The following is a 113,759-nucleotide window of genomic DNA, read 5'->3' on the forward strand; positions in this document are numbered from 1 at the left end:
TGTGCGTTGAGCTCCCCGGCAGCGTCACCACCGTCCAGAACTTTGATTTCGAAAAGGAACAGACGCCCATGCTGCCAACTGTCCAACTCGACGACAGGGTTCGACGCGTGCTGGGCTGGGTTGAACCGCCAGAAAGGGAAACGGGCTGAGCACGAAACTCCTGCGCGAGCAACATTCTTGATCCGAGGTCAGCCAGTTGAGAGCAAGCGCACGCCTGCCGATTTTTATCCAAGCGCCTACCTCAGGTAGTATTTTTGGTGACCCCTCGTGTGGTGTCATCCTGTTGAACTCCCCCAGGACCGGAAGGTAGCAAGGGTAGATGGGCTCTGGCAGGTGCATGAGGGGTCTTTTACTTTTTACGCAAGCCGAATGGAGTCCACGTGGGCGCTGGCCGTTTCGCCCCTAGCCCTTCTGGGCCACTCCACCTTGGCAATTTGCGCACGGCCATCCTTGCCTGGCTTTTCGCCCGTTCCGCTGACCGTGATTTCTTGCTGCGCATTGAAGACTTGGATCGCGTACGTTCAGGCGCCGAGACCACTCAGATCAATGAATTGGCATCTTTGGGTTTGGACTTCGATGGCGAGATGCTCCGACAGTCCGACCGCCTTCCTGTTTACCTTGAGGCCGTTGAACGGCTCAAGGATCGCGGCTTGGTCTATGAATGCTTCTGTTCACGCAAAGACATTGCCGAGGCCGGAAGCGCTCCACATGCAGCCCCCGGAGCCTACCCGGGAACCTGCCGTGAGCTGAGTCCCAGCGAACGCGAAGCCAAAGCTAAGAATCGTCCTGCGGCCTTGCGCCTGCGTTCGCAAGTGAACGAATTTTCTGTTCATGACGAACTGTTCGGCGACTACACCGGTGCGGTTGATGATTTTGTCCTGATTCGCAACGACGGCGCTCCTGCCTACAACCTTGCTGTAGTCGTGGATGACGCATTCTCAGGCATCGACCAGGTGGTGCGTGGTGATGATTTGCTCTCCTCGGCGCCACGGCAGGCTTACTTGGCGACACTTTTGGACTACGCGGTCCCGGTCTACGCACATGTGCCGCTGGCGCTGAATTCCAAGGGCCAGCGATTAGCTAAACGCGACGGCGCGGTAACACTCGAAGAGATCACCGAACAAGGCCTGCTTCCAGCCAACGTTGTGGCGATTTTGCTAGAGTCATTGGGCTTGCCCAGAACAAGTTTGCAGGCAGCTCTACAAGCTTTCGATCCGGCGGCTCTGCCACGTGAACCGTGGATCGTCGATCCAGAGAATATTGTCCAACAGCTGATGCCTCCGGCATCACGCAACCGATAGGGAACCGGTGTGAGTACAGCGCTATATCGCAGATATCGTCCCGATACGTTTGGCGACGTCATCGGACAGGAGCACGTTACTGCGCCCTTAATGACGGCGTTGGAGAAGAACCGCGTAAACCACGCATACTTGTTCTCCGGCCCGCGCGGTTGCGGCAAGACGACGTCTGCCCGCATTTTGGCCCGTTGCTTGAATTGCGAGCAAGGTCCTACTCCGGTTCCTTGCGGTACCTGCGCTAGCTGTGTGGACTTGGCCAATGGCGGCCCTGGTTCATTGGATGTCATCGAGATTGACGCGGCCAGCCACGGTGGCGTGGATGATGCCCGCGATCTGCGTGAGCGCGCAACCTTCGCTCCTACCCGTGACCGCTACAAGATCTTCATCATCGATGAGGCTCATATGGTCACCGCTGCCGGCTTCAACGCCCTGCTGAAGATTGTTGAAGAGCCGCCTGCGCACATCAAGTTCATCTTTGCGACTACCGAACCGGAAAAGGTCATTGGCACCATCCGTTCGCGCACCCATCATTACCCATTCCGTTTGGTTCCGCCCGAAGCTCTGCTGGCATATCTGCAGTTGCTCTGCGAGCGCGAGAACGTCCAGGTAGCCGAAGGCGTATTGCCGCTAGTCATCCGTGCTGGCGGCGGCTCGGTCCGCGACACCCTCTCGGTGCTCGATCAGCTCATCGCAGGCGCCCGGGACGGGAATCTCGACTACGAAACAGCCATTGCGCTGCTGGGATACACGCACTCCACGCTGCTCGATGAAGTCACCTTGTCACTGCATGAATCCGATGGTGCGGGATTGTTCGGCGCCATTGACCGGATCATCCAGACCGGTTTGGATCCACGGCGCTTCGTGGAAGACGTTTTGGAACGCTTCCGTGATTTGATCATCGCCAAGGCCATGCCAGAAGGCTTGGAGAAGATCTTGCGCGGCGTGCCTGAAGATCAGCTCGAAGCCCTGCGCTTACAGGCAGGATTGGTTGGGGCCGGCGAACTATCGCGCTGGGCAGATGTCACCAACAAGGCGCTGAGCGAGATGACCGGGGCAACTTCGCCGCGACTTCATCTGGAATTGCTGGCCGCGCGTTTGATGCTGCCAGGTTCGCAGAACTCGGACAGCTCCTTTGCAGCGCGGTTGGATCGCTTGGAACGCCACGCGATGACCGGCGGCGCGCTTCCAGCTCTTGATGAAGACGAGGCTTCGGGTGCTCCTGGCGCAATCAACGCAGCTCCTAACCCAGCTGCCGCGCGTCAGGGAGCTGCCGCAGTACGCGAGGCCCTGGCTGCAGCCAAGTCCCGCCTAGGTGGAGCCCCGGCTGAATCCCAGGGCGCGCCAGCTGCTCAAGAGCAGCCCGCCGAGGTGCAGCCAGAGCAGGCTCAACCTCAGCAACGGCCTTCCCAGGCTCAACAGCCTGCAGCGCAAGCAACCCCCGTTCAAAACCAGCACCCTGAGCAATCTGAGGAGAACTCGTCTTCGGCAACTGCCGCGCAACCAGTGCGTTCAGCTCAGCCTGCTGCCTCGGCACAGCCGCAGCAGGCTGAGGATGGTGATCCAAATGCTCCGCTGGATCCAGGAGCCGCAGCTTCGCTGAACACCGGCGAAGCTGCCGACTGGGGCGCAACTTGGGGTCCTAAGGGTGATGTCCATCCGGTAACCACCGAGGTCCAGCCTGGCCCTAGCACTCCGGCAGCTCGTCCAGAAGGCGTAGCCCCATTCAGCTTGGTTCCTGACCCTTCCAGCGGCGAGGATCTGTCCTTCGGCACCGGTGTTTCCATCGATGATGTGAAGCAGAATCCTGCCATGGCCGAATTTGCGCGACGTGCCGCTGCCAACCGTGGACCACAAGCACCAGCACCAGCTGGCGCACAGCCACAGCCAGCTGAGAATGCCAGCCAACCTGGCGTAGATGCTCAGCAGGAGCATGCCCAGCGTGCGCAAGCTGAGCGCGAAGCACAGCAACGCGCCGCACAAGAGCAAGCCCAGCGTGAACAAGCCCAGCATGAACAGGCTGAGCGCGAAGCACAGCAACGCGCCGCTCAAGAGCAGGCTCAACGCGAACAGGCTGAGCGCGAAGCACAGCAACGCGCCGCACAAGAACAAGCCCAGCGTGAACAAGCCCAGCATGAACAGGCTGAGCGCGAAGCACAGCAACGCGCCGCTCAGCAACAAGCGCAGCGTCAGCAAGGCCAGCCACAGCAGCACGCACCGCAGCAGGCTGCTCCAAACGGAATGCCGCAAGACCATCAGCAAGCACCACAGGGTTCCGGCTCACCGGTAGCAAAGTTCCAGCAGGCCTGGCCGATGATTCTGCAGCAGCTGCAGGGCAACTCCCGCGTCCTGCATTCCATGGTTGCCACTTACGGCTCCGTGGCAGGCTTCGATGGCCGCACCTTGACCTTGGCGTTCAGCAACACCGGGCCCATCGTGAATCTGCGCAACCGGCCGGATTTGATGAGTACCTTGACCGGGGTCCTCTCCCAGGTCCATGGTTCGCCACTGGAAGTTGTCCTCACCGAAGGTGGTTCCAACCCCAACGGTGGTGGTTCCCCAAAAGGTGAGCGCCGGCCAATCCCGGCGCCAACCCCAGCACCAACTAAGTTCACCAAAGCTGTAAGTTCTGCTGGGGCTGCTGCGCGCGCCGCGGCAAGAGCCCAGGCCGCTGCTCCGGCACCACAGCAGCGGCCGGCGGTTGCCGCGCCTAGCTCGGCACCGGTGGCTCCTGCGCCACGCGCCCATGACGGGTACGCCAGCGCTTACGAGGATGTTCCGCCTCCTGCCGATGAGCCCTACTTTGACGAGCCTCCGTACCCGGATGACCCGTACTTCCAGCCCGCTGGCAGCGCTCCGCCAGCACCTCCGGTGCAACCACAGCCACAGGCTGCGGCACCAGCTGCTGCTCCGCCGCCCTCCCCGGTGGCCCCCGCTCCAGCAACTGGCGCGCCACGGAATTTCGGTGGGCCTCCGGTAGCTCCCAAGCCTCGGATGACCGCTGGCATGACGGCACGCCAAGCTGAAGGCGGCATGCCGAATATCGAGCGTCCGGTGTCGTCGACACCGCTGCACCCTGGAAGCACCACCGGCTCTTTCGAGAATCTGGCGGCTCCTGCACCTGAGACGCAGGCATCCTCGGCCCCGGCTTCGCCGGAGGTGGCTTCTGCCGCCGCAGCACCGATGCCTGAGCGTCCTGCTGCGCCACGCCCCCAGGAACAGCCCCGTCAAGAGCCTGGTGCCCCGGTGCAGCAGCCAGCGACTCCGGAATCGGCTCCGAGCTGGGGTGCGCCGCAGGCTGAGGCGGAACCCGCATCGGCTCCGGCCCCATTGGGACGGATGAGCCGCTACCAGCAGCTGATGGATCAGGCGAAGAACGCACCCAGTGCGCCAGCGCCTGCCCAAGCGGCTACCGGTTGGGGCGGCCAGGCTTCGAGGCCAGCTCCCGCTCCCGTGCAGGAACCCGAGGAATTCGTCCCGAGCGACGATGACATCGAGGTCGAGGACTCGGCACTGATCGGCGTTCCTGCGGTAGAACGCTTGCTCGGCGGAATGGTTATCGAGCAACGCGACGTTAACGGGAATGTAGTGGAGATCAAGCGAAGCTTGTAGCCGGCACCACGGCCAACTGTCGCAGTGAGACACTAGGGTGTACCAAGGAACAATTTCACGGTATTAAAGCAAGGTAGAAAGTAGGCGCACGTGTACGAAGGTGCTGTACAGGAACTGATCGACGAGCTCGGTCGCTTGCCTGGCATCGGCCCGAAATCGGCTCAGCGCATTGCTTTCCACATTCTTGATGCCGATGCCGAGGACATGACCCGGCTGGCCGCCTCGATCCAGCTGGTCAAGGAAAAGGTGAAGTTCTGCGAGATCTGCTTCAACATCTCGGAGCAGGAAATCTGCGCCATCTGCCGCGATGAGCGTCGCGATGGAACCAAGATCTGCATCGTCGAAGAGTCCAAGGACGTGCTGGCCATCGAACGCACCCGCGCGTTCTCCGGCAAGTACCACGTGCTGGGCGGCTCCATCAATCCACTAGCGGGCATCGGTCCGGAACAGCTTCACATCCGCGAACTGGTTACGCGCTTGGCCGATGATTCGATCACCGAATTGATCCTAGCCACTGACCCTAACCTTGAGGGCGAAGCCACCGCCGTGTACCTGGTGCGTGCTCTGGCTCCCCTGGGGATTCACATCACCCGCTTGGCTTCTGGCCTGCCGGTTGGCGGCGACTTGGAGTACGCCGATGAGGTGACTTTGGCTCGTGCCTTCGAAGGACGCCGCGCCGCTGGCCGCACCGCTCCGGGGCCGGCCCGGCTCAAGGCCGAAAAGCAGGAGGCCACGGAGAAGGCTGAGCAGGAAGAATCCGAAGAGCCTGCACAGAAGCCCAAGGCCCAGCTTCCCGAGCCACGCCTGCTGCACGTTGGCGGCAAGCCGGTTGATTCCGGCACCGGGCGTGAGGCTTCTTCGCATCCTGTGGTTCCCGAGATGGATAACCGCCGCAGCCAATAGTTTTATTGCGTTTCAACGCTCTGCGCCCTGCTGATTTATCGGCCTGGGCGCAGAGCGTTTTTCCTTGCTGGCGTCGGGATGTGTCATAAAGCACGCTTAGTTGATAATCGTCAACTATCGCCGTATAGTTGACATCAATCAACCATTCAGGCCTTAATTCCTGACCCTATTTTTTGGAGCTTCCATGACCGCAACCGCACCGGTCGCCAAGCCCAAGATGACCCACCGCGAAATCCTCACTGCCCTCACGGGCATTTTGATGGGCATGTTCGTCTCCATCTTGGCCAGCACCGTAGTTTCCAGCTCGCTGCCTGTGATCGTTTCCGATCTCAACGGCAGCCAGACCGCCTTCACCTGGGTAGTCACAGCCACCCTGCTGGCAACCACCATTTCCACCCCGATCTGGGGCAAGCTCGCCGACCTGGGCAACCGCAAGCTGCTCTTGCAGATTGCGCTGGGCATCTTCGTCCTCGCCTCGGCCGCAGCAGGCTTCTCGCAGAACACCAGCTTCCTGATCGCCATGCGCGTTATCCAGGGCCTGGCCGGCGGCGGCGTGGGCGCCTTGGCCCAGATCGTCATGGCCGACTTCCTCTCCCCTCGCGAACGCGGCAAGTACATGGGCCTGTTCGGCGCAGTCATGGCCGTCGGCACCGTAGGCGGCCCGTTGATCGGCGGCTTCGTCACCGACGCCATCAACTGGCGCTGGAACTTCTTCATTGCCCTGCCTTTCGCCGTCGCTGCGGTCATCTTGATCCAGCGCACGCTGCACCTGCCAGCCATCCCCAAGCGCAAGGTCAAGATCGACTACTGGGGCATTCTCCTGCTTTCCGCAGGTGTCTCGCTGCTGCTGATCTGGATGTCTCTGGGCGGCTCGCAGTTCGAATGGGCATCGATGACCAGCTACCTGATGATTTCCGGTGCTGTAGTCATGCTGGCGCTGTTCGTTGTAGTGGAAGCCAAGTCTTCTGAGCCGCTGCTCAGCCTGGGCCTGTTCAAGAACCGCACCTTCACCTACGCGGTCATCGCTTCGCTGGCCGTTGGCGTTTCGATGTTCGGCACCTCGGTGTTCCTCAGCCAGTACATGATCATGGCACGCGGGGCTTCGGCCACCATGGCCGGCCTGATGACTTTCCCATTGATGGGCGGCCTGCTGGTCATTTCCACCATCGGCGGTGCGATGATCTCGCGCACCGGCAAGTGGAAGGCGCTGGTAGTCACCGGTTCGGTGCTGATCGTAATCGGGCTGTTCCTGTTGGGAACCATCCACTACGACACCAACTACGCGCTGGTAGCCACCTACATGTTCATCCTCGGTGCCGGAATGGGTCTGGTCATGCAAAATATGGTGCTGGTGGTGCAGAACTCGGTCCACGTCAAGGAACTGGGTGTTGCTTCGTCAGCTGTCAACTTCTTCCGCACCTTGGGCGGTACTGCGGGTACCGCTGGCTTGGGCGCCGTGCTGGCAGCCACCGTGCCGAACATGATCGCCGATCGCCAGTCTGACCTAGCCGCCGCCTTGGCGACCATAGGAGACCAAGCCAAGGAGCTGACTGCGGCGTTGGGATCGGGCACCCTGCCTTCGGTAGCCACGATGCCAGAACCAGTCCGAGTGATTTTCGAATCCATCTACGGTGATGCAGTGCCTTCGCTGTTCACCCTTGCCGCACCGCTGTCCCTGATCGTCGTCATCGCTGTTTGCCTGATCCCCAACCAGTCGCTGAAGACCCAGACCGCAACCGAACGCATGCAGGATCTCGCCGCTGAGGACCAGGGCGGAACCAAGCCAGAATCGCCAGCTGGCAGCTAGGAGATCCGGTGCAGATTTCAAGCGAGGCCGAAGCGGTTTGCACCGCAGAGCGGCCCGACCTCTACGCCTCAGCCGAACGGGAATTGTTTTCGCTGATTGCTCTGGCCGCACGAGCCAAGCGGGAACTGGCCACTCGGTTGGACAGCCGGCTGACTCCGGGATACCTGCCCGTGCTGGGGCTGGTCTTGCGCAGCCGGCGCATCACCCAGTCTGAAATCTGCGAACGCCTACTGCTGGACAAGGCCGCGTTATCGCGCATGATCACCAAGCTGGAACAGCTGGATCTGGTCAAGCGTGAAGTCGATGTTGATGACCGGCGGGTCTTCCACCTTATTCCGACCGATTTCGCTCTGGAACGGTGGCATGTGTGCTTCCAGGGGTGGCGCGAGGAGCTCCGTTCGCGCATGACCAACTGGGACGATGAGGATCTGTCAGCACTCATCGATCTCCTGAATCGATTGAATTTGGAAATCGAGTCCCTCTAGATCGCTTCGGCGAACGGCCGGTTTTCTCGGAAATTACCGAGAAGGCCGGCTTTCTTCGTTTACAGACCATTCGGGAGTGCAGGGCAACCGGGCTCACGGCCATCTTGTCGGGACCTGTTGCTACATTCTGGGACATGAGCGAAGTGCAGAGCAGGTCCGAAAAAATCGAAAACCACACCGGCACAAGCATGAACGAATGGGCCGGCACGCTGGAGGCGGCCGGAATGAGCGGCATGATGCACAAAGAGCAGGTGCAGATGCTGCTTCCGCTGATGCGCGACAAGCAGGAGAACGAAAGGCTGCTCTGGGCCCGGCATATCGCTTCGGAATACCGCCAGTTCTAGCCAGGGCTTTAGACTTTCTCCATGGCGACCAAAAGCAGCAATATCCCGGCCATTGCCAATGCCACCGGAATTGGGTGGGACCAGTGGTGCACCAGGTTGCGCGCAGGTGGAGCCGATGGCCTGACGCACAAGGCGATAGCCGAACTGGCTTTCACGCACATGGGACCAGCGGTCGATAATCCAGACTGGTGGGCCCAGTCGGTGGCCGTTGCCTACGAGCAGCAGATTGGACGTCGTCTTCCTGGTCAAGCACAAGACGGCACCTTCAACGGCTCGGTAAGCAGTACCGTCGATGCGCAGCTGGATACCGCATTGGAACGCTGGGTCGCCTGCGTTCAAAACCGCGATGAGTTCAATGGCTGCCAGCTTTCGCAGCCTGCGCGCATCAGCGGTTCAGGACGATGGCGCTATTGGCGCGCTGACTTCAGCGATGGCACCAAGACACAGGTGGACATTGGCCTCAAGGGCGAAAAATCCTCTCTTGCCATAAATATTACTAAGGCTGAGTCGCCTGAGCAGGTGTCTGATTGGAAGCAGTTTTGGCGACAAATCTTGGTTGAATTCAAGGGATAGCCACTGCTTTCCAACAACTCGCACTGTGGTTCCTAGGCAATATGACCAATGGTTACCGTCACGACTAGGACATGTTGCCTGCTAGCTGTCACAATATTTATCTGGTAGATGTCTCGCGCCAAAGTACTATCCAAAACCACCGGCGGCGAGGCACAGCTTTCAACAGGTGGAGTGAGTGCCCATGGGCCTAATTGTTCAAAAATTTGGCGGTTCTTCCGTTTCAGATGCCGAAGGCATCAAGCGTGTAGCGCGTCGAATTATTGATACTAAATCCAAGGGCCATGACGTCGTCGTCGTTGTTTCGGCAATGGGCGATACCACCGATGACCTGCTCGATCTGGCTGGCCAGCTCACTGATGAAGCTCCAGCACGCGAGATGGACATGCTGCTCTCCGCTGGTGAACGCATCTCGATGTCGTTGCTTGCGATGGCAATCAACCAGTTCGGTGAGCAAGCTGCTTCTTTCACCGGCTCGCAGGCCGGTTTGATCACCGATTCCACCCATGGCAAGGCACGCATCATGGAGGTCTCGCCGCAGCGGGTACGCCGTGCCATCGACCGTGGCTTCATCGCGATCGTCGCCGGTTTCCAGGGCATGAGCAAGGAATCCAAAAACATCACCACCATGGGTCGTGGCGGCTCTGACACCACCGCAGTGGCGCTGGCCGCAGCTCTAGGCGCCGATGTCTGCGAAATCTACACCGACGTGGACGGCATCTACACCGCTGATCCGCGCGTAGTGCACTCGGCCAAAAAGATCGAGACGATCACCAGCGAAGAAATGCTGGAAATGGCCGCCAGTGGCTCAAAGATCTTGCATCTGCGTTGCGTGGAATACGCCCGCCGTTTCGGCGTGCCACTGCATGTGCGCTCTTCATTCAGCACCAACGAGGGCACCTGGGTGCTCCCGGATCCCGAAGACAAAATCAAAATTCAAGAGGGAGAACCCTTGGAACAGCCAATCATCTCAGGTGTCGCCCACGACCACTCCGAAGCCAAGGTCACCATCATTGGCGTGCCTGATATCCCGGGCAAGGCAGCACAGATCTTCGGTGTCATCGCCGCGGCGCAGGCCAACATCGACATGATCGTGCAGAACATCTCGACCCGCGGTTCGGGTGCCACCGACATCTCCTTCACGCTGCCGATGACCGAAACCAAGCATGTGCTTGAAGCGCTGAACACCGCCAAGCCGGAAATTGGCTTCGAGGATATCGAGCATAACGACGAGGTTGGCAAGCTCTCGCTGATCGGCGCTGGCATGCGCTCGAACCCAGGGGTGTCCTTCACCTTCTTCGAAGCGCTGCACCGCGCAGGCGTTAACGTGGACATGATTTCCACTTCCGAGATCCGCATCTCCGTGGTCACCGACGCTGACAAGCTCAACGACGCAGTGCGCGCCATCCACACCGCGTTTGATCTGGATACCGATGTGGAAGCCACCGTCTACGGCGGCACCGGCCGCTAGCCGGCAGCAAGACATAGCGAAGAACGCCTGCGGAACTTTTCAGTTCCGCAGGCGTTCTTCGCTTAATCAGCTACTTGGCAGGTTCCAGCGTCTTGGTGTAGACGGTTTCGCCCAGCCCGTTGCGCAAAGTCACGGTGAACAGATCCTGCTCGTCCAAATCAACATGGCCGAAGAACTGCCCCTTGCCATCGCGAGGCGACTGGTTGGTGGTACCGGCCTTGGAGAACTCGACCTTCGGGCCGAAGGTGCCATCCATTTCATTTGGCCCGAAGGAACCGGCGTTGACCGGGCCGGCCACGAATTCCCAGAACTCGTTGAACTCGCGGAAGGCGGCGCGCTCTGGCGAATAGTGGTGGGCCGCGCAGTAGTGCACGTCGGCAGTCAGGAAGACCACATTCTTGATGCCGCGGTCCTTGATGGCCTTGAGCAATCGCGCCAGTTCCAGTTCGCGGCCTAGTGGTGCGCCGTGGTCTGCATTGGAAATGGATTCCTGGGCCTTGCCATCGGGAACAATGATGCCCAGCGGCAGATCGTTGAGGATGACCTTCCAGGTGGCCTTGGACTTGGCCAGCCCGTCCACCAGCCAGTTCAGCTGTTCCTCGCCGAGGATCGCGGTGGCCTTCTCTTCCATTCCGGCGGTGTTCTCCGACTTGTAGCTGCGCATGTCCAGCGCGAAGAGGTCCAGTGCCGGGCCTCGGGAGATTTTGCGGTAGATGCGGGCAGCCTCGAATCCGGTGCCGCCGTTCATGGCGCGCGGGTCGGCGATCGGCTGGTATTCCTGCCAGGCCTGGCGGCCGCGAGCAGCCAATGTGTTGATATCGCGCACGGTGTAGCGCTCATCTTGGATAACCTCGCCTGGCCACCAGTTATTGTGGGTTTCGTGGTCATCCCACTGGGCAATCACCGGAACTTCGGCATACATGGCCCGCACGTTGTGGTCCATCAGGTTGTAGCGGTGCCGGCCGCGGTACTCGTCCAGGGTTTCGGCCACCTTGGAGACTTCTTCGGTGACCAGGTTGCGCCAAATCTGGCCGTCAGGTTCCATGACCTCCCCGGCAATCGGGCCGTCGGCATATATCGTGTCGCCGCTGTGCACGAAGAAATCCGGCTTTGTCGCATGCATGGCCGCGTAGGCGCGCATTCCGCCGATTTCTTCATTGATGCCCCAGCCCTGGCCAGCCGTATCGCCGGACCAGACAAAGCTCTGGGCCCGGGAGGCATCTTGATTGCGGCGACCGGTCAGTGCAGGTGCGGTGCTGAACCAGCCGTTCTGCATCTCGCCCAGGGTTCCGTTTTCGTCTTCGAAGCCGATACTGACGGCGAAGCGCGTCCCGGCAGGCAGATGCTGGGCATTGATCTTTGCAGTGAAGTCGGTGGTCTCGCGGGCGTAGGCGCCGCGCAAAGTCTTGGCGAATGATCCGCGGCCCCGGATGATATTTCCAGTTTCGTCTACCGCGCGCAGTTGAGCACGCAAGCGGCCCTCGCCGGAGCTGCGGGCCCAGAACACGGCATTGCTGGTGGAGACATCACCCATGGAAAACCCGCTGGTCAGGCCAAGTCGGGAACGCACTAGACGGGGGCTGCTGGATGCCAGCGCTGCTCCAGTCGGCCCGACCAGGGTTAGGGCGCTTGCACCGAGCGCACCGGTGAGCAATTTGCGACGCGAAATACTAGTCATGCGTCTGAGTGTTCAGGACTCGATCAACCGTTGCCTTGAGCCGAGATGAACACAAAAAGAAATTAATTCCGGGTCGTTGGCAACGGCAATCCAATGGCTATGAACGAGCGAGCACACCTGCGTGAATTTTCAAGCCGCTTTGGATTCATCCAGCCCGCCACCGAAACGCCGAATGCTGGCAGACTTGGAAAATGGGTTCAACACGAGTGATTTCCGGCCCGCCGCCGGCGGATCATCCTATTCCCCCAGCGGTGCGCGCCGCAGCTGGTCCTGAAGAAATCGAGGGTATATGGCAGAACGCTCTTGGCGGAGTCACTTACCGCATCGGAAATGGCGAGCGGACGCGCTTCGCCAAGTGGTCGCCGGGATGCCCTCCCGAAGAAGAATGCGATCTGACGGCTGAAGCCCAGCGCATGAGCTGGGCAGGAGAATTCATTCGGGTCCCGGAAGTACTCTCCTGCGAGGACCACGCTGACGGCCAGCTGCTCATCACCGCTGCATTGCGCGGGCACAGTGCAGCCAGCAGCCTGGGCAAAAGCGACCCTGCACGCTCAGCCCGCGCTGTCGGCCAGGGACTGCGGCAAATGCACGATGCTTTGCCCGTTGGAGCATGCCCTTTCGACTGGGACCTGGAATCCCGTATTCAGCACCTTCCAGCCGGGCAGCGGGCTGAATTGCTCGCCGAGGCCCCGGAACTGGATCTTGTGGTGTGCCATGGCGATGCGTGCTTGCCAAACACGATCATCACCGACGACCATGCTTTCAGCGCGCATGTGGATATGGGCAAGCTGGGACTCGCAGACCGCTGGGCGGATCTGGCAATTGCCGCGTGGAGCACCGAGTGGAACTACGGGCCTGCTTTCGAACAGTACGTCTACGCCGGCTACTGCATCGAACCGGATGAACGGAAAATCGCGTTCTACCGCGGGGTCTGGGACGCCACGTAGGATGCCATCGCGCTAACGCGCCACGTACCGATGCTCAGGTCGGCCGCGGGTTCCGTATCCAAGCTGCAGCTCCAAGGATTCGTTGGCCACGAGTGCTGCCAAATAGCGTTGTGCTGTCGCACGGGCAACACCGACGGCTTCTGCAACTTCGGCAACGCTCATCGGTTCGGCAGATTCTTTCACGCATGAAAGCACTGCTTGTTCGGTCGGGGCGGCACCCACTGACGCATTGGTTTCCTCTCCACCTTGGAGCGACCGGTACAACCTGTCTACGCCCTGCTGGTTGAACTCCCCGGTCCCTGCCAATTGGCGGCGGTAGCGCGCCCAGCCTTTGAGCTTGGAAGCCAAGGTCTTGGCGTCGAAAGGCTTGATGATGAAGGCCAGCGCGCCTGAGCGCAGCGCCTTATCGATGTTCTTCGGTTCGATCGCCGCGGAGATCATGATCGCATCGACATCGAGTTCTCTGAGAAGCTCGATTCCACTCACATGCGGCAGGTAGAGGTCCAGCAAGACCAAATCGGGTTTCAAGCTCTGCACCAGTTTGGGGATCACGCGCGGATCCTGCACAGGTTCCAAAGCATGGAACCCGGGGATGGCATTGACCATCTCCGCATGCAGTTCACCGACCCGGAAGTCGTCGTCAACGATCAGCACCCGATAGTTTCCGCTGCTGTTCTCGTTCAAAGTTGCGCTCCTTCACTGTGGTCGTTCTCTGAAATGGCTGGCTCTACCAGCACGGCGGGAAGCCTGGCTGCAATAACTGCCCCGGCTCCGCCGGAGCCGCGGTCAGCGATCCAGACATCCCCGCTGCGGGCTTGGGCCAGCCGTTTGATCAGCGGCAGCCCTACGCCTTGTCCATGCTCATTGCCCAGGTGGGATCCGGTACTGACGTCCCGCGCGAAGATATCCTCGTCAGTGGTGATGCCAGGTCCTGAATCTGCCACGGCAATGTGCAAGGTGTTCCCCTCGGACAGCAAGTCGATTTCCACCCAGGGTTCTGCATCCGTGCGAAGAGCCGCGGTGAAGGCGTTATCCAGCAGATTGCCCAGGACTGCAGTGGCATCCTGGGCATCGTGCGCCGAGGCAATATGGCCGAAAAGCATGGACTGCCCAGACACCCGCAGCTCGATGCCCAGCTCGTGGGAGCGCACCGCTTTCGCCGAAATGAATGCCGCGAGGTAAGCGTCATGGATGGCCTCCAGCCCAGGAACCTGGGCGATCTTCGGCCCGGCTTCCGTCACCTCGCGCAGGTAGTCTTCAGCCTGTTCAATCTTGCCCAGGTTGATCAGCCCGAGGACCGCATGCATGCGGTTGGCGAATTCATGGCGTTGCGCGCGCAGCGCGTCGGCCATGTCCTGGACCGCGTCGAGCTTGGTACCCAGCGCTTCCAAGGTGGTGACATCATGCAGCAGCACGACCAGCCCGAGATCTACCCCATCACGGTCGACCTTGGTCACGCGGGCAATGAGCGAGTTGCCATTTGCACTGAAACGGACAGGTGCCGGGTCGCATTCCTTGATCGCCTTGACCAGCCGGTGATCCAAGCCAGCGGATTCGAAGTGGCGGCCCACCACGTCTTCCAATTCGGTGCGGTGCGGCAGCCCCAGCAACTGCCTGGCGGCCTTGTTGCGCACGGTAATCCGCTTGTCTGCGCCAATGCCCATGACCCCTTCGGTGACGCCGTAGAGCACTGCCTGCTGATCCCTGACTAGCTGGGCGATTTCGTTCGGTTCCAGTCCTAATGTCTGGCGTTTCAAGCGGCGTACGGTCACTCGTCCGGCGAACACCGCCAGGGCCGCGGAGAGCGCCGCGAACAATACGATCCAGGCGAAGGATCCAAGCAGTGCCCCGGTCAAGGAGTCAGTGGTCACGCCCACGGAAACTTCACCGACAACGGCGCCCGCGTTGCTGTAGATCGGGACCTTGGCGCGGACTGATTCCCCAAGAGTTCCGTGTTCCCGCGAGACCGCTTCGATACCTTCCAAGGCGACCGGGTCGGTGGATACCATCTTGCCCAGTTCTTCCGGGTTCGGATGGCTCAAGCGCAGTCCGCGGTCTTCGGTAATCACCACGAAATAGGCTTGCTCCTGCCCGATGACAGCGTCAGCGAGACGTTGCAGCTCCCCCTCGGCGAGCGCTTGCGGATCCAGCTTGTCCTGCTGGGCATAGCGTGAAACCTGCTCAACGACTTCCGGCAGTACCGCCACGGTGCGGGCGATGGTCAGCGAAGTGTCTTCCGCTTTCGAATACACCCGGTCATAGCTGGCGAAAAGCGTTCCTGCGGTAACCAGGACAATCAAGACACCTACGACCAGGAATTGCAGTCGCATGATGCGGGAGGCGAAATGCCGGGTACCGGCGCCAGAACGGAACATGCCACCCAGCATAAACCCATCTTTCCGCACTCGTGAGTTTAATGAGCAAAAAGATGGCAAAGAACTTAACCGTTCAACAATAAGCACAAGACGCGCAACGTGAGCACCGCCACGTACCTTGGGTTAGTGCCTCGCCCGGCTTGCGGGGCCAAAGGATTCACTCACACTGAAATGGAGGTCGGGTCAATGCTTGTTGCACTCGGATTCCTCATGGTCGCCACCTTCATGGTGCTGATCATGACAAAGCGCATGACGCCCCTGCTGGCATTGATTCTGGTACCGACCATCTTCGGCTTGTTCGCCGGTGCCGGATTCGGCCTAGGCGATATGGTCATGGACGCAGTCAAGGACATGTCCGGCACCGCGGCCCTGCTGATGTTCGCGATCATGTACTTCGGCATCATGATCGATGTCGGCCTGTTCGACCGCCTGGTCTCCGGCATCCAGAAACTGGTTGGCAACGACCCGGCCAAGGTCGTCATGGGCACCTCGCTGCTCACCGCGGTCATCTCCCTGGATGGCGATGGTTCCACCACCTTCATCGTGGTCACCGCCGCCATGCTGCCGATCTACCAGCGCCTGGGCATGAGCCCAGTGGTCCTGACCTGTGTCGCCGGCCTCACCAACGGCACTCTGAACATCGTTCCCTGGGGCGGCCCAACGGCCCGCGCCGCCGCGGCACTGGGTGTGGACGCTTCGGAAATTTTCGTGCCGATGCTGCCTTCGCTGGGTATTGCCCTCGTCGTCATTGCCCTATTCGCATGGCAGATGGGTGTTTCCGAGCGCCGTCGCCTGCAGCGCGAGCGTCCGGAAATCTGGGGCACCGAGCTCGGCGGCGGCAACGTAGCCGCCCCAACCGGAGGCAAGGCTCCGGGCGGCACCTCCCCTGCCGGGGGCAACCTGGCAGTTCTGGAATCCGTAGCCCGCAAGGGCGATGGCACCGAGTTCTCCACCATGGACGGCACCGTGCTGGATCCGGATCGCGAGACCCTGCGTCCCAAAACTTTCTACTTCAACCTTGCGTTGACTGTCGCCATCATGGTGCTGCTGGTGGTCGATGTCATGCCACTGTCCTACCTGTTCATGGTCGGCACGGCGATCGCCTTGGTCGTCAACTTCCCCAAGGTCTCCGACCAGGTGAAGATGATTGCCGCGCATTCCAGCGAAATCATCGCCGTGGTCTCCATGGTGCTCGGTGCAGCGGTTTTGACCGGCGTGCTTTCCGGCACCGGCATGGTCGATGCGATGAGCCAGTGGCTTGTGGATGTCATCCCGACCTCCATGGGCCCGTACATGGCGGTGCTCACCGGGCTGATCTCCATCCCGGCCACCTTCCTCATGAGCAACGATGCCTTCTACTTCGGTGTCTTGCCAGTTCTCGCCGAAGCCGGCGCGCACTTCGGTGTTCCAGCGGTGGATATGGCGCGCGCCTCCATCACCGGACAGCCGGTGCACATGCAGTCTCCGCTCGTTCCGGCCATCTTGTTGCTGGTGTCGCTCTCTCGTGTGGACTTGGGCGATCACCACAAGAAGGTGCTGTGGCGTGCGTTGGTGGTCTCCTTGGTCATGCTTGCTTCAGGCATGCTCCTCGGCGTCATCCACATGGGCTAACGCCCCTAGGACCGATGGTCCGTCGTCAGCCTGGCTCCGCGCCACCCGGATTTCTCGATTCGGGTAGCGCGGAGTCCGGTGTTTAAGCTGGGCCCGGCACCTTGAGTTGGACACTGATGGAGGCTCACCGGAAACCCCGCGTCCGGCATCCGATCAGCCAGCTCGGCTTCTCGTGGATTCTGCCACTTCGAGAAAGCCCACGCCGCCTCGTGCATCGCCACTGCCAGCGCGTTCCGGCCCGCCTCCCTTTGACGCTGAGAGCACCTAGCTGGCTTCTTGCTCAGGCGCCCAAGGGTTCGCGGACCGCACAAAGACAGCGACGCCAGGCTCGATCCAGAAGAAATCAATCATCAATGCTCCGGAATGCCCGCCGTTCCGCAGCCCGCGGCACCATCACCCGGATTCCGGTGCCCAGCGGCTACCGTTGCAGTTCCGGGGGCTCGCCAGCAGTCGGCGATGGCCAGCCAGCAACTGCCGGCCTAGCTTGCAGGCTTGTCGACGTTCCAGTTCGGAACCGTATTTTTACTCCTGGCGCCTTCGCAGCAATTCAGCGAGCAGGCACCACTGCCCGGGCCCAGCGCTTTGCTGCCGGAAATGGTTCTCTGCTCCGGCTCCTCTGCACGCACTTGAGCTGCCCGTTCCACAACCAGATCGACCAAGCCGCTGACAAAGGACGGCGAAATGCCGACGCTGTCGGCACGGAGAAACCCCATCCCCAACTCACGCGCCGTCTGTGCAGCTTCGGTGTCCAAATCGAATTTCACCTCCATGTGATCAGAGACGAAGCCGATCGGGACTACCAGTACCGCTTCGGTTCCGGAATCCGAAAGCTCGCGCATGCGGTCATTGATATCCGGTTCCAGCCAAGGAGTGTGCGCAGATCCGGAACGGGAGCAGAACACCAGCTCGGCGTCTAGTTGCTCTTCTCCATCTAATTCCGCGCTAAGCCACTTCATGAGCTCTTCATGCTGTCCCTGGTAGCCAGCGGTGAACTTCTCCGATGATTTCTGCATCGAAGTCGGAATCGAATGAGTTACGAATAGGATCTTATGGCGACTGCGGTCCAGACCGCCGACAAGCTGCCTCAACTCGCCCAGCCCTCTCCGGAGGCAATCCAGCTGTGCCTGGGCGAATCCCGGGTGGTTATAGTACTGACGCACTTTATCAATCACCACCTCGATGCCTTGTTCTTCCAGTGCGGCCACGGCACCTGCAAAATCCTCCCGGTATTGCCGGCAGGAGGAATACGAGGAGTATGCCGAAGTGTCAATGGCCAGGAACCTGCGCGAGCCGTGCATGCGCGCATGGTTACCAACTACCTCAGCGAGATACGGTTGCCAATTCCGGTTGCCCCAGAGCAACGGCGTATCGATGCCGCGGGCCGCGAATTCATCGCGCAAGGCCCGCACCAAGGCCTGGTTTTGCTCGTTGATCGGGGACTTTCCGCCGAACATGTAGTAGTGCTCGCCCACCTCTTCGAGACGCTCATCGGGAATCCCTCGTCCCCGGGTAACGTTCTGCAGGAAAGGAAGGACATCAGCTGGCTTCTCCGGTCCGCCAAAGGACATAAGCAAGATTGCATCAAACGGGGCTACCGACATGTTTCCCATCGGGATCTTCCACACTTTCTCCTGGAACAAATGCCAGCATGGGCAAATTCCTCCCAGAGCCGGCAGATGCAACATTTACCTAGATTAGCTATTATCTAGCCAGGCTAATGATAATCCCCCTGCCAGCTTATCTCCAACGCGCCGGCACCCGGGTGCTCGCGCCCGGTTCCCGTGCAGCAGTCCAGCGCTGGAATCCCCGCAGCATGGCGGGGCTCCAGCAGCTAGCTGGCGCCAAGGCTATGAGCTAACTCGAGCTCAATCCGCTCATTTCGGAATTGGTGGCCGCCATCGAGCAACTTGCGCGGGACGATCCGCTGGTCGGCCATGGCCAGCAGTTGGGAGCCTTGGGCGCCAAGCACCAATTTCGGGGCCGCACCGGGAACTGGAATTACTGCGGGGCGTCGCACTGCGCGGGCCAAGGCACGGGTGAATTCGGCGTTGCTGACCGGCTGCGGTGCAACCGCATTGACAGGGCCAGCCAATTGCGAATCCCATAGCGCGCGATGGTAGATGTCCAGCAGGTCATCAAGCCCGATCCACGAAAGCATCTGCTGTCCCCCGCCCAAAGGCCCACCCAGGCCTGCGGTGAATATCGGGCGCAGAACAGCGAGCATGCCGCCCTTGGGGCTCAGCACGACACCGGTACGGATCTGCACCCGGCGCATTGAACCGCCGCCTTCCCGGGCGGCTTGCTCCCAGCGCTGCACGACGCCAGAGAGGAAGTCCTGGTTGCTGGCCGGCGCGGAATCGGACTCATCCAGCGGGTCCGGTCCGGCTGAGGCGCCATAGAACCCGATGGCCGAGGAACTGATGAAGGTGCGGACACCTGAACGTGCCGCGAGAAGGGCGAGGGAGCGGGTGGGCTCGATCCTACTGGACTCAATCGCCTGGCGATGGGCCTGGCTGAACCGTCCGAAGATGCTGGCCCCAGCCAAGTGGATGACTGCATCGCACCCCTCCAGCAGGTCTTTGTCGGGATCTGCGGGATCCCAGCGCCGTTCGCTTGCCGTGTGCGGCGCGTGCCGCACGAGCTTAATGATCCGGTGCCCTCCGGTGGACAAGAAGGCGCATAAGGCCTGGCCGACCAGTCCGCTTGAACCGGTTACGGCGATCACCAGCGGTTCCAGCCCGGCCTGCGCCCCACGGTGGTGGGCGGCAAAGTCGTTCGCCAACTGGCGATGCCGGTAGGCGAGCATGGATTCGATCTGCCGGCCGGGCATATTCGACTCGATGCAGTCGCGCACGGTGGTGGACTCCGGGCCAGCGGGCTCGAAGTAATGCTCGTGCCGCCACCGCACCACGCGCGCAGGAATGCCGCGCAGCCCTTCGGGTTCGAGCTGGTCGACGAAGCTGCGGTTCTCCGAGAAACCTTCGGGCTGGTGCTTGGCATTCCACAGCAATCCGCCGGGAAGACCCAAAACGGCTGTTCCATCCTTCAGCGAGGTCGCTTCCTCCATGACTTTCAGCGGAAGCCACGGCGGCAAGAGCCGCTGAATGGCACCAGGTCGGGAGAACCAGTCGAAGACGACAGGTGCAGATGCGGGTAGCTGGCTGGAGCGGTTGAGCGTCATGGCCCCATAGTATTCGCAGGGGCTACCTTTGCCCCGCAGCTTTCAGGCTTCATCCATAAATTGCGCTGGCGCCGGCTCATTACCCACCAAGATTTCAGGCTCCTGGAAACTGCCTCGGCAGAAGGGAATTTATGCAGTCCAGGCCCTACTCCCGATACCACACGGGAAGATAGTCCAACGGCGCATCTTCGCCCACTCGCCCGTCAACTGCCTCGCGCAAGAGATCTGCATGCCCTGCATGCCGGCCGTACTCTTCGACCAGGTCGCAGATGATTCTGCGAACCGACACATGCTTGCCGTCGAACTCCAACCCGGAATCCGTATCCAGAGCCCCTTCCTCGATGAGTGATTGCTGGATTTTCCGGCTCTTGGCCACAGCCTCGTCGTAGCGCTGATAAAGGATTTCCGGATCGTCGTTCAAATCCACGTCGAAATGCTCACGCCCGTCGGCAGTGAGCGCGAGGAGTACCTCGGGGCGCTGCCGCGCGATGAAATAGGTGAATTTCTCATCTTCGACAAGAGCCAGGTGCTGCAGCAATCCACCTAGGCTCAGCTGGCTGCTGGGCAGCTTGATTGCCAGCTGGCCGATGTCCAGCTTGTCTGCCTTGTACCGGAAGGTGGTGCGCAGCCTGTCGAGCACTCCAAACAGGTGCTGCGCTTCCGTACCGCTCATTGGCGGTTCCCACAGTGGTAGATTTTCCATCGCTTAGCTCCATCGCAAGAAGTGTGAGTTGGCGTACCAAACTGGTTTCACCGGCCCATGAATTGAATAATGAGAAGTATGCCCCTAACCGCCACCATTTTGGACCCCTCGCAGTGGACGCCTCGTGCTGTTGAGCATGAAGCGCGCGCGAGGGCCTTTGGCGAGCCATTCGTGGATCGGCGCATGAAGGGCAAGAAGCACCCTATCGAGGACTTCCTTTTCACCTACTACACGCAAAAACCGGGACAGCTCTACCGCTGGCATCCGGGGATGGCCGTGGTACTAGTTGGCCACGAGGCTCGGGAGCGTGGAACTTGGAAGTTCTATCGCAGCGTCCAGACATCCAGCGGTCCCGGATACGAATTTGATGCACAAGCTTTCGGCCAGGCCCGGGCTCGGGCTATTGAATTCGCTCGCATCATCCTGGCCGGCACCGCGCAACGCCCAGGCAATTTCTCCTGCTTCGGGCTTCACGAGTGGGCCATGGCCTACAAGTCAGAAGCCAACGGCATCCGCCATGAATATCTGCCCTTGCGCCTGGGGGCGCAAGGCACCGACGAAGTAGTTGAAACGCATAAGATCAGGTGCACCCACTTTGATGCTTTCCGCTTCTACACTCCCCAGGCCACCGACCTGAATGAAGTGCAACCAACCCGGGAAACCCAGCGCGATCTCGAGCAGCCTGCTTGCTTGCACGCCAATATGGATCTGTATAAATGGGCTTACAAGCTGTCTCCGGCGGTACCCAGTGAATTAGTCATGGACTGCTTCGAACTCGCATGGGATATCCGCACCATGGATATGCAAGCTTCCCCTTATGACTTGGCCGATTGGGGTCATGATCCGATTCGCATTGAAACCCCCGAGGGCAAGGCTACGTACGTGCGAATGCAAAAAGAGTTTGCCGCACGTGCCGATTCATTGCGCTTGTCGCTACTGGAAATTGCCAATAGCCTCCCAATCCCCCGAGAAGACTAGACCTGACCACCGGGTCGAGGCCACGATGGAGCCATGGGTACTACTCGGAGTTTTCGTCTGGTTTTGGCCTGTATCGGGGCCAGCTCCCTGGGCTTGTGCTTGGCTTCTTGCTCCACGAGCACCACGGTTGGATCGCAAACCCGCTTGGACATCACCATTCGCGCTGATGGCAGCGAAATTTCGCAGCAGTATTTATTGGAATGCGATGGCGAGCAATCCACTGATGCCAGTACCTTGCCCGATGCTTCCAAAGCTTGCTTGCAATTGGCACTTGATCCCAGCGTGATTACTGAAGAAATTGATCCCCAGCAAGCCTGTACGGAAATTTATGGGGGTCCGCAACGGGCGGAAATCGAGGGAACTTTGCATGGCGATCCGGTGAATGCCAATTTTTCTCGGCACAATGGTTGCGCCATTGAGCGTTGGGAAAGCGCCTCGTTTCTGCTTGGATCCGTAAATTCATGAGGCAATAGATGCGAAAATACGCACGAAGAAATTAGAATAGTTTGACTATGGAGTTTTTCCTGCTGGTTATCGCGCTACTTTTCGCCACCATTCTGATTGTCGGCATCGGAGAACGGATCAAGCTGCCCTATCCGATCCTCATGCTGATCTTTGCGACGCTGGCGGGCTTCTTGCCATTCATGCCCAAAATGCATATCGAGCCTGCTCTGATCTTGCCGATCTTCTTGCCTCCGTTGCTTTTCGCTACAGCTCAGCGAAGCAGCTGGTCGGTGTTCCGCTTCCGTTGGAAAGCACTGATTCGCTTGGCAGTAGTGCTCATTGTGGTGACTGCAGGCACTGTCGCTGCGACGGCGTTGGCATTCTCCCCGATTGCTTCAATTCCACTGGCTCTGGCTCTTGGCGCAGTCGTTGCTCCACCTGACCCGGTTGCCGTGGATGCGATCGCTACGAAGGTCAAGATGCCGCGGCGTTTAACCTCGTTGCTGGAAACGGAAGGCCTTTTCAACGATGCCATGGCAATCGTGCTCTTCCAGCTTGCAGTACAGGCAACCGTGGACAAGACTCAGGTTGGACTGGAAATCATTCCACAATTCCTCATCGGAGCTGCCGGAGCTGTAGCGCTCGGTCTGGCAATGGGATGGGCTATTGGTGCCCTGAACCGTTTCGTACCTAACTTGGCTGCGCGTTGCGCCGCCACCTTGGTAGCCCCGTATGCGGTCTACGTGATCGCTGAAGAGTTGCATACTTCCGGTGTGATTGCTGTAGTGGTGACAGCATTGGAAATGGTAAGGCGCGACCGTCCCCAGGACTCTGCCGAACGGCTGACCCGCCAATCCTTCTGGGAAGTGCTGGAACTGCTCGCAACGGGTTTGGCCTTCGGGTTGATGGGCATCGAAATGAACCAGGTCATCCAGGAAGAAGGCAGAAACCTGATTGGCTTCATTCCAGGCATCGCTGCCATCTGTTTTGTGGTCATCGCTGTACGCGCATTGTGGATGCTGGGCACTTACTACCTGCCCAATCGGAAGAACCCGAAAATTCCTGCACGCAAGGATGCCTTGGTGCTTACGTGGTGCGGCATGCGCGGGTTGGCTACCTTGGCTCTGGCTTTGGCGTTGCCTAAGGTCACAGCCGACGGCTCGCCCATCGAGGGGCGCAACTTCATCGTTGCGGCAGCTTGCACGGTCTTGCTGTGCACCTTGGTAGTGCCAGGCCTGACCTTGCCCTCCTTGATGCGCGTGCTGAAATTGCGCAATAACGAGCAAGACACCAAGCGTGCCAAGCGGAATTTGGCACGGCGTGCTGAAGCTGTTGCGCTTTCAGCATTAAAAAAGAATCTTGACCTGCAAGAACTTCCCGAAAACTACCAGCAGGCAGTGCGCCGCAGAATGAATTCGCTTCACACCATCTTGGCCAAGGACCCGGATCCGCACGATGCTATTTCCGATGAGAAGTACACCCAGGTTCGCGCCGTCATCGCCAAGGCTGATTCCATCCAGGCCATCGCCTTGGAAGCAGCTCGCGACGAGCTTCTCAAGGCCCGTCGCGAACCGAACGTCGATCCGCATTTGGTGGACGAGATCGTCGGACGCCTTGACCGGCGCACCGCGACCTTGGACCGCTAGGCGGCCTTGCGTTCCAGCTTCACGATGACCTCGTAGTGGTTGGTCTGCGGGAACATGTCCATCACCCGGGCCAGCGTCGGAGTGTAGTTCTCAAGACGTTCCAGATCCCGGGCAAGGGACTTGGCGTTGCAGCTGGAGTAGATGATCTGCTGGACATCGGAACCGTTGAGCCACGTGGACAAGTCGGCCGTGATTCCACGGCGTGGAGGATTCACGATGACTGCTTCTGGTGCCCAACCGGCACCCAGTGCAAATTCTGTTGCATCCTGGGCCTTGAAGTGAATGTCATCAAGTTCCATGGCTTTGGCGCTGGTCTCTGCCGCTTCTACAGCTTCTGTACTGGTTTCGATGCCGTACACGGTGCGGTCCTCGGCTGCGCAATGCAATGCGAAACCGCCCACCCCGCTGTACAGGTCCCACACGCTTTCCGGGTTGGCATCATTGATCCATTGGCGGGCTTGCCGGTACAGGGCCGCCGCGACCTCGCTATTGGTTTGGAAAAATCCCTGCGGACGCAAATGCATCGGTACGCCGTTCAAACCGAATTCCAAAGTCGTGCGGCGGGTAAGGATTATTTCTTCCTCGCCTTCAAGCACCGCCTTGTGCTCTGGCAGGAAGTTCACCGACACCACGCTGTGGCGTGGAAGCTGTTCAAGGAACTGCGGCAGTGAATCGCGCAGTGCAACAAAGTGCTTTTTGGTGCGCAGCACCCAGCGGACCATCACCGAGCCGGTGTCCGAAAGGGTGAGAATCACATGCTTGAGTTCGCCCTTGCGCTTGGGAACGTCGTAGGGAATGAGCTTGAGCTCATGGATGAATCGCTCAATGAGCGGGAACACGGCACGCAGCTGGTCTGCAACCACACCGCAGTGGCGCAGATCGATGCCGCGGCCCTCCGCATCCAAGATGCCGATGGTCGGCTTGTCGGTGGTTCCGGAAATGACCATTTTGGCCTTATTGCGGAAGCCTTGTTCGCTGCTGGCTTGGGCGGGAAGAAATTCCAGGTCCGGAAAATCTGCGAGCAGTCGCTTGCAATCCTCGACCTTTGATTGCAGTTGCTGGGCATAGGGCACCGTCATCAGGGTGCAAGAGCGGCAGCGGGAGGCAGAAAAGTAAAGGCATTCCATGGTACTTATGATTTTAGCGAAGATCCACTGGAACCCAGCACCGAGGACTCTCGCTGCCTATTGACCGCAAATTTTCAGCTTTGGCCGATAGGCTCACGAGTGATCAAATCTTATTGAGCAAAACCCCGAACGGCTGACCCCATTCTGGGAATGGTTAGTTGAACCGCGAAAGGACAGATGGCACTACATTCCGGGCTATCCGCGCAACGCCGCGGCATTGCATTGATTGCGCTTCCCCTCGCTGCAGCGATCGGCGTCTGCACTGGTTGCGCGCCGTCCTCGCCCCAAGCCCAAGAAGCTGTATCCGATCCGGTTCCTGCCACTTCGTCCAGCATCTCACCGCCGAAGGCCACCCCCAGCCTCGGCAATTCGCCAGCCAGCTCCCGCGGTCAGCAATCTGCTTCTTCCCAGCCCAACACCATCGCTCCAACCAAGGCGCCCAGCAGTACAGCTGCTAAAACCTCCAGCGTTGCTGAAACGCCGAAAAGCTCTGAAACCTCGCTTTCGCCTCTCGCCACCGGCGCTAAAACCGGTGCTGCCCTCAAGGCGCTGCCCAGCTCAGCGGCTCCCATGTCCAAGGCCACCGCACAGCTCTTCGCTGCGGTGAATGCCGGCAAGCCAAAGGGCGTCAAGGCTGCCATCAAAAACGGTGCCGATCTCAGCGCGAAAGACGAGTCCGGCCGCACCGCGCTGATGCGTGCGGTCATCAAGAAGAATCCTGCAATCGCCAAGGAGCTTTTCGAAGCGGGTGCTGATCCAGATGTGAAGGATGACTTCTACGAGTCGGCATTCCTGCGGGCCAGCGCCAATGGCCAGGTGGCAACCTTGAAGCTTTTCATTGACGGCGGGGCGGACATTACCGCGGTGAACCGCATGGGCGGCACCGCACTGACGGTTGCGAGCGAGAATGGCCAGGTTCAGGCCGTACGCCACCTGCTGCGCACCGATATTCCCGTGGATCACGTCAACGACTTGGGGTGGACTGCCCTGCACGAAACCATCGTTCTGGGCCAGGGCACCAACAATGCCATCACCATTGCTCGATTGCTGATCACCAACGGGGCCAACCCGAATCTGAAGGACCATTCCGGCTCCGATGCGTTCAAACTCGCCCGCGAACGCCAGCAGAACCAGATGCTGACCATGCTGCAGGCCGCCAGCAAGCGATAATCGCTTAAAGTGCGTCGAGGTAGTACCAGGCGCCGTCTTGCTTCACGAACGTGCTGACCTCGTGCTGTTGCGCGTCAATGCGGCCATCGAGGTAGTGCGCAGCAAATTCCACCACTCCGCGTGAAGCAGCCGCACCGCCGGCGCGGGTAGAAATGATTTCCAACCCGGTCCAGCGCATTTGCGGATCCAATTCCATTTCTTTAGGCCGCGTGCTCTCATGCCAGGTCGCCAGCAAATACCCGGCCAATCCCAGCACGAAAGCGCTGTAGCGCGAGCGCATCAACTCCTCTGCACTGGATGGCAGCAGGGAACCATCTTTTCTTCCGTCATGAAACGGCTTGCAGCAGTTCTCGTAGGAAAGCTCCCCGGCTTCCAAAACACGGCAGGCGCAGATCGTTTGACTAGTGTTTTTCACAGTTTCAGCATACGCGCCAAGGACGAACCCGTGCCCCATGAGCCTAAGATCACATGACTTAAAGCACGGGATATCGGTGCTATCGCGCACAGGCACGTTTTCCGCATCACATTCACGGGTAGACTATGAAGGCAAGCTCGCGGAGCGCCAAATCCCCCTGGTGTGAGACGGCATCTCCGTGTGGCATTTAACTTAACCTCGCCAACAGGAGATATGCCGGATGCCCCGCATCGTTGTAGATGTCATGCTCAAGCCAGAAATCCTTGACCCTCAGGGCAAGGCCATCGCGGGAGCTCTTCCCCGCCTAGGCTTCACCTCCTTCGAAGCTGTCCGCCAGGGCAAGCGCTTTGAACTGTCCGTGGACGGCGAGGTGACCGAAGAAATCCTCGCCCAGGCTCGCGAGGCTGCAGAAACCCTGCTTTCCAACCCGGTGATCGAAGATGTCGTCAACGTCGAGGTATTCGAAGACTAATGAGCGCCGAACTTCCCCTGATTGGCGACTATTCAACGCCAAGCACTGAACTTTCCGGAGCGCGCATCGGCGTGGTGACCTTCCCGGGCACCCTCGATGACCGCGACGCCACTCGCGCCGTGCGCGCAGCCGGTGCCGAAGCGGTGTCCCTGTGGCACGCCGACACCGACCTGCAGGATGTCGACGCCGTGGTGATCCCCGGCGGCTTCTCCTACGGCGACTACCTGCGCGCCGGCGCGATCTCCCGCTTCGCACCGATGATGGCGAAGATCGCAGATGCCGCGAACTCCGATGCCAAGCTGCCCGTGCTGGGCATCTGCAACGGTTTCCAGATCCTCACCGAGTCGCACCTGCTGCCCGGATCGATGATCAAGAACGACCACCTGAAGTTCATCTGCCGCGATCAGCTGCTGCGCGTGGAGAACAACCAGACCGCATGGACCAACGGCTTCGAAGCAGGCCAGGAAATCACCATCGTGCTGAAGAACCAGGATGGCCAGTACGTGGCCGACGAGAAGGTCCTGGACGAGCTCGAAGCGGAAAACCGCATCGCGTTCTCCTACGTGGGCTGGAACCCGAACGGCTCGCGCCGCTCGATCGCCGGCGTGAGCAACAAGGCCGGCAACGTTGTCGGCCTGATGCCGCACCCGGAGCACGCCATTGAGGCCGGCTTCGGCCCGGACCACCGCGGCACCGACGGGCTGGCATTCTTCACCAGCGTTCTGACCCACCTTGTTGGAGGCAAAAAGTGAGCCAGGAAGCCACTAAGGAATTCAATATCGACACCGTCGATAACGCAGCGGGCACCCCGGATGTAGAACTGCCATGGGCAGAGCTGGGCCTGAAGGACAACGAGTTCGCCGAGATCGTGAAGATCCTGGGCCGTCGTCCGACCGCCGCTGAATTGGCCATGTACTCGGTCATGTGGTCCGAGCACTGCTCGTACAAGTCCACCAAGAACCACCTGCGCCAGTTCGGCCAGAAGGTTACCCCGGAAATGAAGAAGGACCTGATGGTCGGCATGGGCGAAAACGCCGGTGTCACCGACCTGGGCGACGGCTGGGCCGTGACCTTCAAGATCGAGTCCCACAACTCGCCTTCCTACGTCGAGCCGTACCAGGGTGCCGCTACCGGCATCGGCGGCATCGTGCGCGACATCATCTCCATGGGCGCCCGCCCGATCGCCGTGATGGATCCGCTGCGTTTCGGCGCGATCGACCACGAGGACTCGCAGCGCGTCGTGCACGGCGTGGTCTCGGGCATCGGCGGCTACGGCAACTCGCTGGGCCTGCCGAACATCGGCGGCGAAACCGTCTTCGACCCGATCTACCAGGGCAACCCGCTGGTCAACGCACTGGCCGTGGGCGCACTGCGCCACGAAGACCTGCGCCTGGCCAACGCCTCGGGCGTGGGCAACAAGGTCGTGCTCTTCGGTGCGCGCACCGGTGGCGACGGCATCGGCGGCGCGTCGGTGCTGGCCAGCGAGTCCTTCGACGACACCAAGCCTTCCAAGCGCCCTGCGGTGCAGGTGGGCGACCCGTTCGCCGAGAAGGTGCTCATCGAGTGCTGCCTGGAGCTGTTCAAGGCCTCGCTGGTCGAGGGCATCCAGGATCTGGGCGCTGCAGGCATCTCCTGCGCAACCAGCGAACTGGCATCCAACGGCGAAGGCGGCATGCAGGTAGAGCTGACCAACGTGCTGCTGCGCGATTCCACCCTGACCCCGGGCGAAATCCTGATGTCGGAGTCCCAGGAACGCATGATGGCCGTCGTCACCCCGGAGAACATTGAAGCGTTCGAGGCTGTCATGGCCAAGTGGAACGTGGAGTACTCCTGGCTGGGCGAGGTCACCGACACCGACCGCTTGATCATCACCTGGGATGGCGAAGTCATCGTGGACGTGGATCCGAAGACCGTCGCCCACGACGGCCCGGTCTACGACCGCCCGTACGCCCGTCCGCAATGGCAGGATGCGCTGCAGGCTGACACCTTCAAGTCCTCGGAAGCCGGCAAGAACCTGCCTGCGACCGGCGACGAGCTGAAGGCCGCCACCTTGGAGCTGATTGCCAGCCCGAACATGTGCGACAAGTCCTGGATCACCAACCAGTACGACCGCTACGTCGGCGGCAACACCGCGCTGGCCGCCCCGGATGATGCCGGCGTGGTCCGCATCGACGAGTCCACCGGCCTGGGCGTTGCCATCGCTACCGATGCCAACGGCCGCTACACCTACCTGGACCCATACGCCGGCGCCCAGCTGGCACTGGCCGAATCCTACCGCAACGTCGCCACCTCCGGCGCGATCCCTGCGGCTGTTTCGGACTGCCTGAACTACGGTTCCCCAGAGGATCCGGATGTCATGTGGCAGCTGGCCGAGGGTATCCGCGGCCTGTCCGATGCCTGCATGGAGCTTGGTGTTCCGGTCACCGGCGGCAACGTCTCGCTGTACAACCAGACCGGCAACAAGGCCATCCACCCGACCCCGGTGGTGGCGACCCTTGGCAAGTTCGACGACGTGGCACGCCGCACCCCATCGGGTTGGCGCGAAGAGGCAGATGGCCAGGCCATCTACCTGATCGGCACCACCGAAGATGAGCTGGACGGCTCGGAGTTCGCCAACTTGCGCGGACACCTGGGCGGCACCCCGCCAAAGGTTGATCTGGCTGCCGAGAAGGAACTGGGCGCCATCTTGATCAACGCCAGCCGCGACGGCATGATCGATGCCGCTCACGACCTGTCCGAGGGCGGCCTGGCCGCTGCCCTGTCCGAGATGGTCTTGCGCTACGGCGTGGGCGCTCGCGTGGCGCTGAACGAGGTCAAGGAGCGCGACGGTATCGACTCGTTCACCGCGTTGTTCTCCGAGTCCCAGGCTCGCGCCTTGGTTGCGGTTCCACGCAGCGAAGAGGTCCGCTTCAACGACATGACCGGCGCTCGCGGCGTGACCGTGGCCCGCTTGGGCATTGTCGATGCGCAGTCCGGCGCCTTGGAAGTCCAAGGCGAATTCACCGTTTCGGTGGATGAGCTGCGCGAGGCTTCTGAAGGCACCATGAAGAAGTACTTCGGCTAGGCCTTAGCCCAACACGCAAACGGTGGTTCTCCCCCTGGGGAGAACCACCGTTTTTGTTTTCGCAGATTATTTGGCGCTGAGTACTTTTTCGATTTTTTCTCCTTCCACCAGGATTTCGGCTTCTCCGGTTCCCGCAGCGGTCATCGCGGTGTACTTCAATTGACCAATGATGCGCGGATCATCGCAGGTGCCCCCCGGAGCTCACGGTTCCGTTCAGCTCAACGGTCACTACATCCCCATCTACTACCGATGATGCATAGCTGAGGTCAGAGCCGGCCAGGGCATTGCGCAGCCCCGATCCTCCGACTTCTTCCTTGTCGTCGGCCAGCAGGACGGTGATGGCGGCTTCGACCTGGTTGGTGAATTCCTCCGGACCGGTTTCAGTTGAGACCAGGGAGTCGCCGCAGCCGATCTTCGGGCCCGATTTTCCCTCATCGCCTACGGCAACATAGAACAGCGCCAGCGCAGCGGTCGTTGGTTCCGCGGAGCTTTCAGTTGCCGGCGTGCTGCTTGCGCTCGGAGCTGCAGTTTTTTCATTGGTTGGCGCAGCTGCGCTTTCAGTTATTTCTCCGTCGGTGCCCGTGCTGCAACCGGCGATGAGAATAAGCGCGCCCCAGGCCAGTGCCAGTGGTGCTGCACGGTTTCGCTTCGGTAGCATATCTTCTCCTCCTCGCGAGGCTCTTGCAAGTAGTCCCCCAACCGTAGCGGTGAGTGGCAAACCGGTTCCAGCACGAATCCGTTGCAGTTCGGCCCCTTTGCGGCACCAACGCCGCTGAGCTGCCAGCACCTATACTTATAGTTGACACGTCAATGATATTGAGTCATAATTGATGTATCAACTAAATTTAGGAAGCAGGGAGCGCGCAATGGATTCCTTCGAGAACATCGAATTCGGCCTCGACACCTTCGGCGACGTGCCAAGCGACAAGTCGGGCAAGCTGGTTACCCATGCCCAGGGAATCCGCGCCACGGTGCAAGAAGCCATCGCAGCTGACCAGTCGGGCGTAGATGTGATTGCCGTCGGCGAGCACCACCGCCCGGAATACGCCATCTCCAGCCCCGAGACCGTTCTAGCGGGCATCGCCACCGCCACCCAGAACATCCGTCTGGGTTCCGGAGTGACCGTGCTATCCTCAGATGACCCGGTGCGCGTATACCAGCGCTTCGCAACCGTGGACGCACTATCCAACGGACGCGCCGAGGTAATGCTGGGACGCGGCTCCTTCACCGAGTCCTTCCCGCTGTTCGGCCATGACATGGCGGATTACGAACTGCTCTTCGACGAGAAGATCGATCTGTTCCACAAGCTCCTGGACGAGAAGCCGGTGACCTGGCAGGGAACCAAGCGCGCACCGCTGACCGATATGGATGTCTTCCCGAAGACCGAATCCGGCCGCTTGAACACCTGGGTGGGCGTAGGCGGCTCCCCGCAGTCAGTCATCCGCACCGCCCACTACGGTTTCCGCATGATGCTCGCCGTAATTGGCGGCTCACCGGAACGCTTCGCACCCTATGTCGACCTGTACCGCCGGGCCAACGACCAGTTCGGCCACCCAACCCTGCCAGTGGGCCTGCACTCCCCCGGCTTCGTGGCAGAGACCGACGAGTTGGCCCGCGAGCACATGTTCGACGCCTACAAGGAGCAACGTGACCGCATCGGCGCAACGCGCGGATGGAGCCCAATGAGCCGTGGCGAATTCGAACACGAAATCAGCGAGGGCTCGCTGTACGTCGGGTCGCCGGAAACCGTGGCCCGCAAGATCACCAAGACCATCAAGTCCCTGGACATCGGGCGTTTCGATTTGATCTACTCCGGCGGCGCAGTGGAAGCTGGCGCCCGCTTGCGTGCCGTAGAGCTCTACGGCGAGAAGGTCATCCCGCTAGTGCGCGAAATGCTCGCAGAGCACTAATCACGCACTCGAAGAACAAGCTTGGAGCAGAGAACATGACACAGCAGACCATCGGCATTCTGGGTGCAGGAAAGATCGGCACCGTGCTTGCCCGCCGTGCCTTGCAGGCCGGATACAAGGTGCTCATCGCCGGTTCTGGCGACCCTGGACCCATTGCCCTGACCATCGAAATCCTGACCCCGGGCGCAGTGGCCGTGGACAAGGCCACTGCCGCACGGGACGCTGACGTGGTCATCCTGGCATTGCCACTGGGCAAGTACCAGAATATTCCTGCCTCCGAGCTTGAAGGCAAGCTGGTCATCGATGCCATGAACTATTGGTGGGAAACCGACGGCATTCGCGAGGATTTGAACGATCCGACGGTCTCCACCAGCACGCTGATCCAGCAGTTCCTTCCCGGCTCGCGGATCGTCAAGGCTTTCAACCACATGGGCTACCACGATCTGGAGGACGAGTCCCGTCCAGCTGGAGCCGAGGGCCGCAAGGCCATCGCAGTGGCTGGGCAGCTGGACTCCGACGTTGCCCAGGTGGCGAGGATTGTTGACGATTTCGGCTTTGATCCGCTTTTAATCGGCTCATTGGACGAGGGCTTGCGCCTGCAGCCAGGCAACCCTGCCTTCGGGGCGAACAAGCCGCGGGCCGAGCTGGATGAGCTGATCGGAGCGGCGCAGGTCCAGGCTTCAGCCTAGGAGTCCGAGCACTTCGTTCAGCGCTTCGGTGGATGAAGGGTGGGTGAAGATCTGGTCCCGGAGCGCGCTAGCCGTGAGGCCCATCCGCATGGCCAAGGCCACCAGGTTGATGACCTCCTGGGAGTCCACGTGCATCAGTGCGGCCCCCAGGATCAGGTCGCTGCGTGCATCGACGACGAACTTGATGATGCCGCGCGGATCGCCCACGATCTTGGGGCGCGGCATCGCGGCGATCTCGGAAACCTTCTTCACCGCGATCCTGGTCTCGACCCCCTGATGCGCGGCCTGCTCCTCGCTCAAGCCAACGCGAGCCAGCGGCGGGGTGGTGAATATGGTGAAGGGAACGGCAACACGGTCGTTCGTGCTGCGTGAGCCATCCCCCAGCAGCTGGCTGGCCACGACCCGGTGGTCATCCAGCGAGACATAGGTGAACTGCGGACCGCCGTTGGCATCGCCCAGGGCGTAGATGCCCTCGATATTGGTGGCCAGGAACTCGTCAACCGCGACTTCCCCGCGAGAGCCCGTCTGGACCCCGGCGGCTTCCAGCCCCAGGCCGGCAGTATTCGGCACGCGCCCGAGCGCAATCAGCACGGCATCCGCCTGCAGCTGGTGCACCTCGCCCTGGCGCTCGTAGATGACAGTGGCGCCTTGCTCGTCCTGGCTGATCGAATGCACCGAAACCGAACTGATGATCACGGCTCCGGTGTCTTCCAGACATGATTCGACTTCCCTGGCCACATCCGGGTCTTCCTTGGACAATGCACGGCTTCCGCGATCCAGTACGGTGACTTTCGATCCGAACTGAGCAGACATCGAGGCGAACTCGATGCCGACATATCCCCCCGCCCACCACAGCCAGGGCCCTGGGCAGCTGGGCATGCTGGATCGTGGTGGAATCATGCACCCGCGCGCCGATCTGCGCTCCTTCGATGTCCGGGATCGCAGGCAGCGCGCCGGTGTTGATAATGATCTTCCCTGCGCTCAGTTCCAGCTCTTCGGAACCGGCAGTGACCTTGATGCTTAGAGGGAACGTCCGCGGGCAGCCGATTCGATGAGGTTATCCCCTGGCAGCGCACTGCCCGATGCCACCGCGCTGGCCCATGCTGCGGTCGACGCCGCCGAGGCCCAATTAGAGTTCAGCACGGCCATCAGGGTTTCATGCACCTGCCGGGCGGGGATGGAACCTGCGGCATTGGCGATGCCGATGGCGCCGGTGGCGTCCGAGAGCACTTCTACCGAGAAGCCCAGCGGCTCGGCGGTAGCGGCAGAGCCAATAACGCAATTATTGGTCATGTACCCAATCAGGGTCATCGTGTCGATTCCGCGCTCGCGCAGCCACTCTTCCAGCCCGGTTCCGGCGAAGATGCTGGCGTAGCTCTTGGCGAACTTGTGGTTGGCCGCTTCCACCCGTGCCAGTACCTGCGGGTGCAGCGCAAAGGTAGAGGATTCGGGCGCGAAGACGGGGAATCCTGCCGGTGCCTGGTGCTGCACGACGACGACCGGGATCCCGGCCTTCGCCGCTTCGTCCATGGCGCTGGCGATGGCGACTACCGTCTGTTCCCGATCCGGGTACTGGATCTGCAGCAGACCATCAAAGTATTCCTGCTGCACGTCGATGACGATCAGCGCTCTGCGTGGTGCGGACATGTTGTATTCCTCTTTCTTATTTGTCATTTTGGCACCTTCAGGTGCCAGGTGGTCCAGGATTATTCGCCCGGCTGGTAGTGCCGGGCCATGAGCTGCACGGTTTGCACAGCTGCGCCAAGGGCATGGCTTCCGGTGACCATCATCAGCTCATCCGCTCCGGTCCGCTGCTGCAGCGCCTCGAGGCGCTGCGCCACATGGGAAGGAGTGCCGGCCAGGGTGCGGTTGGTGTACATGTCCAGGATGGCCCGCTCATTGAGCGTGGCAGGGTATTCCGCGACTTCCTGGGCGGATAGCAGCGCATATGGCTCGCGCTTGAACATCCGCAGCATCGCCATGGCCCCCGTGGAGGCCTCTGCACGGGCGTATTCGGGGTCTTCGGCCGTAATGGCACTCAAGCTGACCAGCACGTAGGGACGGTTGAGCACTGCTGAGGGCACGAAATTTTCTCGGTAGATGCGCAGCGCGGTGTCGATATCGGCGTCGCCGAACTGCAGGGCGAACGCGTAGGGGCGGCCCAGCCGCGCGGCCAGCTGCGCCGAATACGGAGAAGAACCCAGGATCCACAACGGGGTCTGCGTTTCTGGTGCCGGCAGGCGGTTCTGCTCGTTCTGCCACGGGCCCGGCACGGCATGGACTCCACTGTATGGGTGCCCTGCAGGGAAATCGTCATTCAGGAATCCCATGAGCTCGGACAGCTGCTCGTCGAAGGTTCCGTTGGCTCCGGTTCCGCGGCGTAGCGCGGCCGCGGTGTCCCCGTCGGTGCCCGGCGCGCGCCCGACCCCCAGATCGATGCGCCCCGGGGCCAGAGCTTCGAGCATGCCGATCTGCTCCGCGATCACTAGCGGAGCGTGGTTGGGCAGCATTACTCCGCCGGCACCCAACCTGATCCGCTGGGTGTCAGCGGTGAGCCGGGCCATCATCAGCAGAGGCGATGCCACGGACAGCGCGGGCATGGCGTGGTGCTCGGACATCCAGAAACGGTGGTATCCGTGCTGGTCCGCGGCCTTGGCGATGTCGATGGTGTCATTCAGGCCCTGCTGGGCGGTTTGCCCTACGCCGGGACCTCCCCCGGTATGAACCGATAGGGCAAAGGGAGCGGAGCCGAAACGTGCCGCTGGCTGCAAGGTCGACCTCTTTTCTCATGTTATTTCTATTTTTTACCGTGATGCATACCCTAGCAGGTGATCACGGTAAAGCAATACTGATAACATGAGGAATATGTCCCAGATGCCTCTTCCCCCGAGCCCCGGAGCAGCGCAGCACTGCAGCATCGATCTGGCCAATAGCGAAATCCACCTGCCCGGAGGCAAGAGCTTCGATGCGCTGGCCAACCCGCAGGGCACCACGCAATGGCTCATCGCGCGGGGCCTCGTGCCCCAGGATGCAGCACTGCAAAGCTATTGCCAGAATCGGCTAGTCAACCTGCGCAGCCAGATCAGGAGAGCATTCCACGCCAGCATCTCGGGCACGCCTGTGGCCCCGGAAATACTGCAGGGCATCAATGCCGCGCTCTTGGCGGCGCCGAGCACCCCATTGCTGCACCAAGAGCAGGGCAAGGGATTCTTCCGCGCAATGGAACACCCCGCGACGCAATTGACTGAGCACGCCATGTCACGGCTTGCTGAGGACGCGGCAGTTCTGCTGAGCAGCGAAGAAGCGGGCCTGCTGGCCCAATGCGAGGCCGAGCCATGCAACCGCTACCTGCTCAAGACCCATGGCCGCCGGCATTGGTGCTCCACGCGTTGCGGCGATCGAGTGCGGGCAGCCCGCTCGTACGCGAAGAAAAAGAGCCAGCAGGATTCTCCTGCCTCATAAGCCATGGCGCGAGGAATTCCGTCCGGCGATGCCGCCAAGTATATTGCATGCCGCAGCAAGCGCCTTGCAGCATGGAAAACTGAAAGGCTCCCACCATCCGAGGATGCTGGGAGCCTTAGGCACTGCGAGTGAAAAACCTAGATCTTCTTCACGATGGACGACTTCAATTCCATCTGGCCGAAGCCATCGACCTTGGCGGCGATATCGTGGTCGCCCGAGCCCTGGACCAGACGGATATTGCGTACCTTGGTTCCGGCCTTCAGCGCGCTTTGCGCGCCCTTGACCTTCATGGTCTTGGTGATGCTGACAGTATCGCCGTCCTGCAGCACGTTGCCTACGGCGTCCTTGATGACCGCTTCAGCGGCTTCGGTTTCTTCAACCTCAGCATTCCATTCGTGCGCGCACTCCGGGCAGAGCAGCAGTGCATCCATTTCGTAGGTGTACTGGCTGGAGCATTCTGGGCACGGTGGCAAAGTATCAGGCATGGAGCTTATTTTAGTGAGCATCCACTCCTCTTGTCGAATGAATCGAATATCGAATAATCCGCGGAATTCCGGGGCAGGATTGCCCATTGCCCCAGACCATATTGGGTGGCTGGAATTCGGCTTAAAACTACTTGTTTTCCACCTCGACTATCCCCCATACTCAGGCATACAGGCTGGTGCTCACACTGGCCAGGTTAGGGGCATAGCATGTCTAAGCATCACAAGTACAAGAGCTACGGTCCGCAGTACGCAGTGACGCCGCGCGAAGGGCTCACCTTGGAAATCCTCGCTCAGGCTGAAAAAGCAGGAGCCAAAGCAGGACATGCCGTAGCCAAGGAACAGCTATACCGAAGCATTGGCAACAGCTCGGCACTCAACGAACAGCAAACCGGCGAGCTGTTGGCCGCGGCTGAACGGGCCGGTGCCGCGGCTGCCCTCAGTGCTGCACGCAAGGTGCTGGACAAGACGCTGCGCACGTCCTTCAAGCATTACCAGCACGCTCCATCGCATGCTCCTGCACCTGCATCACCTGTTGATCCCCCGCCCTGGGCTCCTACCGAGACAGACAGCTATGAGGAACCACTAGCCCAGCACGTCCCTGCCCTTGGACATGTGGAATATCCAATGAAAAAGGTTGATCAGCACGTTTTGACGATTACCCGGATCGAGCGATTGAACGATCAGATGGTGCGGATCATGGCCGGTGCCCCTGATTTGGATGGCTACCGCTCCAATGGAGCTATCGATGAGTATGTGAAAGTTTTTGTCGCCGACTCTGCCCTCGGTTTAGTTCCCCCCTATGACCTGCGGGACTTGCGGCGCCGGCTTCCCCGCGAACAAGTGCCGCGCTCCAAGTCCTACACAGTACGTTGGATCGACGCGCTCGTGCCAGAAATAGCCATCGACTTCGTCGTCCACGGCGAGCCGGGAACTGTAGGACATTGGGCGGGGACTGTGCAGCCCGGGGCCCCGTTAGTTATTTCACCGTCCCGAAGCAAGTCTTCGGTTTCACTGAATGCCGACTACTACGTGTTGGCCGCGGACGAGGCAGGTATCCCCGCAATCAGCAAAGCCCTAGAGGCCTTGCACCCAGAATCGCAAGGCGTAGCTCTGCTCGAAGTTGCCGATCAAAATGCAATGTTTGACGTGAAACATCCTCCAGGCGTTGTTTTGCGTTGGCTCTCGCGCGATGGTGCTCCCGCAGGCCGAAGCACTGTGCTTGCCGACGCACTCGTCTCGTTTCCATTGCCTCATTCCCGGATTGGGGTAATCGCTCATGCTGAGCGCTCCGCAGTCAAGGAAATCAGCCGGGTTGTACAGCGATGGAACCTGGACAAGCGAGCCACCCACCTTTCTTCCTACTGGACCCTGCGCGAGGGCAGAATGCGCCGCTAGAAGTTTAATCAGCTCATTCTTCAGCATCACCCCTGCTTGCACTGGGTCAAGCACCCGAAAGCCGGATAACCTTGGAAGAATCACATCTGACTTGGGTAATCAAGGATTGTTCATGGCTCAGCCCAGTAGCACCAACAACTTCGCGCGCTTACTCGGTGGTGTGTTGCTGATCGCCATCGGACTCGTTCTGGTATTCAACTCGGCGAGCGCGGTGCGGTTGATCATTTGGCTTTTGGCGGCCGGTCTTGTGATCTCGGGCCTGCTGCGCTTTGCCGAATTGAGAGATGGTTCCGTACGCCGTTGGCCGCTGATGCTCGCCGGCGGGCTGCTGGTATTCAGTGGCATCGGACTGCCGTTCTGGCATGGGGCCAGTTTGCCGGTCCTAGCACTGGCTGTATCACTGGTGCTTCTCGTTGGCGGAGTGCTTCGACTAGCTGCCGTATTCCGTGGGCGGCAGAAGTATTGCTTTCGTGGCGCCCTGACTGCTCTGACCGGCATCTTCGGCGCCGTTTTGGTGATCTTTTGGCCACGACTCTCATTGTGGGTGCTTGGTGTCGCGTTTGGCGGCTGGCTGTTTCTTCTGGGCGTGCGCTGCTTGCACCCTGCCTTCGAGCATCCGGTGCGGAAGATTCCTGCTTGGATGCGCACGGCCGGCCAGGCTGGCCTGACGGGGTTGAGCGCACTGGGGCTCGCAGCCGTACTCGGTTTGGGAACAGCCACCGCGTACCTCCATAGCCAAAATCAGCTGGCCGCCGCGGATGATTTCTACTTGCCACCGGCCAGCGTTCCTGCTGCGCATGGTCAGTTGCTACGGGCTGAGCCGCTGGAAGCTAATACGCTGCCGAATACGCTGGCCTGGCGGATCATCTATACGACGCAAGGCCCTGACGGCGCTGCCGCCGTTGCTTCGGGCGTGGTGACCATTGCCGATTCTGCCAAGGGAACTTTGCCGGTGATTTCTTGGGCCAACGGCACCAAAGGAGTTACTTCCCAGTGCGCACTGTCCATGGCAGCAAATCCTTACGATGATGGTCCAGCACGAGCCCGTGAAACGATGCTGGCTGACGGATGGGCAATCGTTGCCACCGATTACATCGGGTTGGGCACCGCTGGGCCCCACCCCTATTTGATTCCTGCTGCCGAAGCCAACGCGGTGCTTGACGCTACACTCGCAGCACGCCAACTGCAGGACTTGGGTTCACACGGTGTCCAGCTAGGAGACTCCAGTGTGGTGTGGGGCCACTCCCAAGGTGGTCACGCGGCCTTGGCCACAGCAGAATCCGCTTTGGATTACGCACCAGATCTGGACATTCTCGGCGTTGCCGCCATGGCGCCGGCAACTGATCTGCCGAATTTAGCCGAGTCGGTTGCCGATACCTCGGCAGGGAAAATCATTTCCAGCTATATCGCCTACAGCTGGAATCAGCTGTATCCAGCACTGGGGATTGAAAAGCGTTTAACTGCAAGATCACGGATGGCGGTGAATCAGCTATCGCAGAATTGTTTCTCAGGTACAGGAGCACTGACTGGGCTTGCCCAGTCAAGCCAGCTATTCGAACCAATTTTCACCCCAGCGGAACTCGACGGACAGCTGCACGCAATATTGCTGCGCAACTCTTCGGTCATGCCTGTTGATTACCCTGTATTCATTGCCCAAGGAGCTGAGGACTCCTTAGTGCTGCCCTGGATGCAACGTGAATTCTTCAAGCGTTCATGTACCTCTGATGTTCATGCCGGCTACCTCGAATACGCAGGACTGGACCACATGCCGTTGGTGGGGACAGGGTCTGCGCTCAACCAGGATCTCGTGGCTTACACCCGTTCATTGCTTGACGGGATTCCTGACTTCCCCGAAGACGCCACCCTGTGCAAGAAATAGCCGTTCGCGCAATCAGCCTGATCCCTGTCATTCTGAGCCAGGTCGCTCGCCGATAGATGGGGACCATAAAATGGTTCATAACTGATGTCCATTCATTCATAGCCGTTCTATGCCGTCGAGCCATTTTCGGCCATCGGTCCAGGAGATTCTTAGTGCGTCCCATCTTGTCTCGAACTGCAGTTGCTTTTTGCATCGGCGCCTTTGCTGTTTCGTTCAGCTCCTGTGGGAGTACGCCTACCGAGACGGAGCGAGACGCTGGTACCGCGGTATTCGAGGTCGGGCATTGGCCACGCACGTTCACTGATTCGACGGACAACGCCATAGTGATTCCTGCGAAGCCTGAGCGCATCGTCTCGACCTCGGTAGCGCTCACTGGTTCGCTCTTGGCCTTGGACGCACCGGTCATTGCCAGTGCAACAGCACCCTCTGGGCCTGCCACTGATGACGATGGTTTCTTCAAGCAATGGGCTGATGTTGCTTCGGATCGAAAAGTTGATCCGCTCTATGAAATCGGGAAGTTTGATCTGGAGGAAATCAAGGACCAAAAACCTGATCTCATCGTTGTAGCGGCAACCGGGGCAGACTCAGAGAAAGATAGCCTAGGCTTCTTGCAGAAGATTGCACCAACCATTGTTGTGGACTACGCAGATAAGGATTGGGAGGAACTATCTGTATCGCTAGGGGAAGCCACCGGCACCGAGGAAAAAGCGCAACAGAACACTTCTGCCATCAATGACCGCGTTGCAACGCTAAAAGGCTTGGTGGCGATCCCATCCGGCACCACTGCATCGTTGCTTTCCTACTCGGCCCACGGCATCTCACCGCTCGCTAAAGCCACCGGACCACACGCGCAATTATTCAGAGGGCTCGGATTCTCCATGGTCTCGACGCCAAAGAAGTTCGACACTTCTACCCAGCCGAGAGAGGATTTCAGTTTCGTCAGTTACAACGACTTGCCAGCCACGCTCGTTGCTGATGCTACCTTCCTCTTGGCTGCAGATAAGAAGTCGACCACCGAATTCATCTCAGATGAATCCTTAGCCCAGCTGCCTTCGGTGCAAAGCGGCAGTGTCTTCGCGCTTGACGCTCCCCACCTGCTGGATTACTACGCTGCCCAGGAAATCTTGGACTATTTCGAACACGATTTTCCTGGCCTCACCTCTTCAGAACTTGAGTAGCAGTTCTCCTTGAGTCCAGCGGGTTCGATGTCACGTGGCAACACGGAGCACGCAAAGCCAAACGGTCGGTGCGACTGCCTATAGTTCAAAGCAGAGCTTCTTCGAGCTCAAGGCCCGACCACCTTAGGAGCAGTACTACCGCATGCGCTTGCTGCGTCGCACCATTTCTTTGTTCGCCCTTGTTTCCACTCTGGCTTTAAGCTCGTGCTCCGCTTTGGAGAACTTGGAGCTGCCACCTCTGCCTGATGCACAAGCAGCACCTGCATCAACCGCCGCAGAACAGCGTGAGTCTTATGCGGAATCCCTCGAATTGCTCAATGAAGTCGCGGTTAAAGGCAGGGCGCCAAAAACCGGTTACGAACGTTCAAAGTTCGGTAAGGGCTGGAAAGATCCCGATCGCAATGGGTGCGATGCTCGAAACGATATCCTCGCACGCGATTTAGTGAACGTAACTTACAAGTCGGCTTCCCGCCCCTGCGTGGTGCTCAGCGGAACTTTCGATGATCCGTACACGGGCAAGACCATTCAGTTCCAGCGCGGACAGCAGACCAGCACTGCAGTGCAGATCGATCACGTTGTCGCATTGTCCGACTCCTGGCAGAAGGGTGCCCAGCGATGGGACGCCGAAACCCGTTTGGAGTTCGCGAACGACCCATTGAACCTTTTGGCTTCCGATGGTCCGACCAATGCTTCCAAGGGGGATAAGGACGCAGCATCCTGGTTGCCGCCTAACAAGAGTTTCCGGTGCGCCTATGTTTCCCGGCAAACTCAGGTCAAGGCCAAGTACGACGTGTGGATGACCAAGGCGGAGCACGCCAAAATCAAGGACATCCTGACGTCCTGCATCTAGCAGAGTTGGATCTTCACAGGAAATATCCACCTTAAGACTTATCGTCAAATTGATGGATTTGTGGCAAGATTGATGTTATTCAATACGTTTGCGATTAAGTTCCGCGATGATTTGGCCAATTCCTCTACTGCAAAGGCGCATGATGATGAAGACACGAATCCCGGGAATCCTCCTGCTGATTTCCAGCGTGTGCTTATTCGCCTTTGCATTGTCCACGACACAGCGTGATACCGCCACCGCCTGCTGGGTGGTCTCCACCCTGATGTTCATTGGAGCAGCTATGCTGCTCCTGAGCTCGATCCTGGGAACCTCTACGGTCACCGCAGGAGATCCCCCGCACGAGCGCAGGAAATAACCGCCTGGATCTTCTTACGAAAGCAACCTCCGAGCCTTTGGCTTGGAGGTTGCTTTCGTTGTTTACCGACAGAACTTGCTACTTCTGCACCTGAAATTAACGCCAAAGCATCGACAGGTTCATTCAAATGCGATAGACATAGGGTTTGTCACACTCGTCACTTTTAGGAGTCCGCATGTCTGCATTCAGGCAGATGAGAAAACTCGGCATCGCGTCGCTGGCAACGATTTCGTTGGCCGCAACCGGTGCAGCAGCCGCCCAAGCTGCAAACACGCAGAACGCTACCGCTTCCCCAGCAGCGGAGACCGGCACGGTCACCGTCGATCTGGTGGGCATCAATGACTTCCACGGTCGCATTTCCGCTGACAGGGCCTCCGCAGGCGCTGCCGTGCTGGCTGGCGCTGTAGATGAATTGCGTGCCGCAAACGAAAACACTTTATTCGTCTCTGCGGGCGATAACATCGGCGCATCAACCTTTGCTTCGGCCTCGCAGGCTGACGAGCCGACCATCTCGGCATTGGGCGTTGGCGGACTGGATGTCTCAGCGGTCGGCAACCACGAATTCGACAAGGGCTTCGAGGATCTGACGGGGCGCGTTGTCGACAGCTACACCGCTTCCACCGGCGAAAACGGCGGCGACTTCGCACTGGGAGCCAACGTCTATGAGAAGGGCACGACAACCCCGGCCCTTCAAGAATATGCGATCCGCGAAGTCTCCGGCGTTTCCGTGGGCTTCATCGGCACGGTTACAGAAGATATGCCTTCGCTGGTATCACCCGAGGGCATTGCCGATCTGGAATTCGGCAGTGAACTAGAGGCAGCTAACCGTGTAGCCGCGCAGCTCTCCGATGGCGATGAGGCCAATGGCGAAGCTGAGGTTTTGGTACTGCTGACCCACAATGGGTCCGCTGGCGACCAGTGCGCAGATATTGCCACCGAAGACACCACTTATGGCAAGCTCGTTCGCGGCGCAAGCACCGAGATCGATGCCATCTTCTCGGGCCACACGCACCAGTCCTACGACTGCGAGATCGCAGAGCGTCCGGTAATCCAGGCCCACCAGTACGGCACCACCTTGGGCAAGGTCTCCTTGCAGGTGGACGCTGAAACAGGCGAGGTCACTGAAGCAGGCACCGAGCGCATTGAGTTGGTAAGCGAGGACGCTGCGGGCGAATGGACTGCCAACTTTGAGGCCAACACCGCGGTTGCAGACATCGTGAGCAAGGCTGAAGCCGAAGCTGAAGTAGTCGGCAGCGTGAAGGTCGGTGCAATTTCTGACGACATCCTTCGTGGCGGAGATGAACCAGGCTCGGACCGTGGCGTTGAATCGACGCTGGGTAATACCGTCGCTGATATCCACCTCTGGGCTACCTCCAATGAAGACTTCGCGGGAGAACCGGCAGAAATTGCCTTCATGAACCCAGGCGGCCTGCGTGCCGATCTGCTCTTCGGCGAAGATGGCGCGGTGACCTACAAGGACGCTGCAGAAGTACAGCCATTCGCCAACACCCTGATCACCTTCGACCTCACCGGAGCGCAGATCCGCGAGGCCCTGGAACAGCAGTGGCAGCCAGAAGGGTCGGAGCGCAGCAAGCTGCATCTGGGTATTTCCGAGGGGCTGTTCTACACCTACGTTGAGGATGCTGCCCAAGGCGAGCACATCAAGGACATCACCTTCCAAGGCGAGCCGCTGGACGAGGAAGCAACCTTCCGCGTCGCAGCCAACGCTTTCTTGGCTACCGGTGGCGATAACTTCGCTGCGTTCGCAGCCGGTGCCAATCATGCTGACTCCGGCCAGGTTGATCTGGACGCTACGGTGAACTACTTCAAGGCGCACGACGTTGTTGACCCGGCTCCGCTGGGCCGTGCAGTTCTGTTCGAGGCTGAGGAACCGACCGAGTCGCCGGATTCAACGGATCCGACCGAGGATTCAACTGCTCCGGACGAATCACCGGAATCGTCGGAGGAGGCGACCGATGATGCAACCGATTCACCGCAGTCTTCTGAGGAAGCAACTCAGTCCGCTGATTCATCGGAGAAACCACAGAGCGAGCAGAAGGACGATTCCAAAGATCAGAATACTGAGAACCTTGCTGACACCGGTTTCAATGCAAGTTGGATCGGCATCATCGCAGGCGCAGTTGTCCTGATTGGCATCGCCTTGCTGCTGATACGCCGCTTCGGCAACAAGGCCGGCCGCTAAAGGCTGCTGGCAAAGCTAAAGGGAAGAACCAAATGGTTCTTCCCTTTAGCTTTGCTTCTTTGCCAAGAACTAGTCGATGACCAGTTCGCCCATCGAGTCCCATCCTTCGCCATCTACCTTGCGGGAGACGATCTTCGGGGTGGAGACCAGGTGCGGACGCATTGATTCGATGCCCGCGGAGAAGTGCGCGGAGTTCACGTGAGCCGCAGCAGCTTCGTCATCACGGAAAGCTTCAACGAGAACAAATTCGTTTGGATCCTCGACGCTAACGGACCAATCGAAGAAGATGTTGCCCTCTTCAGCGCGGGTAGCGGCGGTGAATTCGGCAACCTGTTCCATGAAGTTCGCGGTGGATTCTGGCTTTACTTGGTATTTAACAACGATGAAGTACATGCCTCTAGTCTAGGCTTCCTTTGCTAATAGTCGCTTGCAAACGGATGTATTCTTTATCCCGTCCAGGCATGCCGTCGACCACAAGATCAAAGGAATCCTCGACGAGTTCGCGCATCAATTGCAGGTCGAGGCCCGCGCGGATGGAGTTCCAGTGCTTCTTGTTCATGTGATAGCCCGGTGAGATCTGCGCATGCTCACTGCGCTGCTGGTCTGCCAGCGCCGGTTCGCATTTCAAGTTCAGTACCAACTCACCGTGCAGGTGCATGAGCAAACCGAACATCTTGCCCTTGCTCGAATCACGCCCGGCCACCTTGAATACGGTGCTCTCCGGCCCAAAAGGATAATCCGCGTAAGCTCCTGGCATGCTCAGGCACAGCTGCGCCCACATGCTTTCCAATTCTTCGTCACCAGCTGCGTTTTCCATCCGTGCCTCACTACCGGAACGGATACTCGATCTTGGGGCAGGTATCCATCACTACATCCAATCCTGCGTCCTTGGCCCGCAGCGCAGCGGCCTCATCGACGACGCCCAGCTGCAGCCATACCGCTTTGGCGCCAACGGCAATGGCCTGGTCAACGATGTCCCCGACCTTGGACGAATTCACAAAGCAGTCCACTACGTCAATGGGTCCGGGAATATCTGCAAGCTTCGCAAACCCCGGTTCTCCCATCACGGTTTCAGCGCTCAACGAGACCGGAATAATCTGCATGGATAGCTCATCACGCAAAAAACGTGCGATGGAAGGAGCCACGCGAGCCGGATTATTGGTCAGTCCGACAACTGCCCAGCGTCCAGGCGTGCTCAATAGCCTGGGTATCGTTTCGGGGTCATTTACGTGGTGGGTGTACATGCACGACACCATACCGCTTTATTGGCGCTCTGAACGCCTACAGGCCAAAAGAAGGGCAAGCGCCTAGGACCCATCCATAGCGCTTGCCCTTCAAGCTTTTGAATTTCACAGCTGCGGCTGGACTGCTTTCTCGGTAGCCGCAGCACTGTTATTCGAGAAGGCGCCGCGGTGCTTGGCTGCAGGATGATCCGCGGGCAGGTAATCACCACGGCCAAAGACCTTGTTGCGCAAGCTGCCCTGTGCATACTTCGTCTGTGCCAGTCCGCGACGGCGCAGTTCCGGCAGAACTCCCTCAATGAAGTTGTCGTACGATCCAGGCAGCACATGGTTCATGACGTTCAGCCCGTCGACTCCTGCATCCTGCCAGCGTTCGAGCTCATCAACTATCTGCTCCGGGGTGCCCACCAGCTGTTGCGCCTTGGCACGGTAATAGGCCAAGTCGCGCAGGGTCGGATTTCCGCCCGGTACCGAGGCACGGGCTGCTTCAAGCACGCCCTGCGCGCCCTCGGTCTGGATCTCGCCGATCGGGGTATCCAGCTCCAGTCCGCCAAGATCCACGCCGATTCCGCCGCCGATATGCGCAATGATGGCGTTCAAATCCAAGTATTCGTCGTATTCAGCTTCCAAGGCCTTGGCCTCGGCCTCGGTGGAACCGACGACAAAGGACAAGCCGGCAAAGACCTTGATGTCCTCCCGTTTTCGGCCGGCGGCAGCTAGGTTCTCGATCAGCTGGGCGTTCTTCTTCGCCACGTACTGCGCGTGCGGGGCAAAGAGGAAAGTCGCCTCGGCATGGGTGGCGGCGAACTGCGAGCCGCGAGGCGATGAACCGGCTTGGAAAAGGAACGGGGTGCGCTGGGCACTTGGCAAGGCCAAGTGCGGCCCATCAATGGAGTAGTACTCGCCTCGGTGGTTGATCTTATTGACCTTTGCCGGGTCGGCATAGACACCAGAAATCTTGTCGGCCAGCAACGCGTCGTCTTCCCAAGATCCCTCCCACAACTTGTAGGCGGCATCCACGTACTCTTCAGCCCAGCCGTACCGGTCATCGTGTCCAACCAGTTCCTGGCTGCCGAAGTTGCGGTGAGCATTTTCCAGCACGCTGGTGACGATGTTCCACGCTACGCGCCCCTGCGAAAGATGATCCAGGGTGGAGATCTGGCGGGCGAACTGGAATGGGTGGGCTTGGATAACCGAGCTGGTCATCGCCAGGCCGATGTCCTTGGTGCTGGCGGCCAACGCCGAAAGCAGCACCAGCGGATCATGGCTTGGCGTCTGCAGCCCCTTGCGCACGTGCGAAGCCCAACCACCCTCATGATCGCCGTAAAGGCCAACCACGTCAGCAAAGAAGAGGGAATCGAACTTTGCCTCTTCCAGCTTCTTGGCCAGATCAACCCAGAGGCTTAGCTCGTTGAATTGATGCTGCTGCGCTTCCGGGTGGCGCCACATTCCGCCAAGGATATGGCTGGAGGTGTTCATCAGGAAAGCCGAAAGCAGCAAACGCGGGCGCGAGTTGAAAGTACCCATGATTAATTTCCTGCCTTTGCTTCGCCGATGGAGTTCAGCCCGGTTGGAATGGTGCCGTTGATGAAGTAGTCGCCCACCGAGCGGGCCTTGAAGGCCACCGGGTTGTGAGTGGCCACCGTGCGGGCATTGCGCCAGAAGCGATCCAGCGATTTGGACCTCGACACTGCCGAGGCGCCGGTAACGTCGAAGAGCTCGCTGGTGGCGTCCAAGACAAGCTTGGGCGTGGCCACGTGGGCTTGCTGGACGGCCAGCTCTGCGCGCAGGTAGGCAGCTTGCGGATCCAACCCCAGCTCCGCATCGAGGGCCGCGTCCAGTTCGCGGGCTGCAGTGACAACGATGGATTCGGCAGCGAAGATGTTGGCGGCCAAACGGCCGACAAGTTCCTGGATCTGCGCATCATCCTTGAACAGCGCACCTGAACCGGTGTTGAATGTGCGCGTGCGGTTGGCAACGATCTCCGCAGCAGCGTTGCGGGCTCCCTTGCCGATGCCTACCAGTACGGCGAGCAGGCACAGCTGGAAGAATGCAGGTTCGAGGGTGGAAGCTACCTTGCGCTGGATGATATTGGCTTCCTGAACTGCAACGTCAGTGAATATCGCAGTTCCGGTGCCGGTCAGCGGCTGGCCGAAGCCGTCCCAGTCATCAAGGATCTGCACGCCATGGGCATGGCGATCAATGATGGCGTATTGGCGTCCTTCCACACCATCGGTGGTCGCCATGACCACCACCCAATCAGCGAAGATCGAACCGGTGGTGTAGTACTTTTCGCCGCGCAGCACCCAGCCTTGTTCGGTCTGGACCAGCTTGGTGTTGGTGGTGCCCAAGGCATTGCCGCCGCGTTCGGTGGCGGCATTGCCGAAAATCTCGCCGGCCAGCACCCGCGGGAACCAGCGGTCCTGGAATTCCTCGGGCTGCAGGGAAATGGTTTCGACAAAGGAGAAGTGGCTGCGCAGCAGGTGCGCCACATTCGAGTCAGCTGCGGCCAGCTCGATCAGCAAGCGGAACAGGTGTTCGTGGCTGATCGGTGAGCCGCCATGGCTTGCTGGCACCCGCAAGGTGGTGAACCCGGCGTCTTTAAGCCATTGCACCTGCTGAAACGGAAGAATGCGCTGTTGCTCGCGTTCGGTGGCGCCCTGCGCAATGTGGGCGAACACCGGGCTGAAGCGCGCCAGCAGTTCCTGGTAGCGGTGTTCGGTAGCCGCTGTGGCGGTAATCGTCATTGGTTCTCCCTGCACGACGTCGATTTTCTGGATAATTAGGCAGAAAAAGTGGCGGCCCCACGACGTGGATATTCAACGTCGCGGGGGTGGGAAGCTACTTGTTCCAGGTCGCGAAGTCTGCTTCCAGATCGCGATCCCATGGGGTGCCCAGCGCACCGTCGAGGTAGCTCGCGTACCATTCGCGAACTTCCTCGGAGTGGTAGGCCTCTTCCAGGACCTTGCCCTTTTCGGTGTCCGCAAACCCGGGCTTTGCGCCGATGATATTGATGTACGGAAGCGCTTCTTCTTCCTCTTCAAAGAGCAGCGCGTCCTTGGGGGTGAGGCCGATTTCGGCGCCTAGCCGGGCGAAGAGGAAACCAGCATCAACGTCAGGCAATGTTTTGGAAAGCGACTGCTGGTCTACCTCAACGAATTTGAAGCCCTTGGGGTTTTCCAAGATGTCGTTCTGCGACAGGTGCAGCACGCTCTTGCCTTCGGTCACCTTCAGCAGGCCGGCCTTGTCCAGCAGGGCCAGCGCGCGTCCGTTGTTGGCGGTATCCACCGGAAGCGCGATGGTGGCACCCTTTGGCAGGTCCTTGATGTCGTCATACTTGTTCGAGTACACGCCTGCGGGCGAGCTGTACATGTAGAAGGCTGCCTCTACGTCGACGTTCTGGTCTTTCTTGAATTGTTCGAGGTAGGCACCGTGCTGGAAGAAGTTGGCATCGTATTCGCCGTTGGAGACCACGTGGTTTGGCTGCACGATGTCGGTGACATAGGTGGCTTCCAAGTTCCAGCCCTTTTCCGCCAGGAGCTTCTGGGCGATTTTGGTTGGTTCCTGGCTCGGCGCGGATTCGGTAACGATAACCTTGATGGTCTTGTTACCCGAGCCAGCGGCCTGCCCGCCAGCCAGGCCGCAAGAAGTCAGTGCGAGGATCGCGGCGGAGCCGGCGGTGAAGGTCAAGAAGGTGCGGCGAGAAAATGCCATGGTGTTTTCCTTTGCTGAGATGCGAGTTAGTTAAGTCGTGGATTAGCGCTTGTCTGCGGCCCGCGATAGCCGAGTTCCGAAGAACTGGACCGCGTGCACCAGCAGGATCATCAGGACGATGGCCAGCAACATGACGCCGGTTTCATAGCGGTAGTAGCCGTAGCGGATGGCGAAGTCCCCGATGCCGCCTCCGCCGACCAGGCCGGCCATGGCCGAGTACGAGATGAAGCTGACGGTCATGATGGTGATGGAGGAAAGCAGCGCTGGTTTGGCTTCGATCAACAGAACTTCGCGGATGATCTGTCCGCGGGTGGCCCCCATGGCCTGTGCAGCTTCAACTACGCCGTTGCCCAGCTGGCTGATGTTCTGTTCCACAAAACGGGCGAAGTAAGGTATCGCGTTGATGGTCAGCGGCACGATGACCGCCGCAGTGCCGATGGTGGTTCCCACGACAAATCTGGTAAAGGGAATGATCGCGATCAGCAGGATCAGGAACGGGAAAGATCGGATCGTATTGACCAGCCCGTCCACGATCCGGTGCAGTCGCGGACGCGGACGCAAGCCGTTGGGCGACATGGAGTAAAGCCAGATGCCCAGCGGGGTTCCCAGGAGAATGGCGATTGGGATGGAGACCAGCAACATTGCAAAGGTCTGTGCCATGGCTACCCAGATTTCCGGGGCAAGTTCGATGATGCGGTCAAAGCTGAAAGCTGCTGCGCTGCCGTTGCTCGTGGCTAGCACTAGTGAGGTGAAGTTCATTGGTAATCCAGGTTCTCTATACGCGGGCCAGTTCGACAGCCAGGGCTGGGGCCGGCTTGGAGCTCCGGTTCAGCGTGATTTCGTCGCTGATCAGGTAGCGGCCGATTGGCGTGGTTGGCTCAAAGCTTGGTTCGTGCAGCGAGCTCAGCGCGAACTCTTCGACTACTGCACCGTCTTCCATGACGGAGACCTTGTCCGCAATGGCCTTGATGACGTTCATTTCGTGGGTGACGATGACGGTAGTGATGCCTAGGCTGGCGTTGATGTCGCTGAGGTACTGCAGCACCGAGGTGGTCGTTCTCGGATCCACGGCGCTGGTTGGCTCATCACACAGCAGGACCTTGGGTTCAGTGACCAGTGCGCGGGCAATGGCGATGCGCTGTTTCTGGCCGCCCGAAAGCTGTCCTGGGTAAGCCGTGGCCTTATCGGCAAGGTCCACAATGGACAGCGCTTCCAGCGCACGTTCACGGCGTTCTTTTTTCGGCACACCGGCAAACTTCAGGTTCAGCTCGACGTTCTGCTGTGCGCTGCGGTTGTTCAGCAGGTTGAAATGCTGGAAAATCATCCCGATCTCATGGCGCTGCTTGCGCAACTCGCCTTCGCTCAACCCGGTCAGTTCGATGCCGTCAACGAATACCTCCCCCGACGTAGGACGCTGCAACAAATTGATATTGCGCAGCAGCGTTGACTTGCCGGCACCGGAAAACCCGATAATTCCATGGATGGTTCCGGTTTGGATTTCCAGCGAGACATCCTTGACGGCAGTGAACTGGTCTTGGTCCTTGCCGAAGGTGGTAGTTACGTTTTCAAGTCGAATCATCATCGCTCCTTTGGTGCTTGATTATGCGGAGCGTACTTCGCGAACAGAATCTGCGGTCCACAGATTTTTGCGCCGCGAAGTAAAAGAACTCCATCGGTTCTGGCTGTAGCACCGCTCCCTCTCGGGTGGTTGCTGCGACGTCGTTGAGCCAGATCTCTCAGTCGCTCTGGATGGTGTGTGCCGGCTGTACGGGCCGAACAATTCAAGTCTGCAGCTGATGCCCGCAGACCAGCAAGAGTTACTTCAATCTGCGTCATGAAGTCATACTCCGGCCGCCGATGCACGGAAATCGCGCAATAATCCACGTCGCAATCCGACATATTTCGCGAATTACCTCTTTCATGACGAAGCCGCCGGAGTATTTTCCTAACGTGTACTTGTTTGCGCTAGCAATCCTGGAGGGGAATTCTGCACTGCCTGCGGTGGTTGTACTAGATTGCAGACCAACGAGAGGACCTCATGAAGATCGCAATTACCGGTGCCACCGGACAGCTTGGAAATCTAGTCGTCGATGCGCTGCTGGCGCGCGGCGCGAAGGCCGCTGATCTGGTTGCCATTGGACGTTCAGCGCAGAAGCTGGAACCGCTGGCGGGCAAGGGCTTGGAAACCCGCGTTGCTGATTACAACGTTGAGCAGGCACTGGTATCCGCGCTGAAGGGCGTAGACAAGCTGCTGTTGATTTCAGCCAGCGAGGTAGGCCAGCGCGTGGCGCAGCATGAGAACGTCATCAACGCCGCCAAGAAGGTGGATGTCCAGCTGATCGCGTACACCTCTATTGCCAACGCTTTGACCGGCGGAATGAAGCTTGCCGAGGAGCATATCGCCACCGAACGCCTGCTGGCCGGTTCCGGCATCGATTACGTGCTGCTGCGCAATGGCTGGTACATCGAGAACTACACGGACCAGCTGATGGGCTACCTCAACAGCGGCATGGTGCTCGGTGCCGCCGGCGAGGGCAAGATCAGTGCTGCAGCCCGTGCCGATTACGCCGATGCCGCCGCGGCGGTACTGCTCTCGGAGGAGGAGCAAAGTGGCAAGATCTACGAGCTGGGCAGCGACAAGCCGTTCACCCTCACCCAGCTCGCTGGCGCCGTTGGCGCTGCTGCCGGACAGGATGTTGCCTACCAGCAGATGGATCCCGAACAGCTGGAAAAGATCTATGCGGATGCCGGAGTCCCCGCAGCATTCGCCCACATTCTCGTCGATACCGATCTGCGCGTTCGCGAAGGCGCGCTAGAGGTCAACTCCGGCGATCTGGCCAAGCTGATCGGCCGGACTCCGGCTTCCCTGGGCAAGGTCATCAAGGAGAACCTGGACAAGTAATCCATGGGGCTAAGAGTTTAATCGGGCAGTCATTCGCGGCATTCAATGCCGTGGTGGCTGCCCGACTGTTTTACGTGTCATAACCAAACATATTCGCTGGACAAGGGCGGAATTAGCGCACGGATAACAAGTGCTGCGTGTCACAACCACGCACGGCATACCTGTTCCCGTAAATTTGCGCATACTTCATCCCCACCTTTCCAGGAGATCAAAGTATGTCACGAGCACGATTACGGTCAGTTGCCTGCGCGGCAGTTATCGCCTTGGGCCTGGGCGCTTTCTCAGCCCTTCCGGCGAGCGCGGAACCACGGCACACCCAGAAAGACCCGACGGCCATTGGCACCGGCGGGGCAGTTTCCTCGGTAGACCCCGAAGCCTCCGCCGCCGGCATTGAAGTTCTGCGCAAGGGAGGCAATGCCGTGGATGCGGCCGTGGCCACCGCGGCGGCACTGGGTGTCACCGAACCCTACAGCGCGGGCATTGGCGGTGGCGGATATTTCCTCTACTACGATGCGAAGTCCGGCAAGGTCAGCACCATTGACGGCCGCGAGACCGCACCAGCTGGCATCTCCCATGATGCTTTCATCGACCCGGCAACGGGCGATCCGTATGACTTCACTCCGGAACTGGTCACTAGCGGTGTGGCGGTCGGAGTGCCCGGAACTCTGGCCACTTGGCAACGCGCATTGGATAACTGGGGATCGCAGAACCTGAAGCAGGTCCTGCGCCCGGCAACGCAGATTGCTTCGCGCGGCTTCGTAGTTGACGAGACTTTCCGCGAACAGACGCTGGATAACAAGGAACGTTTCAACGCGTTCGACTCCACCAGCCAATTGTTCCTGCCCGGCGGCGATGCTCCCCAGGTCGGGACTATTTTCAAGAATCCAGATCTCGCCGCCACCTACCGAATGCTGGCCAAGCAAGGCCTTGACGGTTTCTACGAAGGGCCATTGGCTGCCGAAATCACCCAGAGCGTTCAGGCACCGCCCACCAGCGATGACACTACTCTCCCGGTTCCTGCAGGAACCCTGAGTACCGCGGACCTTGCCGGATACGAAGTGGTGGAGCAAGCTCCGACAACGGTGAATTACCGCGGCTACGAAGTCTTCGGCATGGCCCCGTCTTCCAGCGGCGGAACGACCATCGGCGAATCGCTGAATATCCTTTCTGAGTTCGACCTCTCAGCGATGGATGAGCCCGATGCCTTGCACCTTTATTTCGAGGCCACTGCGCTGGCTTATGCCGACCGAGGAAAGTTCGTGGGTGATCCGGCATTTGTCCAGGTCCCCACCCAGGCCTTGACCGACAAGCTGTTCGGTGCGGATCGGGCGTGCGCTATTGATCCGCAACAGGCTGCGGTTAAGCCAGTGGCCCCTGGCGATGTCGAAAACTATGATGGCCGATGCCCTGCCGACACCGGTGAACCGGTGGCAGAGCAGGATACGGAGAATATCTCCACCACCCACCTGTCGGTCGTTGACCGCTGGGGCAACATGGTTTCCTACACGTTGACCATCGAGCAGACCGGTGGTTCGGGCATGGTGGTTCCCGGTCGCGGTTTCCTGCTGAACAACGAGCTGACCGATTTCTCCACGGTGTACGATCCGGCAGATCCGAACCGCATCGATCCGGGCAAGCGCCCGCGTTCATCGATGGCGCCAACCATCGTTTTGCAGGATGGCAAGCCGGTGCTGGCTATTGGCTCCCCCGGTGGTTCAACCATCATCACCACCGTATTGCAGACGCTGGTGAACCGCATTGATCTGGGCATGGACATCAGCCAGGCCATTGCCGCACCGCGCGCCTCCCAGCGCAATACGGCAGCTGTTACGGCGGAACCGGAGTTCATCGACGCGCACGGCGCAGCTCTGGAAGCCTTTGGCCACAAGCTCACGCCGGCTGGCGATTCCTTCACCCCGCAGGCTGAAATCGGCGCCGTCGAAGCGGTAGAAATCGCTGCCGATGGCACGCTCACAGCGGCAGCCGAGCCTTCGCGGCGCGGTGGCGGTTCAGCGATGGTGCTGGAACCGATCGACTAGCCAGATACGCACACGGCGGCCTTGGGCAACATCTAACGTGTTGCCCAAGGCCGCCGTGTGCTGTGCTCTTTGGCTAGGTTTCTACGCCTGAGGAGCCAAGCGGTTGGCCACCTTGTACTTCGCGGCGCGGTGCGTGTCCTTCACGCGATCGCCCTCGCCGAACAGCTTGTTGCGCAGCGAGCCCTCGGCGTAGTCGGTCTTGTAGACCCCGCGGGCCTGCAGTTCGGGAACCACGTACTCCACGACGTCTTCGAAGGTGCCCGGGGTGACGGCATAGGCCAGGTTGAAGCCGTCAACGTCGGTGTACTCCACCCAGTCGATGAGCTTTTCGGCTACCTCGGCGCCCGAGCCCACGGAGACCGGACCGAATCCGCCGACGCCGATCCATTCGGCCAGCTGGCGGATGGTCCATGGCTTTCCGGTATCGCCACTGGCCTTCTTGAAGGTTTCCACCGAGGACTGGATGGCGTTGGACTTCACGTCGTCACCGATGACATCGTCTGGCCCGTAGACGGACATGTCGATGCCGGTCCAACCCGAAAGCAGTGCCAGCGAACCTTCGATATCCACGTAGGAGGCGTAGTCTTCGAATTTCGCCTGGGCAAGTTCGGAAGTTTCGCCGGTGATGATGGTCTGCATGGCGAAGACCTTGATGTCGTAGCGGCCACGGCCCGCGGCCTCAGCGGCGTCGCGGATCTTGGCAACCGCTTCCTTGAGCAGGTCGCGGGTAGGGCAATTCACGAAGATCGCCTCGGCGTTCGACGCGGCGAATTCGGTGCCGCGCTTGGAAGCGCCGGCCTGGTAGATCACCGGGGTGCGCTGGATGGAAGGCTCGGTGATGGCGATGCCCGGAACCTTGAAGTACTTGCCTTCGTGGTTGATCGGGTGCACCTTGCCCGGGTCGGTGTAGATCCCGGTTTCCTTGTCGTTCTGCACCGCGTCGTCTTCCCACGAGCCTTCGAGCAGCTTGTAGACCACTTCGAGGTACTCATCGGCGTGGTTGTAGCGCTCGTCGTGCTCCATCTGGTCTTCCTGGCCCATGTTGCGGGCGGCCGATGGCAGGTAGCCGGTAACCACGTTCCAGCCCACCCGTCCATTGGTCAGGTGGTCCAAGGTGGCCAGGCGGCGGGCGAAGGCGTAGGGGTGCTCGTAGGCGGTGCCGGCAGTGACGCCGAAGCCCAGATTCTCGGTCACGGCGGCCATGGCCGAGACCAGCATCATCGGGTCGTTGACCGGTGCCTGGGCGCCGGAGCTCAGCGGGGTCACATTGGTGCCCTTGTACACGTCGTAGGTACCCAGCACATCTGCCAGGAACAGCCCGTCGAACTTGCCCTTTTCCAGCACCTTGGCCAGGTGGGTCCAGTAGCCCAGGGTGTTGTAGGTCGAGGCCTTGTCATCCGGGTGGCGCCACAAGCCCGGTGACTGGTGGACCACGCAGTTCATATCGAATGCGTTGAATAGGATCTCGCGCTTGTTCTCGCTCATTGTTGTGCCCCCGTAAATCGGTTAAGTGAATTGTTGCTGGTCTGTGCCAGGCCCTAGGCCCGATGGGTCGCGTCTTCGCCGGTAACTGACAGGCGCTGCGGCTGGACCCCGTTGATCTCGTAGTCCCCGACGATGCGTGCCTTGTAGATCGCCGGGTTATGCGTGGCAATGGTCCGCGCGTTGCGCCAGTGCCGGTCCAGATTGCAGTCGCTTCTGGTCGAAGAAGCTCCAAGCCCGTCGAAAATCTTGCTGGTCACTCCGATAGCCAACGGCTGGACCACGGTTTGCGCGCGGTTGGCGGCAAGCTCGCAGACCGCATAGCGCTCTTCATCGTTCAACCCCGGATCGCCCAGAGCCGCTTCGACTTCAAGCACCGCTCCGATGACTACGGAGTCAGCAGCGAAGGATTCCGCTGATACTTCGCCCACCAGCTGCAGCACCTGGGGTTCCTGGTAAACAGGGACACCGGTACCGGTGGTGAAGATGCGGGTTCGCGACTGCACCGCACGGCGCAGGTCGTTCAGTGCCGCGCGGGCGATGCCCGCCTGCACCGCCATGAGCACCAGCTGGAAGATGGCAGCTTCGGAGTCATTGGCCTGCTGCGGCATGAAGCAATCCACCGGGACCTGGCGGAACTCGGTGGTCCCGGTTCCGGTCAGCCCCTGGCCGAAGCCATCCCAGTCATCAAGGATCTTCACGCCGCTTCGCTGGGTGGAGACTACCGCAATCTGGCGTCCGGCCAGTTCCGGGTGGGACACGGCAACGGTGGTCCAGTCGGCAAAGATGGTGCCCGTGCAGTAGTACTTCTCGCCGTCGACGACCCAGCGGCCATCCACGAGGCTGGCTGCGGTGTTCAAGGTGCCCAGGGCATTGCCCCCGCGTTCGGTATAGGCGTTGCCGATGATCTGGCCGGCGGCAATGCGCGCGATCCATTTCGTGCGCAGCGCCTCGTCATCCAGCGCCAACACGTTTTCCACGAAGGCGATGTGCGCACGCCACAGCTGCCCGACGTGGGAGTCCGCCTCGGACAGCTCGATGAGCAAACGGAATACATCTGACAGCCGCGCCCCGTAGCCTCCGTCTGCCACAGGAAGTCGCAGCGCGCCGAAGCGTTCGCGATTGAGCAATCCCACCTGTTCGAAGGGAAGCACCCGGTTCAGGTCGCGGTCTTTGGCGTTCGCAGCGATCTGGGAGAACACCGGACGGAAAATTCCAGCGAGCCGGTCGTACTGCTCATCCGCGCTAGGTCCCGGCGTAATTTTCAGCAATTGCCTTGTCGGAAGCTGTTCTTCGAAATTGTCCAGTTCCAGCGCGGTGGCCTGCGAAGGATCACTGAGCTGGTTGAAGTCCAGTCCGGCGGCATTGGGCGAATGGCCAATAGGCATCAAAATTCTCAATTCTTTCCATCGGTCCTGGCGGTAGCACCGTCCCGCGCTTGGGGTGGTTGCTGCGGCGTCTTCGAGCCAGATCTCTCAGCCGCTCTGGATGGGTCGTATTCATTTGTAGCCGTAACAATCGTGCGATTCCAAGCCCCGAAGTCACATTTCGTCTCGCGATGCGCACGGGGTTGGACGGCACTTGCGCGACCTATTGCCGGCGAGACCGAAGATGACTTGCACAGAATTGGCGAATGTCGCCCAAACACGCATCTAATGAAATAAATAACGAAATATCCTCCACATGTGACGTAGCTATCGAATATTTTTCATGTTACGCAAGATTTGCGTTCAATTCGTTCGAATGCCTGTAATGGATGAGTAACCATCCCGAGCGGCCGAGAGATCTGGCTCTACGACGCCGCAGCAACCACCTACGGACTACCCTCCGCAGGCCGGTGCTACCGCCAGGAACGATGGAGATGAATCATGGCTCTTACTTACGCAGCGCCCCCAACGGGGACAAGCGCCGCCTCTTCTGGTGCATTGGATGTCAGCTTCACCGACGTCTCACGCACCTTTACTACCAAGAAGGAAAGCCGCACCGTACTAGCGGATATCAACTTGCAGATAACCGCGGGCCAGGTCGTCGCGATCCTCGGTGCCAGCGGCTGCGGCAAGTCCACCCTGCTGCGTTCGGTATCCGGCCTGGACCACCCGTCGACCGGTTCCATCCGCACGGGCAACCACGATGTGAACGGCATCAACGATCTGTGCGCCGTCGCTTTCCAAGAACCGCGATTGCTGCCATGGCGATCGGTTCGCGAAAACATTGCCCTCGGGCTGGCACCAGGCACTGAAAAGTCCGCCGGCGAGACGCTCATCGATGAACTGATCGAGCTCACCGGATTGAGCCACGCAGCGCACCTGCGCCCACGGGAAATTTCCGGCGGCATGGCCCAGCGGGTATCGCTGGCCCGCGCATTGGCCCGCCGCCCAGGAGTGCTGCTCCTAGACGAACCCTTCGGCGCACTGGACGCACTGACCCGCTTGAAGATGCAAGACCTGCTGCTGTCCATCCACAAGTCGTTCCCCACCACCGTTTTGATGGTGACCCACGATGTGGATGAAGCCTTGACGCTCGCTGATCGGGTCATTGTCCTGGGCCGCGCCGGCACCACCGGCGCCGCAAGCGTCATCGAGGACCTGTCCTTGCACGCCGCTCAACCGCGTCGGCACACCGACAGCCAGTTTGCCGCACACCGCGCACATCTGTTGCGCCTGCTGGGCGTCGATCCCACCAATCACTAGCCCCATGCGCCTCACGGCGCCTTGGAGTTTTCATCCCAAGTGGCCAGTTTCCACCTCACTGGCACGCACATTATTAGGATTTTCTATGCTTTCGAACCGCTTCACCCGCCGTACCGCATTGTCCGCCGCCGCCCTGCTGCTTGGCACCTCGGCGCTTGCCGGTTGCGCCGGCGAAAACGCTACGGCCGCCAACGCGGACAAGACGCTGTCCATCGATTTCGCTACCTACAATCCACTGAGCCTGGTGCTCAAGGAGAAGGGCTGGCTGGACGAAGCTGCTAAGGAATCCGGCGTCAGCGTTGAATGGATCCAGTCCGCTGGTTCCAACAAGGCCAACGAAGCGCTGCGAGCTGACGCAATCGACGTGGGCTCCACCGCAGGTTCGGCCGCATTGCTGGCGCGCTCCAACGGTTCGCCGATCAAGACCATCGCGTTGTACTCGCAGCCTGAATGGGCCGCGCTGGTGATCGGCAAGGATTCGAAGATCAGCTCCGTGAAGGATCTGAAGGGCAAGACCGTCGCAGCCACCAAGGGCACCGACCCGTACTTCTTCCTGCTGCAGAGCTTGGAAGAAGCCGGGCTCAGCGAAGACGACATCAAGCTGCAGAACCTGCAGCATGCCGACGGGCGTACCGCATTGGCCAATGGTTCGGTTGATGCTTGGAGCGGCTTGGATCCGATCATGGCCGCCGCCGAAGAAGACGGCGCCTCGCTGGTATACCGCAACCTTGATTTCAACACCTACGGTGCGCTGAATGCCCGCGAAGACTTCATCGAAGAAAGCCCGGAACTGGCGCAGCTGGTGGTCGACTCCTACGAAAAGGCGCGTGCCTGGGCTACCGAGAACCCTGAAGAGACCGCCGAGATCCTCGCAGACGTGGCTGGCCTGGAGCCTGAGGTTGCCACCACGGTGATCGAAGAACGCTCCAACCTCGATGTTCCGGCAGCACCTAGCGAAAAGTACACCAGCGTGCTGCTCAACATCGGCCCGACCCTGGTAGCCAGCGGCGATGTCTCCAAGCAGGAATCGGTCGATGAAGCTCTGGCGACCCTGGTCGATGACCAGTTCGCCACCCAGGCCGATGCAACAAAGATTTCCGGAGAATAATCAGCGATGAGTACTCCAACCGTGCCTCAAACCCGCAAGGCCCAGCCCGCGGGCAGACAGAAATCAGAAATCGCGGCCACCATCTTGCGCGCACCGAAGTGGTTGCTCGCATTGGTTCTTCCGATTCTCACACTGGCCGTGTGGCAATACGTGACCGTCACCGAAATCGTTGCCCCGTGGACCCTGCCTACGCCCGGCTCTGTTGCGGCTGCAGCCGTTGAGCTTTTCCAAGATGGCGAGCTCGGCCCGCATATCGGCATCTCGACCCAGCGCGTCCTGCTCGGTTTCTTCTTCGGCTCGCTGCTGGGCCTGGCCTTCGGCGCCCTGGTCGGCTTGTCCAAGCTGGCCGACGCATTCTTGGGCCTGAGCATCAGTGCGCTGCGCGCGGTCCCTTCCCTAGCGTGGGTCCCGCTGCTGGTTTTGTGGATGAAATACGGAGAAGACTCGAAGGTCACTCTGGTGATCATCGGCGCGTTCTTCCCGGTCTTCACCACCGTCGCTTTGGCCTTGCGCCATGTCGATGCCCAGCTCGTTGAAGCCGCCCGCTCCTTCGGCCTCAAGGGCCTGAAGCTGCTGCGCACCGTGCAGCTTCCAGCAGTGGTTCCGGCCATATTCTCCGGACTGCGCCTGGCATTGGCCCAAGCGTGGCTCTTCCTCGTGGCCGCCGAACTTCTCGGCGCCTCCATGGGCCTGGGCTTCTTGCTCACCGATTCGCAGAACAATGGCCGCTTGGATCGCCTGATCATGACCATCGTCCTGCTGGCTATCTTCGGCAAGATCACCGATGCCCTGCTCTCCGTGGCTGAACGCTGGGCCATCAAGCGCTGGACCTAAAAGCCACCAGCAGCATCGGCCGAAATCCCACAACCTTCCGCACCCAACCCAAGGAAACTTTGCAATGACCACCGAATTGGCACCCACCTCAGCAGCCACATCCGAGGCAGCCCGCCAGGAATTCTGGGACGAAGCGGCAAACCTCCTTGACTGGGATACCCCCTGGCACACCACCAGCCAGATCCTCCCGGCAGATCCAGCAGCCCAACGCGGTCCGCAAATCTCCTGGTACCTGGGCGGAAAGCTGAACGCCGCGGTGAACTGCGCGGACCGCCACGTGGCCGCCGGCCGCGGCGACAAGGTAGCCCTGTACTTCGAAGGCGAGCCCGGCGACCGCGTAGCTGTGACCTACAAGAACCTGCAAGAACGCATCTCGCAGGCCGCCAACGCCTTGGAATCCCTGGGCGTGGTCAAGGGCGACCGAGTAGTGATCTACCTGCCGGTGCTCATCGAAACCATTGTCATCACCCTGGCCTGCGCCCGCATCGGCGCCATCCACTCGCTGGTCTTCGGCGGGTTCTCGGCCGAGGCGCTGAAGTTCCGTGTGGAAGACACCAAGGCCAAGGTACTGGTCACCACCGATGGCCAGTTCCGCCGCGGAACCTCCGTCCCGGTCAAGGACAATGCCGACGCCGCGGTTGCCGGTGAGAATGAAATCGAAAAGGTGCTGGTCATCCGCCGCACCGGCGATGAAATTCCGTGGACCGAAGGCCGCGATGTGTGGTGGCACGATGTCGTGGACACCCAATCCACGCAGCATCAGGCGCAGGCTTTTGATTCGGAAACCCCGTTGTTCATCATGTACACCTCGGGTACTACGGGCCAACCAAAGGGCCTGGTGCACACCACCGGTGGTTACCTGACCCAGGCGGCCGCCAGCTACAACCTGCTGTTCGCCAACCCGGATGAATCCCAGCGGGCCGATGACGTGCACTGGTGCACCGCGGACCTGGCCTGGGTCACTGCGCACACCTACGAGATCTACGGGCCGCTGGCCAACGGCGTCACCCAGGTGATCTACGAGGGCGTGCCCAACGCACCGCATCCGGGCCGGCACTTCGAAGTCATCGAACGCTACAAGGTCACCAGCTACTACACCGCACCAACCCTGGTCCGTTCGCTGATGGGCTGGTTCCCCGAGGGCCTGCCGGCCAAGTACGACCTGTCTTCGGTCAAGATCGGCGGCACCGTGGGCGAAGCGGTGAATCCGGAAGCCTGGAAGTGGTTCCGCGAGCAGATCGGCCGGGACAGCGCCGCGGGCCTGCCGATGGTCGATACCTGGTGGCAATCCGAGTCCGGTGCAACCATCCTCTCCCCGCTGCCCACCGATGACCACTTCAAGCCAGGATGCGCCGCACGGGCGCTGCCCGGAGTTTCAGTGGACATTGTCGATGCCGAGGGCCGCAGCGTGGCACCGAACCAGCAGGGAAATATCGTCATCACCCAGACCGGACCGTCGATGGCGCGTACCGTCTGGGGCAATCCGCAGCGCTACTACACCAGCTACTGGGAACAGTACGTGCAGCAGGGCTGGTTCCTGGCTGGTGACGGGGCCCGCTTCGATGAAGACGGGGACATCTACATCCTGGGCCGCACCGATGACGTGATCAACATTTCCGGCCACCGCCTGTCCACCATTGAAATCGAGTCGGCACTGGTCACCCATCCCGGCGTGATCGAGGCCGGCGTCTGCCCGACCGCCGATGCCAAGACCGGCCACGCGGCCACCGCTTTCGTGGTGCCGCTGGATGCCAGCTTGATCTGCGAGCACCCAGATGAGCAGCTCGGGGCACGCCAGGCCGAATTCATTGCGCAGTTGCGCTCCACCGTGGCAACGCAGATCGGACCGATCGCCAAGCCGCGCGAGGTCGTGCTGGTCCCGGACGTGCCCAAGACCCGCTCGGGCAAGATCATGCGCCGCCTGCTCACCCAGCTGTTCGAAGGCTCTAAGCTCGGGGACACCACGAGCTTGCAGAATGAGCCGTGCATCCCGCAGATCAACGAGATCTGCCGAGCACGCGACTAGCCTTTACACGGGTTAACGCAATGAGGGACTCTGCCTTTCAGGCAGAGTCCCTCATTGCGTTAACGGCTAGGAGTTCTTGGGCTCGGTTGCCTTGCTGTCGCCATCAGCTGCGTCCGGCTTGCTGCCGGAGGCCGGATCGACGGTGGCTTCGGTGGCGAAGATCTTTGCTTCGCCCGACTTCTCATCGGCGACGACCATCGGGATTTCGGTGGTCAACAGGCTGAACCCGCTGCCCTCATGGCGCTCGACGCCTTGGACCACGGAGTGCTCCAGAACCTCGCGGGCGACCTTTCCGCGAAGGATCAGAGGATCCTTGCTCAAATCCTTCCAGATCGCCACGCAGAGCAGCAGCATCACGATCACGAACGGCAATGCCGAGACGATGGTGATGTTCTTCAGGCCGTTCAAGGCCTCTGCCGGGTGGTCCCCGCCAGCCAAGAGCATGACTGCTGCAACAGCACCGGTTGCCACGCCCCAGAAGATCACGGACTTCTTCGAAGGATTTTCAGCGCCTCGTTCACTGAGCGCGCCCATCACGATCGATGCCGAGTCCGCACCGGTCACGAAGAAGATCGCGATCAGCAGCACAGTGACAACCATCAGTAAGGCGGCCACCCAGTTGGCAACCGGCAAGCTGCCCAGCAGGTCGAAGAGCACCAGGTCGAAGTTGATATCCGGTGCGCCATCGACCATATTGGCCAGCTTCTGGCCGGTTTCCCCGGCACGCTCTGCGCGTTCCTGGATGCCAATTGCGCCGCCACCGAAGATGGCGAACCAGATCAAGGTCACGGTGGACGGCACCAGCAGCACGCCGGTGACAAACTGGCGGATGGTGCGGCCACGCGAAATGCGGGCAATGAACAGACCCACGAATGGGCTCCAAGAGATCCACCAAGCCCAGTAGAATACGGTCCACGACGAGAGCCAGTCGGACATCGCGCCGTCACCGGAGGCTGCGGTGCGCGAGGCCATTTCCGGCAGATCGCCGATGAAGGCGCCCACGGCGTTCGGGATGACGTTCAAGATGAACAAGGTTGGACCGCCGATGAAAACGATCAGCGCCAGGATCAAGGCCAGCACCATATTGGTATTGGACAGCCACTGGATGCCGCGTTCAATGCCGGACACTGCCGAAGCAACGAACATTGCAGTCAGGATCGCAATGATGACTACCAGTACGCCGGAGCCTACCTTTTCCATCATGCCGGTGGCTTGGATGCCACCGCCGATCTGCAGTGCGCCAAGGCCCAATGAGCAGGCCGAGCCGAAGAGGGTGGCGATGATTGCCAGGACGTTGATGATTCGTCCGCCCCAGCCGTGGACTGCACGTTCACCGAAGATCGGGGTGAACATGGCGGAGAAGAGCTGCGGGCGGCCCAGGCGGAAGCTTCCATAAGCCATGCCCAAGCCGACGATGGCGTACATCGCCCACGGGAACAGGGTCCAGTGGAAGAGGGTGGTGCCCATGGCGGTGCTCAGCGCAGCATCCGTGGAGCCCTCCACAGTGCCTGGCGGAGGCGACATGTAGAAGTAGAGCGGTTCGCCAACCCCATAGAAGACCAGGCCGATGCCCATACCGGTCGCGAACATCATCGAGATCCATGAAATAGTGCTGAACTTCGGCTTCTCGCCATCCTTGCCCAGCGGGATGCGGCCGAAGTTCTTCGCGGCGACGACAATAGCGAAAACAGCGAATACCGAGGCTGCGATGACAAACAGCCAGCCGGTATTGGTGATGACCCAGTCAAGGGCGGCGGTCGAGACAGTGCCCAGACCGGCCGGGGTGATGAAACCCCAGATAATGAATGCCAGCGTCAAAGCGCCGGCAATGCCGAATACCCAGTAGTCCGTTCCGGAAAGCGAATATTTCTTAGGTCGCCGTTGCCGAGCTGTGTGCAGCTGGCCGACGAGGTCTTCAAATGATTGATCCGTCTGCTTCATTGCGTTCTTCCTTCACTGGTGAGATTCCGGATCGGAGGTCGGCCCGGAACCTGGCGAGAAACCGTTTCTCAAGGAAGCGATTGCCATGCAGTGTGATTGATTGCGAGTTGCTCTTCTGGTGTCAGTTTTGCGCGTGTAATTCTCACGCCGCGGCGGGCTGAATGAAACAGCTATCCAGTTTGGATGCCTCATGAATTACGTTTCAGAGGAACTGAATTTAAATGCCAAATTCGCGCGATGAACGCCTAATTATGCCCAGTCCAGCATGGTCAACTAATCAACTCGGGTCAAACTGAAACTTTGACTTTCCGCGGTTTTCGACGTTCAATACACCGTTTGAGGCTGATGATTCCGCGCTGGATTTGGTTTCTGTGAAGTTCCTCGCGCAGTGGCGAATAATGCCCTAATCAGCCTGAATTAACCTCGGCATGGACCACAATTTCCCTCCCTCAAATTCGCATTCGCATCTGGAATTTCGTGGTAGAAATACGCTCCATGTGCACCATGAGCGCGCAGATCAAGCGCGTTTGAAAATATTCCAGAATCTGCATACTTACTTCTGAGCGGCAAAAAGATGATTTTTCCCGTTTTACGTCGAAGCAATCTGAAATACACCCGAAGTTATCTTGACTGATTCAAAATAAGCGGGCATGCTGGATATATGACATCAGAAGCCGGTATCGAACAGGTGCTCAAGGCAGCATCGATGCGAGTGACCCAACCACGCGTTGCCGTCCTCGCAGCTGTCGCCGCGCACCCCCATGCCGACACCGAAACCATTATTTCGGCAGTCCATGGCGATCACCCGCACGTGTCACACCAAGCGGTCTACGATTCGCTGAAGCTCTTCACGAAATTGGGCGTCATCCGGCAGATCCAGCCACAGGGGCACATTGCCCGCTACGAAACCCGCGTCGGCGACAACCACCACCATGTGGTGTGCCGGCAATGCGGAAATCTGGCGGATGTCGACTGCGCTGTCGGCGAAGCCCCATGCCTGCATGCCTCCGATCACCACGGCTTCATAATCGATGAAGCCGAAGTGATCTACTGGGGCATCTGCCCACAATGCCAGGTTGTGAACGCATAGCCAACGCAGCACCAGCACCCAAGTTTTGCCATTGCACGCAAGCGCGCTTGTACGCGATGGAATCAAACCGCATAAACACTAGAAAACCGGAAGGAAGAGCACATGTCTGAAACGACTGCAGGTCAGTGCCCAGTAGTTGGCCAGGGCCGAATTCACCCGACCCAGGGCAACGCCAACACCGAATGGTGGCCGAACAAGCTGAACCTGAAGATCCTTGCAAAGAACCAGCAGGTTTCAAACCCGTTGGATGAGGACTTCGACTACATCGAGGCTTTCAACGCGCTGGACATGGAGGCCCTGAAGGCCGACCTGATCGAGAACATGACCACCCGCCAGGACTGGTGGCCAGCAGACTTCAACCACTACGGTCCGCTGTACATCCGCATGGCATGGCACTCCGCCGGTACTTACCGTTCGCACGACGGCCGCGGCGGTGGCGGCGCAGGCCAGCAGCGCTTCGCTCCACTGAACGCATGGCCGGACAACGTGGGCCTGGACAAGGCTCGCCGCCTGCTGTGGCCAGTGAAGAAGAAGTACGGCCAGTCCATCTCGTGGGCCGACCTCATGATCCTGGCCGGCAACGTCGCCATGGAGCACATGGGCCTGAAGACCTTCGGTTTCGCCGGTGGCCGCAAGGACGTCTGGGAAGCCGATGACGATGTTTACTGGGGTCCTGAAAAGGTCTGGCTGGACAACGAACGCTACTCGGGCGAACGCGATCTGGAAGCCCCCCTGGCAGCAGTCCAGATGGGCCTGATCTACGTGAACCCAGAGGGTCCGGACGGCAACCCGGATCCACTGGCTTCGGCAATCGACGTGCGCGAGACCTTCCGCCGCATGGGTATGGATGACTACGAGACCGTAGCCCTGATTGCCGGTGGCCACACCTTCGGCAAGACCCACGGCGCCACCAACGTCGACCGCATCGGTGCAGATCCAGAAGCCGCTCCGCTTGAAGAGCAGGGCCTGGGCTGGAAGAACGGCTACGGCGAGGGCAACGCGGAAAACAACACCGCTTCGGGTCTGGAAGTTACCTGGACCTACCACCCAACCCGCTGGGACAACGAGTTCTTCCACATCCTGTTCGCCTACGAGTGGGAACTGTTCGAATCCGCTGCCGGTGCCAAGCAGTGGCGCCCGGTCAATGGTGGCGGCGCTGGCCTGGTCCAGCCTGCCCACGACACCCTGGAGCACCGCGAACCGCGCATGCTGACCAGTGACCTGGCACTGCGCTTCGACCCGATCTACGGCCCGATTTCGAAGAACTTCAAGGAAAACCCTGACGAGTTCGCCGAGGCCTACGCCCGCGCTTGGTTCAAGCTGACCCACCGCGACATGGGTCCGAAGTCCCGCTACTTCGGTCCAGAAGTCCCAGCTGAGGACCTAGCTTGGCAGGATCCACTGCCAGCAGCTCCGCAGGTCACCCTGGGTGTCCAGGAGATCGCAGCGCTGAAGGCACTGATCAACGACTCGGGCCTGACCGTCCAGCAGCTGGTCTCCACCGCATGGAAGGCAGCTTCCTCGTTCCGCAGCTCGGACAAGCGCGGCGGCGCCAACGGCGGCCGCATCCGTCTGGAACCACAGGTCTCCTGGACCGTGAACCAGCCAGAGCAGCTCAAGCCGGTCATCGCCAAGCTGGAAGAGATCGTTGATACCTTCAACGCCACCTCGGAGATCAAGGCTTCCTTCGCTGACGTCGTGGTCTTGGCCGGCAACGTCGGTGTCGAGCAGGCTGCTGCAGCCGCTGGCCAGCCAATCGAGGTTCCATTCACCCCGGGCCGCGTTGACGCGACCCAGGAGCAGACCGACGTTGAGCAGTTCGCCTGGTTGGAGCCAGTCTCCGACGGCCTGCGCAACTACGACTCGGGCTTCATCAAGATGCCAAGCGAGTACCTGCTGATCGACAAGGCCAACCTGTTGGGCCTGTCCGCCCCAGAACTGACCGTACTGGTCGGCGGCCTGCGCGTGCTGGGCAACAACTGGGACGGTTCGAACTTGGGCGTCTTCACCGAGAACCCAGGTGCGTTGACCAACGACTTCTTCGCGAACCTGCTGGAGCCAGGCATCGGGTGGACCGCTTCCGAGGACGAGCAGACCTACCACTCGAAGGACGGCCGCTGGGTCGGTTCCCGCGTGGACCTGGTCTTCGGTGCCAACTCGGAACTGCGCGCTGTCGCCGAAGTCTACGCTTCGGACGATGCCAAGACGAAGTTCGTCAAGGACTTCGCCCAGGCTTGGGCCAAGGTCATGGACTCGGACCGCTTCGAGCTGCGCCGCAAGTAGCCGCTGCTTAGCTGCTAGCTTGCAGTAACAGATGCTGGGCTGGTGCCTTCCGCAGGGAAGGCACCAGCCCAGCATTGTTTAAGATTCGTCTTCGTGCCTAGAACAAGGTTGCCCCCTGTTCAGCGAAGTGAGGGTTCTCCAGTTTCAACAGCTCGCTCTTGGCCTCAAGCCCGCCGAGGTAGCCGCCCAGCGACCCATCGGTGCGCAGCACCCGGTGGCAGGGCAGCACGATGGGAATCGGGTTGGTGGCGCATGCTGAGCCAACGGCACGCACGGCTTTGGGCTTGCCGATCTGCTGCGCCATCTGGGCGTAGCTGCAAGTTTGCCCATAGGCGATCTGCCCGAGCTGAAGCTGCACCTGCCGACGGAAATCGGTGGAGAGCGTCAGGTCCAGGGCCAGTTCGAACCCTTGGCGCTGGCCGGAGAAGTATTCATCGAGCTGCCGGGCTGCGGCATCCAGGCGCTTCGCATCGCGCAGGATGCGCGAACCGAGCTTTTCGGAAAGCAGCTCCAGGATCCGGTCATGGTCCTCGGATTCGAAGGCGACGCGCGCCAGGCCGTTTTGCGTACTGGCCAGCAGCAGGCTTCCCAGCGGGCTGTCGACAATGCGGTAGGCAACATCCACCAGCGCCTGCTCGTGTGCCTGCGCGGCGAGCTTCTGGCCCAATGCGGCAAGGACCGCGGAATCCTCGGTGCCTGGTTCTTGCGCTTTGCTCTTGTTCATGGCTGCTCCCGCCATAGTTCGGATTCTCCCAGGCGGGCTCGCAAGTTCTTGATCCCGTCGGCGCCAGCGCGCCGCGCGGCTGCTTCGCTGCCGGAAATGATTCCGGCGATACCCGCGTAGCTCAGGCCGCCCAGGTACCGGTAGGCAATCACTTGCCGTTGCTTGGGCGGCAGCTGGTTGACCTCATGCCACAACTGCAGATTTTCCAGTTGCGCGCCGGGCCCCGGCCCGGAGTCCAAGGTGCCTTCCAGATCCATTTCGACCAGGCTTTCGGGCTTGTGCTTGCGCAACTCGTCGACGGCCTTGTTGCGTGCGATGCGCACCAGCCAGGCCGCAACGTTGGCATCTTCGGGCAGGTTCGGATAAGCCTTCAGCGCTGCGAGGAAGGTCTCGGACCAGGCATCCTGCGCGCGGTGCTCATCGAGCAGGGCGCGGCAGACCCGCAGCACGTTGAGCCCATATTCTTGGACTATCCGTTCAAACGGTGCTTGCATGGCTCTCCTGGAAGCTGGAGCCCGTCGTGGGCCTTCACCCTGTAAACGTACCGCGGGCCGGTTCCGTGAGCCGGTGCCCACAATTTTTCCCGCACCCCCGGATGGTGGCAAAGCCAGGCGCTAGAGTGCGACCAGATCCAGTTCATCGGCCAGCTGCTGCAATCGGTGCAAGTCAATATCCAGCACTTCACCGTTTTCCACGCCCCGCGCTTCCTTGGTTCCGGCCAGGGCATCACGGATGTTGCGCATAGTGGCGCCGTGGCTGACAATCATGATCTTCGTCCCGGCGTGCGCCTTGGCCAGTTCCAATAGCGTTGGGATCGCCCTGCTCAGGATATCCGCGCGCGGTTCAAGCTGGTCCTTGGCGGCGGCCGTCTCTTCTTCACTCACCTCGGCCATGATCCGGCCCTCCAACGGCCCGAAACCGCGTTCAATGAGTTCGGGGACGGCATCGCCGGTAGCAGCCCCGAGCTGCTCGGCCATCAACGTGGCAGTTTCCTGCGCGCGTTCCAGCGGAGAACCCAGAATCAGGCTCCAGCCCTGTCCGGCCAGCGCTCGCCCTGCCGCGCGGGCTTGCTCGCGTCCGGTCTCGTTCAACGGAATATCTGTGCGTCCTTGCAGGCGTCCTGCAAGGTTCCAATCTGTCTGCCCGTGCCGGACCAGCGCCAACGAAGTCTCCATGGCTCCAGCTTAGTGGTGGCGCTGCGGGTCGAATAATCTGTGAAAATATCCTCAATACGCAACGTTACGACTCATAGTTGGGTCACGAAGGGTCATGTTGCGAAGATTATTACACCATCCCGAGCGGCTGAGAGATCTGGTTCGTTGACGCCGCAGCAACCTGCCACATCCGGTGGCAACGGTGCTACCGCCAGAAACGATGCAGCCGCTTACCCGTTGTCCCACGGCAGGAAGCGACATTGATTCCGGGATTCCTGCCTCGATCGCGACCCGCAGTGCGGCGAGCGCGAACACCCAATCGACAAGGAGTCGTACGCCATCATGGCAGATCACAAGTTTGGATTCCGCACCCGCGCATTGCATGCCGGCGGCACCCCCGATGCCGAGCACGGCGCCCGCGCAGTGCCCATCTACCAGAGCACCTCGTTCGTGTTCAAGGACGCCGATGACGCAGCCAACCTCTTCGCCCTGCAGAAGTACGGCAATATCTACTCGCGCATTGGCAACCCCACCGTGGCCGCTTTTGAAGAGCGCATGGCATCGCTGGAAGGCGGCATCGGCGCGGTAGCCACCGGTTCAGGCATGGCCGCAGAATTCGTTACCTTCGCCGCGCTGGCGCAGGCCGGAGACCACATCGTGGCGTCCTCCAAGCTCTACGGCGGCACCATCACCCAGCTCGATGTCTCGCTGCGCCGCTTCGGCATCGACACCACCTTCGTTTCCTCCAATGACCCAGCCGATTTCGAAGCGGCCATCCAGGAGAACACCAAGGCGGTCTATACCGAGATCGTGGCCAACCCATCGGGCGACATCGCCGACCTGAAGGGCCTGGCCGAGGTGGCGCACCGCCACAATCTCCCGCTGGTCGTCGACTCGACCCTCACTCCCCCATACATCCTGCGTCCCATCGAGCACGGCGCGGATATCGTCATCCACTCCGCCACTAAGTTCATCGGCGGGCACGGCACCACCTTGGGCGGCGTGGTCATCGAATCGGGCAAGTTCAACTGGGGCAACGGCAAGTTCCCCACGATGACCGAACCGGTAGCCAGCTACGGCAACGTCTCCTGGTGGGACAACTTCGGTGAATACGGCTTCCTGACCAAGCTGCGCAGCGAACAGCTGCGCGACTTCGGTCCCTCGCTGCCGGCGCAGTCAGCATTCCAGCTGCTGCAGGGCTTGGAAACCTTGCCGCAGCGCATGGACAACCACCTGTCCAACGCGAAGCAGGTAGCCGCCTGGCTGGAAGCCGATGAGCGCGTCACCTACGTGAACTACGCCGGTTTGGAATCCCACCCGCAGTACGCCCAGGCCAAGGAACTGCTGCCCATGGGCGTCGGCTCGGTCTTCAGCTTCGGGGTGAAGGGCGGGCGCGAAGCCGGCTCCAAGTTCATCGAAGCACTGCAGCTGGCCAGCCACCTGGCCAATATCGGCGATGCCCGCACCTTGGTGCTGCACCCGGCCTCCACCACCCACCAGCAGCTCAGCGCCGACCAGCTGGTCTCCGCCGGTGTGCCAGAAGATCTGATCCGCCTCTCGGTGGGCTTGGAAGACCTCGAGGACATCCTCTGGGATCTGGACCAGGCATTAACCGCTTCGCAAGAAGCTGTCGCTGGTGCCACCGAGGAATTTGCGGCACCGACCTATGACGGCGCTGCCTGCGCCATTCCTGCAGCATCGAAGGGAGCGAACTAATGAGCGCCGCTGAAACCACGTGGGAAGCTCCGGGAGCCGCACAGCGTCTGGAGATCCTGCGCCAAACCAAGACCATCGCGATTGTCGGCGCCTCGAACAAGCCATCGCGCGCGAGCTATTTCGTGGCGACCTACCTGCTGTCCTCGTCCAAGTACAAGGTGTACTTCATCAACCCGGTCCTGGATGAGATCCTGGGCCAGCCGGTTTACAAGTCGCTGGCCGACCTTCCGGAAACCCCGGATCTGGTCGAGGTCTTCCGCAAGCACGACGACCTGCCCACCGTGCTGGATGAGGCCCTGGCCGTAGGCGCGAAGACCCTGTGGCTGCAGCTGGGTTCATGGCATGAGGAAGTTGCCCACCGGGCCGAGGCTGCCGGCATGAATGTGGTGATGGACCGCTGCGTGAAGATCGAGCACGCCCGCTTCCACGGCGGCCTGCGCCTGGCTGGGTTCAACACCGGCGTGATTTCTTCCAAGCGCCAGGTGCTCGCCTAAGCGGTCTTGGATAATCCCACAAGGCAGCTGTGCCACCTTCACGGTGGCATGGCTGCCTTTTGTTGTGCGCAGAAGACTGCAACTAGCAGGATTTTATTTTCGCGATTAAGGAGCAGGCGCACCCGCGTCCACTTGGCTTAATATCCAACAAACCCAAACAAACACAGAAATTGCCAAATATTCACCACATTTTCGCTTGACGATGCCACGCATTCGGGCATAAAGTCATGGAAACACAGATTCATGTGTTGCAGGTCATGACAAATCGTGGAGGCATGAATGTTCGCCGAAGAACGACACCGGCTGATCCTTGAACAGCTCGAAAAAGATGGCAAGGTCTCCGTTGCGCAGCTGTCCCAGCGCTTCGATATCACCCGGGAAACCGTCCGCCGCGACCTGGCACAGCTCGAATCCGAGAACTGCCTGCGTCGCGTCCATGGCGGGGCGGTGGCCACGTCCGAAGCCAGCACCCGCGAGGAAAGCTACGTGGTACGCACGACCATCCACTCCGACGCCAAGGCCCGGATCGCGCAACGTGCCCTGGGCTTGCTTCCTGTTTCAGACGCCTCGGTCATCATCGATGCCGGAACCACCACCGAAATCCTCGCAGAGCGCATGGTCAAGGCCAACGCCGGCTCCGGACTGGTGGTCATTACCCACGCCTTGCCCATCGCCTCGGCCCTGATCCATTGTCCCGACATCGCCCTGGAGCTCATCGGCGGTCGCGTCCGCGGCCTGACCGGGGCCACCAGCGGTGCCCGCACCGCGCAGGAGTATTCCCAGTACCGGGCCGACATCGCTTTCATCGGCACCAACGGGTTGCATGCCGGTTTCGGCCTGAGCACCCCGGACCCGCTGGAAGCAGCGGTCAAGCGCGCCTTGGTAGCCAGTGCCCGCCGCGTAGTGCTGCTGGCCGACAGCTCCAAGTTCGACCAGGAAACCCTGGTCCGCTTCGCTTCTCTGGAAGCCATTGACACTCTGGTCACCGACCAGCAGCCCGGAACCGAACTCGCTGCCGCCCTGGACGCGGCCGATGTCGAAGTGGTGGTCGCATGATCGTGACGTTGACCTGCAACCCGGCGCTGGACAAGACCATCGAATTGGCCGCCGCATTGCAGCCCGGTGCGGTGCAGCGGGCCGCTGGCAGCCACCTGCAGGCCGCAGGCAAGGGCGTGAATGTTGCGCGGGCCATCCTCGCCGCCGGGCAGCGGACCCTCGCTGTACTCCCCGGAGCCGGAAACGATCCGCTCATCGTCGCCCTGGCCGCCGACCAGTTGCCCTACCGGGCGCTGGAAATCAATGCTCCGCTGCGCACCAACACGACGCTGACCTCACCGGATGGATCGACCACCAAGATCAACGAGGCCGGTCCTGAGCTGGACGCGGCCACGTTGGAGCAGCTCTCGGAGCTGGTGCGCGATTCCTGCGCCGGCGCCGATTGGCTGGTCATGGCAGGGTCGCTGCCGCCCGGTGTGCCGGCGAACTACTACGCCCTGCTTACCGCGTCGTTGCGCGAGCAGCTCGGCGCGAAGTGCCCGAAGATTGCAGTTGATACCTCTGGGGAGCCGCTGCGCCAGCTCTTCGCCCACGGCGAGATCCACATCCCGGATCTGGTCAAGCCCAACGCCGAAGAGCTTGCCGAGCTGCTGGGCGAGGACCTGGGCGAAGGTCAGCTCGAAGCGGACCCCGGGCTGGCCGCTCGCGCCAGCTCCAAGCTGCTGCGCCGTCCCGGGGCCGCGGTGCTCACCACCCTGGGTGCGCACGGCGCGGTACTGGCCACTGCCGAGGGCTGCTGGCACGGCTGGCCGCAGCCGATCACCCCGCGCAGCACAGTAGGTGCCGGCGATTCCTCGCTGGCCGGCTATCTGCTGGCAGACACGGCAGGCCACTTGCCGGCGTTCAAGCTACGCCAGGCCATCGCCTATGGAACCGCGGCGGCCTCGCTGCCCGGCTCCGGCATCCCCACCCCAACCGACCTCCGCATCGATGCGGTCAGCGTCATCGAACTCACCCCAAGGCAAGGATCCTGACCATGAGCGATCTGATCGAAACCCGGCTCGTCACCCTGGATGCGCATCTAGGTTCAACGAGCACCGACGTCATCAAGTACCTGGCCCAGCAGATCACGCAGGCCGGGCGAGCCGCCAGCGCCGCCGAATTGGCCGAGCATGCCTTGGCCCGCGAGGCGAAGACGGCCACCGGCGTGCCCGGCGGCATCGCGATTCCGCATTGCCGATCAGCAGCGGTCACCGTTCCCACTCTGGCCATGGCCCGGCTGGGCACCCCGGTGGACTTCGGTGCCAAGGACGGCACGGCAGATCTGGTCTTCTTCATTGCCGCCCCGGAAGGCGCCGACAAGGAGCACCTGAAGCTGCTCTCCAAGCTGGCCCGCGCACTGGTGAAGAAACCCTTCACCGCGGCCCTGCGTGCAGCCAGGAGCAATGAGGAAATCGTCGCTTTGGTCTCCGAAGTGCTCTCCGATGCCCCCGCCGCACCAGCTGCACCAGCAGCAGCAGCACCCGCTGCCACGGCGCGGCCGAAGATCGTGGCCGTCACCGCCTGCCCGACCGGCATCGCCCACACGTACATGGCCGCCGATTCCCTGGCACAGGCCGCTGAAGAACTCGGCATTGACTTCGCTGTGGAAACCCAGGGGTCCTCCGGGTCCAAGCCGTTGGATCCGGCATTGATCGCCCAGGCCGACGCGGTGATCTTCGCGGTGGACGTCGACGTGCGCGACCAATCGCGGTTCGCCGGCAAGCCAGTGATCCAGGTTCCGGTCAAGCGCGGTGTGGATGAACCCGAAAAACTGCTCAAGGATGCCTTGGCCGCGGCCAAGGATCCGGCGGCCCGCAAGGTACCAGCCGGCAACGAAACGGCAAGCGAGCGCTCCACGGATTCTGCCTCCGAGGGGTTCGGCGCTGGACTGAAGCGCGCGTTGCTCACCGGTGTCTCCTACATGATCCCGTTCGTCGCCGGTGGCGGCCTGCTGATCGCGCTGGGCTTCCTGCTCGGCGGCTATGCCATCACTGATGTAGCAGACCAGTACTTGACCGAAAATACGCTGTTCAATCTGCCGGAAGCTGGCTTGCTGGCCTACCTCGGCGCGGTGGCGTTCAAGATCGGCGGCCTGTCAATGGGCTTCCTGGTCCCGGCGCTGGGCGGTTACATCGCCTATGCCTATGCCGACCGTCCGGGCATCGCCCCGGGCTTCACCGCAGGCGCGGTGGCCGGCTTCATGGGAGCCGGGTTCATTGGCGGCATCGTCGGCGGCGTTATCGCTGGCCTGGCCTGCCGCTGGATCAATTCCTGGACCGTGCCACGCTGGCTGCGCGGGCTGATGCCAGTGGTCATCGTGCCATTGCTCGGTTCCATCATCGCTTCAGGCCTGATGTTCCTGTTCCTGGGCGGGCCGATTGCCCAGCTCACCGAAGCCCTCAACGGCTGGCTGGCGGGCATGTCCGGCACCGCGGCGGCGATCCTCGGCCTGATCCTGGGCCTGATGATGGCCATCGATTTGGGCGGGCCGATCAACAAGGTCGCTTATTCCTTCGCGGTAGCCGGCTTGGGCGCCGGTTCGGTGGCCGAGAACCCGGCCCCGCTGATGATCATGGCCGCCGTGATGGCAGCGGGCATGGTTCCGCCACTGGCGATGGCCCTGGCCACCGCGGTGTCGCCGAAGCTATTCACCGGGGCCGAGCGCGAAAACGGCAAGGCCGCCTGGCTGCTGGGCGCCGCCTTCATTTCCGAAGGTGCTATCCCCTTCGCCGCAGCCGACCCGCTGCGCGTCATCCCGGCCTCCATGGTCGGCGCCGGCATCACCGGCTCGCTGATCATGAGCTTCCAAGCGATCAGCCAGGCCCCGCACGGTGGTATCTTCGTCTTCTTCGCCATGGATAACACCTGGCCGATGTTCCTGCTGGCCACGCTCATCGGTACTCTGGTCTCAGCAGCATTGGTGATCGTCCTGAAGAAGTTCGTCCGTAGGGCCCCCGTGGGAGCCGTTGATCCGGCAAAGGTCGCAGCATGAGCAAGAAGTTCACCGGAGTAGGCGTCAGTGCCGGACGCGTCATTGGACACGTGCGCCGCATGCCCGAACCAATCCTTCCACCCGCAGACGGCGCACCGTTGCCGCAGGGCATGAGCGCAGAGGAAGAATCCCAGCGCCTGGCCGAGGCATCCAAGGCTGTGGCCACCGGGCTCAAGGAGCGCGCAGCGCTGGCTACCGGAGATGCGCAGGCCGTGCTGAAGGCCACCGCGCTGATGGCCAGCGACCGCACGCTGATCAAGTCCGCCACCAAGCTGGTCACCGGTGGCACCTGCGCAGAATCGGCCATCTGGGAAGCCGCCGATGCGGTCGCCACCCAGCTGGCCGCCCTGGGCGGTTACATGGCCGAACGCGCCGGGGACGTACTGGATGTTCGCGCCCGTATTGTCGCTGAACTGCGTGGCGTGCCTGCCCCAGGCATCCCGGATTCGGATCAGCCCTTCATCCTCGCCGCGGTGGATCTGGCCCCGGCGGACACCGCAACCCTGGATCCGGCGAAGGTCCTGGCGCTGGTCACCTCCGATGGCGGGCCGCAGTCGCACACCGCGATCATCGCCCGCTCGCTGGGCCTGCCCGCTATCGTGGCTGCGCCGGAAACCACCGAACTGGCCAACGGCGATTATGTTTTTGTTGACGGCATCGACGGGTTGGTCATCACCGATCCCACCGAAGCCGAAGAGCACTTGGCAAGCACCTACGCCAACAGAGAGGTCCTGCCGGACTTCTCTGGCACCGGAGAACTCGCAGACGGCTACCGCGTACCGCTGCTGTCCAATGTGGGCAGTGGCGAAGACGCGCAGCTGGCTGCCGCCGCCGGTGCCGAGGGCGTTGGCCTGCTGCGCACCGAGTTCTGCTTCTTGGGCAAGGAAAAAGAACCCACCCACCAGGAACAGGTTTCTGCCTACGGCGCGGTCTTCGCGGCTTTCCCCGGACAGAAGGTCGTGGTGCGAACCCTGGATGCGGGGGCCGACAAGCCACTGCCATTCCTGACCGATTCCAGCGAGCCAAACCCTGCACTGGGTGTTCGCGGCTACCGCACCGACCTGTCCAGCCCCGGTGTGCTGGAGCGCCAGCTCAAGGCCATCGCCCAGGCGACCAGCGAGCATGAGGCAGATGTCTGGGTCATGGCCCCGATGATCTCCACCCCGGCTGAGGCGGAAGACTTCGCGCAGATGGCCAAGGCCGCTGGCTTGGCCACCGCCGGTACCATGATCGAGGTCCCTTCAGCCGCGGTACTGGCCGGCCAGATCCTGCAGCGCTGCGATTTCGTTTCCATTGGCACCAACGACTTGACCCAGTACACCATGGCTGCGGACCGCCAGCTGGGCACCTTGGCCGAGCTGAATGATCCATGGCAGCCAGCCGTGCTGCACATGGTCGCTGCCACGACCGCCGGCGCGCTGAGCGCCGACGGCAAGCCAGTAGGAGTTTGCGGCGAAGCCGCAGCCGACCCTGCCCTGGCCGTCGTGCTGGTGGGCTTGGGTGTGACCACCCTGTCCATGAACAAGCGGGCCCTGGCCCCAGTCTCCGCGGTACTGCGGACCGTGGATCTGGCCAAGGCGCAGCGTCTGGCCAAACTGGCCTTGGACGCCCCCTCGGCCGAGCTAGCCCGCAGCGCGGTGCGCGCCGAGCTGAGCGAATTGGACCGCTTCGGCCTGTAGGCCATTAGAATTTATCCCCAAGCAACCGTTCACTAGATCCCAAAGGAGCCACCATGGCAGAACGTAAGGCAATTATCGGCAGCCGAGTCGGCCTGCACGCCCGCCCGGCAGCAATCTTCGCCGAAGCCGCAGCAGAACTTCCGGTAGAGGTCACCATAGCCCTGGAAGGCGAGCCAGCAGACGAGGCGCTGGATGCGTCGAGCATCCTCTCGCTCATGGGTCTGGGCGCAGAATACGGTACCACCGTGGTGCTGCGTGCCGAGGGTGAAGGCGCTGAGGCCGCGTTGGACCAGCTGGTAGCTATCTTGGAAACCGACCACGACGCCGAGTAGCTCTTAACTCAAGAAATTCGGGGAACAAGCCTAGGCTTGTTCCCCGTTTTTGTGTCCGAAAATACTGATTGACAGAAGTCAATCACTTGCCGGATGATAATACCTACGCACTAACGTAGGAGTTTGAATGAGCGCGCTCAAAACCACCGCGCTGCGCCTCATCAAGCCCTTCGCAATCCGCGATTACGCCCTGCTGGCCAGCGCACTTGTCCTATCGACCTTTGCCGCTGGCATGTGGACCGTGGCTATGGTCTACCAGGTGCGCCGCTTGGACGGCGGACCGGTAGAACTGTCGATGGTCGCCACCGCCAATGCCGTGGGGCTGCTGTGCTTCGTCCTCTTCGGCGGCATCATGGCCGACCGCCATTCCTGCCGGCGCATCGTAGTGCTGGTGGAAGTCTTTTCCTTGGCGCTGATGAGCACCACCGCAATCCTGGCCATCAACGGTGTCCTGGAACTATGGCATCTGATGGTGGCTGGATTCCTCGTTGGCGCCGGGGCGGCCTTTTTCTACCCCGCATACTCGGCGTTGCTTCCCAAGATGCTTCCAGCCGACCAGCTGCTGGCCGCCAACGGCCTGGAAGGAACCATACGCCCGGTAGTCCACACGGCGCTGGGCCCAATGACCGCCGGTTTCCTGGTGGCCGCCCTGTCACCAGCGCACGCGATCATCGGGCTTTCGCTGGTTCACTTGCTCGCCTTGCTGATGCTGCGCAGGATCCCGAAGCGCGAGGCCTACAACAGGCCGGGTGCTGCCGATGGCCAACCGCAGCCGGGCATCTTCCGCCAATTGCGCGAGGGCGTCGGCTACACCGTGCGCACCCGCTGGCTGCTATGGACCTTGCTCTTCTCGGTTATTTCGGTGTTCACCTTCATCGGCCCCTTCGAAGTACTTTTGCCCTTCATCGTCAGCGATAACCTGCACGGGGACGCGAAACTTTTCAGTTTCGCCTTGGCCTTCTTCGGTGCCGGGGCAGCGGTGGGTTCACTGCTCATCGCCTCGGCTAAATTCCCGCGCCGCTATTTGAGCCTGATGACCGCTTGCTGGTGCTTGGGCACCTTGCCGCTGGCTATCGTCGGCTATGTCGATGAAGCATGGATGCTCTTTGCCATCCTCCTGGCATTTGGCATCACCGACGCGGTGGGCATGGTCATTTGGGGTACGCTGCTTCAGCGCCGGGTGCCAAGCAATCTGCTCGGGCGGATTTCCAGCCTGGACTTCTTCGTTTCACTGTCCTTGATGCCGCTATCCATGGCGGTGGCTGGGCCGTTGACCCAGGTCATGAGCCTTCAGGCGATATTCATCATCGCCGGAATCGCGTCGCCGCTGTTCGGCATCATTGCCTGGCGGGCGGGAAAATTCGCCCAAGATGAGATCGCCCATCCATTGCGCGATGAGCCGGCACTGCAGGAAGTGAAACGAGCGGAGTGAAAATGAACAAGCTGGTTGCGCTGACATTCGATGATGGGCCGGGCGAATATACCCATCGTCTTCTCGACGCGCTGAAAGCGGCGGGAGCCGTTGCCACCTTCTTCATGATCGGGCAGAACGTCAGCGCCTATCCCGAAGCTGTGCGACGGATGGTTGCCGAGGGGCATCAGCTCGGCAACCATTCTTGGGACCATCCGGATATCAGGACCTTGAGCGAGACGCAGCTCGCAGAACAGCTGGAGCGCACCAGTGCCATGATTGCCGGCACAGCTGGCGTATGGCCTGAAGTTTTCAGGCCGCCCTATGGGCTGCACGATCCGCACCAGGATGCGCTCATCGGCTACCCGCTGGTGCTGTGGGATGTTGATACGCGCGATTGGGAGCACCATGATGCGGACCAGGCCTTCAGAACTGCCACGGACCAGACCAGAGCAGGGTCGGTGATCTTGATGCATGACATTCATGAAAGTTCCATCGACCTCGTCCCGCGCCTTGTTGCGGCGCTGAAGTCAGCTGGCTATACCCCGGTCACCGTCAACGAGCTCTTCACCGGCCAGCTGCAGAACTCGGTTGCCTATCATGCTGCCGGCACTGATGGCTCAGGGGGCTTGTTCGGCATAGAACCGTAGCTGATCGAGCTTGTCGCCTTCGCTCTCGCGGATATTCTGGGCTAGCGCTTCGCACTGCTCGACGCTGAGATCAGGGTTGATGATCGCCACCTGCAAGACTACTTCGGTCTGCCCGGCATCATCTTTGAGATCGTATCGGTAGGACAGCCCATCGGGATTCTCTGAGGTGTGCAGAATCAGCAGGCGATTCTCGATCAGCTCATGAACCCGGTACAACCGTTCATGTCCTGCGACTCGATAAGTGAGGTTGGTGCCCACTTTGAGTTCGGGGTCATCGGAATGCATGGAGCCGATCCCATGGATCCACAAGGGTGTTGCTGCCCAGTCTGTCAGCAACTCCCAGACACGATGCACCGGAAGATGGATAACCACGGTGCTTTCAAAAACACTGAACTGGCTCATACCCGCATCGTTCCACTCCCCGGACCCAATTGGAATAGCTGCCAGCGGTTTGGAATGGCAAAACCGGCACCAAGCAGCTGGTCTGCTTGATGCCGGCTCTAGTAATACTGGGGTTTACCAGTCTTCGTCTACGTCGTCGACATCTGCTTCGGAGATACCGAGTTCAGGTTCATTCTCAAGATCGAACTTGTACCAGGCCTCGGTGAAGTCGGCCATTGCATCCAACGCATCCTGCGCGTCGGAATCCAGAACCTCCATCGCCTCAGGGTTGTTGAGCACCGCGGTCACTGCCAGAAACGGGTGATTATCAAAGTAATCGGTTGGGGTGGCATCCGCATTGAAGGTCAGGTCCTCGCTCTGCGAGAAAAGATCGACGTACTGGGCCACCGCGTCAGGCAAGCGGCTCAGGTTGATGCCGGTCAGGGACTCATTGTAGATTTCAGCAGTTGCGTCGGCCCACTGCTCAATGAGCTCTTCGCTCATCTGTGCCATCAGATTATCCACCTCGTGTTGGGGTTCTAGTGCTCACGGGATTCGGTAGCAATTCATCTTATTTCTTCAACGAGCGCCTGCCAAGACAGAACGGCCCAAGGGGTTGTGATCTTTAAAGCTGGGAAACTGCCATGCTGGAAATCCCGTTCATGCTATGAAGCTCCCACGCGCCAGAACACACAAAAATCAGTGAGCGCCCCGAAGGGCACCCACTGATTTCATCACGCGGTCGAGGTTCCCAGTCCGCGTCATTTACAGGCCTTAGTAAGCCTTGACGCCCTGCTCTACCACGAGGTGGATCAACGCGAATTTCTTGTCTTCGTCGATTGCCTTCAGCGCATTTTCCAGCGCGGCGGGGACATCGGCATCCTTCTCGACGCGGACACCGAAACCACCGAAGGACTGTGCCATCAGCGCGAAGTCGGGGTTAGCCAGCTGGGTACCGGATACGCGTTCCGGGTACTGGCGTTCCTGATGGGTGCGAATGGTGCCGTACTGCTGGTTGTCCATGACGATCACCAGCGGTGTGGCTCCGTACTGCGCAGCGGTAGCCAGCTCCTGGCCGTTCATCAAGAATTCGCCGTCACCTGCGATGGTGACGACGCGGCGCTGCGGGTAGTTCAGCGACGCGGCAACTGCCGAAGGAATCGAGTAGCCCATGGAACCGTTACGCGCCGAGAGCATCGAAGCGTAGCCGTTGGTCGGGAAATAGCGGTGGGCCCAGTTGGTGTGCTCGCCAGCGCCAAAGGTCACCAAAGCATCTTCGGGCAAGGAGTTGACCAGGTTCGCCATCATGGTTGCCATCTTCGCCTGCCCGTCGGAGGGCTGAGCCGGAGGAAGTTCAGCAAATTTCTCCTGCTCTGCGCGCATCCGGGAAGTCCACTCCTTCCAGGAATCCTTGACCGGCATATCCATCAGCAGCAAGTCGCGGACGAACACATCCGGCTTTGCAACAATCTGATGCGATACCGGGCCGGAGCGTCCACGCAGCGACGGGTCGATAGTGACCAGGAAGTTCTTCTTGTCCCAGTTCTGCCTGACGTTGAAGCCATCGGTGATGACGTCACCGGGAACGGTGCCAACGAAGATCAGCAGATCGGTTTCTTCCAACAGATCGTAGGTTGGCTTGGGGCGGCCGTAGCCGATTGGGCCAACGTAGGATGGGGAGTTGAAAGGCACTGTGCCCTCGCAACGCCATTCTGCGGCGGCCGGCAGGTCATGCTCTTCGAGCCAGCGGGTGAAATCCGCAGCACCTTCATGAGACCAGTCATTGCCACCGAAAATGAACAGCGGCTTATCTGCTTCCTGCAAGGCAGCATTCAGTGCCTTCCAGTCCGTAACGGTCATGCCGCCAGTAGCCACCGGGATTTCCGGGTGGACTTCGGCGGGAACTTGGTTGCGGATGATGTCTTCTGGCAATCCGACAACCACGGGGCCCGGACGGCCGGACATGGCAGCGAACATTGCCTCGGCGACAACTTCACTGGCTCGATCAGCGTGGTCCAGGATCATGACGCGCTTGGCACCGGTACCGAACCATGCCTTGGGATCGAATTCCTGGAAGGCCTCTTTTTCGCGGTGCTCAAATGGAATCAACCCCACGAAAAGCACCAAGGGGGTCGAGTCCTGCCAAGCTGTATGCAAACCGACATGGGCGTTGGCCGCTCCCGGCCCACGGGTCACCATGGCAATGCCGGGACGCTGATGCATCTTGCCTTCAGCTTCAGCCATGTAGGTGGCACCGCCTTCATGGCGGCAAACCACAGTCTCGATTGGCGAATTATGCAGTCCATCCAGGACATCCAGGTAGCTTTCGCCCGGCACTACGTAGGCGCGTTCCACGCCGTGCGCAGCAAGCGTGTCGACAATGACATGTCCGGCCGACTTCTTTGTCAGACCCTGACCATTTTCACTCATTTTTTAGGCGTCTTTCTTGGTTCGAGAAATCGTCAGACGCAACAGCGAGGAAAGTGGCCCGTTTGGCCGGTGATGCATCGTTGCGTCATCGTGAAACAGTACTAAACAAGGACGGATTGCACACATTGACGGGCGAATACTACGCAAATGTGACTTCATGTAGGCGATCAATCATATTTGAGAACAAAATGTCCAGAAAGTTCCATCAAATGAGACAGTATGGTTCGTCACATATCAACCCCGCCGGCACTCCAGGGAGTGCAAAGCTGAACACCCATTGATCACTTCCCCCCAACACTAGTAGCCTTTTGAGCAACAAAAGTTTACTTACAGTAAGTATTCTTTGATAACTGAACAACGAGGTTCCCATGGAATTCATCAATGGCGCGATTGTCGCCATCTATCTTGCGGCCATGCTGGCCTTTGGCTGGTGGGGCAAGTCCCGAACCAAAAACAGCAGCGACTATCTAGTCGCCGGCCGTCGCCTCGGGCCTTTCCTGTATGCCGGAACCATGGCTGCAGTCGTGCTCGGCGGAGCCTCCACCGTTGGCGGCGTAGGCCTGGGATACAAATGAGGCATCTCAGGCACGTGGCTCGTCGTCGCCATTGGCGCCGGAGTCATTCTCCTTTCGGTCTTCTTCGCGCCAACCCTGCAGAAGCTCAAGGTCTTCACCGTCTCGCAGATGCTGAGCCTGCGCTACGGCAGCGCAGCGGCCACCAACACCTCCGGCATTGTCATGCTGGCCTACACCCTGATGCTCTGCGCCACCTCCACCAGCGCTTACGCCATCATTTTTGTTGTGCTCTTCGGCTGGGAGAAGTGGATAGCCATCGCCATCGGCGGTGCGATTGTTGTGGTCTATTCGACCATTGGCGGCATGTGGTCCATCACCCTTGCGGACCAGGTCCAGTTCATCATCAAGACCATCGGCATCTTCGCGCTGATGCTTCCCTTCTCCATGCATGCAGCTGGTGGACTGGACGGCATCCGAGAACGAGTGGACGCTGAATTCTTCAGCTTCACCGGCATTGGCTTGCAGTCGATCATCACCTATTTTGTGGTCTACACTCTCGGCCTGCTCATCGGCCAGGACATCTGGCAGCGCGTCTTCACCGCCAAGACTCCAAAGGTGGCCCGCTGGGGTGGAATGACCGCTGGCATTTACTGCATCTTCTACGGTGCAGCCGGGGCAATGATTGGCATGGCCGCGAAGGTGGCACTGCCGGATATCGCAGGGGCTGCAAATAATAAGGACGTCGTCTATGCGGAGGTCGCCACACAGCTTCTGCCCGTAGCCGTGGGCGGTCTGGTGATGGCCGCCGCTGTTGCCGCCATGATGTCCACCGCTTCCGGTGCGCTGATCGCTGCCGCGACGGTGGCACGCACCGATGTGACTCCGTTTGTGGCCAGCTGGTTCGGCAAGCAGATTCACGTGAACTCCGATGAGAACCCTGAGCACGATGTTCGCGCCAACCGCATCTGGGTAATGCTGCTAGGCGTCGTCACAGTCACCTTGGCAATCCTGGTGGATGACGTAGTCGCTGCACTGACTATCGCCTACGACATTCTGGTGGGCGGTTTGCTGGTGGCGATCATCGGCGGCCTGCTGTGGAAGCGCGGCAACGGTGTTGGAGCCACGGCCTCCATGGCTGCTGGCTCGCTAGTGACACTCGGTACGATGATCATTTTGGAGATCCAAGCCGAGAACAAGTTCGATGGCGTCTACGCCAATGAGCCGATCTACTACGGCCTGATCGCTTCGGCAGTAGCTTTCATTGCTGTTTCGCTGCTGACCAAGTCGACGGACCGACAGGTAATAGAACAATGGAACCTGCGAGTCGCCGGCAAGACCCAGGACACTCCGGCCAGCGCCGCAGGAGCCGACTTTCTAGGCCAGTAAGCAACATCGAGACGAACCCTTGTATTCGAGCCTCGCGCTCAGTGGCGCTCAGCCGTGATAGCTACTGAGCGCGGGGCTCAGTTTGCTCTTCGATATTCAGCGTCACAGAATTGACTGCGCAGGACTCCAAGTGGGCTACGAAATTATAAGGCCACATTTTAGCAGGGCCCTCGTTGCCGTACAGGAACTTGCAAACGTCGGTTTTGCAGTGTTGGAATCTGGGCATCTTTATCGTTCCCGCAAAGTCGAAACCCTTCATTGCCGCTCTGTCGTTGATGTTCATACTTTTCATCACCTGAAGAAGAAGGCGCGGCAGCGGAGCTAGTCCGAGCATGATGATCACTGCCGTGATCATGATGACTTGCATGACCAGTTTCCTAGTGGTGGTGCCTTTTGGCGCGTCCGTGGCAATACTCAGGCTTCTGGCCTTTAGCTGCGTGCAGTGGTTAAAGACCACGTTTTTGAGCATTAATGCTCACGTCGATCTAATTCACAAAATTCTGTGCATTAGAACGCCTAATCTAATAAAGCGCAGAAATCAGTACATTATGATGCTACCGAGGCTAATTCACGATAAAATGGGCTTTAAGAGAGAGGTGGGCGCATGCGAAACGACCCCAAAGTCTTAGGAGCCACCCTGCGCAAACAGCGCATCGACCTCGGACTGAGCCAAGAAGACGTCGCTGACCAGCTCGGCATCTCCCGCAACACCATCAGCGCCATCGAAAACGGAAAGCTTGGCAACGCCAACATCCTGCTCGAAATCATGTCCATCCTCGGCTTGGACCTGCTTATCGCCCCGCGCCACTCCGGCGAAACCAACGCCATCCGCAACAACATGGCCCACAACGCCCACAGCATCCGCCACCGGGTCAAGAGGAGCTGACGTGGCGGACCCGCAACTGGCACTGTGGTTCGACGGGGTGCACACGGCCACCATCACCGACCACGGCTTCGGCACGATCTCCCTGTAGTACACTCCCAAAGCCCAAAACAGCAGCGCGTTGCTCTCCACCAAGCTGCCTATCCGGGAAGCGCCCTACCCCTGGGTCGAATGCGTCCACTTCCTGGACGGCCTGCTGCCAGAAGACGACGTCCGCAAAATGCTCGCCGACAAAGCGAGAATCCCGCACGACGACACCTTCAGGATGCTCGGCGCCTACGGCAAAGACTGCGCCGGTGCCGTACAAGTGCTCCCGCTGGGCGAAGAACCGCATAACGAACTCCGAAAAATCCGCTGGACCACCGACGAGGAACTGGCCAAAGCCATCACCAACCTGCCCACAGCACCCCTGGGCATCGGCGTCGACAGCTCCATCAGGGTGAGCCTGGGAGGACTGCAAGGCAAGTTGCTCGTGGTGCGCGACGGACCCCGCATCGGCATGCCCTGGACGGAAGCCCCACCACTCACATCCTCAAACCGGCACGGCTGAACGAAGACGGCACCGAGCAATGGCCGTCCATCGCGGAGCTGGAACTGTTCGGCCTGCGGATGGTCGAAGCTTCCGTGCGGCTGAGCCGTTCCAAACGCCAGATCGCCGCCGCCGCCGAAGTCATCACCGTTCGAGACCGCAAAGCAATCCTGGTTGAACGCTAGGACGCGATGCCAAATCCAAGCCGGTGCGGCGCATCCACCAGGAAGACTTCTGCCAAGCCCTCGGCATGAAGCAGAAGTACCAGAAACCCGCAGAAAAGCCCCCCACGCTGAAGATGATCGCCCAGGTGATCGCCGACAATGCTTAAAACCCTCTGCAAGAGCGGGAACTGCTGCTTAAATACCTGACCGTGAACCTGGCCTTGGGAAACTGCGACATGCACGCTCGGAACATCGGGATGGCCATCGACCGCGGAACCGTGCGACTGGCGCCGGCCTACGATGTGGTCCCCACTGCCGTATGGGAGCACGCCGACCGAGAGCTGTCCCTGCACGTAGGCACCGGCGTGCACATCGATGAGGTGAATGGCAGGCACTTGATGGACGAAGCGGCCTCTTGGGGTGTCCCGGCGAAAATTGCGGCCAGGCAAATCCGCACTACCCTGAAGGCAATGCTGGATGCGCTCCCGGAGCTCATCGAAAAATCACGTGCAGAAGGCGGGTTCACCCCCATGCTCCTCGACGTTGCCTCTGACACCAGAGAGCGCATCGACCGGCTCATCCCGCCAAGCGCATAATCACAAGGGGGTTGCCCCTGGCTCATCCCCCACTGACTTCTCGCACGGTTGCATCGTTAGCAGATTCGTCTGGTTCCGGCCTTCCATTAGGGAACTGAAAGATGCCGCACTTCGTTTGCGGACTGTCGGAACCTGTTCGCATCGTTTCTGATAATGACGGCGCTGACAGTAACCTCTTCTGACATTCGGCTTCCGCCTTGATACGTTCACGTGTTGATTGCGCATGCCCGTCACTACGACCATGCGCTTTTCAATCCTAGGAATTCCGTTTGACGTGACAGACGCTGGTGGCCGACTCGTCTCAGGACCGTGCACACGAAAAGGAGCCGCCGCAATTCATCAGTTGATGAACTGCGGCGGCTCCTCGAATCTGGAAACTAGTCCTGGATCAGATCGTGGCGCACGATGGTCTGATCGCGGTCCGGACCCACGCCAATGGCGGAGATGCGGGTGCCGGAGATCTTCTCCAGGGCCAGGATGTAGTTCCGGGCGTTCTCCGGAAGATCCTCCATGGTCTGCGCGCCAGAGATATCCTCGGTCCAGCCCGGGAAGTACTCGAAGATCGGCTTCGCGTGGTGGAAGTCGGTCTGCGTCATCGGCATTTCGTCATGGCGGACACCGTCGACATCGTAGGCCACGCACACTGGGATCTGCTCGATATTGGTGAGCACGTCCAGCTTGGTCACGAAGTAGTCGGTGAAGCCGTTCACGCGCGAAGCGTGGCGAGCCAGAACGGCGTCGTACCAGCCGCAACGACGTGGGCGGCCGGTGTTCACGCCGAATTCGCCACCGGTCTTCTGCAGGTACAGGCCCATGTCATCGAAGAGCTCGGTCGGGAACGGACCGGCACCCACACGGGTGGTGTAGGCCTTGATGATGCCGATGGAGCGGGTGATGCGGGTCGGGCCGATGCCCGAGCCCACCGACGCGCCGCCAGCGGTTGGGTTTGAGGAGGTCACGAACGGGTAGGTACCGTGGTCCACGTCCAGGAAGGTGGCCTGGCCGCCTTCCATCAGCACGACCTTGCCCTCGTCCAGAGCCTTGTTCAGCTCGTAGGTGGAGTCGATGACCAGCGGACGCAGACGCTCGGCGTAGGACAGGAAGTACGAAACGATTTCCTCGACCTCGACGCTGCGGCGGTTGTAGATCTTGACCAGCAGCTCGTTCTTCTGGCGCAGGGCACCTTCGACCTTCTGGCGCAGGATCGATTCGTCGAAGACGTCCTGCACGCGGATGCCCAAACGTCCGACCTTGTCCATGTAGGCCGGGCCGATGCCGCGACCGGTGGTGCCGATGGCACGCTTGCCCAGGAAGCGTTCGGTGACCTTGTCCATGGTCTGGTGGTATGGAGCCACCAGGTGGGCGTTGGCCGAAACACGCAGCTTCGAGGTGTCGGCGCCGCGCGATTCCAGGCCGTCGATCTCTTCGAAGAGGGCTTCAAGGTTCACCACACAGCCATTGCCGATGATCGGAGTGGCGTTCGGCGAAAGGATGCCGGCTGGAAGGAGCTTGAGCTCGTACTTCTCGCCGCCGACGACTACGGTGTGCCCGGCATTGTTGCCGCCGTTTGGCTTCACTACATAGTCAACCTTGCCACCGAGCAGGTCGGTAGCCTTTCCTTTGCCTTCATCGCCCCATTGGGCTCCGACGATCACGATTGCTGGCATGGGATCCTCCCCCTTGCTTAAAGCAGTGGTTTCAGCGTGCTTAGCGCTGTCCCGGCACGGTGCCGGGCAAAAAATATGCCCCTGTCCTGCTCACTGAACCCGAAGGTTCGTTGCAAGAGTTAGGGGCTCTTACGACCAAAGTTTACCGAAACGATTAGCGAATCTCGAGCTGTGCGTCACGGAGTCGAGGTTAATCATGGATATTCACGCTATTCTCACTCAGACTTGACCCTGACACAGTGTGAGGGCGGAGAACTGAAGAATGTTATCCATCGGGATGTTTGCACAGATCGGCCAGGTTACCCACCGCATGCTGCGGCACTGGGATACTGCCGGTCTGCTGCGCCCTGCCCAGGTGGACCCGTCCAGCGGCTATCGCTCCTATGACCCCTCCCAGCTGCAGCGCTTGCATCAGATTGTTGCCCTGCGCGATCTGGGATTCGGGCTCGAAGAGATCTCCTTGATCCTGGATCGGGGCGCAACTGCAGGAAAAATAGCCGAACTGCTGCACATCCGCCAGGCGCAGGTTGCGGCCGAGCACCAGCTGGCCACGCAGCGCTTGGCCGACGTGCAGCGGCGTCTGCAACTGATCTCCAAGGAGAACCTCATGTCGCACATTGAAATCATCCACAAGCCACTGCCCGCGGTGCGCTTGGCGGCCGGACGCTTCACGGTGGCCGAGCAGCCTGAAATCGCCGGTCGCATCGGCCCGCTCTTCGACAGAATCGCGCAATCCCTTCAGGGCCAAAGCCTTGCTACGCCCATCGCGCAATACAACAGCACCGAGGATGGAGTGGAGGTCATTGCCGGATACGCCACGAGCGCCCAAAGCCTGGCCGATGTCGAGATCATCGTGCTTCCCGCGGTGCCCGAAGCCATCTGCGGAGTGCACCTTGGCTCAATGGACTCCATCCATGAAAGCTGGCAGGCCGTGCACGAAGAAGTCCTCGCCCGTGGTTTGTTACCTACCGGTCCGTGCCGCGAAGTCTATGTGCGGGCCCTTTCAGAAGACCAGGCAGACTGGGTGACCGAACTTCAGCAGCCGGTCGGCACCCCCTAGCCCACCAGCTGGTGCGGAGCCTCCAGCAGGTCTCCCACCACGCTGCGCGCAGCACCGACCAGGGCACCGGTTTGGCCCAGCGGCGAGCACAGCAAGCGCGCCTGGCTGGCGATGCTCGGCGCGTGCGCTTTCAGGCTGGCTTCCATCGCTGGGCGCAGCCACTGCTCCAGGGCCGCGAAGTGGCCGCCGAAGACCACGGTGGAAACGTTGTACAGGCGCAGGGCCGAGGCCACGGCGATCCCCAGGGATTTTCCGGCCTCGGCTACCGCACTCACTGCCGGTTCGGTGCCGGTTTCCAGTGCCTGGTACAGCTGGCTGATCCGCTGTTGGCGCGAGGCGCCATCGGCGACCGCGCCGAGGTTCGCAGCGGCAAGAATGGCGTCCTGCCCGGCAATGGTTTCCAAGCAGCCGCGCCCGCCGCAGCTGCATTTCTTGCCATCGGGGGCGATCACGACATGGCCGAGTTCGCCGGCATGCCCCTGGGGTCCGACAAAGAGTTCAGCGTCGATAATCAATCCGCCGCCAATGCCCACTTCCCCCGAGACAAAGAGGAAGTCACGCTCTTGGGCATCCATCAATTGCTGTTGGGCCAGCGCCGAGGCGTTGGCTTCATTAAAGAGCCTGAAGCGGGTTTTGGGTTCGGGCAGCAGCGCTGCCACATCGAGGTCCTGCTCCACCCAACCAAGGTTCGGTGCCTGCAGCACGGTGAAGGACTCGTCGTCAACCAAACCGGGGACGGCTAATCCGCCGCCGAGAATCATCAGGCCTTGGGCCGCGGCGGCATCTTGGAGCCTTCGGCTCAGCTCCCCCAGGGCAGTGAGCACTTCTTTGGCTGCCGAGCGGTGGTTGGCGTGCGGCTGGATTTCATGGGCCAGCAGCTTGCCGGAAAGGTCAACCAGCCCGGCGGCGATGTAGTCGACGTTGACTTCCATGCCCATCACTACGCGCCCGGGGTTCAAGATGAGCCCTACCGCCGGCCGCCCGCGCTCCCCATCGCGGTGCACGCCGATTTCGATGACAAGTCCGGCGGCCAGCAGGTCGGCGACCAGGCTGGAGACCGAGGCCTTGGTGAGCTGGCTGAGCCCGGCGATATCGGCACGCGATAACCGCTGGTCATTCCCGGAGGCGGCAATCACCGACAGCACCCGGGCCAGGTTGGCTTTGCGCACATCCCCGACGTTGCCCGGGGCCGAAGACGTTGCGGCTCGGGCGGTCGACGCTGCTTGGCGCATGCCTTCTCCTCGTGGAAATTCTTGGAATGGTTTTGCGGGTTTCACTATTGACTCTAGCGCATCAGCACCCATATAGTTCAGGACATAAACTAAATGGCGTTTGCCACCCCAACGATCCAAGGATGCATCTCATGACTCTTCAGCCAACCGCCGCCGACCGCTTCACTTTCGGCCTGTGGACCGTGGGATGGACCGGTGCCGATCCATTCGGCGTCGCAACCCGCAAGAACCTGGATCCAGTGGAAGCTGTCCACAAGCTCGCTGAGCTGGGCGCCTACGGCATCACCTTCCACGACAATGACCTGATTCCTTTCGACGCCACCGCGTCCCAGCGCGAGCAGATCCTTTCGGACTTCCGCGCAGCACTCAAGGAAACGGGCCTGAAAGTCCCAATGGTGACCACCAACCTGTTCAGCCACCCGGTGTTCAAGGACGGCGGCTTCACCTCCAACGACCGTTCGATCCGCCGCTTCGCACTGTCCAAGGTGCTGCACAACATCGATCTGGCTGCGCAGATGGGTGCCGAAACCTTCGTCATGTGGGGCGGCCGCGAAGGCGCCGAGTACGACGGCTCCAAGGATCTGGCAGCAGCGCTGAACCGCATGCGCGAAGGCGTGGACACCGCAGCCGGCTACATCAAGGACAAGGGCTACAACCTGCGCATCGCGCTGGAGCCAAAGCCGAACGAACCACGCGGCGACATCTTCCTGCCCACCGTGGGCCACGGCCTGGCCTTCATCGAGCAGCTGGAACACGGCGACATCGTTGGCCTGAACCCTGAAACCGGCCACGAGCAGATGGCTGGCCTGAACTTCACCCACGGCATCGCCCAGGCACTGTGGGCAGGCAAGCTGTTCCACATCGACCTCAACGGCCAGCGCGGCATCAAGTATGATCAGGACCTGGTCTTCGGCCACGGCGACCTGACCAGCGCATTCTTCACCGTTGACCTGCTGGAAAACGGCTTCCCAACCGGCGGCCCGAAGTACGACGGCCCACGCCACTTCGACTACAAGCCTTCGCGCACCGACGGCTACGACGGCGTTTGGGACTCGGCCAAGGCCAACATGTCCATGTACCTGATGCTCAAGGAACGCGCACAGGCCTTCCGCGCAGACCCAGAGGTCCAGGAAGCCATGAAGCTCTCGGGCGTCTTCGAACTGGGCGAAAGCACCCTGGACGAGGGCGAAACCGCAGCGCAGCTGATGAACGATGCCGCCAGCTTCGCCGACTTCGACGCCAACGCCGCGGCGCAGCGCAACTTCGCGTTCATCCGCCTGAACCAGCTGGCTATCGAGCACCTGCTCAACGCCCGCTAAACCGCTACGCACCCACCCACCGCAGAAAGCAGCCCGAACAATGACGCTCGTTGCCGGCATCGACTCGTCCACCCAATCATGCAAGGTGGTCATCCGCGACGCCGCAACCGGCGCCCTGGTCCGCTCCGGACGCGCCTCGCATCCCGAGGGCACCGAAGTGGATCCTCAGTTCTGGTTCTCCGCACTGCAGGAAGCCATTGCCCAGGCCGGAGGCCTGGACGACGTGGCTGCGATCTCGGTGGGCGGGCAGCAGCATGGCATGGTGGTACTCGATGAATCCGGCGCCGTGATCCGCCCGGCGCTGCTGTGGAATGACACCCGCAGCGCCGCGGCGGCCACCGACATCATCGCCGACGCCGGCAACGGCGACGCCGAAGCCGGTGCCGCCTACTGGGCGCAGCGCACCGGCACCCTCCCGGTCTCCTCCATCACGCTGGCCAAGCTGCGCTGGCTGAAGGACAACGAACCGGAAAACGCGGCCAATGTCGCCGCCATCTGCCTGCCGCATGACTGGCTGTCCTGGCGCTTGGCCGGCTACGGTCCGGGTTCCGGCGCGGAAGGCCTGGCCGCGCTGGCCACCGACCGCTCCGATGCCTCGGGCACCGGCTACTACCGCGCCACCGAAAACGCCTATGACCTCGAAGCGCTCGAACAGCATCTGGGCCACGTCCCGATCCTGCCTGCCGTGGCTGGCCCGCTGGATTCCATCGGCACCACCCCGGCAGGGGCCATCATCGGTCCGGGCGCCGGCGATAACGCCGCCGCCGGATTGGGCGTGGGCGCCAAGGTGGGCGACGTCGTGATGTCCCTGGGCACCTCCGGCACCGTCTTCGCGGTCGCCGATACCCCATCGGCCGATGCCTCCGGCCTGGTGGCCGGCTTCGCAGATGCCACCGGCAACTACCTCCCGCTGGTGTGCACCCTGAACGCCACCCGCATCTTCGATGCCACCGCAAGCTTGCTGCAGGTGGACCTCGAAGAATTCAACGACTTGGCACTGTCGGCCAACCCCGGCTCGGATGGGCTGACCTTGCTTCCGTACTTCGACGGCGAGCGCACCCCGAACCTGCCAGAGGCCACCGGTTCGCTGCACGGCATCACCCGCGCCAACTACACCGCCGCCAACCTGGCCCGCAGCGCCGTGGAAGCGGTCATCTGTTCGCTGGCCGACGGCCTGCGCGCACTCGAAGCCCAGGGCGTCGAAGCCCAGCGCATCATCTTGGTTGGCGGCGGAGCGCAGTCCCGCGCCCTCCAGCAGATCGCCGCCCAGGTACTGGGCCTGCCGATTACGGTCCCGGCCCCGGGCGAATACGTCGCCGATGGCGCGGCCCGCCAGGCTGCCGGCGTGCTGGCCGGAGCCTTCCCGGACTGGACCCGGGACACCACGCAGGTCCCGGCGGCGGAATCGACCCCGCAGGTACTGGAACGCTACCGCGCACTGGTCAAGAGCCAGTGGCTGGATAAGTAGGGATTAACCATGGAACCGGAAGCCAAGGAACTGAACTGGGCCGGGAATCTTTCCTACCAGGCCCGGGAACTGCTCTACCCCACCAGCATCGAGCAGCTTGCAGAACAGGTTCGCGCATCGGACAAGGCACGCGCCTTGGGCTCCCGCCACTCCTTCAACGACATTGCCGACACCCAGGCAACCCTGATTTGCCTGAGCAAGATGCCTGAAACCATCGAGATCGATGCGCAGGCCATGAGCGTGCGAGTCAGCGCAGGAACCACCTACGGCGCCTTGGCGGAGACCCTGCAGGCAGCCGGTTTTGCGCTGCACAATCTTGCTTCCCTGCCCCATATCTCGGTGGCCGGGGCAGTCTCCACCGGCACCCACGGTTCCGGGCAGGCCCACGGCAACCTGGCCACCGCCGTGCGCGGGGTGGAACTGGTGCTGGCCGACGGCTCGCTGCATGCGGTGCGGCGCGGGGATGCGCAGTTCAACGGCTATGTGGTGTCCCTTGGCGCACTGGGCGTGCTGACCCATCTCACCTTGGATATCGTGCCGAGTTTCGAGGTTCAGCAAACAGTATTCGAGCAGTTGTCCTGGGACAAGGTGCTCGGTGGCTTTGATGCGCTCCAGGCTTCTGCCTACAGCGTCAGCCTGTTCACCGACTGGAGCGGGCAGAACGTGGGCCAGACTTGGCTGAAGCGTTGTGTCGGCGACGGACTGGGGGATGATATTGCCCACGGCAAGTTCGGAGGATTCCCGGCCACCGCCGCGATGCACCCGCTGCCCGAATCCGATGGAGCCATCTGCAGCGAACAGCTCGGAGCGCCCGGACCCTGGTCCGACCGCTTGGCGCATTTCCGCATGGATTTCACCCCGAGCTCCGGCGACGAGCTGCAGACCGAATACCTGGTACCGCGCGAATATGCGGTTCAGGCCATCGAAGCGATCCGCGGGCTTTCTGCCACGATCACGCCCCTGCTGCTGGTCTCCGAGGTGCGCACCATTGCCGCGGATGAACTATGGCTCAGCGGAAACTACGGCCGCAACGGCATTGCCCTGCACTTCACCTGGAAGCCGCAGCAAGAAGAGGTCGAAGCGCTCCTGCCACGGATCGAAGAAGCGCTGGCGCCATTTGCCGCACGCCCGCACTGGGGCAAGCTCTTCGCGGCAACCAGCGCCCAGCTGCACGAGCTGTACCCGAAGTTCAATGACTTCATCGGATTGGCCCAGCGTTTGGATCCGGCCGGGAAGTTCCGCAACGACTTCCTGAACCGCACCGTGTTTGGCGCCTGAGCACGCCCTCGTCTTGCGACTAGACTTGTCACCATGGCATTGACTCAGTTAACGGTCGTGGACACCGCGGTCGGCATCCTGCAACAGTTCGGGTTGGCTGATTTGTCGATGCGCCGATTGGCCAAAGAACTCGATGTCCAGGTCGGTGCGCTGTACTGGCATGTGAAGAACAAGCAGGAGCTGCTGGCCCAGGTCGCGGCCAAGCTGCTGAACACCCCTGCGCTGGCTGTGCAGGCAGAAGACTTCGATGACCCGGCAGATGCGATCCTTCACTTGGCGCGCAAGCTCTACCTTGCCCTGCTGCCCATCCAGGACAGCCCTGAAGTCGTCGAGGTCGCCAGCGCCATGCAGGCCACTGAGCTCCAGCCGGTGCTGGCGCTGCGCTCGCTGCTGGAATCTGCGGGCCTGTCCGCAGAGCATGCCATCCATGGACAGCAGCTCTTGCTGAACCATGTGCTCGGCTCCGTCGCGTTCCGCCAGAACCTCGTGCAGCTGGATGTGGACGCACCGCTGGCCGATGGCTTCGACTGGGGATTGCAGCGGGCCGTGGCCGGCCTGGTCGGCTAGCTCAGCTTGCCGCCGGAGGCTTGAAGATAGCAGGTGGCGCACAGCGATTCGTACCATACGTCGTCGCCGTCAATGGCGACCTGGTCTCCGTCGAACACCACACACTGCCCTACCCGGCGGGTATTGAACATGGCCTTGCGCCCGCAGCGGCAGATGGTCTTCAGCTCTTCAAGCGAGTGCGCCAATTCCATCAGGCGTGCCGATCCTGGGAAAGCACGGGTGCGGAAGTCGGTGCGGATGCCGTAGGCCAGCACCGGAACATCATCCATGACAGCAATCCGCAGCAGGTCATCGACCTGTTCACCCGAGAGGAACTGCGCCTCGTCCACCAGCAGGCAGGCTACCGGCGGCGCGTCCACATGCGGCAGCAGGGCATCAGGGTCATCGCCGGAACTATGCGCTGTGAACTTCTCGCGCACGTTCTCCTGCGGCCCCACGGTGAAGTCCACTTCGCGCTGGATGCCCAGCCGGGAAACGATGGAGTTCTCGCCCTTGGTGTCCACCCCGGGCTTGGCCAGCAGGATGCGCTGGCCGCGTTCCTCGTAGTTGAAAGCGGCCTGAAGCAAGCTCGTGGACTTGCCCGAGTTCATCGCCCCGTAGCGGAAATACAGCTTGGCCACCATTGCTCCTTGAAGGTTGCTGCGCCTGCCAGCTGGCAGGCCCTTTACGATCTTAGTGCCCGCGCCGGATTTCTTCGCTGAACCAACGCCGCGGACCCGTCCCCGCTACTTCTGTGCGCGCTGGCTCTTTCCGGCGAATACCAGCTTGTAGAGCACCGACATCACGATGACAAAAGGAACGCCGAAGATCAGCGTGTACTTGAATTCCGGCACGAAGAACGAGGTCACCAGCAAGCCGGCGAGCAGTACCGCGCCAAGAATCGAGGCACCAGGGTAGCCTGGCAGCTTGAACTCCAGCGTCGTCTGTTCACTGCGGACCTTCTTGCGGAAGGACACGTGGGTTACCAGGATCATGAACCACGTTGCCAGGGCTCCGAAGGTAGCCAGCGACATCATGATGCCAAAGCCGCCTTCCGGAACCAGGGCGTAGACCAGGGCAGCCACTGCAATGCCTCCGGCGGACATCCACACCGCGTGGACGGGAGCCCCAGCGCTGTTGGTCCGATGCGCCAACCGCGGTGCATGCCCGGCATCAGCCAGCGAATGCAGCATCCGGGTGGCTGCGTACAGCTGGGCATTCATGGCCGAGAGCGCGGCAACGATGAGCACGAAGTTCAGTACCGAGTCGGCAAGCGGGATTCCCATCTGGGACATCACGGTGACAAAGGGCGATCCGCCTGAAACCAGTTCGCTGGTTGGAGCGATGGCGAGGATCAGGGCCATGGTGAAGACGTAGAAGAGCAGCAGGCGCAGGAAGGAGACCTTGAACGCCTTGCGCACCGCGGTCTTGGGGTTCTTGGCCTCGGCGGCTGCAATGGAGATCGCTTCGATACCCATGTAGGAGAAGATCGCTACGATGACCGCACTCCACATGCCGAACACGCCATTGGAGAAGAAGCCGCCATCGGCTGCATAGTTATGGAATCCGAATTCGTCACTCGGGTCGTGGAAGACCAGCCACAGCGCGATGATGATGAAGGCGATGACGGCAAAGACCTTGATTGCGGAGAACCAGTATTCGGTGGTTCCGAAGATCTTCACGCTGGAGAAGTTCACGCCCAAGAGCGCAGCGGAAAAGACAAGGACCCAGAGCAGTCCGGGGATTTCAGGGAACCAGTACTGCATGTACTCGCCCACGGCGCTGACCTCGGTGCCCACGGCGAAGATCAGCGCGGACCAGTACAGATATTTGGTCAGGTATCCGGCAAAACGGCCCAGGTAGCGTTCGGCGTAGACCCCGAAGGATCCGGCCACCGGCTGCTTGACGGTCATTTCCGCCAGCGCGCCCATGACCAGCAGCGCTACGACTCCGCCAATGAGATAGCTGATGATCACCGAAGGGCCGGCCATCGCAATGGCGAGCTTGCTGCCCGCGAAGAGGCCGGTGCCGATGGCACTGCCCAAGGCGATCATGGACATCTGCCCTGGTGTCAACGACTTCTTAAAACCCGAACCGACTTCAGTGGCGCGTACCGGCTGCTTGCCCAACGATGCTCCCTTTAGACCTATGCGAACAGCACGGCATTGAAAATGCCGTGCTTTTTCAAGGCTACTATCGTGCGCATTTGCCTGATTCGGGGCGCAAAGACCGGAAAGAGGCGGAATTTGCGTTATGTCACGGCATTACGCACCGCATACTCTTCGCGCTGCCAAGCATTGGTGTGGAGAATTTCACGCAGCTTTTCCACTGCATCCCAGATATCGGTGCGCGTCAGGTACAGCGGAGTGATGCCAAAGCGCAGGACTTCTGGTTCGCGGTAGTCTCCGATGACGCCCTGGTCGATGAGCGCAGCGATGATTTCGTAGCCATGTTCATGGCGGAAGCTGACGTGGCTGCCGCGCGCGGAATGCTGGCGCGGGGTCACAAGTTCCAGGCCGTAGCCGGCGCATCGGGTCTCAACCAGCTCGATGAACAAGTCAACCAGTTCCAACGAGTTGGCACGCACCTTGTCCATGTCGGCTTCCAACGCGATATCCAGGCCGACTTCGATCATGGCCAGCGAAGTCACTGGCTGGGTCCCGCACATGAAACGGCGGATGTCATTGGCCGGGGTATAGCTATCGGCCATCTTGAAGGGCGATTGATGGGACCACCAGCCGGACAGCGGCTGCCAGAAACGCTCATGGTGGCGGGCGTTGACCCAGATGAACGCCGGGGAGCCGGGGCCACCGTTGAGGTACTTGTAGGTGCAGCCCACCGCGTAGTCGGCGTTGGCCGCGTTCAGATCTATGGGCACTGCCCCAGCGGCGTGGGCCAAATCCCAGACCACCAAGGCTCCGGAGTCATGGATCGCCGCGGTGATTTCTTCCATGTTCCACATGGAACCGGTGCGGTAGTTCACGTGCGATAGGGCAACCACCGCAACGCTCTCATCCAAGGAGTCACGCAGCGACGCCTCATCATCGATGAGCTTCACCTCGTAGGCGATTCCCGTTTCCTGTGAAAGCGAGTTGACCAGGTCGGCCAGTCCCTCGGCGATGTAGATGTCTGTCGGGAAGTTATCACGTTCGGTGAGGATCACCCGGCGCTGCGGGGAGTCGGCCTTCTGCGTGCGCAGGGCCGAGGCCAAGGCCTTGAACAGGTTCAGGGTCGTGGTGTCGGTGATCGCCGTTTCGTTGGGCTTCGCGCCCAGCAGCTGGCCCAGCTTGTCGCCGAGCTTCAGCGGCATCTCAAACCAGCCGGCGGTATTCCAGGAACGGATCAGGCCTTGTCCCCATTCTTCGGCCACCACCTGGGCTGCACGTTCTGCTGCCCCCTTGGGCAGCGCGCCCAAGGAGTTGCCGTCGAGGTAGATGACGCCTTCTGGAAGGTTGAAACGTTCTCCAAAGGCCGACAGCGGGTCTGTCGCGTCCAACCGGGCAAGGGACTCTCGGGTCAATTCAGTCAAGGGGTCTCCTGTTCAGGCAAAGCTCAAAGCTGGAAAACATTCAGTTCTCCATGATGCTTACATCGTAGAATTGAATACGAGATCATGCGAGACAGACCGAACTTTTCAAAAGAATTGAGTTGATCAACCGTGGCGGATTCATTGTGGAGCGTTCAAGGCGACACCGTGCCGAATCCTGTGCGCGTGGATGAAACGGACCTGTCCATCCTCGCCGAGCTGAGCAAGGATGCCCGGATTGCCAACAATGTCCTGGCCGCAAAAGTCGGGCTAGCGCCTTCCACCTGCCTGGGCCGGGTCAAGACCCTGTCCAAGGCGGGGGTGATCACCGGATACCACGCGGCGATCAACGAGGAACTGTTAGGAGTTGCCGTCAATGCCATGATCTCCGTTATCGTCTCCTCCACGGCCCGAGACCGCTTGCTTTCCTCTGCCCACCAGCTCAAAGAGCTCGCTGAGGTCAAGGAAGTTTTCGTTCTTGGCGGTTCCCCGGATTTGCTGGTCCGGGTGGCTACCCGAAGCATCGGGGACCTGCGCACCTTCGTGGCCGCGCATTTGGGTTCCAACCGCGCATTCTCATCCACCCAGACGGTCATTATCTTCGAGCACTTGGCCTAGCGAAGCCAGCAGTACGTCATCTTGCGGCATCTCTCATCTGCATCTCATTTATTTCGGCCACAATGAAACACATGGGAAAGGAAGCATTGCGCCGCGCGCTCGCGACGATTGCCGTCATCGCAGTTGTGGTAGTTGGCGCATTCGGGATCAGCAAAGCCTTGGAAGGACCAGCCGACCAAGACCTCGGGGAGGGGTTCATCTTCGAAGAAGTAGCACCCTCTCCAACCAGCGGCGTCCCCAAGGGACCCACCCCTTCCCCTTCCGAATCGGCAACCAAATCGCAAAAGCCCTCCTCCAGCCCGAGCAAGTCCGCCAAGCCGGAGGTCTCAGAAAAGCCCAAGACCAGCGCAACCCCGTCGCCTAAGCCGAAGCCCAAGCCTGTAGCACCCGCACCGCCAAAGAAGACCGTCGTTCCGCTGCCGCCTTCGGGCAACCAGCATTACGACGATGACGACGATGACGATGACGACTACGGTGATGATGACGACGATGACGGCGACGATGACTAAGGCGCCAGAACGTCGGTGGTCCATCCGTGCCCGAGTCTTAACCGGCATGATGCTCCTAGTCGGCCTGGCGCTGGTGGCAGCAGGTACCGCCAGCTTCGCGGTACAGCGGCACGAACTCAATGACCGGCTGGATGAGTCCCTGATCCGCACCGTCAAGGAATTCGAAGTTCTCACCGAAACCGGTGTCGATCCGCGGACCATGGACCGCTTCAAGCACGCCGAAGACCTGCTCTACATAGCAATGCAACGCACCTTGCCCTCCCCGAAGCAGGGCATGCTCTCCCTGGTGGCAGACAAGGTGCGTTGGACCGCTCCCGACATCGTCCAAACCCGTTTGGAAGATGATCCCGAGTTCATCGAATGGGCCAAAAGCGTCCAGGGGACCAACCACATCCGCTTGGGAACTGTCGAAACGGAAATCACGACCTACCGTGCCGTCGTTGTTCCGGTTAGCCTTCCGGCAGATCATGAGCACGGCGCCTTTGTTCTGGCCTATGACTACTCGGCCGAGGCCATTGCCAACGACCGGAACTTCATGATCTACAGTGCGGTCGGCGGCTCGGTGATGCTGGTGGCGGCCCTGGCCGCCTGGCTGGTAGTTGGCCGCATGCTGGAGCCGATTCGCCGCCTGCAAACGACGGCACAGCAGATTTCCGAGACCGATGTATCCCAGCGCATTGAAGTTTCCGGAAATGATGAATTTGCCGAGTTGACGGTAACCGTCAATGAAATGCTGGATCGGCTCGACGGCGCGCTCAGCGCCCAGCGCCAGCTGCTTGACGATGTCGGGCACGAATTGCGCACCCCGGTGACCATCATCAATGGGCACCTGGAACTGATGGATCCCAACGATCCTGAGGACGTCGCCCAGAGCCGGGACATAGCAGTGGACGAGCTGCGACGCATGTCATTGCTGATCAATGACTTGGTCACGCTGGCAAAATCCAACCGCACCGATTTCCTCCAGGTGAAGCCGGTAGAAGTCGGCAAGTTGCTTGATGACATTCTCGACAAGGCCCGCGGACTGGGTGCGCGCCAGTGGCGCGTGGACTATCGCACCGAAGCCACCGTTGCGCTTGACCCGATCAGAACCACCCAGGCCATGCTCCAGCTCTGCGCCAATGCGGTGAAGTTCTCTGCTGAGGACAGCCGCATTGGCTTGGGCAACGAGATCATTCGCGACGCCCACGGCGGCACCACGCTGCGCTGGTGGGTATCGGATGCGGGCGTCGGCATCCAAGCCGAGGACCTTGAAAGAATTTTTGAACGCTTTGGACGTGGCCAGAACTCGGTGCGCTCATCAGGTTCTGGGCTGGGGCTGAACATTGTCCAAGCCATTGCCGAGACCCACGGCGGACGCGTGTGGGTCAATTCAGAATATGGCAAGGGTTCCACGTTCTACATTGATATGCCGTTATCGACAGGAAGCAAGGAAGCATGAGCCAGATCCTGATCATTGAAGATGAACCCCGCATCAGCTCATTCGTGGCCAAGGGGCTGCGCGCTGCGGGACTGACCTCATCCATCGCGGAAACCGGCCAAGATGGCTTCAATCTGGCGATCGAAGGCGATCATGAACTGATCATTTTGGATCTCGGCCTGCCCGATGAAGATGGTTTCTCGGTGCTCCGCCGGCTGCGCGTAGCCCAGATCGACACTCCGGTGATCATCCTGACCGCACGCGGCAGTGTCGAAGACACCGTGGCGGGCCTGCAGAATGGCGCGGATGACTACATGGCCAAGCCCTTCCACTTCGATGAGCTGCTGGCTCGCGTCCGCTTGCGGCTGCGCACCGAAGACAATGCCCCTGAAGTGTCTTCACTGACCCATGAGAACCTGCATATGGATCTGCTGCGCCGCCGGGTCACGGTCAACGAACGCGAAGTGGACCTGTCGGCGCGCGAATTCGCGCTGGCTGAAGCCTTCTTGCGCAATCCTGGCCAGGTGCTCAGCCGCGAGCAGCTGCTCTCCCGCGTGTGGGGCTACGACTTCGACCCGGGATCCAATGTGGTGGATGTGTACGTGCGCTACCTGCGAAACAAGCTGGGCTCGGAACGCTTCGAAACCGTCCGCGGCTTCGGCTACCGGCTTGCTTCCGAACGGTAGCAGGAGCCGGTACCGGATCTAACGCAACGTCGGATCCGGAACGAAGCTGCGCTGCAGAAGGCGGCTCCAGCGGTTGGCCGGCAACTGCGGATTGAGCAAGGCAATGCCGATGCAGTACTTGGACATGGAGACTTCGCGGATCCCCAGTTCGGCCAAGGCCTGGTCCGAGGCCCCGCGGCCGTCGGCAGATTTGGTTTCGACAACGATCAGGTCCGGGCCATCAATCTGCCCGTGCCCGTTGGCATACTCCAATTCGATGTCGCAGGTCAGCCGCTCACCATCGATGGGGTTCACGAAGGTCGCGCGAGTGTATGCACTGTCCAGGACCGGTTGCAGTGCAGGGACTTCCTGCCCGTATTCGCTGCGCAGCACCGACTCGAGGAATTCCAGATTCGCCTCGGTCAATTCACTGGCGGTATCCAAATCCTGCTCGACGCGGTGTTTCACGGTGGAACCGCGCAGCCCCTTGGTCTTGATCTCGAACATCGACAATCCGGTATCCGCATACGTCCGCGAACGTACTTTGTACCGCCGGCGCCGCCCCTGGCGGTGGGCGCGGTACTGGTCGAAATCCTCGGTATCGAAATATACCGACTCGTAGCGGAAGGTCCGCAACCCGTCGATCTGCATGATCTTGAACTTGTCCCCAAGCTTCTGCGACAGTGCCGTGAACTCTCCTGGGGTCAGCAGGAACTTCTTGTCGACACGTGTCTGCAACGCCGCTTCGGAAATCACGTCTTCAAGACTGATCGGCGCACGAGCTGCCACCGCTGCTTCCAGTGCGGCGCGGGCATTCGATGTGCCGGTTGCGCAACGGATTGCTGAAAGCGCAGTCATCAGGACCACGTCTCCTGCTTGGCTCCGTTCTGTGCCGCAGGCGCCGCTGGGGTCTTGGCCAATTCGTAGGTACCGGAGAAGCTCTCGGATGAGCTGGCCTTGGCCGAAGCCTGTCCTGCAACGGCATGGGTGCGGAAACGCACGTCGACGATGGTCAGGTCGCGGACCATGTCCAGTTCCACCACTACGGTACGCAGCACCTTGGCATCCAGCAGCTCTTCCAAGGCGGCCTGCAGCTCAGCCTTCTTCGGGTAGGCGCGTTCCAGGGTGACGGTCTGGCGTTCGGTGCGTGGCGCGAAACGTGGGTGATCGGCCAGGAACATCACCAAGACAAGTGCTGCGGTAGCCGCCGGGGCCAGCCATGCTGGCTCCGGGTGCAGTCCGTTGACCAGACCGATGGCCAGGGAAATGAAGTAGTACGCTACTTCTTCTTGGGTCAGCGTGTCGGAGCGCAGGCGGATGATGGACAGGATGCCGAAGAGTCCAAGTCCCAGCCCCATGCCTGCGCCGCTGCCCGAGAGCAGCAAGGTGACTGCGAAGATGCCCATGCTCAAAGCGATATAGGCCAGCACGAGATCGCGGCGGTAGTGGCGGCGGAAGTATACGAAGTACACCAGCACTGTCATGCCGATGATGTTGGACCCAAGTCCCGTCCAGAAAGACAACATGGTTATCCCTTTCAAAGTGGTGAAGCGACGATTCCTCCAAGATGAACTTTAGGTGAACGAAATGAAGACAAAAGTAGAACAAGATGAGAACGCACTCATATTGCCTAATGAGTCATGACTAGGACTTTGGCGTCTGACTACGAAGTGATGGAGGTCTGGCGGGACTGTCTCTTCTGCGACCAACCCGAGCATTAATTATCATGAGCGCCCTTTCGACGCATTAAATGACAATCGGCGGCTCTTCTCTTTGCGAGGAGAGCCGCCGATAGCGAATGAAGGATTACTTAATTGCCAGCTTCAATTTCAGCCTTGGCGGAAGCATCCGAATCGTTCAGGAATTTGCCGATGCGATCGACTTCTTCGGTCTCGCCGATGGCGGCAGCTGCGCGGCCCAGCGCATACAGCGAACGCAGGAAGCCGCGGTTCGGCTCATGGCGCCAGGGCACTGGGCCTTGCCCACGCCATCCGGCCTTGCGCAGCGAATCCAGACCACGGTGGTAGCCAACACGTGCGAACGCGTAGGACTCCACGATGCGGCCCTCACTGTGCGCTTCATTTGCCAGCAATGCCCAAACCAATGACGAAGCAGGGAACTTTGCTGCCAAGTCAGTGGCCTCATCGCCCGCTTCGTAACGTGCCAGCACTTCGGTTTCTTCCGGGAGCAGCGTTTCCGGAATGCCCAGCAGATTTTCTCCGACCATGGTTACTTCAGCGACTTTCCGGCCGAGCCGAGCTGCTGAGCAGCTTCGACGATGCGTGCAGCCATGGACTCTTCTGCCTTGGCACCCCACACGCGTGGGTCATAGGTCTTCTTGTTGCCGACTTCGCCGTCAATCTTCAGTACTCCGTCGTAGTTGGCCAGCATGTGCCCGGCGACCGGACGGGTGAATGCGTACTGGGTGTCGGTGTCGATGTTCATCTTGATGACACCGTAGGCAACCGCGTCAGCGATTTCCTGCTCGGACGAGCCCGAACCACCGTGGAATACGAGGTCGAATGGGTTTTCCTTGCCGATCTTGGCGCCAACCTGGGCCTGGATGTCCTTGAGGATCTCCGGACGCAGCTTCACGTTGCCTGGCTTGTAGACGCCGTGGACATTGCCGAAGGTCAATGCGGTGATGTAGCGGCCCTTTTCGCCGGCACCCAGAGCGTCGATGGTTGCCAGAGCATCCTCAACGGTGGAGTACAGCTTGTCGTTGATTGCGTTCTCTACGCCGTCCTCTTCGCCGCCCACTGCGCCGATTTCAACTTCGAGGATCTGCTTGGCAGCGGCGGTACGCGGCAGCAGTTCTGCAGCGATACGCAAGTTCTCTTCAAGGGTCTCAGCCGAGCCGTCCCACATGTGGGAGTTGAAGAATGGGTCGCGGCCGGCTGCAACTTCTGCTTCAGAAGCGGCAAGCAGGGGCAGCACGAAACCGTCCAGCTTGTCTGCTGGGCAGTGGTCGGTGTGCAACGCGATGTTCACGCCGTAGTTCTTGGCGACCTGGCGCGCGAAAGCTGCGAAGCCCAGCGAGCCGATAACCATATCCTTTACGGAGGCACCGGACCAATATGCCGCGCCGCCGGTGGAGACCTGGATGATGCCGTCGGATTCAGCCTCTGCGAAACCGCGAATTGCGGCGTTCAGAGTCTGCGAGCTGGTCACGTTCACTGCTGGGAAGGCGTAGCCGCCTGCCTTGGCAGCATCGATCATTGCATTGTACTTATCGGGGGTTGCGATAGGCATGCTTCACTCCTGGTGATTAGCGAGGTTACGCGTCTCCATTGACGGCGGTTCGCCATCCATCCTATCGGCTATGTCACTAACTAAGTTCTAAATCTCGTATCGTGACACGGTAAATTACCCTGCGTACGGTAAAGCAAACGACCATCCCTGATGAAGTTCTACCCCATCACGGCTGGCCGTTGGCTTGTTAAGTTATTTATTCGGTGGTTGCGCTTCCCGACGGCGCTACCAGTTTCGTAGTTGTGCTCGGAGCTGGCGCGGAACTACTGGAATCTTTCGAGGTTTCGGATCCGGACGACGACTTAGAAGAATCCGGGGTCGGGACGGGCGCGGGCTCAGGCGTTGACTCTGGCACTTTTGGAGTAACCGTATCGTCTTCCTGGGATCCCTCCGGGGATTCAGGGGTCGTGGATTCGTTCTCATCTGGGCTCTTCGAAGCATCAGGACTCTTAGAGCCATCAGGCGACTGCGAACCATCCGGGCTCTTAGAACCATCAGGCGACTGCGAACCGCGTGGGGTCTCGCTCTCGGTTGGCGACGGACGCTGCGAATCAGACGGGGTCGGCTTCGGCTTAGGAATGACTGGGGTGTCATCCTTAGGGACAATGACGTCTGGATCCGGACCGCTTGACGTGCGTTCTGGAGCTCGCGAACCGTTGCCCTTCGGAGCGGTACCAGCGTTAACCGTCAACCGCTGGGAATCAATCATTGCCTGACGCTGCCCCGCAATGGTTGGCAGGTAGTTGCGCGGATCGTGCCAACGGCCGTCAATGATGACCTCGAAGTGCACGTGGCAACCCGTCGAGTTGCCGGTGGTGCCGGCCAAGGCGATCAATTCACCCTGTTCAACCCGCTGGCCTACTTTGGCAATCAGCTTCGAATTATGGCTGTAGCCGGTTTGGACATTGCTTCCGTGATCAATAGTCACGCGCATGCCAGAGTGGCCTGCCCATGCAGACACGGTCACCGTTCCAGCTTCAGAAGCGTAGACCGGCGAGCCGCAGGAAATTGGGTAGTCCTGGCCGATGTGAATCTGGTTGCCCGGGCCAGTCGGGTTGGAGCGCCAGCCATAAGGGCTGGAAATCCTGCGGGTCTTGACCGGGTGCATCAGCTGGAGATCGCCAGGCAGCTTGCCCAGCTCTCCGACCATGCCCGCGAGCAAAGCGGTGGATTCATCGTCCTCGCTGGTTGACTCGGACTCCTCATCAGCACCGTCAATCATGCCGACGGGACGGCCATCAATGGCCAGTTCTTTGCCGGAACCGCCGAATGCATTCAGCGGTGCGTCAGCACTGACATATACCGGTCCGTTGAACATCGACGGATCAGCTACAGCGTCGATGCCCACAGGAATATCGCCCTGCCGGGAGTCGCCCACTTGCGCCATGATTGGAATCGAAAGGGTCGCTGTAAGTCCCAATGCTGCGATTACCGAAGTCGACCAGATAACCAATGGCTTTCTGCGTCGAGGCAGCCCCGGCAGCAGCAAGTCACGATTCACTTGATGACGTCGTTTCACGACAGCCCTCTCCCAGATCCGGATCACATTTTCATAACCAAATCCAAGCGTAGGCTGAAACTTATAACTAATCCAGATGCTCGACTAAACTCGTCAGTATTAAATTTCTTGTTAACCTACTTTTTGCCCGAACACGTGCCTGCGTACCCACGCGTGCATGGCGATGCCGGCCGCTGAAGCCGCGTTGATTGAACGCGTCGAACCGAATTGCTCGATTGACAGGGTGTCCTTGGCGGCGGCATGGACTTCCGGGCTGAGCCCCGGGCCCTCCTGGCCAAAGACCAGAACGCAGTTCTTTGGCAGGTCATAAGTTTCCAAGGGAACGGAGTCCGGGAAGATATCGATCCCCAAGATCGTCAACCCAGCTTCTTGCGCCCAAGCAACAAATTCCTCCACCGTCGCATGATGACGCACGTGTTGGTAACGATCCGTAACCATTGCACCGCGTCGGTTCCACCGGCGGCGTCCAATGATATGGACTTCCTTGGCCAGGAAGGCATTGGCGCTGCGCACCACGGTGCCGATGTTCATGTCGTGCTGCCAGTTCTCAATGGCGATATGGAAGTCGTGGCGGCGCTCATCAAGATCAGCAATGATGGCGTCCATCGTCCAGTAGCGGTACTTGTCCGCGACGTTGCGCCGATCTCCCTCGGCAAGCAGCTGCGGATCGTATTTTTCATCGGTTGGCAGTTCCCCCTCCCAGGGGCCTACTCCAATGACGTGCTGCATGCTCGGATCATTAACTGGTTCATCGGTTTGTTCGTTCACGGTATTAAGCCTAGTTCGTTATATTCATGCCCTTGTTCACGGCGCATTCGGGTGAGCCTGTGTAATCTCTTAATAGAACGGGAAACTTTCAGCGTCGACAGGTCCCACCACACAATCACTAGGGAGGATCCACGTCTCGTGACTACATCAATCCGCGGTACGCGTACAGTCCACGACATCAAATGCTGGCTCACTGACATGGATGGTGTCCTGGTTCACGAGAACCAGGCCATCAAGGGCGCTGCCGAGTTGCTGAACTACTGGCGCGAGAACAAGCTGCGTTTCCTGGTTCTGACCAATAACTCCATCTACACCCCGCGCGACTTGCGTGCACGCCTGCTGGCCTCGGGCCTTGACGTTCCAGAAGAAAACATCTGGACCTCGGCCATGGCCACCGCAGAATTCCTGGCTCGCCAGCGTCCAGGCGGCCGCACCTTCGTCATCGGTGAAGCCGGCCTGACCACTGCACTGCACGATGCAGGGTTCATCATGACCGACCAGAACCCGGACTACGTGGTGCTGGGCGAAACCCGCACCTACTCTTTTGAAGCCATCACCAAGGCCATTCGCCTGATCGAGGGCGGCGCGAAGTTCATCGCGACCAACCCCGACGCGACCGGCCCATCCACCGAGGGCATCATGCCTGCTACCGGTGCCATCGCGGCCCTGATCACGCGTGCCACCAACCGCGATCCGTACGTGGTGGGCAAGCCAAACCCGATGATGTTCCGTTCTGCCCTGAACCGCATCGATGCGCACTCCGAAACCACCGCGATGATCGGGGACCGCATGGATACCGACATCGTCGCTGGCATGGAAGCCGGGTTGCTGACCGCGCTGGTCTACACCGGCATCACCGCCCGCGAAGACATGGATGCCTTCCCGTTCCGTCCAGACCTGCAGTTCCCCTCGGTGGCGAACCTGCATGCGGAACTTGCCAAGGGCGCGGCTGCGGCCGAAACTCCTGCAGCCAAGAAGTAGCACCCAACGCAGCAGCGAAGGCCGGGCTTTGTGCCCGGCCTTCGGCGTTGAAGCATGATTCCAGACGTATGCTGAAATTGTGAACGAGAAAGCACCCGCCGAGGTCCCTAGCGCACGGAAACGCGGACGCCCCAAGGGCAGCACCGCTGGTGCCGCAAAAACGATGATCCTCAAGGCCGCGTCCAAGGAGTTCGCCCACGTCGGGTATGAAGCGGCCAGCCTACGCTCGGTTGCGCGCCGGGCCGGTGTCGATCCTGCGCTGGTGCACCATTATTTCAAGGACAAGAGCGACCTGTTTGTCCAGAGCATGCACATCCCCATCAACCCCGGACGAATCATCGCCGAGGCGGCATCGGCGCCGCTGGATCAGATGGGTGAGGCGCTGACGCGCGCCTTGCTCGATACCTGGCGCAAGCCGGCCTTCCGTACCGCGGCGACGGCGATGGTCCGGGGGTTGATCTCCAGCAGCAGGGCAACGAACATGCTCCGCCCTTTCCTGCATGAACAGATCTTCTCGCGCTTGGGCTCGCGCCTGCCTCAAGAACAGGCCGAGCAGCGGGTGGCCTTGGTGGCCAGCCAGATTATCGGCCTCATTGTCTCACGCTACATCATTGACTTGGAGCCTTTGGTTTCCATGGAGGACCAGCAGGTTATCGAACTGGTGGCTCCCACCATCCAGCGCTACCTGACCGGAGAATTGCCTGCGCTGAACCATTGACATGCCGCCGGCATGAGCCTCTAATTCATTATGTGATGAATAAATCGACTTGTGTCGATGTGCAGCGCCTCGACGTCAGACGTGGAAAGTCATTGGTCCTGGACCAAGTGGACTTCCAGCTCTCGCCCGGACGGATCATCGGCTTGCTCGGCCCCAGCGGCAGCGGCAAGAGCACCTTGCTGCGCAGCATCGTGGGCAACCAGATAACCAGCGGCGGAGCCGTCACGGTTCTCGGAAAACCAGCGGGGCACAAGTCCTTGCGCAACCGCGTCGGCTACATGACCCAGTCAGCGAGCATCTACGAGGATTTGAGCATCCGGCAGAATATCGCGTATTTCGCCAAGATCCTCAGGCAGCCATCAGCTGAAGTGGACCGCGTTCTGCACACCACGGATCTGGCCGGCCAAGCTGGCCACCTGGGCCGGGACCTGTCCGGCGGCCAGCGCAACCGGGTGTCGTTGGCCATCGCGCTGCTCGGATCCCCGGAAATCGTGATCCTGGATGAACCCACCGTGGGTTTGGATCCGGTGCTGCGTGCGGATTTGTGGAAAATGTTCTCGCAGCTGGCGGCCACCGGCTTGTGCCTGGTCGTCTCCAGCCATGTCATGGACGAGACCATGCGCTGCGATGAGATCCTGCTGCTGCGCGAGGGAAAGCTGCTGGGCCAGATGACCCCGGCAGCGCTGATGGAATCAACCGGTGCGGAAAATCCCGAAGATGCGTTCGTTTCCCTCATCGCCGCTGGCGGAACCAAGCAGGTGCCAACGCAGCCTGCGCCCGCGCCGAGGCATCGGGCAACGCCAGGAGGCGAAGAGCGATGAACAGGACACTGGCCACCGCCGGGCGGGTCCTGGCCCAGGTGATGCACGACCCGCGGACCATCGCGCTGATGCTCCTGGTGCCCAGCCTGCTGATCGGTTTGATCGCATGGATTTTCACCGAGACCGATGCCTTCAGCCGCATCGGCCCGGCAATGATCGCGCTGTTCCCATTCGTGGTCATGTTCCTGGTAACCAGCATCGCCACGCTGCGCGAACGGCGCAGCGGAACCCTGGAACGGCTGCTGAGCATGCCGCTGGCCAAGGGGGAATTCATCTTCGGCTACGCGCTGGCATTCACTCTGGTTGCCATCGTGCAGACGGTCATCGCGGTCAGCTTCGCGATCTGGGTTTGCGGCTTGCATATCGAAGGCCAGCTCTGGCTGCTCTTCGCAGTGGCCGCCCTCGATGCGTTGCTGGGCATCAGCCTGGGCCTGATGGCAAGCGCCTTCGCGCACACCGAATTCCAGGTGGTGCAGTTCATGCCGGCGCTGGTCATCCCCCAGTTCCTGCTGGCCGGCATCATCCTGCCCCGAGAACAGCTGCCCGGGGCGCTGCAAGCCATTGGGGACTGGCTTCCGCTGTCCCACGCCATCGATGCTCTCTCCGATGCCGCAGCCGGAACCACGGATTCGGCGACGGCAATCAACATGCTGCTTATCGCCGCATGGATTGCCGCCGCGCTGCTGATCGGCTCGCTGACATTGCGCCGGCGAACCGCCTAGCGGCTAGGAGATGGACACCGGGGTGTCCATCACCCGGCCCTCTGCAACTTCACGCACCTTGCCGGTGATCCAGAAGTCCTCGCGCGCCGCGAGGTCCTCGCTGCTGGAGCCCACCAGCGCGGTGAACTTGCCCGGTTCCACAATCCGCTTTCCGGACAGGCCGGTAAACGAGGTGCGGTCCGCGTGGACCGTGAAGGCGACCCGCTTGGACTCCCCCGCCTCCAGCTGCACCTTGGCGAAACCGACCAACCAGCGGCGTGGACGCACCACCTGCGACACCGCATCAGCCAAGTACAACTGCACCACTTCAGCCCCGCCGCGCGCTCCGGTATTGGCTACGGAGGCGCTGATCTGGATCGTGCCGTCGGTGGCGATTTCCTTCTCCGAGAGTTCCAGCTCGGAAATTTCGAAGCCGGTGTAGGAACTTCCGTAGCCGAAGGGGTACAGCGGGCGGGGATCCAGGTTGGTCACGCCCTCGGTATGCCATGCCAGCTTGGAGGCCAGGTAGGTGCCCGGCTGCCCGCCGACATGGTTCGGGATCTGCACAGGCAGCTTGCCCGAGGGGTTGACGTCTCCGGTCAGCACGCCGGCCAGCGCCGGCCCACCCTCTACGCCAGGCATGAAGCACTGGATGATGGCGGCGGTTCGATCGGCGAACTTGCCCAGCGAGTACGGGCGTCCGGTCACCATCACCAGCACGGTCGGGGTTCCGGTAGCCAGCACGGCTTCCACCAGCTCGCCCTGGCGTCCGGGCAGGCTCAGGTCAACGACATCGCAGCCTTCCCCTGAAGTGCCCCGGCCGAAGAGGCCGGCCAGGTCTCCGACGGTCACTACCGCGACCTCGGCGTTGCGGGCCGCTTCGACGGCCTCAGCGATGCCCGAATCATCCAGGTCGGTGAAGTCCACGCCGCGGGCGTACTCGATCTGCGAACCGGCGAGCGCAGGTTCCTGCTTCAGCGCCTCGAGGATCGAAACCATCGGCACGCCATAGTCCTGCTGCTCGGCGAAGCGCGAGTAGACGTGGTTGGTGAAGGAATAGCATCCCAGATGGGTGCGCGGCTGCGAGGCGCTGGGGCCGATAACTGCCAGGCGTGCAGGATTGCGCAGGGGAAGGATCTGCTCGTTGCGCAGCAGGATGATCGATTCCTCGGCCATCTTGCGGGCATGGGCCCGGTTATCGGCCGAGTCCAGTTCCACGTCTTCGCCCAGCCAGGCCTTGCGTGGGTTCCAGTCAGGATCCAGCAGGCCCATCTGCAGCTTCTGGGCCAGCACGCGGCGCACCGCGGTGTCCAGGACTTCTTGGTCGAGGGCTCCGGAGCGTACGGCCTGGGCGAGGTTGGCGAAGGCGGTGGTCTCGGGAAGCTCTACATCCATGCCCGCTTCCAAGGACAGCAGCCCTGCCGCGTCCTCGTCTTCAGCTACTTCATGCATGCTGTGCAGGAAGCTGACCGACCAGTAGTCCGCTACGACGGTGCCGTTAAAGCCCCAGCGGCCGCGCAGCACCTCGGTGAGCAGGCGGTGGCTGCCAGCTGGCGCTTCGCCGTCCACGTCGGCATAGGAATTCATCACGGATTTCACGCCGGCTTCGCGCACGGCGCGTTCAAATGGCGGGAAGACGGTATCTTCCAGCGCCCGCGGACCCATGGAGACTGGCGCGTGGTTGCGTCCTGCTTGGGAGGCGGCATAGCCGGCGAAGTGCTTCAAGGTGGCGTGCACCCCGGAATCCTGCAATCCGCGCACGTAGGCCACGGCCAGTTCGCCCACTAGGTGCGGGTCCTCGCCCATGGTTTCTTCCACCCGGCCCCAGCGGTAGTCCCGGGTGACGTCCAGGACCGGGGACAGGCCTTGGTGCACGCCCATCTTGAGCATGTCGGCTCCGATGCGCTGGGCCATGGAGCCGATGAGATCCGGATTGAAGGTGGCGCCCCAGGCGATGGATGCCGGGTAGCAAGTAGCGCCCAGGGTGGTGAAGCCGGTGAGGCATTCCTCGTGGGCAATGGCCGGGATGCCCAGCCGGTTTGCGGCAATGACCTGTTCTTGGAGCTCCACGAGGCGTTCACGGCCCTCGGCCGGAGTCAGCGGGACGGTGCCGAAGGCGCGGGTGATATGCCCCAGGCCGTCCTTGATGGCGGTTTCGAAGCTGGGGCCGCTAGCGAAGGTATCGGCCATCGGCGCGACATTGCCTTCACCGTCCTGGTTCTCGTTCTCCGGGCGGATCCAGAATGAGCCCAGCTGCCCGGCTTTTTCTTCCAGGGTCATTTCCTTCATGAGCGCGGCGATGCGCTGTTCGGCAGGAAGGGAGGTGTCGTGCCAGGTTTGCTCGACGGTTTTCATGGCTGTTCCTTGTCTTCAAAGTTGTCTAGTGCTTCAGGCGGGCCGGATCAGCCCTTGACTGCGCCCTGCAGTCCGTTGACGATGCGCTTTTGCATGGCGAGGAAGAAGATCAGCGCCGGGATCATCGCCAGTGCGGTGAACGCGAAGACGCCGGCGGTATCGGCCGAGTGCTCGCTGGAGTAGTCGGCCACGCCCAGCGGCAAGGTGC

Annotated in this window: 104 protein-coding genes, 1 other RNA gene, 3 pseudogenes and 4 riboswitches (2 of these 112 only partly in view); of the genes and pseudogenes, 63 read left to right on the forward strand and 45 right to left on the reverse strand. The window is 60.7% G+C overall.

The features are described 5' to 3' along the window. The 10 genes from AB4Y71_RS12800 to AB4Y71_RS12845 form a co-directional block, all read left to right on the forward strand. A protein-coding gene (locus tag AB4Y71_RS12800; RefSeq protein ID WP_441720839.1) for a DUF222 domain-containing protein crosses the window boundary here: on the forward strand, positions 1-149 show its end. It extends 1,384 nt beyond the left edge of the window; 149 of the gene's 1,533 nt are visible here — the last part of the coding sequence; its start codon lies off the left edge, out of view; the stop codon is at positions 147-149. A 107-nt stretch (positions 150-256) separates the two neighbouring features. Beyond that, positions 257-353, forward strand: an RNA gene (ffs, locus tag AB4Y71_RS12805) — signal recognition particle sRNA small type. A 27-nt stretch (positions 354-380) separates the two neighbouring features. After that, positions 381-1,301, forward strand: coding sequence for a tRNA glutamyl-Q(34) synthetase GluQRS (gene gluQRS, locus AB4Y71_RS12810; RefSeq protein WP_441720841.1), 921 nt, complete (start codon positions 381-383; stop codon positions 1,299-1,301). A 9-nt stretch (positions 1,302-1,310) separates the two neighbouring features. Beyond that, positions 1,311-4,907 carry a DNA polymerase III subunit gamma and tau gene (locus AB4Y71_RS12815; RefSeq protein ID WP_441720842.1) on the forward strand — a complete coding sequence of 1,199 codons (3,597 nt, stop codon included), beginning with the start codon at positions 1,311-1,313 and terminating at the stop codon, positions 4,905-4,907. A 90-nt stretch (positions 4,908-4,997) separates the two neighbouring features. After that, on the forward strand, positions 4,998-5,810 hold the full coding sequence (gene recR, locus AB4Y71_RS12820; RefSeq protein WP_102598670.1) for a recombination mediator RecR: 813 nt from the start codon (positions 4,998-5,000) through the stop codon (positions 5,808-5,810). Positions 5,811-5,994: 184 nt separating this feature from the next. Beyond that, positions 5,995-7,617: an MFS transporter gene (locus tag AB4Y71_RS12825; RefSeq protein ID WP_013347703.1), complete on the forward strand. Its 1,623-nt coding sequence runs from the start codon at positions 5,995-5,997 to the stop codon at positions 7,615-7,617. An 8-nt stretch (positions 7,618-7,625) separates the two neighbouring features. Then, complete coding sequence (locus tag AB4Y71_RS12830; RefSeq protein WP_417364510.1) at positions 7,626-8,102, forward strand: MarR family winged helix-turn-helix transcriptional regulator; 477 nt, start codon at positions 7,626-7,628, stop codon at positions 8,100-8,102. A 134-nt stretch (positions 8,103-8,236) separates the two neighbouring features. Further along, positions 8,237-8,446: a hypothetical protein gene (locus AB4Y71_RS12835; RefSeq protein WP_441720844.1), complete on the forward strand. Its 210-nt coding sequence runs from the start codon at positions 8,237-8,239 to the stop codon at positions 8,444-8,446. 21 nt (positions 8,447-8,467) lie between these two features. Continuing rightward, a complete protein-coding gene (locus tag AB4Y71_RS12840) occupies positions 8,468-9,019 on the forward strand; it encodes a hypothetical protein (protein ID WP_441720846.1) in 552 nt (183 codons plus the stop codon). A gap of 181 nt (positions 9,020-9,200) precedes the next feature. Then, a complete protein-coding gene (locus AB4Y71_RS12845) occupies positions 9,201-10,487 on the forward strand; it encodes an aspartate kinase (protein ID WP_013347699.1) in 1,287 nt (428 codons plus the stop codon). Between the two features lie 70 nt (positions 10,488-10,557). Here the strand turns inward: AB4Y71_RS12845 and AB4Y71_RS12850 are convergent, their stop codons facing one another. Further along, positions 10,558-12,165: an alkaline phosphatase D family protein gene (locus AB4Y71_RS12850; RefSeq protein WP_441720848.1), complete on the reverse strand. Its 1,608-nt coding sequence runs from the start codon at positions 12,163-12,165 to the stop codon at positions 10,558-10,560. Positions 12,166-12,356: 191 nt separating this feature from the next. Here AB4Y71_RS12850 and AB4Y71_RS12855 point away from each other — a divergent pair, with 191 nt between their 5' ends. Further along, positions 12,357-13,112, forward strand: coding sequence for a phosphotransferase (locus AB4Y71_RS12855; RefSeq protein WP_441720849.1), 756 nt, complete (start codon positions 12,357-12,359; stop codon positions 13,110-13,112). 12 nt (positions 13,113-13,124) lie between these two features. Here AB4Y71_RS12855 and AB4Y71_RS12860 read toward each other — a convergent pair whose 3' ends face one another. After that, the gene (locus AB4Y71_RS12860) at positions 13,125-13,796 is read right to left on the reverse strand and encodes a response regulator (protein ID WP_134781159.1); all 672 of its coding nucleotides are present in this window, start codon (positions 13,794-13,796) and stop codon (positions 13,125-13,127) included. Next, positions 13,793-15,487, reverse strand: a complete 1,695-nt coding sequence (locus AB4Y71_RS12865) for an ATP-binding protein (protein ID WP_441687383.1) — start codon at positions 15,485-15,487, stop codon at positions 13,793-13,795. Before AB4Y71_RS12865 ends, AB4Y71_RS12860 begins: the two co-directional genes overlap by 4 nt. A gap of 186 nt (positions 15,488-15,673) precedes the next feature. On the opposite strand from AB4Y71_RS12865, the gene AB4Y71_RS12870 reads away from it, so the two are divergent. Next, positions 15,674-17,098, forward strand: coding sequence for a CitMHS family transporter (locus tag AB4Y71_RS12870; RefSeq protein WP_417364524.1), 1,425 nt, complete (start codon positions 15,674-15,676; stop codon positions 17,096-17,098). A gap of 479 nt (positions 17,099-17,577) precedes the next feature. On the opposite strand, the gene AB4Y71_RS12875 is transcribed toward AB4Y71_RS12870, so the two are convergent. The 3 genes from AB4Y71_RS12875 to AB4Y71_RS12885 all read right to left on the reverse strand — a co-directional run bounded on the left by AB4Y71_RS12875 (position 17,578) and on the right by AB4Y71_RS12885 (position 20,982). Beyond that, a complete protein-coding gene (locus tag AB4Y71_RS12875; RefSeq protein ID WP_441720852.1) occupies positions 17,578-18,708 on the reverse strand; it encodes a ferrochelatase in 1,131 nt (376 codons plus the stop codon). 221 nt (positions 18,709-18,929) lie between these two features. Then, positions 18,930-20,279, reverse strand: coding sequence for a TIGR01777 family oxidoreductase (locus AB4Y71_RS12880; RefSeq protein WP_134781163.1), 1,350 nt, complete (start codon positions 20,277-20,279; stop codon positions 18,930-18,932). Positions 20,280-20,424: 145 nt separating this feature from the next. Continuing rightward, on the reverse strand, positions 20,425-20,982 hold the full coding sequence (locus AB4Y71_RS12885) for a mycothiol transferase (RefSeq protein ID WP_441720854.1): 558 nt from the start codon (positions 20,980-20,982) through the stop codon (positions 20,425-20,427). A gap of 78 nt (positions 20,983-21,060) precedes the next feature. On the opposite strand from AB4Y71_RS12885, the gene AB4Y71_RS12890 reads away from it, so the two are divergent. The 3 genes from AB4Y71_RS12890 to AB4Y71_RS12900 all read left to right on the forward strand — a co-directional run bounded on the left by AB4Y71_RS12890 (position 21,061) and on the right by AB4Y71_RS12900 (position 24,050). Further along, a complete protein-coding gene (locus AB4Y71_RS12890; RefSeq protein ID WP_441720856.1) occupies positions 21,061-21,960 on the forward strand; it encodes a 3-methyladenine DNA glycosylase in 900 nt (299 codons plus the stop codon). A 144-nt stretch (positions 21,961-22,104) separates the two neighbouring features. Then, positions 22,105-22,425 carry a hypothetical protein gene (locus AB4Y71_RS12895; RefSeq protein ID WP_102598675.1) on the forward strand — a complete coding sequence of 107 codons (321 nt, stop codon included), beginning with the start codon at positions 22,105-22,107 and terminating at the stop codon, positions 22,423-22,425. Between the two features lie 47 nt (positions 22,426-22,472). After that, positions 22,473-24,050, forward strand: a complete 1,578-nt coding sequence (locus AB4Y71_RS12900) for a cation:proton antiporter (protein ID WP_441720858.1) — start codon at positions 22,473-22,475, stop codon at positions 24,048-24,050. On the opposite strand, the gene AB4Y71_RS12905 is transcribed toward AB4Y71_RS12900, so the two are convergent. After that, positions 24,047-25,177 (reverse strand): methyltransferase domain-containing protein, encoded by a 1,131-nt coding sequence (locus AB4Y71_RS12905; protein WP_134781165.1) that lies wholly within the window; start codon positions 25,175-25,177, stop codon positions 24,047-24,049. The two genes, AB4Y71_RS12900 and AB4Y71_RS12905, sit on opposite strands and share 4 nt — an antisense overlap. A 177-nt stretch (positions 25,178-25,354) precedes the next feature. Between AB4Y71_RS12905 and AB4Y71_RS12910 the strand changes: the two genes are divergently transcribed. After that, positions 25,355-26,347, forward strand: coding sequence for an ankyrin repeat domain-containing protein (locus AB4Y71_RS12910; protein WP_441720860.1), 993 nt, complete (start codon positions 25,355-25,357; stop codon positions 26,345-26,347). A gap of 4 nt (positions 26,348-26,351) precedes the next feature. Here AB4Y71_RS12910 and AB4Y71_RS12915 read toward each other — a convergent pair whose 3' ends face one another. Then, positions 26,352-26,762, reverse strand: a complete 411-nt coding sequence (locus AB4Y71_RS12915; protein ID WP_223261628.1) for a YchJ family protein — start codon at positions 26,760-26,762, stop codon at positions 26,352-26,354. A gap of 220 nt (positions 26,763-26,982) precedes the next feature. Between AB4Y71_RS12915 and purS the strand changes: the two genes are divergently transcribed. Genes purS through purL form a run of 3 tightly spaced genes read left to right on the forward strand, consistent with a single transcriptional unit; the run spans position 26,983 to position 30,298 of the window. After that, complete coding sequence (purS, locus tag AB4Y71_RS12920) at positions 26,983-27,234, forward strand: phosphoribosylformylglycinamidine synthase subunit PurS (RefSeq protein ID WP_102598679.1); 252 nt, start codon at positions 26,983-26,985, stop codon at positions 27,232-27,234. Next, positions 27,234-27,986: a phosphoribosylformylglycinamidine synthase subunit PurQ gene (gene purQ / locus AB4Y71_RS12925; protein WP_441720862.1), complete on the forward strand. Its 753-nt coding sequence runs from the start codon at positions 27,234-27,236 to the stop codon at positions 27,984-27,986. The genes purS and purQ overlap by 1 nt, the downstream gene beginning before the upstream one ends. Next, entirely contained in the window at positions 27,983-30,298 is a 2,316-nt protein-coding gene (gene purL / locus AB4Y71_RS12930; protein ID WP_441684639.1) for a phosphoribosylformylglycinamidine synthase subunit PurL, read from the forward strand. The genes purQ and purL overlap by 4 nt, the downstream gene beginning before the upstream one ends. A gap of 178 nt (positions 30,299-30,476) precedes the next feature. Here the strand turns inward: purL and AB4Y71_RS12935 are convergent, their stop codons facing one another. Continuing rightward, on the reverse strand, positions 30,477-30,956 hold the full coding sequence (locus AB4Y71_RS12935) for a hypothetical protein (protein ID WP_441720864.1): 480 nt from the start codon (positions 30,954-30,956) through the stop codon (positions 30,477-30,479). Positions 30,957-31,164: 208 nt separating this feature from the next. On the opposite strand from AB4Y71_RS12935, the gene AB4Y71_RS12940 reads away from it, so the two are divergent. Beyond that, complete coding sequence (locus tag AB4Y71_RS12940) at positions 31,165-32,208, forward strand: LLM class flavin-dependent oxidoreductase (protein ID WP_441720866.1); 1,044 nt, start codon at positions 31,165-31,167, stop codon at positions 32,206-32,208. 35 nt (positions 32,209-32,243) lie between these two features. Beyond that, the gene (locus tag AB4Y71_RS12945; protein WP_441720868.1) at positions 32,244-32,897 is read left to right on the forward strand and encodes an NADPH-dependent F420 reductase; all 654 of its coding nucleotides are present in this window, start codon (positions 32,244-32,246) and stop codon (positions 32,895-32,897) included. Here AB4Y71_RS12945 and AB4Y71_RS12950 read toward each other — a convergent pair. The 4 genes and pseudogenes from AB4Y71_RS12950 to AB4Y71_RS12965 all read right to left on the reverse strand — a co-directional run bounded on the left by AB4Y71_RS12950 (position 32,889) and on the right by AB4Y71_RS12965 (position 35,668). Then, complete coding sequence (locus tag AB4Y71_RS12950; RefSeq protein WP_441720870.1) at positions 32,889-33,710, reverse strand: FAD-dependent oxidoreductase; 822 nt, start codon at positions 33,708-33,710, stop codon at positions 32,889-32,891. The genes AB4Y71_RS12945 and AB4Y71_RS12950 overlap by 9 nt on opposite strands. 82 nt (positions 33,711-33,792) lie before the next feature. Next, a pseudogene (locus AB4Y71_RS12955) lies at positions 33,793-33,945 on the reverse strand (hypothetical protein); the annotation flags it as partial. Next, the gene (locus AB4Y71_RS12960) at positions 33,918-34,571 is read right to left on the reverse strand and encodes a cysteine hydrolase family protein (RefSeq protein ID WP_441720872.1); all 654 of its coding nucleotides are present in this window, start codon (positions 34,569-34,571) and stop codon (positions 33,918-33,920) included. The pseudogene AB4Y71_RS12955 and the gene AB4Y71_RS12960, both read right to left, overlap by 28 nt. Positions 34,572-34,603: 32 nt before the next feature. Beyond that, on the reverse strand, positions 34,604-35,668 hold the full coding sequence (locus AB4Y71_RS12965; RefSeq protein WP_441720874.1) for an LLM class flavin-dependent oxidoreductase: 1,065 nt from the start codon (positions 35,666-35,668) through the stop codon (positions 34,604-34,606). A 94-nt stretch (positions 35,669-35,762) separates the two neighbouring features. Here AB4Y71_RS12965 and AB4Y71_RS12970 point away from each other — a divergent pair, with 94 nt between their 5' ends. Next, positions 35,763-36,359 carry a CGNR zinc finger domain-containing protein gene (locus tag AB4Y71_RS12970; protein WP_441720876.1) on the forward strand — a complete coding sequence of 199 codons (597 nt, stop codon included), beginning with the start codon at positions 35,763-35,765 and terminating at the stop codon, positions 36,357-36,359. 137 nt (positions 36,360-36,496) lie between these two features. On the opposite strand, the gene AB4Y71_RS12975 is transcribed toward AB4Y71_RS12970, so the two are convergent. Then, entirely contained in the window at positions 36,497-36,844 is a 348-nt protein-coding gene (locus tag AB4Y71_RS12975) for a zinc ribbon domain-containing protein YjdM (protein ID WP_441720878.1), read from the reverse strand. Between the two features lie 207 nt (positions 36,845-37,051). Here AB4Y71_RS12975 and AB4Y71_RS12980 point away from each other — a divergent pair, with 207 nt between their 5' ends. From AB4Y71_RS12980 to AB4Y71_RS13005, 6 genes are all read left to right on the forward strand, one after another. Then, on the forward strand, positions 37,052-38,239 hold the full coding sequence (locus tag AB4Y71_RS12980) for a siderophore-interacting protein (protein ID WP_441720880.1): 1,188 nt from the start codon (positions 37,052-37,054) through the stop codon (positions 38,237-38,239). 112 nt (positions 38,240-38,351) lie between these two features. Further along, on the forward strand, positions 38,352-40,118 hold the full coding sequence (locus tag AB4Y71_RS12985) for an alpha/beta fold hydrolase (protein WP_441720882.1): 1,767 nt from the start codon (positions 38,352-38,354) through the stop codon (positions 40,116-40,118). A 56-nt stretch (positions 40,119-40,174) separates the two neighbouring features. After that, entirely contained in the window at positions 40,175-41,296 is a 1,122-nt protein-coding gene (gene fepB, locus AB4Y71_RS12990; protein WP_441720884.1) for a Fe2+-enterobactin ABC transporter substrate-binding protein, read from the forward strand. Between the two features lie 223 nt (positions 41,297-41,519). Further along, the gene (locus AB4Y71_RS12995; protein WP_441720886.1) at positions 41,520-42,146 is read left to right on the forward strand and encodes an HNH endonuclease family protein; all 627 of its coding nucleotides are present in this window, start codon (positions 41,520-41,522) and stop codon (positions 42,144-42,146) included. A gap of 139 nt (positions 42,147-42,285) precedes the next feature. Further along, positions 42,286-42,501: a hypothetical protein gene (locus AB4Y71_RS13000; protein WP_441720888.1), complete on the forward strand. Its 216-nt coding sequence runs from the start codon at positions 42,286-42,288 to the stop codon at positions 42,499-42,501. 175 nt (positions 42,502-42,676) lie between these two features. Next, on the forward strand, positions 42,677-44,704 hold the full coding sequence (locus tag AB4Y71_RS13005; RefSeq protein WP_441720890.1) for a 5'-nucleotidase C-terminal domain-containing protein: 2,028 nt from the start codon (positions 42,677-42,679) through the stop codon (positions 44,702-44,704). 69 nt (positions 44,705-44,773) lie between these two features. Here the strand turns inward: AB4Y71_RS13005 and AB4Y71_RS13010 are convergent, their stop codons facing one another. The 8 genes from AB4Y71_RS13010 to AB4Y71_RS13045 all read right to left on the reverse strand — a co-directional run bounded on the left by AB4Y71_RS13010 (position 44,774) and on the right by AB4Y71_RS13045 (position 51,241). Beyond that, complete coding sequence (locus AB4Y71_RS13010; RefSeq protein WP_102598695.1) at positions 44,774-45,097, reverse strand: putative quinol monooxygenase; 324 nt, start codon at positions 45,095-45,097, stop codon at positions 44,774-44,776. 4 nt (positions 45,098-45,101) lie between these two features. Continuing rightward, entirely contained in the window at positions 45,102-45,521 is a 420-nt protein-coding gene (locus tag AB4Y71_RS13015) for an MmcQ/YjbR family DNA-binding protein (protein ID WP_441720892.1), read from the reverse strand. A gap of 10 nt (positions 45,522-45,531) precedes the next feature. After that, the gene (locus AB4Y71_RS13020; RefSeq protein WP_441720894.1) at positions 45,532-45,948 is read right to left on the reverse strand and encodes a CoA-binding protein; all 417 of its coding nucleotides are present in this window, start codon (positions 45,946-45,948) and stop codon (positions 45,532-45,534) included. Between the two features lie 105 nt (positions 45,949-46,053). Further along, the gene (locus AB4Y71_RS13025; RefSeq protein WP_441720896.1) at positions 46,054-47,472 is read right to left on the reverse strand and encodes an NtaA/DmoA family FMN-dependent monooxygenase; all 1,419 of its coding nucleotides are present in this window, start codon (positions 47,470-47,472) and stop codon (positions 46,054-46,056) included. 2 nt (positions 47,473-47,474) lie between these two features. Next, complete coding sequence (locus AB4Y71_RS13030; RefSeq protein WP_441720899.1) at positions 47,475-48,692, reverse strand: acyl-CoA dehydrogenase family protein; 1,218 nt, start codon at positions 48,690-48,692, stop codon at positions 47,475-47,477. Positions 48,693-48,786: 94 nt separating this feature from the next. Further along, the gene (locus tag AB4Y71_RS13035) at positions 48,787-49,659 is read right to left on the reverse strand and encodes a MetQ/NlpA family ABC transporter substrate-binding protein (RefSeq protein ID WP_417364563.1); all 873 of its coding nucleotides are present in this window, start codon (positions 49,657-49,659) and stop codon (positions 48,787-48,789) included. A gap of 42 nt (positions 49,660-49,701) precedes the next feature. Next, the gene (locus tag AB4Y71_RS13040) at positions 49,702-50,418 is read right to left on the reverse strand and encodes a methionine ABC transporter permease (protein WP_417364564.1); all 717 of its coding nucleotides are present in this window, start codon (positions 50,416-50,418) and stop codon (positions 49,702-49,704) included. A gap of 16 nt (positions 50,419-50,434) precedes the next feature. Further along, complete coding sequence (locus AB4Y71_RS13045) at positions 50,435-51,241, reverse strand: methionine ABC transporter ATP-binding protein (RefSeq protein WP_226910863.1); 807 nt, start codon at positions 51,239-51,241, stop codon at positions 50,435-50,437. An 84-nt stretch (positions 51,242-51,325) separates the two neighbouring features. Further along, positions 51,326-51,415: riboswitch (SAM riboswitch) on the reverse strand. Between the two features lie 282 nt (positions 51,416-51,697). On the opposite strand from AB4Y71_RS13045, the gene AB4Y71_RS13050 reads away from it, so the two are divergent. Both AB4Y71_RS13050 and ggt read left to right on the forward strand, forming a co-directional pair. Continuing rightward, complete coding sequence (locus AB4Y71_RS13050) at positions 51,698-52,561, forward strand: NmrA family NAD(P)-binding protein (RefSeq protein WP_102598701.1); 864 nt, start codon at positions 51,698-51,700, stop codon at positions 52,559-52,561. 215 nt (positions 52,562-52,776) lie between these two features. After that, entirely contained in the window at positions 52,777-54,600 is a 1,824-nt protein-coding gene (gene ggt / locus AB4Y71_RS13055) for a gamma-glutamyltransferase (protein WP_441720904.1), read from the forward strand. 81 nt (positions 54,601-54,681) lie between these two features. On the opposite strand, the gene AB4Y71_RS13060 is transcribed toward ggt, so the two are convergent. Then, positions 54,682-56,085 carry an LLM class flavin-dependent oxidoreductase gene (locus AB4Y71_RS13060; RefSeq protein ID WP_441720907.1) on the reverse strand — a complete coding sequence of 468 codons (1,404 nt, stop codon included), beginning with the start codon at positions 56,083-56,085 and terminating at the stop codon, positions 54,682-54,684. Between the two features lie 53 nt (positions 56,086-56,138). Continuing rightward, positions 56,139-57,470 (reverse strand): acyl-CoA dehydrogenase family protein, encoded by a 1,332-nt coding sequence (locus AB4Y71_RS13065; protein WP_441720910.1) that lies wholly within the window; start codon positions 57,468-57,470, stop codon positions 56,139-56,141. Between the two features lie 15 nt (positions 57,471-57,485). After that, positions 57,486-57,577, reverse strand: a riboswitch (SAM riboswitch). A gap of 266 nt (positions 57,578-57,843) precedes the next feature. After that, a riboswitch (SAM riboswitch) is annotated at positions 57,844-57,944 on the forward strand. 6 nt (positions 57,945-57,950) lie between these two features. Between AB4Y71_RS13065 and AB4Y71_RS13070 the strand changes: the two genes are divergently transcribed. The 4 genes from AB4Y71_RS13070 (at position 57,951) to acs (ending at position 62,740) form a co-directional block, all read left to right on the forward strand. Beyond that, positions 57,951-58,772: an ABC transporter ATP-binding protein gene (locus tag AB4Y71_RS13070; RefSeq protein ID WP_134781193.1), complete on the forward strand. Its 822-nt coding sequence runs from the start codon at positions 57,951-57,953 to the stop codon at positions 58,770-58,772. A gap of 85 nt (positions 58,773-58,857) precedes the next feature. Beyond that, positions 58,858-59,880, forward strand: coding sequence for an aliphatic sulfonate ABC transporter substrate-binding protein (locus AB4Y71_RS13075; protein ID WP_417364570.1), 1,023 nt, complete (start codon positions 58,858-58,860; stop codon positions 59,878-59,880). A 6-nt stretch (positions 59,881-59,886) separates the two neighbouring features. Beyond that, complete coding sequence (locus tag AB4Y71_RS13080) at positions 59,887-60,714, forward strand: ABC transporter permease (RefSeq protein ID WP_102598705.1); 828 nt, start codon at positions 59,887-59,889, stop codon at positions 60,712-60,714. Beyond that, a complete protein-coding gene (gene acs, locus AB4Y71_RS13085; RefSeq protein ID WP_441720913.1) occupies positions 60,665-62,740 on the forward strand; it encodes an acetate--CoA ligase in 2,076 nt (691 codons plus the stop codon). Before AB4Y71_RS13080 ends, acs begins: the two co-directional genes overlap by 50 nt. 66 nt (positions 62,741-62,806) lie before the next feature. Here the strand turns inward: acs and AB4Y71_RS13090 are convergent, their stop codons facing one another. Next, complete coding sequence (locus AB4Y71_RS13090; protein ID WP_441720916.1) at positions 62,807-64,681, reverse strand: BCCT family transporter; 1,875 nt, start codon at positions 64,679-64,681, stop codon at positions 62,807-62,809. Positions 64,682-65,342: 661 nt separating this feature from the next. Here AB4Y71_RS13090 and AB4Y71_RS13095 point away from each other — a divergent pair. Next, positions 65,343-65,771, forward strand: a complete 429-nt coding sequence (locus AB4Y71_RS13095; RefSeq protein ID WP_013347640.1) for a Fur family transcriptional regulator — start codon at positions 65,343-65,345, stop codon at positions 65,769-65,771. 102 nt (positions 65,772-65,873) lie between these two features. Further along, positions 65,874-68,054, forward strand: coding sequence for a catalase/peroxidase HPI (gene katG, locus AB4Y71_RS13100; RefSeq protein ID WP_417364574.1), 2,181 nt, complete (start codon positions 65,874-65,876; stop codon positions 68,052-68,054). A gap of 97 nt (positions 68,055-68,151) precedes the next feature. On the opposite strand, the gene AB4Y71_RS13105 is transcribed toward katG, so the two are convergent. From AB4Y71_RS13105 to AB4Y71_RS13115, 3 genes are all read right to left on the reverse strand, one after another. After that, positions 68,152-68,778: a methylated-DNA--[protein]-cysteine S-methyltransferase gene (locus tag AB4Y71_RS13105; protein WP_102598966.1), complete on the reverse strand. Its 627-nt coding sequence runs from the start codon at positions 68,776-68,778 to the stop codon at positions 68,152-68,154. Further along, a complete protein-coding gene (locus AB4Y71_RS13110; protein WP_441720920.1) occupies positions 68,775-69,272 on the reverse strand; it encodes an RNA polymerase sigma factor in 498 nt (165 codons plus the stop codon). The genes AB4Y71_RS13105 and AB4Y71_RS13110 overlap by 4 nt, the downstream gene beginning before the upstream one ends. Positions 69,273-69,392: 120 nt before the next feature. Further along, a complete protein-coding gene (locus AB4Y71_RS13115) occupies positions 69,393-69,953 on the reverse strand; it encodes a histidine phosphatase family protein (RefSeq protein WP_441720923.1) in 561 nt (186 codons plus the stop codon). A 111-nt stretch (positions 69,954-70,064) separates the two neighbouring features. Further along, positions 70,065-70,159, forward strand: a riboswitch (SAM riboswitch). 115 nt (positions 70,160-70,274) lie between these two features. Between AB4Y71_RS13115 and AB4Y71_RS13120 the strand changes: the two genes are divergently transcribed. From AB4Y71_RS13120 to AB4Y71_RS13160, 9 genes are all read left to right on the forward strand, one after another. After that, entirely contained in the window at positions 70,275-71,648 is a 1,374-nt protein-coding gene (locus tag AB4Y71_RS13120) for an O-acetylhomoserine aminocarboxypropyltransferase/cysteine synthase family protein (RefSeq protein ID WP_013347635.1), read from the forward strand. After that, positions 71,648-72,142 carry a CoA-binding protein gene (locus AB4Y71_RS13125; protein ID WP_013347634.1) on the forward strand — a complete coding sequence of 165 codons (495 nt, stop codon included), beginning with the start codon at positions 71,648-71,650 and terminating at the stop codon, positions 72,140-72,142. Before AB4Y71_RS13120 ends, AB4Y71_RS13125 begins: the two co-directional genes overlap by 1 nt. A 279-nt stretch (positions 72,143-72,421) precedes the next feature. After that, the gene (locus AB4Y71_RS13130; protein ID WP_134781201.1) at positions 72,422-73,198 is read left to right on the forward strand and encodes a DeoR/GlpR family DNA-binding transcription regulator; all 777 of its coding nucleotides are present in this window, start codon (positions 72,422-72,424) and stop codon (positions 73,196-73,198) included. Next, positions 73,195-74,172, forward strand: coding sequence for a 1-phosphofructokinase family hexose kinase (locus tag AB4Y71_RS13135; RefSeq protein ID WP_441720926.1), 978 nt, complete (start codon positions 73,195-73,197; stop codon positions 74,170-74,172). Before AB4Y71_RS13130 ends, AB4Y71_RS13135 begins: the two co-directional genes overlap by 4 nt. Positions 74,173-74,174: 2 nt before the next feature. Continuing rightward, positions 74,175-76,172 carry a PTS fructose transporter subunit IIABC gene (locus tag AB4Y71_RS13140; protein ID WP_441720929.1) on the forward strand — a complete coding sequence of 666 codons (1,998 nt, stop codon included), beginning with the start codon at positions 74,175-74,177 and terminating at the stop codon, positions 76,170-76,172. Continuing rightward, positions 76,169-77,851, forward strand: a complete 1,683-nt coding sequence (ptsP, locus tag AB4Y71_RS13145) for a phosphoenolpyruvate--protein phosphotransferase (protein WP_441720932.1) — start codon at positions 76,169-76,171, stop codon at positions 77,849-77,851. Before AB4Y71_RS13140 ends, ptsP begins: the two co-directional genes overlap by 4 nt. Positions 77,852-77,904: 53 nt before the next feature. After that, positions 77,905-78,183, forward strand: coding sequence for an HPr family phosphocarrier protein (locus AB4Y71_RS13150; protein ID WP_134781205.1), 279 nt, complete (start codon positions 77,905-77,907; stop codon positions 78,181-78,183). A gap of 127 nt (positions 78,184-78,310) precedes the next feature. After that, entirely contained in the window at positions 78,311-79,615 is a 1,305-nt protein-coding gene (locus AB4Y71_RS13155; RefSeq protein WP_441720936.1) for an MFS transporter, read from the forward strand. Positions 79,616-79,617: 2 nt separating this feature from the next. After that, on the forward strand, positions 79,618-80,244 hold the full coding sequence (locus tag AB4Y71_RS13160) for a polysaccharide deacetylase family protein (RefSeq protein WP_441720939.1): 627 nt from the start codon (positions 79,618-79,620) through the stop codon (positions 80,242-80,244). On the opposite strand, the gene AB4Y71_RS13165 is transcribed toward AB4Y71_RS13160, so the two are convergent. The 3 genes from AB4Y71_RS13165 to AB4Y71_RS13175 form a co-directional block, all read right to left on the reverse strand. Then, positions 80,215-80,646 (reverse strand): SRPBCC family protein, encoded by a 432-nt coding sequence (locus AB4Y71_RS13165; protein WP_013347621.1) that lies wholly within the window; start codon positions 80,644-80,646, stop codon positions 80,215-80,217. The genes AB4Y71_RS13160 and AB4Y71_RS13165 overlap by 30 nt on opposite strands. A 114-nt stretch (positions 80,647-80,760) precedes the next feature. After that, entirely contained in the window at positions 80,761-81,138 is a 378-nt protein-coding gene (locus tag AB4Y71_RS13170) for a hypothetical protein (protein ID WP_134781208.1), read from the reverse strand. 261 nt (positions 81,139-81,399) lie between these two features. Beyond that, positions 81,400-83,055: a thiamine pyrophosphate-dependent enzyme gene (locus AB4Y71_RS13175; RefSeq protein ID WP_441720942.1), complete on the reverse strand. Its 1,656-nt coding sequence runs from the start codon at positions 83,053-83,055 to the stop codon at positions 81,400-81,402. Positions 83,056-83,423: 368 nt separating this feature from the next. Between AB4Y71_RS13175 and AB4Y71_RS13180 the strand changes: the two are divergent. Beyond that, positions 83,424-84,956 (forward strand): annotated as a pseudogene (locus tag AB4Y71_RS13180) (sodium:solute symporter). Between the two features lie 61 nt (positions 84,957-85,017). Here the strand turns inward: AB4Y71_RS13180 and AB4Y71_RS13185 are convergent. Then, complete coding sequence (locus tag AB4Y71_RS13185; protein WP_441720944.1) at positions 85,018-85,323, reverse strand: hypothetical protein; 306 nt, start codon at positions 85,321-85,323, stop codon at positions 85,018-85,020. A gap of 237 nt (positions 85,324-85,560) precedes the next feature. On the opposite strand from AB4Y71_RS13185, the gene AB4Y71_RS13190 reads away from it, so the two are divergent. The 4 genes and pseudogenes from AB4Y71_RS13190 (at position 85,561) to AB4Y71_RS13205 (ending at position 87,128) form a co-directional block, all read left to right on the forward strand. Further along, positions 85,561-85,842 carry a helix-turn-helix domain-containing protein gene (locus tag AB4Y71_RS13190; protein ID WP_134781211.1) on the forward strand — a complete coding sequence of 94 codons (282 nt, stop codon included), beginning with the start codon at positions 85,561-85,563 and terminating at the stop codon, positions 85,840-85,842. 100 nt (positions 85,843-85,942) lie between these two features. Then, positions 85,943-86,389: pseudogene (locus AB4Y71_RS13195) on the forward strand (HipA N-terminal domain-containing protein); the annotation flags it as partial. Positions 86,390-86,576: 187 nt separating this feature from the next. Continuing rightward, complete coding sequence (locus tag AB4Y71_RS13200; RefSeq protein ID WP_441720947.1) at positions 86,577-86,699, forward strand: hypothetical protein; 123 nt, start codon at positions 86,577-86,579, stop codon at positions 86,697-86,699. 21 nt (positions 86,700-86,720) lie between these two features. Further along, positions 86,721-87,128 (forward strand): HipA domain-containing protein, encoded by a 408-nt coding sequence (locus AB4Y71_RS13205; protein WP_441721035.1) that lies wholly within the window; start codon positions 86,721-86,723, stop codon positions 87,126-87,128. Between the two features lie 377 nt (positions 87,129-87,505). Here the strand turns inward: AB4Y71_RS13205 and AB4Y71_RS13210 are convergent, their stop codons facing one another. Further along, the gene (locus tag AB4Y71_RS13210) at positions 87,506-88,795 is read right to left on the reverse strand and encodes an adenylosuccinate synthase (protein ID WP_441720950.1); all 1,290 of its coding nucleotides are present in this window, start codon (positions 88,793-88,795) and stop codon (positions 87,506-87,508) included. 277 nt (positions 88,796-89,072) lie between these two features. On the opposite strand from AB4Y71_RS13210, the gene AB4Y71_RS13215 reads away from it, so the two are divergent. Further along, a complete protein-coding gene (locus tag AB4Y71_RS13215; protein WP_417364586.1) occupies positions 89,073-89,855 on the forward strand; it encodes a MerR family transcriptional regulator in 783 nt (260 codons plus the stop codon). On the opposite strand, the gene AB4Y71_RS13220 is transcribed toward AB4Y71_RS13215, so the two are convergent. Beyond that, positions 89,852-91,087: an ROK family protein gene (locus AB4Y71_RS13220; protein ID WP_441720953.1), complete on the reverse strand. Its 1,236-nt coding sequence runs from the start codon at positions 91,085-91,087 to the stop codon at positions 89,852-89,854. The two genes, AB4Y71_RS13215 and AB4Y71_RS13220, sit on opposite strands and share 4 nt — an antisense overlap. 131 nt (positions 91,088-91,218) lie before the next feature. On the opposite strand from AB4Y71_RS13220, the gene xylA reads away from it, so the two are divergent. From xylA to AB4Y71_RS13240, 4 genes are read left to right on the forward strand one after another with little or no spacing between them, the layout of a single operon-like run. Continuing rightward, complete coding sequence (gene xylA / locus AB4Y71_RS13225) at positions 91,219-92,406, forward strand: xylose isomerase (protein ID WP_441720956.1); 1,188 nt, start codon at positions 91,219-91,221, stop codon at positions 92,404-92,406. A gap of 40 nt (positions 92,407-92,446) precedes the next feature. After that, on the forward strand, positions 92,447-93,874 hold the full coding sequence (xylB, locus tag AB4Y71_RS13230) for a xylulokinase (protein ID WP_441720959.1): 1,428 nt from the start codon (positions 92,447-92,449) through the stop codon (positions 93,872-93,874). A 9-nt stretch (positions 93,875-93,883) separates the two neighbouring features. Then, on the forward strand, positions 93,884-95,152 hold the full coding sequence (locus tag AB4Y71_RS13235; protein ID WP_441720961.1) for an FAD-binding protein: 1,269 nt from the start codon (positions 93,884-93,886) through the stop codon (positions 95,150-95,152). A 33-nt stretch (positions 95,153-95,185) separates the two neighbouring features. Further along, entirely contained in the window at positions 95,186-95,719 is a 534-nt protein-coding gene (locus AB4Y71_RS13240; RefSeq protein WP_013347608.1) for a TetR/AcrR family transcriptional regulator, read from the forward strand. Here AB4Y71_RS13240 and AB4Y71_RS13245 read toward each other — a convergent pair. From AB4Y71_RS13245 to kynU, 3 genes are all read right to left on the reverse strand, one after another. After that, entirely contained in the window at positions 95,716-96,339 is a 624-nt protein-coding gene (locus tag AB4Y71_RS13245; RefSeq protein WP_441721038.1) for a thymidine kinase, read from the reverse strand. The genes AB4Y71_RS13240 and AB4Y71_RS13245 overlap by 4 nt on opposite strands. 105 nt (positions 96,340-96,444) lie before the next feature. Beyond that, positions 96,445-97,827 carry an amino acid permease gene (locus AB4Y71_RS13250; protein ID WP_441720964.1) on the reverse strand — a complete coding sequence of 461 codons (1,383 nt, stop codon included), beginning with the start codon at positions 97,825-97,827 and terminating at the stop codon, positions 96,445-96,447. A 122-nt stretch (positions 97,828-97,949) separates the two neighbouring features. Then, a complete protein-coding gene (gene kynU, locus AB4Y71_RS13255; protein WP_441720966.1) occupies positions 97,950-99,227 on the reverse strand; it encodes a kynureninase in 1,278 nt (425 codons plus the stop codon). Positions 99,228-99,356: 129 nt separating this feature from the next. Here kynU and AB4Y71_RS13260 point away from each other — a divergent pair, with 129 nt between their 5' ends. From AB4Y71_RS13260 to AB4Y71_RS13275, 4 genes are all read left to right on the forward strand, one after another. Continuing rightward, positions 99,357-99,842: an Lrp/AsnC family transcriptional regulator gene (locus AB4Y71_RS13260; RefSeq protein ID WP_441720968.1), complete on the forward strand. Its 486-nt coding sequence runs from the start codon at positions 99,357-99,359 to the stop codon at positions 99,840-99,842. A 71-nt stretch (positions 99,843-99,913) separates the two neighbouring features. After that, on the forward strand, positions 99,914-100,351 hold the full coding sequence (locus tag AB4Y71_RS13265; RefSeq protein ID WP_441720971.1) for a hypothetical protein: 438 nt from the start codon (positions 99,914-99,916) through the stop codon (positions 100,349-100,351). Further along, positions 100,290-101,792, forward strand: coding sequence for a sensor histidine kinase (locus AB4Y71_RS13270; protein WP_441720973.1), 1,503 nt, complete (start codon positions 100,290-100,292; stop codon positions 101,790-101,792). The genes AB4Y71_RS13265 and AB4Y71_RS13270 overlap by 62 nt, the downstream gene beginning before the upstream one ends. After that, a complete protein-coding gene (locus AB4Y71_RS13275) occupies positions 101,789-102,457 on the forward strand; it encodes a response regulator transcription factor (protein ID WP_013347601.1) in 669 nt (222 codons plus the stop codon). The genes AB4Y71_RS13270 and AB4Y71_RS13275 overlap by 4 nt, the downstream gene beginning before the upstream one ends. Before the next feature lie 18 nt (positions 102,458-102,475). On the opposite strand, the gene AB4Y71_RS13280 is transcribed toward AB4Y71_RS13275, so the two are convergent. From AB4Y71_RS13280 to AB4Y71_RS13305, 6 genes are all read right to left on the reverse strand, one after another. Next, complete coding sequence (locus AB4Y71_RS13280; protein ID WP_134781221.1) at positions 102,476-103,294, reverse strand: polyphosphate polymerase domain-containing protein; 819 nt, start codon at positions 103,292-103,294, stop codon at positions 102,476-102,478. Beyond that, positions 103,294-103,962, reverse strand: coding sequence for a DUF4956 domain-containing protein (locus AB4Y71_RS13285; protein ID WP_441720975.1), 669 nt, complete (start codon positions 103,960-103,962; stop codon positions 103,294-103,296). The genes AB4Y71_RS13280 and AB4Y71_RS13285 overlap by 1 nt, the downstream gene beginning before the upstream one ends. Before the next feature lie 284 nt (positions 103,963-104,246). Beyond that, positions 104,247-104,663, reverse strand: coding sequence for a DUF3151 domain-containing protein (locus tag AB4Y71_RS13290; protein WP_013347598.1), 417 nt, complete (start codon positions 104,661-104,663; stop codon positions 104,247-104,249). A 2-nt stretch (positions 104,664-104,665) separates the two neighbouring features. Next, a complete protein-coding gene (gene fbaA, locus AB4Y71_RS13295; RefSeq protein WP_417364599.1) occupies positions 104,666-105,688 on the reverse strand; it encodes a class II fructose-bisphosphate aldolase in 1,023 nt (340 codons plus the stop codon). A gap of 196 nt (positions 105,689-105,884) precedes the next feature. Further along, positions 105,885-107,189, reverse strand: coding sequence for a peptidoglycan DD-metalloendopeptidase family protein (locus AB4Y71_RS13300; RefSeq protein ID WP_441720978.1), 1,305 nt, complete (start codon positions 107,187-107,189; stop codon positions 105,885-105,887). A 129-nt stretch (positions 107,190-107,318) separates the two neighbouring features. After that, complete coding sequence (locus AB4Y71_RS13305) at positions 107,319-107,936, reverse strand: TrmH family RNA methyltransferase (RefSeq protein ID WP_417364628.1); 618 nt, start codon at positions 107,934-107,936, stop codon at positions 107,319-107,321. Between the two features lie 177 nt (positions 107,937-108,113). Here AB4Y71_RS13305 and AB4Y71_RS13310 point away from each other — a divergent pair, with 177 nt between their 5' ends. From AB4Y71_RS13310 to AB4Y71_RS13325, 4 genes are all read left to right on the forward strand, one after another. Beyond that, positions 108,114-108,956: an HAD-IIA family hydrolase gene (locus AB4Y71_RS13310; protein WP_441720979.1), complete on the forward strand. Its 843-nt coding sequence runs from the start codon at positions 108,114-108,116 to the stop codon at positions 108,954-108,956. Positions 108,957-109,035: 79 nt separating this feature from the next. Then, positions 109,036-109,674, forward strand: a complete 639-nt coding sequence (locus AB4Y71_RS13315) for a TetR/AcrR family transcriptional regulator (RefSeq protein ID WP_013347593.1) — start codon at positions 109,036-109,038, stop codon at positions 109,672-109,674. A 35-nt stretch (positions 109,675-109,709) separates the two neighbouring features. Further along, entirely contained in the window at positions 109,710-110,495 is a 786-nt protein-coding gene (locus AB4Y71_RS13320; RefSeq protein WP_441720982.1) for an ABC transporter ATP-binding protein, read from the forward strand. Continuing rightward, entirely contained in the window at positions 110,492-111,217 is a 726-nt protein-coding gene (locus tag AB4Y71_RS13325) for an ABC transporter permease (protein ID WP_441687918.1), read from the forward strand. Before AB4Y71_RS13320 ends, AB4Y71_RS13325 begins: the two co-directional genes overlap by 4 nt. Positions 111,218-111,220: 3 nt before the next feature. Here AB4Y71_RS13325 and AB4Y71_RS13330 read toward each other — a convergent pair whose 3' ends face one another. Together AB4Y71_RS13330 and AB4Y71_RS13335 are read right to left on the reverse strand one after the other, a co-directional pair. Further along, positions 111,221-113,551 (reverse strand): glycoside hydrolase family 3 N-terminal domain-containing protein, encoded by a 2,331-nt coding sequence (locus AB4Y71_RS13330; RefSeq protein WP_441720984.1) that lies wholly within the window; start codon positions 113,549-113,551, stop codon positions 111,221-111,223. 47 nt (positions 113,552-113,598) lie between these two features. Next, a protein-coding gene (locus AB4Y71_RS13335; RefSeq protein ID WP_102598725.1) for a carbohydrate ABC transporter permease crosses the window boundary here: on the reverse strand, positions 113,599-113,759 show its 3' portion. It continues 727 nt past the right edge of the window; the window shows 161 of its 888 coding nt (coding positions 728-888); the start codon falls outside the window, past its right edge; its stop codon occupies positions 113,599-113,601.

The sequence above is a fragment of the Glutamicibacter sp. MCAF14 genome (assembly GCF_052114325.1).
Classification (GTDB): domain Bacteria; phylum Actinomycetota; class Actinomycetes; order Actinomycetales; family Micrococcaceae; genus Glutamicibacter; species Glutamicibacter arilaitensis.

Bases quoted from the DNA above. Each gene is read 5' to 3' on its own strand.
- AB4Y71_RS12825 (WP_013347703.1), top strand. From the start codon at position 5,995: ATGACCGCAACCGCACCGGTCGCCAAGCCCAAGATGACCCACCGCGAA.
- AB4Y71_RS12835 (WP_441720844.1), top strand. From the start codon at position 8,237: ATGAGCGAAGTGCAGAGCAGGTCCGAAAAAATCGAAAACCACACCGGC.
- AB4Y71_RS12840 (WP_441720846.1), top strand. From the start codon at position 8,468: ATGGCGACCAAAAGCAGCAATATCCCGGCCATTGCCAATGCCACCGGA.
- AB4Y71_RS12845 (WP_013347699.1), top strand. From the start codon at position 9,201: ATGGGCCTAATTGTTCAAAAATTTGGCGGTTCTTCCGTTTCAGATGCC.
- AB4Y71_RS12850 (WP_441720848.1), bottom strand. From the start codon at position 12,165: ATGACTAGTATTTCGCGTCGCAAATTGCTCACCGGTGCGCTCGGTGCA.
- AB4Y71_RS12855 (WP_441720849.1), top strand. From the start codon at position 12,357: ATGGGTTCAACACGAGTGATTTCCGGCCCGCCGCCGGCGGATCATCCT.
- AB4Y71_RS12865 (WP_441687383.1), bottom strand. From the start codon at position 15,487: ATGTTCCGTTCTGGCGCCGGTACCCGGCATTTCGCCTCCCGCATCATG.
- AB4Y71_RS12870 (WP_417364524.1), top strand. From the start codon at position 15,674: ATGCTTGTTGCACTCGGATTCCTCATGGTCGCCACCTTCATGGTGCTG.
- AB4Y71_RS12875 (WP_441720852.1), bottom strand. From the start codon at position 18,708: ATGGGAAACATGTCGGTAGCCCCGTTTGATGCAATCTTGCTTATGTCC.
- AB4Y71_RS12880 (WP_134781163.1), bottom strand. From the start codon at position 20,279: ATGACGCTCAACCGCTCCAGCCAGCTACCCGCATCTGCACCTGTCGTC.
- AB4Y71_RS12885 (WP_441720854.1), bottom strand. From the start codon at position 20,982: ATGGAAAATCTACCACTGTGGGAACCGCCAATGAGCGGTACGGAAGCG.
- AB4Y71_RS12890 (WP_441720856.1), top strand. From the start codon at position 21,061: ATGCCCCTAACCGCCACCATTTTGGACCCCTCGCAGTGGACGCCTCGT.
- AB4Y71_RS12900 (WP_441720858.1), top strand. From the start codon at position 22,473: ATGGAGTTTTTCCTGCTGGTTATCGCGCTACTTTTCGCCACCATTCTG.
- AB4Y71_RS12905 (WP_134781165.1), bottom strand. From the start codon at position 25,177: ATGGAATGCCTTTACTTTTCTGCCTCCCGCTGCCGCTCTTGCACCCTG.
- AB4Y71_RS12910 (WP_441720860.1), top strand. From the start codon at position 25,355: ATGGCACTACATTCCGGGCTATCCGCGCAACGCCGCGGCATTGCATTG.
- purS (WP_102598679.1), top strand. From the start codon at position 26,983: ATGCCCCGCATCGTTGTAGATGTCATGCTCAAGCCAGAAATCCTTGAC.
- purQ (WP_441720862.1), top strand. From the start codon at position 27,234: ATGAGCGCCGAACTTCCCCTGATTGGCGACTATTCAACGCCAAGCACT.
- AB4Y71_RS12935 (WP_441720864.1), bottom strand. From the start codon at position 30,956: ATGCTACCGAAGCGAAACCGTGCAGCACCACTGGCACTGGCCTGGGGC.
- AB4Y71_RS12940 (WP_441720866.1), top strand. From the start codon at position 31,165: ATGGATTCCTTCGAGAACATCGAATTCGGCCTCGACACCTTCGGCGAC.
- AB4Y71_RS12945 (WP_441720868.1), top strand. From the start codon at position 32,244: ATGACACAGCAGACCATCGGCATTCTGGGTGCAGGAAAGATCGGCACC.
- AB4Y71_RS12950 (WP_441720870.1), bottom strand. From the start codon at position 33,710: ATGTCTGCTCAGTTCGGATCGAAAGTCACCGTACTGGATCGCGGAAGC.
- AB4Y71_RS12960 (WP_441720872.1), bottom strand. From the start codon at position 34,571: ATGACAAATAAGAAAGAGGAATACAACATGTCCGCACCACGCAGAGCG.
- AB4Y71_RS12970 (WP_441720876.1), top strand. From the start codon at position 35,763: ATGTCCCAGATGCCTCTTCCCCCGAGCCCCGGAGCAGCGCAGCACTGC.
- AB4Y71_RS12975 (WP_441720878.1), bottom strand. From the start codon at position 36,844: ATGCCTGATACTTTGCCACCGTGCCCAGAATGCTCCAGCCAGTACACC.
- AB4Y71_RS12980 (WP_441720880.1), top strand. From the start codon at position 37,052: ATGTCTAAGCATCACAAGTACAAGAGCTACGGTCCGCAGTACGCAGTG.
- AB4Y71_RS12985 (WP_441720882.1), top strand. From the start codon at position 38,352: ATGGCTCAGCCCAGTAGCACCAACAACTTCGCGCGCTTACTCGGTGGT.
- fepB (WP_441720884.1), top strand. From the start codon at position 40,175: ATGGGGACCATAAAATGGTTCATAACTGATGTCCATTCATTCATAGCC.
- AB4Y71_RS13000 (WP_441720888.1), top strand. From the start codon at position 42,286: ATGATGATGAAGACACGAATCCCGGGAATCCTCCTGCTGATTTCCAGC.
- AB4Y71_RS13005 (WP_441720890.1), top strand. From the start codon at position 42,677: ATGTCTGCATTCAGGCAGATGAGAAAACTCGGCATCGCGTCGCTGGCA.
- AB4Y71_RS13010 (WP_102598695.1), bottom strand. From the start codon at position 45,097: ATGTACTTCATCGTTGTTAAATACCAAGTAAAGCCAGAATCCACCGCG.
- AB4Y71_RS13015 (WP_441720892.1), bottom strand. From the start codon at position 45,521: ATGGAAAACGCAGCTGGTGACGAAGAATTGGAAAGCATGTGGGCGCAG.
- AB4Y71_RS13020 (WP_441720894.1), bottom strand. From the start codon at position 45,948: ATGTACACCCACCACGTAAATGACCCCGAAACGATACCCAGGCTATTG.
- AB4Y71_RS13025 (WP_441720896.1), bottom strand. From the start codon at position 47,472: ATGGGTACTTTCAACTCGCGCCCGCGTTTGCTGCTTTCGGCTTTCCTG.
- AB4Y71_RS13030 (WP_441720899.1), bottom strand. From the start codon at position 48,692: ATGACGATTACCGCCACAGCGGCTACCGAACACCGCTACCAGGAACTG.
- AB4Y71_RS13035 (WP_417364563.1), bottom strand. From the start codon at position 49,659: ATGGCATTTTCTCGCCGCACCTTCTTGACCTTCACCGCCGGCTCCGCC.
- AB4Y71_RS13040 (WP_417364564.1), bottom strand. From the start codon at position 50,418: ATGAACTTCACCTCACTAGTGCTAGCCACGAGCAACGGCAGCGCAGCA.
- AB4Y71_RS13045 (WP_226910863.1), bottom strand. From the start codon at position 51,241: ATGATGATTCGACTTGAAAACGTAACTACCACCTTCGGCAAGGACCAA.
- AB4Y71_RS13050 (WP_102598701.1), top strand. From the start codon at position 51,698: ATGAAGATCGCAATTACCGGTGCCACCGGACAGCTTGGAAATCTAGTC.
- ggt (WP_441720904.1), top strand. From the start codon at position 52,777: ATGTCACGAGCACGATTACGGTCAGTTGCCTGCGCGGCAGTTATCGCC.
- AB4Y71_RS13060 (WP_441720907.1), bottom strand. From the start codon at position 56,085: ATGAGCGAGAACAAGCGCGAGATCCTATTCAACGCATTCGATATGAAC.
- AB4Y71_RS13065 (WP_441720910.1), bottom strand. From the start codon at position 57,470: ATGCCTATTGGCCATTCGCCCAATGCCGCCGGACTGGACTTCAACCAG.
- AB4Y71_RS13070 (WP_134781193.1), top strand. From the start codon at position 57,951: ATGGCTCTTACTTACGCAGCGCCCCCAACGGGGACAAGCGCCGCCTCT.
- AB4Y71_RS13075 (WP_417364570.1), top strand. From the start codon at position 58,858: ATGCTTTCGAACCGCTTCACCCGCCGTACCGCATTGTCCGCCGCCGCC.
- AB4Y71_RS13080 (WP_102598705.1), top strand. From the start codon at position 59,887: ATGAGTACTCCAACCGTGCCTCAAACCCGCAAGGCCCAGCCCGCGGGC.
- acs (WP_441720913.1), top strand. From the start codon at position 60,665: ATGCCCTGCTCTCCGTGGCTGAACGCTGGGCCATCAAGCGCTGGACCT.
- AB4Y71_RS13090 (WP_441720916.1), bottom strand. From the start codon at position 64,681: ATGAAGCAGACGGATCAATCATTTGAAGACCTCGTCGGCCAGCTGCAC.
- AB4Y71_RS13095 (WP_013347640.1), top strand. From the start codon at position 65,343: ATGACATCAGAAGCCGGTATCGAACAGGTGCTCAAGGCAGCATCGATG.
- katG (WP_417364574.1), top strand. From the start codon at position 65,874: ATGTCTGAAACGACTGCAGGTCAGTGCCCAGTAGTTGGCCAGGGCCGA.
- AB4Y71_RS13105 (WP_102598966.1), bottom strand. From the start codon at position 68,778: ATGAACAAGAGCAAAGCGCAAGAACCAGGCACCGAGGATTCCGCGGTC.
- AB4Y71_RS13110 (WP_441720920.1), bottom strand. From the start codon at position 69,272: ATGCAAGCACCGTTTGAACGGATAGTCCAAGAATATGGGCTCAACGTG.
- AB4Y71_RS13115 (WP_441720923.1), bottom strand. From the start codon at position 69,953: ATGGAGACTTCGTTGGCGCTGGTCCGGCACGGGCAGACAGATTGGAAC.
- AB4Y71_RS13120 (WP_013347635.1), top strand. From the start codon at position 70,275: ATGGCAGATCACAAGTTTGGATTCCGCACCCGCGCATTGCATGCCGGC.
- AB4Y71_RS13125 (WP_013347634.1), top strand. From the start codon at position 71,648: ATGAGCGCCGCTGAAACCACGTGGGAAGCTCCGGGAGCCGCACAGCGT.
- AB4Y71_RS13130 (WP_134781201.1), top strand. From the start codon at position 72,422: ATGTTCGCCGAAGAACGACACCGGCTGATCCTTGAACAGCTCGAAAAA.
- AB4Y71_RS13135 (WP_441720926.1), top strand. From the start codon at position 73,195: ATGATCGTGACGTTGACCTGCAACCCGGCGCTGGACAAGACCATCGAA.
- AB4Y71_RS13140 (WP_441720929.1), top strand. From the start codon at position 74,175: ATGAGCGATCTGATCGAAACCCGGCTCGTCACCCTGGATGCGCATCTA.
- ptsP (WP_441720932.1), top strand. From the start codon at position 76,169: ATGAGCAAGAAGTTCACCGGAGTAGGCGTCAGTGCCGGACGCGTCATT.
- AB4Y71_RS13150 (WP_134781205.1), top strand. From the start codon at position 77,905: ATGGCAGAACGTAAGGCAATTATCGGCAGCCGAGTCGGCCTGCACGCC.
- AB4Y71_RS13155 (WP_441720936.1), top strand. From the start codon at position 78,311: ATGAGCGCGCTCAAAACCACCGCGCTGCGCCTCATCAAGCCCTTCGCA.
- AB4Y71_RS13160 (WP_441720939.1), top strand. From the start codon at position 79,618: ATGAACAAGCTGGTTGCGCTGACATTCGATGATGGGCCGGGCGAATAT.
- AB4Y71_RS13165 (WP_013347621.1), bottom strand. From the start codon at position 80,646: ATGAGCCAGTTCAGTGTTTTTGAAAGCACCGTGGTTATCCATCTTCCG.
- AB4Y71_RS13170 (WP_134781208.1), bottom strand. From the start codon at position 81,138: ATGGCACAGATGAGCGAAGAGCTCATTGAGCAGTGGGCCGACGCAACT.
- AB4Y71_RS13175 (WP_441720942.1), bottom strand. From the start codon at position 83,055: ATGAGTGAAAATGGTCAGGGTCTGACAAAGAAGTCGGCCGGACATGTC.
- AB4Y71_RS13185 (WP_441720944.1), bottom strand. From the start codon at position 85,323: ATGCAAGTCATCATGATCACGGCAGTGATCATCATGCTCGGACTAGCT.
- AB4Y71_RS13190 (WP_134781211.1), top strand. From the start codon at position 85,561: ATGCGAAACGACCCCAAAGTCTTAGGAGCCACCCTGCGCAAACAGCGC.
- AB4Y71_RS13210 (WP_441720950.1), bottom strand. From the start codon at position 88,795: ATGCCAGCAATCGTGATCGTCGGAGCCCAATGGGGCGATGAAGGCAAA.
- AB4Y71_RS13215 (WP_417364586.1), top strand. From the start codon at position 89,073: ATGTTTGCACAGATCGGCCAGGTTACCCACCGCATGCTGCGGCACTGG.
- AB4Y71_RS13220 (WP_441720953.1), bottom strand. From the start codon at position 91,087: ATGCGCCAAGCAGCGTCGACCGCCCGAGCCGCAACGTCTTCGGCCCCG.
- xylA (WP_441720956.1), top strand. From the start codon at position 91,219: ATGACTCTTCAGCCAACCGCCGCCGACCGCTTCACTTTCGGCCTGTGG.
- xylB (WP_441720959.1), top strand. From the start codon at position 92,447: ATGACGCTCGTTGCCGGCATCGACTCGTCCACCCAATCATGCAAGGTG.
- AB4Y71_RS13235 (WP_441720961.1), top strand. From the start codon at position 93,884: ATGGAACCGGAAGCCAAGGAACTGAACTGGGCCGGGAATCTTTCCTAC.
- AB4Y71_RS13240 (WP_013347608.1), top strand. From the start codon at position 95,186: ATGGCATTGACTCAGTTAACGGTCGTGGACACCGCGGTCGGCATCCTG.
- AB4Y71_RS13265 (WP_441720971.1), top strand. From the start codon at position 99,914: ATGGGAAAGGAAGCATTGCGCCGCGCGCTCGCGACGATTGCCGTCATC.
- AB4Y71_RS13270 (WP_441720973.1), top strand. From the start codon at position 100,290: ATGACGACGATGACGATGACGACTACGGTGATGATGACGACGATGACG.
- AB4Y71_RS13275 (WP_013347601.1), top strand. From the start codon at position 101,789: ATGAGCCAGATCCTGATCATTGAAGATGAACCCCGCATCAGCTCATTC.
- AB4Y71_RS13280 (WP_134781221.1), bottom strand. From the start codon at position 103,294: ATGACTGCGCTTTCAGCAATCCGTTGCGCAACCGGCACATCGAATGCC.
- AB4Y71_RS13285 (WP_441720975.1), bottom strand. From the start codon at position 103,962: ATGTTGTCTTTCTGGACGGGACTTGGGTCCAACATCATCGGCATGACA.
- AB4Y71_RS13290 (WP_013347598.1), bottom strand. From the start codon at position 104,663: ATGGTCGGAGAAAATCTGCTGGGCATTCCGGAAACGCTGCTCCCGGAA.
- fbaA (WP_417364599.1), bottom strand. From the start codon at position 105,688: ATGCCTATCGCAACCCCCGATAAGTACAATGCAATGATCGATGCTGCC.
- AB4Y71_RS13305 (WP_417364628.1), bottom strand. From the start codon at position 107,936: ATGCAGCACGTCATTGGAGTAGGCCCCTGGGAGGGGGAACTGCCAACC.
- AB4Y71_RS13320 (WP_441720982.1), top strand. From the start codon at position 109,710: ATGAATAAATCGACTTGTGTCGATGTGCAGCGCCTCGACGTCAGACGT.
- AB4Y71_RS13325 (WP_441687918.1), top strand. From the start codon at position 110,492: ATGAACAGGACACTGGCCACCGCCGGGCGGGTCCTGGCCCAGGTGATG.
- AB4Y71_RS13330 (WP_441720984.1), bottom strand. From the start codon at position 113,551: ATGAAAACCGTCGAGCAAACCTGGCACGACACCTCCCTTCCTGCCGAA.